Source organism: Pedobacter jaeyakensis (genome assembly GCF_054461315.1).
In genome coordinates, this window is record NZ_CM136921.1 from 1,613,617 (window position 1) to 1,728,959 (window position 115,343).

General features: G+C 39.1%; 108 protein-coding genes and 6 tRNA genes (1 of these 114 running past the window's edge). 66 read left to right on the plus strand and 48 right to left on the minus strand.

Going from position 1 to position 115,343, the window contains the following annotated elements; genetic code table 11:
* From eno to carA, 4 genes are all read right to left on the minus strand, one after another.
* On the minus strand, positions 1-1,083 hold the 5' portion of the coding sequence (eno, locus tag ACXZ1K_RS07100; protein ID WP_458972690.1) for a phosphopyruvate hydratase. Its footprint begins 213 nt before the window's first position; only the first 1,083 of its 1,296 coding nucleotides appear in the window; it begins with the start codon at positions 1,081-1,083; the stop codon falls past the left edge of the window.
* A gap of 93 nt (positions 1,084-1,176) precedes the next feature.
* Positions 1,177-2,268 (minus strand): ABC transporter permease, encoded by a 1,092-nt coding sequence (locus ACXZ1K_RS07105; RefSeq protein ID WP_458972691.1) that lies wholly within the window; start codon positions 2,266-2,268, stop codon positions 1,177-1,179.
* Positions 2,269-2,276: 8 nt separating this feature from the next.
* Positions 2,277-3,047, minus strand: coding sequence for an ABC transporter ATP-binding protein (locus tag ACXZ1K_RS07110; protein ID WP_458972692.1), 771 nt, complete (start codon positions 3,045-3,047; stop codon positions 2,277-2,279).
* Between the two features lie 99 nt (positions 3,048-3,146).
* Complete coding sequence (carA, locus tag ACXZ1K_RS07115) at positions 3,147-4,259, minus strand: glutamine-hydrolyzing carbamoyl-phosphate synthase small subunit (RefSeq protein ID WP_458972693.1); 1,113 nt, start codon at positions 4,257-4,259, stop codon at positions 3,147-3,149.
* 229 nt (positions 4,260-4,488) lie between these two features.
* Between carA and panB the strand changes: the two genes are divergently transcribed.
* Both panB and ACXZ1K_RS07125 read left to right on the plus strand, forming a co-directional pair.
* A complete protein-coding gene (panB, locus tag ACXZ1K_RS07120) occupies positions 4,489-5,304 on the plus strand; it encodes a 3-methyl-2-oxobutanoate hydroxymethyltransferase (protein ID WP_458972694.1) in 816 nt (271 codons plus the stop codon).
* On the plus strand, positions 5,304-5,990 hold the full coding sequence (locus ACXZ1K_RS07125) for an RluA family pseudouridine synthase (RefSeq protein WP_458972695.1): 687 nt from the start codon (positions 5,304-5,306) through the stop codon (positions 5,988-5,990). Before panB ends, ACXZ1K_RS07125 begins: the two co-directional genes overlap by 1 nt.
* Position 5,991: 1 nt before the next feature.
* Here the strand turns inward: ACXZ1K_RS07125 and ACXZ1K_RS07130 are convergent, their stop codons facing one another.
* The 3 genes from ACXZ1K_RS07130 to ACXZ1K_RS07140 all read right to left on the minus strand — a co-directional run bounded on the left by ACXZ1K_RS07130 (position 5,992) and on the right by ACXZ1K_RS07140 (position 9,608).
* Positions 5,992-6,498 (minus strand): hypothetical protein, encoded by a 507-nt coding sequence (locus tag ACXZ1K_RS07130; RefSeq protein WP_458972696.1) that lies wholly within the window; start codon positions 6,496-6,498, stop codon positions 5,992-5,994.
* Between the two features lie 283 nt (positions 6,499-6,781).
* A complete protein-coding gene (locus ACXZ1K_RS07135) occupies positions 6,782-7,513 on the minus strand; it encodes a ThuA domain-containing protein (protein ID WP_458972697.1) in 732 nt (243 codons plus the stop codon).
* A gap of 37 nt (positions 7,514-7,550) precedes the next feature.
* Positions 7,551-9,608, minus strand: coding sequence for a TonB-dependent receptor (locus ACXZ1K_RS07140; protein ID WP_458972698.1), 2,058 nt, complete (start codon positions 9,606-9,608; stop codon positions 7,551-7,553).
* 184 nt (positions 9,609-9,792) lie between these two features.
* Here ACXZ1K_RS07140 and ACXZ1K_RS07145 point away from each other — a divergent pair, with 184 nt between their 5' ends.
* Positions 9,793-12,012 carry an NADP-dependent isocitrate dehydrogenase gene (locus tag ACXZ1K_RS07145; RefSeq protein ID WP_458972699.1) on the plus strand — a complete coding sequence of 740 codons (2,220 nt, stop codon included), beginning with the start codon at positions 9,793-9,795 and terminating at the stop codon, positions 12,010-12,012.
* Positions 12,013-12,123: 111 nt separating this feature from the next.
* Complete coding sequence (locus ACXZ1K_RS07150; protein ID WP_458972700.1) at positions 12,124-12,546, plus strand: hypothetical protein; 423 nt, start codon at positions 12,124-12,126, stop codon at positions 12,544-12,546.
* A gap of 3 nt (positions 12,547-12,549) precedes the next feature.
* On the opposite strand, the gene ACXZ1K_RS07155 is transcribed toward ACXZ1K_RS07150, so the two are convergent.
* Positions 12,550-14,373: a DNA polymerase III subunit gamma/tau gene (locus ACXZ1K_RS07155; RefSeq protein WP_458972701.1), complete on the minus strand. Its 1,824-nt coding sequence runs from the start codon at positions 14,371-14,373 to the stop codon at positions 12,550-12,552.
* Between the two features lie 136 nt (positions 14,374-14,509).
* Between ACXZ1K_RS07155 and ACXZ1K_RS07160 the strand changes: the two genes are divergently transcribed.
* The 5 genes from ACXZ1K_RS07160 to mtgA all read left to right on the plus strand — a co-directional run bounded on the left by ACXZ1K_RS07160 (position 14,510) and on the right by mtgA (position 17,698).
* Positions 14,510-15,664 (plus strand): hypothetical protein, encoded by a 1,155-nt coding sequence (locus ACXZ1K_RS07160; protein WP_458972702.1) that lies wholly within the window; start codon positions 14,510-14,512, stop codon positions 15,662-15,664.
* Between the two features lie 129 nt (positions 15,665-15,793).
* Complete coding sequence (gene rpsF / locus ACXZ1K_RS07165; protein WP_458972703.1) at positions 15,794-16,153, plus strand: 30S ribosomal protein S6; 360 nt, start codon at positions 15,794-15,796, stop codon at positions 16,151-16,153.
* Entirely contained in the window at positions 16,153-16,416 is a 264-nt protein-coding gene (gene rpsR / locus ACXZ1K_RS07170; protein ID WP_084291565.1) for a 30S ribosomal protein S18, read from the plus strand. Before rpsF ends, rpsR begins: the two co-directional genes overlap by 1 nt.
* Positions 16,417-16,426: 10 nt before the next feature.
* Entirely contained in the window at positions 16,427-16,870 is a 444-nt protein-coding gene (gene rplI / locus ACXZ1K_RS07175; protein ID WP_458972704.1) for a 50S ribosomal protein L9, read from the plus strand.
* Positions 16,871-16,975: 105 nt separating this feature from the next.
* Positions 16,976-17,698, plus strand: a complete 723-nt coding sequence (gene mtgA / locus ACXZ1K_RS07180; protein WP_458972705.1) for a monofunctional biosynthetic peptidoglycan transglycosylase — start codon at positions 16,976-16,978, stop codon at positions 17,696-17,698.
* Between the two features lie 21 nt (positions 17,699-17,719).
* Here the strand turns inward: mtgA and ACXZ1K_RS07185 are convergent, their stop codons facing one another.
* Positions 17,720-18,199: an ABC transporter ATPase gene (locus tag ACXZ1K_RS07185; protein ID WP_458972706.1), complete on the minus strand. Its 480-nt coding sequence runs from the start codon at positions 18,197-18,199 to the stop codon at positions 17,720-17,722.
* 50 nt (positions 18,200-18,249) lie between these two features.
* Between ACXZ1K_RS07185 and ACXZ1K_RS07190 the strand changes: the two genes are divergently transcribed.
* Positions 18,250-18,732 (plus strand): hypothetical protein, encoded by a 483-nt coding sequence (locus tag ACXZ1K_RS07190; protein WP_458972707.1) that lies wholly within the window; start codon positions 18,250-18,252, stop codon positions 18,730-18,732.
* On the opposite strand, the gene ACXZ1K_RS07195 is transcribed toward ACXZ1K_RS07190, so the two are convergent.
* From ACXZ1K_RS07195 to ACXZ1K_RS07205, 3 genes are read right to left on the minus strand one after another with little or no spacing between them, the layout of a single operon-like run.
* Positions 18,695-19,495, minus strand: coding sequence for an MBL fold metallo-hydrolase (locus ACXZ1K_RS07195; RefSeq protein ID WP_458972708.1), 801 nt, complete (start codon positions 19,493-19,495; stop codon positions 18,695-18,697). The two genes, ACXZ1K_RS07190 and ACXZ1K_RS07195, sit on opposite strands and share 38 nt — an antisense overlap.
* Positions 19,485-20,285: a (Fe-S)-binding protein gene (locus ACXZ1K_RS07200; protein ID WP_458972709.1), complete on the minus strand. Its 801-nt coding sequence runs from the start codon at positions 20,283-20,285 to the stop codon at positions 19,485-19,487. The genes ACXZ1K_RS07195 and ACXZ1K_RS07200 overlap by 11 nt, the downstream gene beginning before the upstream one ends.
* 39 nt (positions 20,286-20,324) lie before the next feature.
* Positions 20,325-21,620 (minus strand): 4Fe-4S dicluster domain-containing protein, encoded by a 1,296-nt coding sequence (locus tag ACXZ1K_RS07205; protein ID WP_458972710.1) that lies wholly within the window; start codon positions 21,618-21,620, stop codon positions 20,325-20,327.
* 182 nt (positions 21,621-21,802) lie between these two features.
* Between ACXZ1K_RS07205 and ACXZ1K_RS07210 the strand changes: the two genes are divergently transcribed.
* Positions 21,803-21,875: transfer RNA gene (locus ACXZ1K_RS07210), tRNA-Phe, on the plus strand.
* Between the two features lie 187 nt (positions 21,876-22,062).
* Positions 22,063-24,294 carry an FG-GAP-like repeat-containing protein gene (locus tag ACXZ1K_RS07215; RefSeq protein ID WP_458972711.1) on the plus strand — a complete coding sequence of 744 codons (2,232 nt, stop codon included), beginning with the start codon at positions 22,063-22,065 and terminating at the stop codon, positions 24,292-24,294.
* On the opposite strand, the gene ACXZ1K_RS07220 is transcribed toward ACXZ1K_RS07215, so the two are convergent.
* The 3 genes from ACXZ1K_RS07220 to ACXZ1K_RS07230 are packed head-to-tail and all read right to left on the minus strand — an operon-like array spanning position 24,295 to position 27,440.
* The gene (locus ACXZ1K_RS07220; RefSeq protein WP_458972712.1) at positions 24,295-24,969 is read right to left on the minus strand and encodes a hypothetical protein; all 675 of its coding nucleotides are present in this window, start codon (positions 24,967-24,969) and stop codon (positions 24,295-24,297) included.
* 30 nt (positions 24,970-24,999) lie between these two features.
* Positions 25,000-26,313, minus strand: a complete 1,314-nt coding sequence (locus ACXZ1K_RS07225) for a gluconate:H+ symporter (RefSeq protein WP_458972713.1) — start codon at positions 26,311-26,313, stop codon at positions 25,000-25,002.
* A 17-nt stretch (positions 26,314-26,330) separates the two neighbouring features.
* Entirely contained in the window at positions 26,331-27,440 is a 1,110-nt protein-coding gene (locus ACXZ1K_RS07230) for a Gfo/Idh/MocA family protein (protein WP_458972714.1), read from the minus strand.
* A gap of 142 nt (positions 27,441-27,582) precedes the next feature.
* Between ACXZ1K_RS07230 and ACXZ1K_RS07235 the strand changes: the two genes are divergently transcribed.
* Both ACXZ1K_RS07235 and ACXZ1K_RS07240 read left to right on the plus strand, forming a co-directional pair.
* A complete protein-coding gene (locus ACXZ1K_RS07235; RefSeq protein ID WP_458972715.1) occupies positions 27,583-27,948 on the plus strand; it encodes a hypothetical protein in 366 nt (121 codons plus the stop codon).
* Positions 27,949-28,079: 131 nt separating this feature from the next.
* Positions 28,080-28,607 (plus strand): ferritin, encoded by a 528-nt coding sequence (locus ACXZ1K_RS07240; protein ID WP_458972716.1) that lies wholly within the window; start codon positions 28,080-28,082, stop codon positions 28,605-28,607.
* Between the two features lie 212 nt (positions 28,608-28,819).
* Here the strand turns inward: ACXZ1K_RS07240 and ACXZ1K_RS07245 are convergent, their stop codons facing one another.
* A complete protein-coding gene (locus ACXZ1K_RS07245; protein WP_458972717.1) occupies positions 28,820-29,392 on the minus strand; it encodes a thymidine kinase in 573 nt (190 codons plus the stop codon).
* A gap of 98 nt (positions 29,393-29,490) precedes the next feature.
* Between ACXZ1K_RS07245 and ACXZ1K_RS07250 the strand changes: the two genes are divergently transcribed.
* Positions 29,491-30,495, plus strand: a complete 1,005-nt coding sequence (locus ACXZ1K_RS07250) for a hypothetical protein (protein WP_458972718.1) — start codon at positions 29,491-29,493, stop codon at positions 30,493-30,495.
* On the opposite strand, the gene rodA is transcribed toward ACXZ1K_RS07250, so the two are convergent.
* The 7 genes from rodA to purN all read right to left on the minus strand — a co-directional run bounded on the left by rodA (position 30,492) and on the right by purN (position 38,392).
* Entirely contained in the window at positions 30,492-31,760 is a 1,269-nt protein-coding gene (rodA, locus tag ACXZ1K_RS07255; protein WP_458972719.1) for a rod shape-determining protein RodA, read from the minus strand. The two genes, ACXZ1K_RS07250 and rodA, sit on opposite strands and share 4 nt — an antisense overlap.
* On the minus strand, positions 31,757-33,712 hold the full coding sequence (gene mrdA, locus ACXZ1K_RS07260; protein ID WP_458972720.1) for a penicillin-binding protein 2: 1,956 nt from the start codon (positions 33,710-33,712) through the stop codon (positions 31,757-31,759). Before mrdA ends, rodA begins: the two co-directional genes overlap by 4 nt.
* A complete protein-coding gene (locus ACXZ1K_RS07265; protein WP_458972721.1) occupies positions 33,712-34,227 on the minus strand; it encodes a rod shape-determining protein MreD in 516 nt (171 codons plus the stop codon). Before ACXZ1K_RS07265 ends, mrdA begins: the two co-directional genes overlap by 1 nt.
* Entirely contained in the window at positions 34,217-35,056 is an 840-nt protein-coding gene (gene mreC / locus ACXZ1K_RS07270; protein ID WP_458972722.1) for a rod shape-determining protein MreC, read from the minus strand. Before mreC ends, ACXZ1K_RS07265 begins: the two co-directional genes overlap by 11 nt.
* Positions 35,057-35,149: 93 nt before the next feature.
* Complete coding sequence (locus ACXZ1K_RS07275) at positions 35,150-36,172, minus strand: rod shape-determining protein (RefSeq protein ID WP_458972723.1); 1,023 nt, start codon at positions 36,170-36,172, stop codon at positions 35,150-35,152.
* Between the two features lie 85 nt (positions 36,173-36,257).
* Positions 36,258-37,784 carry a bifunctional phosphoribosylaminoimidazolecarboxamide formyltransferase/IMP cyclohydrolase gene (gene purH, locus ACXZ1K_RS07280; RefSeq protein WP_458972724.1) on the minus strand — a complete coding sequence of 509 codons (1,527 nt, stop codon included), beginning with the start codon at positions 37,782-37,784 and terminating at the stop codon, positions 36,258-36,260.
* 29 nt (positions 37,785-37,813) lie between these two features.
* Complete coding sequence (purN, locus tag ACXZ1K_RS07285) at positions 37,814-38,392, minus strand: phosphoribosylglycinamide formyltransferase (protein WP_458972725.1); 579 nt, start codon at positions 38,390-38,392, stop codon at positions 37,814-37,816.
* Positions 38,393-38,747: 355 nt separating this feature from the next.
* Between purN and rpsT the strand changes: the two genes are divergently transcribed.
* The 16 genes from rpsT (at position 38,748) to ACXZ1K_RS07365 (ending at position 57,649) form a co-directional block, all read left to right on the plus strand.
* Positions 38,748-39,002, plus strand: a complete 255-nt coding sequence (gene rpsT / locus ACXZ1K_RS07290) for a 30S ribosomal protein S20 (protein ID WP_458972726.1) — start codon at positions 38,748-38,750, stop codon at positions 39,000-39,002.
* Between the two features lie 107 nt (positions 39,003-39,109).
* Positions 39,110-39,808, plus strand: coding sequence for a RadC family protein (gene radC / locus ACXZ1K_RS07295; protein ID WP_458972727.1), 699 nt, complete (start codon positions 39,110-39,112; stop codon positions 39,806-39,808).
* 17 nt (positions 39,809-39,825) lie between these two features.
* Positions 39,826-40,566 (plus strand): prolipoprotein diacylglyceryl transferase, encoded by a 741-nt coding sequence (locus ACXZ1K_RS07300; RefSeq protein WP_458972728.1) that lies wholly within the window; start codon positions 39,826-39,828, stop codon positions 40,564-40,566.
* Positions 40,563-41,954, plus strand: a complete 1,392-nt coding sequence (locus ACXZ1K_RS07305) for a radical SAM protein (RefSeq protein WP_458972729.1) — start codon at positions 40,563-40,565, stop codon at positions 41,952-41,954. Before ACXZ1K_RS07300 ends, ACXZ1K_RS07305 begins: the two co-directional genes overlap by 4 nt.
* Before the next feature lies 1 nt (position 41,955).
* Positions 41,956-42,159 carry a hypothetical protein gene (locus ACXZ1K_RS07310; RefSeq protein WP_458972730.1) on the plus strand — a complete coding sequence of 68 codons (204 nt, stop codon included), beginning with the start codon at positions 41,956-41,958 and terminating at the stop codon, positions 42,157-42,159.
* A gap of 71 nt (positions 42,160-42,230) precedes the next feature.
* A complete protein-coding gene (gene pheT / locus ACXZ1K_RS07315) occupies positions 42,231-44,630 on the plus strand; it encodes a phenylalanine--tRNA ligase subunit beta (protein ID WP_458972731.1) in 2,400 nt (799 codons plus the stop codon).
* Positions 44,631-44,678: 48 nt separating this feature from the next.
* Positions 44,679-44,969: a hypothetical protein gene (locus ACXZ1K_RS07320; RefSeq protein WP_458972732.1), complete on the plus strand. Its 291-nt coding sequence runs from the start codon at positions 44,679-44,681 to the stop codon at positions 44,967-44,969.
* Between the two features lie 31 nt (positions 44,970-45,000).
* The gene (locus ACXZ1K_RS07325) at positions 45,001-45,291 is read left to right on the plus strand and encodes a cell division protein ZapA (protein WP_458972733.1); all 291 of its coding nucleotides are present in this window, start codon (positions 45,001-45,003) and stop codon (positions 45,289-45,291) included.
* A 272-nt stretch (positions 45,292-45,563) separates the two neighbouring features.
* Positions 45,564-47,126 carry a ribonuclease Y gene (gene rny / locus ACXZ1K_RS07330; RefSeq protein WP_458972734.1) on the plus strand — a complete coding sequence of 521 codons (1,563 nt, stop codon included), beginning with the start codon at positions 45,564-45,566 and terminating at the stop codon, positions 47,124-47,126.
* Positions 47,127-47,445: 319 nt separating this feature from the next.
* Positions 47,446-48,261, plus strand: a complete 816-nt coding sequence (locus tag ACXZ1K_RS07335) for a hypothetical protein (RefSeq protein WP_458972735.1) — start codon at positions 47,446-47,448, stop codon at positions 48,259-48,261.
* A gap of 129 nt (positions 48,262-48,390) precedes the next feature.
* On the plus strand, positions 48,391-49,305 hold the full coding sequence (locus tag ACXZ1K_RS07340) for a DUF5977 domain-containing protein (RefSeq protein WP_458972736.1): 915 nt from the start codon (positions 48,391-48,393) through the stop codon (positions 49,303-49,305).
* A 164-nt stretch (positions 49,306-49,469) separates the two neighbouring features.
* Positions 49,470-52,034 carry an outer membrane beta-barrel protein gene (locus ACXZ1K_RS07345; RefSeq protein ID WP_458972737.1) on the plus strand — a complete coding sequence of 855 codons (2,565 nt, stop codon included), beginning with the start codon at positions 49,470-49,472 and terminating at the stop codon, positions 52,032-52,034.
* A gap of 1 nt (position 52,035) precedes the next feature.
* Positions 52,036-52,536, plus strand: coding sequence for an Mpo1 family 2-hydroxy fatty acid dioxygenase (locus tag ACXZ1K_RS07350; RefSeq protein ID WP_458972738.1), 501 nt, complete (start codon positions 52,036-52,038; stop codon positions 52,534-52,536).
* 112 nt (positions 52,537-52,648) lie between these two features.
* Complete coding sequence (locus ACXZ1K_RS07355) at positions 52,649-55,438, plus strand: TonB-dependent receptor (protein ID WP_458972739.1); 2,790 nt, start codon at positions 52,649-52,651, stop codon at positions 55,436-55,438.
* Between the two features lie 93 nt (positions 55,439-55,531).
* Complete coding sequence (locus ACXZ1K_RS07360; protein ID WP_458972740.1) at positions 55,532-56,989, plus strand: hypothetical protein; 1,458 nt, start codon at positions 55,532-55,534, stop codon at positions 56,987-56,989.
* Between the two features lie 132 nt (positions 56,990-57,121).
* A complete protein-coding gene (locus ACXZ1K_RS07365; RefSeq protein ID WP_458972741.1) occupies positions 57,122-57,649 on the plus strand; it encodes a hypothetical protein in 528 nt (175 codons plus the stop codon).
* 2 nt (positions 57,650-57,651) lie between these two features.
* On the opposite strand, the gene ACXZ1K_RS07370 is transcribed toward ACXZ1K_RS07365, so the two are convergent.
* On the minus strand, positions 57,652-58,857 hold the full coding sequence (locus tag ACXZ1K_RS07370) for a hypothetical protein (protein ID WP_458972742.1): 1,206 nt from the start codon (positions 58,855-58,857) through the stop codon (positions 57,652-57,654).
* Between the two features lie 298 nt (positions 58,858-59,155).
* Between ACXZ1K_RS07370 and ACXZ1K_RS07375 the strand changes: the two genes are divergently transcribed.
* The gene (locus ACXZ1K_RS07375; RefSeq protein ID WP_458972743.1) at positions 59,156-59,398 is read left to right on the plus strand and encodes a hypothetical protein; all 243 of its coding nucleotides are present in this window, start codon (positions 59,156-59,158) and stop codon (positions 59,396-59,398) included.
* Here the strand turns inward: ACXZ1K_RS07375 and ACXZ1K_RS07380 are convergent.
* A complete protein-coding gene (locus ACXZ1K_RS07380; protein WP_458972744.1) occupies positions 59,395-61,146 on the minus strand; it encodes a lysophospholipid acyltransferase family protein in 1,752 nt (583 codons plus the stop codon). The genes ACXZ1K_RS07375 and ACXZ1K_RS07380 overlap by 4 nt on opposite strands.
* An 80-nt stretch (positions 61,147-61,226) precedes the next feature.
* On the opposite strand from ACXZ1K_RS07380, the gene ACXZ1K_RS07385 reads away from it, so the two are divergent.
* The 3 genes from ACXZ1K_RS07385 to ACXZ1K_RS07395 all read left to right on the plus strand — a co-directional run bounded on the left by ACXZ1K_RS07385 (position 61,227) and on the right by ACXZ1K_RS07395 (position 63,621).
* The gene (locus ACXZ1K_RS07385) at positions 61,227-62,135 is read left to right on the plus strand and encodes a ComEA family DNA-binding protein (RefSeq protein WP_458972745.1); all 909 of its coding nucleotides are present in this window, start codon (positions 61,227-61,229) and stop codon (positions 62,133-62,135) included.
* Positions 62,136-62,137: 2 nt separating this feature from the next.
* Positions 62,138-62,665 carry an adenine phosphoribosyltransferase gene (locus ACXZ1K_RS07390; protein ID WP_458973242.1) on the plus strand — a complete coding sequence of 176 codons (528 nt, stop codon included), beginning with the start codon at positions 62,138-62,140 and terminating at the stop codon, positions 62,663-62,665.
* Between the two features lie 221 nt (positions 62,666-62,886).
* The gene (locus ACXZ1K_RS07395; protein WP_458972746.1) at positions 62,887-63,621 is read left to right on the plus strand and encodes a LuxR C-terminal-related transcriptional regulator; all 735 of its coding nucleotides are present in this window, start codon (positions 62,887-62,889) and stop codon (positions 63,619-63,621) included.
* Here ACXZ1K_RS07395 and ACXZ1K_RS07400 read toward each other — a convergent pair.
* Positions 63,618-64,703, minus strand: a complete 1,086-nt coding sequence (locus ACXZ1K_RS07400; protein WP_458972747.1) for an ATP-binding protein — start codon at positions 64,701-64,703, stop codon at positions 63,618-63,620. The two genes, ACXZ1K_RS07395 and ACXZ1K_RS07400, sit on opposite strands and share 4 nt — an antisense overlap.
* Positions 64,704-64,897: 194 nt before the next feature.
* Here ACXZ1K_RS07400 and ACXZ1K_RS07405 point away from each other — a divergent pair, with 194 nt between their 5' ends.
* The 19 genes from ACXZ1K_RS07405 to ACXZ1K_RS07495 all read left to right on the plus strand — a co-directional run bounded on the left by ACXZ1K_RS07405 (position 64,898) and on the right by ACXZ1K_RS07495 (position 81,540).
* Positions 64,898-66,073 (plus strand): acyl-CoA dehydrogenase family protein, encoded by a 1,176-nt coding sequence (locus ACXZ1K_RS07405; protein WP_458972748.1) that lies wholly within the window; start codon positions 64,898-64,900, stop codon positions 66,071-66,073.
* An 84-nt stretch (positions 66,074-66,157) separates the two neighbouring features.
* Positions 66,158-66,352, plus strand: coding sequence for a 30S ribosomal protein S21 (gene rpsU / locus ACXZ1K_RS07410; protein WP_458972749.1), 195 nt, complete (start codon positions 66,158-66,160; stop codon positions 66,350-66,352).
* Positions 66,353-66,481: 129 nt separating this feature from the next.
* Positions 66,482-67,369, plus strand: a complete 888-nt coding sequence (locus ACXZ1K_RS07415) for a tyrosine-type recombinase/integrase (protein ID WP_458972750.1) — start codon at positions 66,482-66,484, stop codon at positions 67,367-67,369.
* A gap of 15 nt (positions 67,370-67,384) precedes the next feature.
* A complete protein-coding gene (gene hpf, locus ACXZ1K_RS07420) occupies positions 67,385-67,732 on the plus strand; it encodes a ribosome hibernation-promoting factor, HPF/YfiA family (RefSeq protein ID WP_458972751.1) in 348 nt (115 codons plus the stop codon).
* A 206-nt stretch (positions 67,733-67,938) separates the two neighbouring features.
* A tRNA-Thr gene (locus tag ACXZ1K_RS07425) sits at positions 67,939-68,011 on the plus strand.
* Between the two features lie 11 nt (positions 68,012-68,022).
* Positions 68,023-68,105 (plus strand) — tRNA-Tyr (locus ACXZ1K_RS07430).
* Between the two features lie 12 nt (positions 68,106-68,117).
* Positions 68,118-68,190: transfer RNA gene (locus ACXZ1K_RS07435), tRNA-Gly, on the plus strand.
* 54 nt (positions 68,191-68,244) lie between these two features.
* Positions 68,245-68,316: transfer RNA gene (locus ACXZ1K_RS07440), tRNA-Thr, on the plus strand.
* A 120-nt stretch (positions 68,317-68,436) separates the two neighbouring features.
* Positions 68,437-69,624 (plus strand): elongation factor Tu, encoded by a 1,188-nt coding sequence (gene tuf / locus ACXZ1K_RS07445; protein ID WP_069379803.1) that lies wholly within the window; start codon positions 68,437-68,439, stop codon positions 69,622-69,624.
* 122 nt (positions 69,625-69,746) lie between these two features.
* Positions 69,747-69,817, plus strand: a tRNA-Trp gene (locus tag ACXZ1K_RS07450).
* A gap of 13 nt (positions 69,818-69,830) precedes the next feature.
* Positions 69,831-70,028, plus strand: coding sequence for a preprotein translocase subunit SecE (gene secE / locus ACXZ1K_RS07455; protein ID WP_457289180.1), 198 nt, complete (start codon positions 69,831-69,833; stop codon positions 70,026-70,028).
* A 9-nt stretch (positions 70,029-70,037) separates the two neighbouring features.
* The gene (nusG, locus tag ACXZ1K_RS07460; protein ID WP_458972752.1) at positions 70,038-70,580 is read left to right on the plus strand and encodes a transcription termination/antitermination protein NusG; all 543 of its coding nucleotides are present in this window, start codon (positions 70,038-70,040) and stop codon (positions 70,578-70,580) included.
* A 67-nt stretch (positions 70,581-70,647) separates the two neighbouring features.
* Entirely contained in the window at positions 70,648-71,091 is a 444-nt protein-coding gene (gene rplK, locus ACXZ1K_RS07465; protein WP_037443979.1) for a 50S ribosomal protein L11, read from the plus strand.
* 23 nt (positions 71,092-71,114) lie between these two features.
* Positions 71,115-71,813 (plus strand): 50S ribosomal protein L1, encoded by a 699-nt coding sequence (gene rplA, locus ACXZ1K_RS07470; protein WP_133577406.1) that lies wholly within the window; start codon positions 71,115-71,117, stop codon positions 71,811-71,813.
* A 2-nt stretch (positions 71,814-71,815) separates the two neighbouring features.
* Positions 71,816-72,337, plus strand: a complete 522-nt coding sequence (rplJ, locus tag ACXZ1K_RS07475; protein WP_458972753.1) for a 50S ribosomal protein L10 — start codon at positions 71,816-71,818, stop codon at positions 72,335-72,337.
* A 64-nt stretch (positions 72,338-72,401) separates the two neighbouring features.
* Complete coding sequence (gene rplL, locus ACXZ1K_RS07480; RefSeq protein WP_133556953.1) at positions 72,402-72,776, plus strand: 50S ribosomal protein L7/L12; 375 nt, start codon at positions 72,402-72,404, stop codon at positions 72,774-72,776.
* 154 nt (positions 72,777-72,930) lie between these two features.
* Positions 72,931-76,734, plus strand: coding sequence for a DNA-directed RNA polymerase subunit beta (gene rpoB, locus ACXZ1K_RS07485; RefSeq protein WP_458972754.1), 3,804 nt, complete (start codon positions 72,931-72,933; stop codon positions 76,732-76,734).
* A 95-nt stretch (positions 76,735-76,829) separates the two neighbouring features.
* Complete coding sequence (gene rpoC, locus ACXZ1K_RS07490) at positions 76,830-81,116, plus strand: DNA-directed RNA polymerase subunit beta' (RefSeq protein WP_458972755.1); 4,287 nt, start codon at positions 76,830-76,832, stop codon at positions 81,114-81,116.
* 109 nt (positions 81,117-81,225) lie between these two features.
* Positions 81,226-81,540 carry a DUF3467 domain-containing protein gene (locus ACXZ1K_RS07495; RefSeq protein ID WP_458972756.1) on the plus strand — a complete coding sequence of 105 codons (315 nt, stop codon included), beginning with the start codon at positions 81,226-81,228 and terminating at the stop codon, positions 81,538-81,540.
* Here ACXZ1K_RS07495 and miaA read toward each other — a convergent pair.
* From miaA to ACXZ1K_RS07525, 6 genes are read right to left on the minus strand one after another with little or no spacing between them, the layout of a single operon-like run.
* Entirely contained in the window at positions 81,524-82,444 is a 921-nt protein-coding gene (gene miaA, locus ACXZ1K_RS07500) for a tRNA (adenosine(37)-N6)-dimethylallyltransferase MiaA (RefSeq protein WP_458972757.1), read from the minus strand. The genes ACXZ1K_RS07495 and miaA overlap by 17 nt on opposite strands.
* A gap of 8 nt (positions 82,445-82,452) precedes the next feature.
* Positions 82,453-83,100, minus strand: a complete 648-nt coding sequence (locus ACXZ1K_RS07505) for an IS1096 element passenger TnpR family protein (protein WP_458972758.1) — start codon at positions 83,098-83,100, stop codon at positions 82,453-82,455.
* Positions 83,101-83,157: 57 nt separating this feature from the next.
* Positions 83,158-84,564 (minus strand): CCA tRNA nucleotidyltransferase, encoded by a 1,407-nt coding sequence (locus tag ACXZ1K_RS07510; protein ID WP_458972759.1) that lies wholly within the window; start codon positions 84,562-84,564, stop codon positions 83,158-83,160.
* Positions 84,565-84,590: 26 nt separating this feature from the next.
* Positions 84,591-85,157 carry an L-threonylcarbamoyladenylate synthase gene (locus ACXZ1K_RS07515; RefSeq protein WP_458972760.1) on the minus strand — a complete coding sequence of 189 codons (567 nt, stop codon included), beginning with the start codon at positions 85,155-85,157 and terminating at the stop codon, positions 84,591-84,593.
* Positions 85,158-85,173: 16 nt separating this feature from the next.
* Positions 85,174-86,289 carry a glycosyltransferase family 4 protein gene (locus tag ACXZ1K_RS07520; RefSeq protein WP_458972761.1) on the minus strand — a complete coding sequence of 372 codons (1,116 nt, stop codon included), beginning with the start codon at positions 86,287-86,289 and terminating at the stop codon, positions 85,174-85,176.
* A gap of 4 nt (positions 86,290-86,293) precedes the next feature.
* Entirely contained in the window at positions 86,294-87,112 is an 819-nt protein-coding gene (locus ACXZ1K_RS07525) for a 2,3,4,5-tetrahydropyridine-2,6-dicarboxylate N-succinyltransferase (RefSeq protein ID WP_458972762.1), read from the minus strand.
* A gap of 99 nt (positions 87,113-87,211) precedes the next feature.
* On the opposite strand from ACXZ1K_RS07525, the gene ACXZ1K_RS07530 reads away from it, so the two are divergent.
* Complete coding sequence (locus tag ACXZ1K_RS07530; RefSeq protein ID WP_458972763.1) at positions 87,212-87,610, plus strand: RNA-binding S4 domain-containing protein; 399 nt, start codon at positions 87,212-87,214, stop codon at positions 87,608-87,610.
* A 47-nt stretch (positions 87,611-87,657) separates the two neighbouring features.
* On the opposite strand, the gene ACXZ1K_RS07535 is transcribed toward ACXZ1K_RS07530, so the two are convergent.
* Positions 87,658-88,245, minus strand: coding sequence for an OmpH/Skp family outer membrane protein (locus ACXZ1K_RS07535; RefSeq protein WP_458972764.1), 588 nt, complete (start codon positions 88,243-88,245; stop codon positions 87,658-87,660).
* 253 nt (positions 88,246-88,498) lie between these two features.
* Between ACXZ1K_RS07535 and gyrB the strand changes: the two genes are divergently transcribed.
* A complete protein-coding gene (gene gyrB / locus ACXZ1K_RS07540; protein WP_458972765.1) occupies positions 88,499-90,457 on the plus strand; it encodes a DNA topoisomerase (ATP-hydrolyzing) subunit B in 1,959 nt (652 codons plus the stop codon).
* Positions 90,458-90,503: 46 nt separating this feature from the next.
* Here gyrB and ACXZ1K_RS07545 read toward each other — a convergent pair whose 3' ends face one another.
* The 4 genes from ACXZ1K_RS07545 to ACXZ1K_RS07560 all read right to left on the minus strand — a co-directional run bounded on the left by ACXZ1K_RS07545 (position 90,504) and on the right by ACXZ1K_RS07560 (position 94,497).
* Positions 90,504-91,931 carry a DUF4419 domain-containing protein gene (locus ACXZ1K_RS07545; RefSeq protein ID WP_458972766.1) on the minus strand — a complete coding sequence of 476 codons (1,428 nt, stop codon included), beginning with the start codon at positions 91,929-91,931 and terminating at the stop codon, positions 90,504-90,506.
* Positions 91,932-92,012: 81 nt separating this feature from the next.
* Positions 92,013-92,618, minus strand: a complete 606-nt coding sequence (locus tag ACXZ1K_RS07550) for an FMN-binding negative transcriptional regulator (protein ID WP_458972767.1) — start codon at positions 92,616-92,618, stop codon at positions 92,013-92,015.
* A 375-nt stretch (positions 92,619-92,993) separates the two neighbouring features.
* On the minus strand, positions 92,994-93,245 hold the full coding sequence (locus tag ACXZ1K_RS07555) for a hypothetical protein (RefSeq protein WP_458972768.1): 252 nt from the start codon (positions 93,243-93,245) through the stop codon (positions 92,994-92,996).
* A 43-nt stretch (positions 93,246-93,288) separates the two neighbouring features.
* The gene (locus ACXZ1K_RS07560; RefSeq protein ID WP_458972769.1) at positions 93,289-94,497 is read right to left on the minus strand and encodes an MFS transporter; all 1,209 of its coding nucleotides are present in this window, start codon (positions 94,495-94,497) and stop codon (positions 93,289-93,291) included.
* 100 nt (positions 94,498-94,597) lie between these two features.
* Between ACXZ1K_RS07560 and ACXZ1K_RS07565 the strand changes: the two genes are divergently transcribed.
* Together ACXZ1K_RS07565 and ACXZ1K_RS07570 are read left to right on the plus strand one after the other, a co-directional pair.
* Positions 94,598-96,031, plus strand: coding sequence for an SDR family oxidoreductase (locus ACXZ1K_RS07565; protein WP_458972770.1), 1,434 nt, complete (start codon positions 94,598-94,600; stop codon positions 96,029-96,031).
* A 150-nt stretch (positions 96,032-96,181) separates the two neighbouring features.
* Complete coding sequence (locus ACXZ1K_RS07570) at positions 96,182-96,598, plus strand: TlpA family protein disulfide reductase (RefSeq protein WP_458972771.1); 417 nt, start codon at positions 96,182-96,184, stop codon at positions 96,596-96,598.
* Positions 96,599-96,636: 38 nt separating this feature from the next.
* On the opposite strand, the gene ACXZ1K_RS07575 is transcribed toward ACXZ1K_RS07570, so the two are convergent.
* The 5 genes from ACXZ1K_RS07575 to ACXZ1K_RS07595 all read right to left on the minus strand — a co-directional run bounded on the left by ACXZ1K_RS07575 (position 96,637) and on the right by ACXZ1K_RS07595 (position 103,814).
* Complete coding sequence (locus ACXZ1K_RS07575; protein ID WP_458972772.1) at positions 96,637-97,257, minus strand: DUF4142 domain-containing protein; 621 nt, start codon at positions 97,255-97,257, stop codon at positions 96,637-96,639.
* Positions 97,258-97,327: 70 nt separating this feature from the next.
* Positions 97,328-98,440: a Gfo/Idh/MocA family oxidoreductase gene (locus ACXZ1K_RS07580; RefSeq protein ID WP_458972773.1), complete on the minus strand. Its 1,113-nt coding sequence runs from the start codon at positions 98,438-98,440 to the stop codon at positions 97,328-97,330.
* 30 nt (positions 98,441-98,470) lie between these two features.
* Positions 98,471-99,331, minus strand: coding sequence for a sugar phosphate isomerase/epimerase family protein (locus ACXZ1K_RS07585; protein WP_458972774.1), 861 nt, complete (start codon positions 99,329-99,331; stop codon positions 98,471-98,473).
* Between the two features lies 1 nt (position 99,332).
* On the minus strand, positions 99,333-100,850 hold the full coding sequence (locus tag ACXZ1K_RS07590) for an MFS transporter (protein ID WP_458972775.1): 1,518 nt from the start codon (positions 100,848-100,850) through the stop codon (positions 99,333-99,335).
* Positions 100,851-100,877: 27 nt separating this feature from the next.
* Entirely contained in the window at positions 100,878-103,814 is a 2,937-nt protein-coding gene (locus ACXZ1K_RS07595) for a PVC-type heme-binding CxxCH protein (protein WP_458972776.1), read from the minus strand.
* 144 nt (positions 103,815-103,958) lie between these two features.
* Here ACXZ1K_RS07595 and ACXZ1K_RS07600 point away from each other — a divergent pair, with 144 nt between their 5' ends.
* Genes ACXZ1K_RS07600 through ACXZ1K_RS07610 form a run of 3 tightly spaced genes read left to right on the plus strand, consistent with a single transcriptional unit; the run spans position 103,959 to position 106,351 of the window.
* The gene (locus ACXZ1K_RS07600) at positions 103,959-104,828 is read left to right on the plus strand and encodes an AraC family transcriptional regulator (protein ID WP_458972777.1); all 870 of its coding nucleotides are present in this window, start codon (positions 103,959-103,961) and stop codon (positions 104,826-104,828) included.
* Positions 104,829-104,868: 40 nt separating this feature from the next.
* Positions 104,869-105,543 carry a hypothetical protein gene (locus ACXZ1K_RS07605; RefSeq protein ID WP_458972778.1) on the plus strand — a complete coding sequence of 225 codons (675 nt, stop codon included), beginning with the start codon at positions 104,869-104,871 and terminating at the stop codon, positions 105,541-105,543.
* A 4-nt stretch (positions 105,544-105,547) separates the two neighbouring features.
* Positions 105,548-106,351: a hypothetical protein gene (locus ACXZ1K_RS07610; RefSeq protein WP_458972779.1), complete on the plus strand. Its 804-nt coding sequence runs from the start codon at positions 105,548-105,550 to the stop codon at positions 106,349-106,351.
* On the opposite strand, the gene ACXZ1K_RS07615 is transcribed toward ACXZ1K_RS07610, so the two are convergent.
* Positions 106,346-106,861 carry a hypothetical protein gene (locus ACXZ1K_RS07615; RefSeq protein ID WP_458972780.1) on the minus strand — a complete coding sequence of 172 codons (516 nt, stop codon included), beginning with the start codon at positions 106,859-106,861 and terminating at the stop codon, positions 106,346-106,348. The two genes, ACXZ1K_RS07610 and ACXZ1K_RS07615, sit on opposite strands and share 6 nt — an antisense overlap.
* Positions 106,862-106,952: 91 nt before the next feature.
* Between ACXZ1K_RS07615 and ACXZ1K_RS07620 the strand changes: the two genes are divergently transcribed.
* From ACXZ1K_RS07620 to ACXZ1K_RS07630, 3 genes are all read left to right on the plus strand, one after another.
* Positions 106,953-107,978, plus strand: a complete 1,026-nt coding sequence (locus ACXZ1K_RS07620; RefSeq protein ID WP_458972781.1) for a tetratricopeptide repeat protein — start codon at positions 106,953-106,955, stop codon at positions 107,976-107,978.
* Between the two features lie 213 nt (positions 107,979-108,191).
* Positions 108,192-108,752, plus strand: a complete 561-nt coding sequence (locus tag ACXZ1K_RS07625) for a hypothetical protein (RefSeq protein WP_458972782.1) — start codon at positions 108,192-108,194, stop codon at positions 108,750-108,752.
* 3 nt (positions 108,753-108,755) lie between these two features.
* Positions 108,756-109,685: a hypothetical protein gene (locus ACXZ1K_RS07630; RefSeq protein WP_458972783.1), complete on the plus strand. Its 930-nt coding sequence runs from the start codon at positions 108,756-108,758 to the stop codon at positions 109,683-109,685.
* Positions 109,686-109,707: 22 nt separating this feature from the next.
* Here ACXZ1K_RS07630 and ACXZ1K_RS07635 read toward each other — a convergent pair whose 3' ends face one another.
* Positions 109,708-110,961: a hypothetical protein gene (locus tag ACXZ1K_RS07635; protein WP_458972784.1), complete on the minus strand. Its 1,254-nt coding sequence runs from the start codon at positions 110,959-110,961 to the stop codon at positions 109,708-109,710.
* 50 nt (positions 110,962-111,011) lie between these two features.
* On the minus strand, positions 111,012-111,536 hold the full coding sequence (locus tag ACXZ1K_RS07640) for a hypothetical protein (RefSeq protein ID WP_458972785.1): 525 nt from the start codon (positions 111,534-111,536) through the stop codon (positions 111,012-111,014).
* A gap of 110 nt (positions 111,537-111,646) precedes the next feature.
* On the opposite strand from ACXZ1K_RS07640, the gene ACXZ1K_RS07645 reads away from it, so the two are divergent.
* Together ACXZ1K_RS07645 and ACXZ1K_RS07650 are read left to right on the plus strand one after the other, a co-directional pair.
* Positions 111,647-112,264, plus strand: coding sequence for a hypothetical protein (locus ACXZ1K_RS07645; RefSeq protein ID WP_458972786.1), 618 nt, complete (start codon positions 111,647-111,649; stop codon positions 112,262-112,264).
* A 170-nt stretch (positions 112,265-112,434) separates the two neighbouring features.
* A complete protein-coding gene (locus ACXZ1K_RS07650; RefSeq protein WP_458972787.1) occupies positions 112,435-113,466 on the plus strand; it encodes an SRPBCC family protein in 1,032 nt (343 codons plus the stop codon).
* Positions 113,467-113,482: 16 nt separating this feature from the next.
* Here ACXZ1K_RS07650 and ACXZ1K_RS07655 read toward each other — a convergent pair whose 3' ends face one another.
* The 3 genes from ACXZ1K_RS07655 to ACXZ1K_RS07665 all read right to left on the minus strand — a co-directional run bounded on the left by ACXZ1K_RS07655 (position 113,483) and on the right by ACXZ1K_RS07665 (position 115,265).
* Entirely contained in the window at positions 113,483-114,205 is a 723-nt protein-coding gene (locus tag ACXZ1K_RS07655) for a DUF3667 domain-containing protein (protein WP_458972788.1), read from the minus strand.
* A 262-nt stretch (positions 114,206-114,467) separates the two neighbouring features.
* A complete protein-coding gene (locus ACXZ1K_RS07660; protein ID WP_458972789.1) occupies positions 114,468-114,653 on the minus strand; it encodes a hypothetical protein in 186 nt (61 codons plus the stop codon).
* A gap of 39 nt (positions 114,654-114,692) precedes the next feature.
* Entirely contained in the window at positions 114,693-115,265 is a 573-nt protein-coding gene (locus ACXZ1K_RS07665) for a DUF6934 family protein (protein ID WP_458972790.1), read from the minus strand.
* Positions 115,266-115,343 lie beyond the last annotated feature (78 nt).

The window sequence follows — 115,343 nt, forward strand, 5'->3', positions numbered from 1 at the left end:
ATTAGTTTGTGCTAAAGTAACGGCATTGATGGTTTCAGTTAGAGAACCAATTTGGTTAACTTTTACCAAGATAGAATTAGCGGTTTTTTCGTCAATACCTCTTTGCAACCTCTTTACATTGGTCACAAACAAATCATCACCAACCAACTGTACTTTGTCACCTACTCTGTCTGTCAGCATTTTCCAACCTGCCCAGTCATCTTCGCCCATACCATCTTCAATAGAAATGATAGGATATTTTTCAGTTAGAGAGGCTAGATATTCAGCTTGCTCTGCACTGCTGCGGATTGCACCTTTATCGCCTTCAAATTTAGTATAATCGTATTTACCGTCTTTGTAGAATTCAGAAGCCGCACAATCAAAAGCAAGGCAGATTTGCTCGCCCGGTTTGTAGCCAGCTTTTTCAATTGCTTGAAGTATAGTTTCTACAGCATCTTCAGTACCATCGAACGTTGGTGCAAAACCACCTTCATCACCTACAGCAGTAGAAAGACCTCTATCGTGCAATATCGCTTTTAAGTTATGGAATACCTCAGTTCCCCAACGTAAAGCCTCAGAGAAAGAAGAAGCGCCAACAGGCATGATCATAAACTCCTGAAATGCGATAGGTGCATCAGAGTGAGATCCACCGTTAACGATGTTCATCATTGGAATAGGCAATGTATTTGCATTGACGCCTCCAATATAGCGGTATAATGGTTGGCGGCTTTCCTGTGCGGCAGCTTTAGCAACAGCTAAAGAAACACCTAAAATTGCGTTAGCACCAAGGTTTCCTTTGTTTTCTGTACCATCAAGCTTAATCAATAAGCTGTCAATCGCAGTCTGTTCAAATACATCAATACCTTTTAATTCATCAGCAATTTTATCATTTACATTTGCTACAGCTTTTAAAACGCCTTTACCTAAGTAAACTTTTTTATCGCCATCCCTTAGCTCTACAGCTTCGTGTACGCCGGTTGAAGCACCAGAAGGTACTGCTGCACGACCAAGAACACCATTTTCTGTAATTACATCTACCTCAATAGTAGGATTGCCACGGGAGTCAAGTATTTGCCGTGCATGAACATCGATTATTAAACTCATTTTTTATTTATATTTTGTTTTACGTAAGCCTTAGTGTATAATGTACAATTACTAAGGCAATACCCAAAGTTATAATAATTTTTAAATACGAGCCTATTCCCACTTAAAAACTTTTACCGCTACTGCATAAATACCTATGCCCCAAATAATCATGATCAAAATCTGCTGCTTTACATCCCATAGTCCAGCACCCTCAAAAGCTACTTTTCTCATGGCATCATTTAGGTAAGTAAGGGGTAAAGCCCTGCTAATTGGCTGTAGCCAGGTGGGAAAAGCGTCGATAGAAAAAAATGTTCCGGACAGCAAAAACTGCGGCAGGGTTATGATGTTAGAAATAGGCGGAATAGTGCTTTCGCTCTTGGCTATCCCGGATACCACAAAGCCGAAACCCATGAAAACAATCAGACCTATTAATGCCAGTAAGAGCATATTTATCACTGTAATTGCTCCATGTATCAGCGTAAATTTAAAAAGGAAGTGCCCAACCAGAATGATAAAAACTGCACCTAACAATGCAAAACCAATGCGCGCTATGCCCTCTCCAAAAACAATGCTCGATCTGCTTACCGGTGTAGCAAAGAAACGTTTGATCACGAGATTTTGACGCAGACTAAAGAATACGAACGCTGTACCAAATACACCCGTACTCAGCAAAGAAAAGCCCAGTTGTCCCGGGAGGATAAAATCAATTGTCCGGTAGGTTCTTCCGGTCACCATAGTTTCCGACAACTGTGCCACACTGGGTTTTATGTCCCTTGTATTCAAAGTGTATAATAAGTTGTTCAAAACCGACTTGAGGATATTTCCTTTATCTCTAGAAGCAGAAGTGTATTTCACGTTGACCAGGTATGCTGGTGTACCCGCTACATTCTTCTGTATGTCTAATAACGCATCATAATTTCCTTTTTCTAATGCTGCGTTTATTTCTTCTGTGGTTTTGTTTTTTATTAAACGGACCACACTGATGTGTTCAAGCGCTTTAATTACCGGGTTTTGCGTGTCTGATTTTGGCGAAACCGCCAGATCTATCTTCACACCACCACCTCCAAGGAAACCGAATACAAGAATAAAGATCAAAGGGAAGGCCAGCGTAAATACGACCGCAGAAGGGCTGCGCATTATAGAACGGAAACTTGCTTTGGCAAGTGCCAATGTGGCGTTAAGGTTACTGTAAGGTTTGTTCATCTGTTGTGTTAGTTATCGGCTCGCCATTCCTTGCCTGTAAGGTTTATAAAAACATCTTCAAGATTGGCTTTCTTCACTTCTTTTTTTCTTTCGAAACCACTGTTTACCAAGTTGTCTATCAAGGCATCAGGTGTATCTAAAACAATAATTTCACCGTGCTCCACAAATGCAACCCTATCGCAAAGCTGCTCTGCTTCATCCATATAATGTGTAGTAATTACAACTGTGGTACCGTTGCTACGTATCTCATTTATCAGGTCCCAAAGGTTGCGGCGAGCCTGAGGATCAAGGCCTGTAGTTGGCTCGTCAAGAAAAATAATTTTAGGAGAATTAATTAATGTTGTTGCGATAGAGAAGCGTTGCTTTTGCCCGCCTGAAAGCGCTCTATATTTTGCTTTTGCTTTATCCTGTAAATTTACTTTACCCAGCATTTCCATAGGATCGATCTTTACATCATATAAGCCTGAAAAAAGTTCCAAAAGCTCAACAAGGTTCAAGTTTGGATAATATCCAGCTGCCTGAAGCTGCACACCAATTATTCGTTTAATCTTGTTCGCGTCCTGATCTACTGAGTGCCCATCAACGAAAACTTCACCTGCGGTCTTTTCCCTTAATGTTTCTATGATTTCCAGCGTAGTGGTTTTACCGGCACCATTGGGGCCTAGCAGACCAAAAATTTCATTTTCGTAAACATCAAAGCTGATGCCCTTTACGGCAACAAAATCATCATATTTCTTTACCAGGTTTTTTACACTGATGATGGCCTCTTTCTTCTCCATATAATAAATGTAGCTAGGTTTTAAACAAAAAGAAGTAACCGTAGTTACTTCCTTTTAAAAATGTCGGTAGAATGATGTTTTTAGTAGGTAAAAGACCTGTTACCAGGTCAATTCACCCTCAATCATGTCAACGAAATCGTCAAACAGATATCTGGAATCATGTGGACCTGGTGATGATTCTGGGTGGTACTGCACAGAAAATGCTTTTTTACCCTTTACACGAATACCTTCAATCGATTGGTCGTTCAAGTTAATGTGGGTAATTTCAACCTTATCAGATTTCCTAACCTCGTCAGGAACAACACCAAAACCATGATTTTGCGAAGTTACCTCACAATGATTTTTGATTATATTTTTTACCGGGTGATTTAAACCCCTGTGCCCGTTAAACATTTTCATGGTACCAATTCCATTCGCTTCTGCAAGTAATTGATGACCAAGGCAAATTCCAAAAAGTGGTTTATCTGCCGCTAAAATTTCTTTTACGGTGTCTATCGCATAAGGCATTGCCGCCGGGTCACCGGGGCCATTAGAGATAAAATAGCCGTCTGCACCCCAACTGTCCATTTCTGCAAATGTAGTTTTAGCGGGGAAAACCTGAATATATATATCCCTATGATCAAAATTTCTTAATATATTTTTCTTAATACCCAGATCAAGCGCGGCAACCTTAATCGGCGCCTCTGGAGAACCATAAAAATAAGAATCCTTAGTAGATACCTGAGAAGACAACTCTAAACCGTCCATTGAAGGTACTTCAGCAAGTTTAGCTTTAAGCTCATCAATATCGGTAATTTCTGAAGAGATAATTCCATTCATTGCTCCTTTATTCCTGATGTGACGTACCAATGAACGGGTATCAATGTCAGAAATACCTACAATATTTTCATTCTGAAAATAGTCCTGAATAGATTCAGAAGCTTCCTTACGGCTGAACCCAATATTGTAGTTTTTACAAACCAAGCCAGAAATTTTAATGCTATCAGACTCGATTTCATCTTTATGGATACCATAATTCCCGATGTGGGCATTGGTAGTTACCATAATCTGTCCAAAATAAGAAGGATCAGTAAAGATTTCCTGATAACCGGTCATTCCTGTGTTAAAGCAAATCTCTCCAGTTGTTGTACCAATTTTTCCGGCAGCTTTACCATAATAAACGGTGCCGTCAGCGAGCAGCAAAATTGCAGGTAACTTTGTGTAATTAGTCATGCGGATTATTAAAATGAAAATTTTTGATGAAGGAAAATGAGGAAAATGGAAGTTTATATCCGACTTTGATGTCGCTTTCGTAATTAACAAATGTGCTGTTAAATAACCCCTTCATTTCGGAGTACAAAGATACGTGTTTGCAGCTTTATATCAAGGCCTTTTTTAAAACAATAAAACTATCTTTATTTCAGTTGTAAAAAGTAATTTTGCTCCAACAAAACGAAATGCCATGTCTGTAAACAAAGAAGTAAAGCGCATCACCACTCATATTCTTCAAGAAATGAAGCATAGCGGAGAGAAAATAGCGATGTTAACAGCATACGATTACTCTATGGCCACTATCCTGGACGACGCAGGCCTGGATGTTTTGCTCGTTGGTGATTCTGCATCCAACGTGATGGCCGGTCATGAAACTACCTTGCCAATCACGCTTGATCAAATGATTTACCATGCGCAGGGCGTAGTTAGAGGAGCAGCCAGAGCATTTGTTGTGGTAGATTTACCTTTCGGTTCTTATCAGGGCAATTCAAAAGAAGCTCTTAATTCTGCTATCAGGATTATGAAGGAATCTGGCGCACATGGTGTGAAATTGGAAGGCGGAACCGAGGTAGCAGAATCTATTTCACGCATCATTACTGCGGGCATACCAGTGATGGGCCATCTGGGTTTAACCCCACAATCAATTTATAAATTTGGCACCTACACGGTAAGGGCTAAAGACGAAGCGGAAGCCGAGAAACTGAAAATAGATGCACTTGCTTTACAAGAAGCCGGCTGTTTTGGTATTGTATTGGAGAAAATCCCCGCCAGATTAGCTAAAGAGGTTTCTGAAAGCCTTTCCATCCCTACAATTGGTATAGGAGCAGGGCCAGATTGCGACGGACAAGTTTTGGTAGTTAATGATATGATTGGCTTAACCAAAGGCTTTAAGCCAAGATTTTTACGTCAGTATTTAGATCTTTATGAAGGCATCTCGGGTGCAGCAAAATCTTACATCAGCGATGTTAAATCCAAAGATTTTCCAAATGCAAAAGAACAATACTAATGCCTGTTACCGATAAGGATATTTTATACGAAGACAATCATCTCATTGCTGTTAACAAAAAAGCCGGCGATATAGTGCAGGTTGATGAAACAGGGGATGAGCCGCTGGATGAGCAGGTTAAAAAATATCTGGCTAAAAAATATAACAAACCCAATAGTGCATTTTTAGGTGTAGTACACCGCTTAGACAGACCTGTTAGCGGTGTTATTTTGTTTGCAAAGACCAGCAAGGCACTAGAAAGAATGAACGCCATGTTTAAAAACAGGGAGGTTAAAAAGACTTATTGGGCAGTGGTAAGAAACAAACCATCACAAATGTCGGGTACTTTGGTACATTGGTTGGTAAAGAATCCTCAAAAAAATGTGGTAACTTATTACAAAACTGAGGTTCAGGGTAGTCAGCGTGCCGAACTAAGTTTTAGGGTGATCACTGAGTTGAACGACTACTATTTAATTGAAGTAGATCCGTTAACTGGTCGTTCTCATCAAATCCGCGTACAGTTGTCCTCTTTAGGGAGTCCGATCGTTGGAGATAATAAATACGGCTATCCCCGCGGGAGCAGAAAGGGCAGCATTTGCCTGCATGCAAGAAGACTGCAATTCATGCATCCCGTTAAAAAAGAACCAGTTAATATTTTCGCTAGACTGCCGATAGACGGTTTTTGGGAAAAATTTGAAAACTGTTAAGTTACTTACAATCTGTTTTTTCGAAAACTAAACCATTGTCAAACTTAAGCGCAGCTCTGTTTTTAAAAACTGTTTTCACACCTTTTTGTTCAACATCGCCAAAACCTTCTATCAGTTGCCCACCTTTATGAAGAAATACGATTTCGCGAACAGAACGCATGCCTTCCGAGTCGAATGTATATTCGGCAATAATGGTGTCGCCCTTCAATTCACCTGCTATTTTACCTTTGTTGCTATCTTTTTCAAATAATTTATAGCTCAAATCTCCAGTAACTTCTTCACCAGCTATTTGTAAGTTTAAGTATGCGGTATCTCTATTTTTTATGTAGGCATAACAATTACCAAGCTCCTGGTCATTCGAAACCACTGCTGTCGTATCCTTACTAGTTTTAGCAACGGTATCTGTTTGTTGTCCGGCTTTTTTATCGTTTGTACATGAACTTATACAAAACACAGCTACTACTGCGAAAATTGGCACGATAAATCTGAATCTCTTTATATTTTTCATACAATGCGGATAGCAATTGTTTTGCCAAAATATATGTACTCTATTTACCTTCTTCTGGATGAATAAGCTAGTGCTTCTTAATTACAAGTTAAAAAACCAGGATTTAAAGCGGATTTTATAGGGATTTGATTCGGATAAAACAGGAATTTTGTCCCTGCTAAGTCCCTGTTAACTCCCTGTTATCTCCCTGTTAGGTCCCTGTTTCTTAAAAAGAAAATCCGAACTTTTCCAGATGCTGTTAGCATTCCTCTAGTTCGGGTTTTCATATTTGAATATTTTGATACTATTTCATTTTCGCACCAAGCGCATATTTGATTCCGCCTAACAAATGATTCAGGTAAAGTGGATCTGCGTAAGATTCCTCAACGTGACCTAGTTCTGTGTAAAAAGCGCGACCGCCATCATAATTATGATACCAGGCCATAGGGTGTGTAGCGCCATTTATTCCTCCTGTGTAGCTGGTTTCATCGATAGTGATCAGCACGTTAAGGTCTGGAGCTATATTCTTGAAATTATACCATTCATCTTTTCTGCTCCAAACTGCAGGAAGATGTTTTGTAGCAATTGTTGTACGATCTACCACGTTGAGCGTTGCAGTTTGCTGCGCGGGATGGCTTACAAAATAAGCACCAACTAACTTGCCGTACCACGCCCAATCATATTCTGTGTCAGTTGCGGAATGTACGCCAACAAAACCATTTCCAGATTTGATATATTGCTCAAAAGCGGTTTGTTCTTCATTGTTCAATGCATCCCCAGTCGTATTTAAAAAAATAACTGCTTTGTATTTTTTTAGGTTTGCGGTGTTAAAGTTGCTTGCATCTCTCGTTGTATCCACCGCAAATTTATTTTCAGCCCCTAGTTTTTGAATGGCAGCCATACCCACGTCAATAGACGAGTGATGGAAACCTGCAGTTTTAGAAAATACAAGTACACGATTCTTTTGTGCCGAAACAAGGTTGCTCATTAAGATCATGGCAACCACAAAGGCGCCAAATAATTTTTTAGTATTCATTGTTATGTGTTTATAGGGGAATAAATATAGTGGTAATCTATTGCATTTTTACAACTAGTCCGCCATAAAAACTTCTGGTTGCGGCTGCATTGAAGTATCTGGCGCCAACTGCATTAAGATCGTTACCTAAGCTGTACTTCTGGTTCAGCAAATTGTCGGCCCCGGCAAACAATTCTAAGGGCAACTTGCCTAATCTCAGATCCTTAATGCCAATTTTTGCCTGCATCAGGTGGTATTTTCTAGCATACACCGTATTTGCATCGTTTAATGGTATGCTAGACGTATAGTTGTGCTGTAAAAACGCATAGATCGACTTTGGTAAATGTATTTCAGCGTTGCTGACAATTGCTGCTTTAGGCACACCCGTTAGCCTATTGCCGGAGTAATTGTCTGTATTGTTCAGGTAATCCTCAAATTTGAACCGACTTAAAGTATAGCTGTTTCTTAATTGAAGGCCGCGGATTAATCCTGTCTGCTTTTCCGTTATAAGCCAAAAAGAAAGAGATGTTTCCAGTCCCAATTGTTTAGTGCCACCTGCATTTACAAAAAACTCTGTCACGTTTTGATCTACTCGCCTTACGATGGCATTGTTTAAATGGTAATAAAAACCGGTTAGGTCGGCATACAATCTGTTGTCAATGGCTTGCAGGCGTACGCCTGTTTCGTAATTCCAGCCATATTCTGGCTGTAAATCTACATTGATCACATTGTTAGATGCCCTGACTTCTGCCAGGGTTGGAGGGGAATAACCCTTGCTTATAGAGCCTCTTAAAGATAGATCTTTAGTTAAAAGATAAGATAATGCCAGGCGTGGCATAAACTGATTGCTGAACTTCTTGGTTTGCTTGGCAATTGCAATTGGCGCCAGGCTTTCGTAATTGTAACTATATAAGTTGGAACTTGCGGAGAGTTCTATTAGTAATTTTGAAGCTATATCTGCGCTTAGGTGTACAAATGCAAAGTTCGATTTCGCCTTTAGTTTATCTGACGCTTGGATTGCGCCAGTTGTGCCGAAGTTGTTGTCGAAGTTCTGAAAGTCTGTAGCGGTCTGCATGCTTTCCAATCCTACATTGAGTTTCCAATTCGCAAATTGAGCATTGTTGGTATATTCCAAATAGGAGCGGAGGCCGATGGTAGATTCCTTACGCTTCTCGTAATTGGTGATGAACGGGTTCTTGAAATTTGTGTGTGAAGAAAATACAGAGATCACATGATTGAAATGTTGACTGATGTTCCAGGTATTGGATATGCCTCCATACAGGGTGTTGCTAAAAATACCTGCTTGCTGCTCTATGGCACTCTTTGTAGCGGGGGTTGCTGGTCGCGATGCTCTTGGATTGGCTAAAAATTGCGCGGCATTTAACCCGCCAGGTGTGTCATAGTGAAGGTCAGAATAAAATACTATGGCTTTTAAACTGGCATTTTTTGCATAATCTAACTTTTGGAGCAATTGGAAATATTTGCGGTCCATTGCGCTATGATCGCGATAGCCATCGCTCCGCTGGTAAGCTTGTGTCAGTTCAAAGCTGTATTTACTGAACTGCTGCTTAAGCATTGCGGTTTGATGGAACATCCCGAATGAACCTCCTTCTAGTTTTAATTGTGCAGTGGTACTATCAGCCCTGCTTTGCGGTTGGATTAAGATTACGCCGCCAGAGTTGGCGCCGTATATGCTGCCATGCGGACCTTTAAGTATTTGTATTTGGTTTGCGCCTGCCACGTCAAGCGCATTTAAATAACTATTGCCTCCTGCATCGGTCAATGGGAAATCGTCAAAATAGATTTTTACATTCCTGATGCCAAACGGGGACCTGAGCAAACTCCCTCTAATTGATAACCGGTAACTGCCAGGCGAGCGTTCTTCCATGCGAACGCCAGAAACGGTATTTACCGCACTTACCAACGAGTTGGAAGGTTGCTTGTCTAATGCTGCCTGATCAATTAATCCGATGCTTCCGGTAGAACGAAGTAGTGGCTGACTGGAAAAATAAGGCTTTATGATCACTTCATTTAAGTGTTTTGTGGTATCTGATTTAGTTTGTGCAAAGCTTAAGGAACAGCTGATGGCCAGTAAAGTGGTAAAGATTATTTTCATCGATAACAAAGCTATAGTTTAGACAGACTAATCGTTAAGATGTATTACCATATTTACGTTAATATGTTTTCGTTATATAGCAGGTTGACAACAAAATCCTATCTTTAGGCGATTTTAACGGGAGCATGTTTGTTAAAAACAATCTGCTTTTATTTTCATTTATATAATTGTATTTATAAACAACATGTCGAACAAAGCAAAAATTATCTATACTAAAACAGATGAAGCGCCAATGTTGGCAACCTACTCATTGCTGCCAATTGTACAAGCTTTTACCGCCTCAGCAGGCATTGATGTAGAAACCAGAGATATTTCTTTAGCGGGAAGGATTTTAGCGAATTTCCCAGAATTTCTAAAAGATGATCAGAAAGTTGGCGATGCATTGACTGAGCTTGGGAAGCTTGCTACTACACCTGAGGCCAATATCATTAAGTTGCCGAATATTTCTGCTTCTATTCCTCAGTTGGTTGGTGCAATTACAGAGCTGCAATCGCAAGGTTATGCCATTCCCGATTATCCGGATAATGCGCAAACAGATGACGAGAAAGCAATTAAAGCCAAATATGCGAAGGTATTGGGATCTGCGGTTAATCCAGTTCTACGTGAAGGTAATTCAGATAGAAGGGCGCCTAAAGCAGTAAAAAATTATGCGAAAGCTAACCCTCATTCTATGGGTAAGTGGTCGGCAGATTCTAAAACCCGGGTGGCCAGTATGAGTACTGGTGATTTTTATGGTTCAGAAAAGTCTGTTACCCTTGCAGAGGCAAGTCAGTTTAAAATAGAGTTTGTTGACGGAAGCGGAGCGGTTACCGAATTAAAGGGTCTTGGTTCGTTAAAGGCAGGAGAAGTTATTGATAGTTCGGTATTAAGTATCTCTGCTTTAAAATCCTTCGTTGCAGAAGCTATTGCAGAAGCGAAGGCGGCCGGGGTGTTGCTTTCTGCTCACCTAAAGGCGACGATGATGAAAGTCTCAGATCCTATTATTTTTGGCGCCATCGTTGAAGTTTATTTTGCAGATGTGTTTGCTAAATATGATGAGCTTTTTAAAGCACTTCATGTAGATACTCGCAATGGATTGGGTGATGTTTACGCGAAGATTGCCGGGAATATACAAGAAGCAGAGGTAAAGGCTGCGATAGAAGAGGCAATTGCAAACGGACCCGCATTGGCGATGGTAAATTCTGATAAGGGTATCACTAACCTGCATGTACCTTCTGATGTGATTGTTGATGCTTCGATGCCGGCAATGATCCGTACTTCGGGTCAAATGTGGAATAAAGACAACAAGTTAGCGGATACGATTGCCATTATTCCTGATCGTTCCTATGCTGGTGTTTACACTGCAACGATTGAAGACTGTAAGATAAATGGCGCCTTTGATGTGACCACAATGGGTTCTGTGCCAAATGTTGGTTTGATGGCTCAGAAAGCTGAAGAATATGGGTCGCATGATAAAACTTTCCAGGCAACTGCAAAAGGAACAATCCGCGTAATTGATGCTGAAGGTAAGTTGTTTTTTGATCAGCAGGTTGAAAGCGGCGATATCTTCCGCATGTGCCAGACCAAGGATGCACCTATACAAGATTGGGTTAAATTAGCCGTGAACAGGGCGCGTTTATCAGCTACACCTGCTGTCTTTTGGTTAGATAGCCATAGAGCACATGACAGGCAGATTATTGAAAAAGTAAATAACTATTTGTCGCACTTGGATACAAAAGGCTTAGATATCCGAATTTTATCGCCAGTTGAGGCCACTAAATTTACATTAGCCCGGATCCGTAAAGGTGAGGATACGATTTCAGTAACAGGTAACGTATTGCGTGACTATTTAACAGATTTATTCCCAATTCTTGAACTTGGGACCTCTGCTAAAATGTTGTCTATTGTGCCGCTAATGAATGGTGGTGGATTGTTTGAAACCGGGGCTGGTGGATCTGCTCCTAAACATATTGAGCAATTCTTAGAAGAGGGATATTTGCGTTGGGATTCATTGGGTGAATTTTTGGCACTGGCTGTTTCTTTAGAACACCTTGGCCAGACACAAAATAATCCTAAAGCTTTGGTCCTTGCAGAAACTTTAGACCTTGCAACTGAAAAGTTTCTGGCAAATGATAAATCCCCTGCCAGAAAAGTAGGGCAGATAGATAATCGTGGTTCACATTTTTACCTCGCTATGTATTGGGCAGAAGGTTTGGCCGCACAAGATAAGGATGCAGAATTGAAAGCAAGGTTTACGCCTTTAGCTAAAGCCTTTACTGAACAGGAAGCAGAAATTGTTGGAGAGCTGATTGGTGCTCAAGGTAAGCCTCAGGATATTGGAGGTTATTATCATCCAAGTGATGACTTGGCGTTTAAAGCCATGCGTCCAAGTGAGACTTTAAATGCAGCACTTGCATCACTATAATATTTCTTAAGAAAAGTGGTAAGCCCGTTTGCATTTGCAGACGGGCTTTTTGATTTATATGGCAAACAAATGCCGATTGGATAACGTTATAGTTTTATAAATTATAATGTTATGAGCGCAAATGAAAATACGGTTTCAGGAGGTCAAGGTTCTTCTGATAGATTACATAATTCAGATTTAGGCGAAACCAAGGATTTCGATAATTTGTCTTTTGACAAGGATAAGAATACGTTTGAAGTGGATGTGAAAGGTCCTGATAAGGATTATGATCATCCGTTTCCTTACGAGACTCCTTCAGAAAATGGCGCCGATTTTAATTCAGATTATGATGAAGCCAATCCATATGTAGGCGATGAGTATGCTAAAAAGGAAGACCAGATAGAAGCCGGACTTGGCGATTTAGGTATGCACATTGATAACGGAGAAAGCATTGAGGTTGAACCAGAGGATGAGTTTCTGGCACGCACTCCTGAAGATGACCGGGATGATTTGGACGAGGAAGGTTACCCTGTAAATGACACTCCCGCTAAGTAAAAATTAATTGTTGATGTCAAGGTTAAAACGCCTTCGCATTTCTTCTAGCTTAGGATTCTTTTCCACCAGGTACTGATATTTTTCAGTACTGGTGTATAATCTGTTTACAGCTGCACGCGTTACTTGCTTGGCTTTAATACTGATATTAAAGTTTTTCAGTCGCGGCCGGATGTAATTCAACAAGTCAATCATTTCATCATGCAGTAATCCTTCCTGAAGCTTATGCTCTACATGAACCAAAATGACATCATCATCTTGCAACTGGGGCTCCGAGGTACTTAATAAGGTGTAAACGTTAATTTTCCCTTCTTCTTTTACCTTATTGGTATAGCTGTTCCAGCAATCCAGGAATTGTTCTATAGTGAAGGCTTCTTTAGCTTCGCCAATAATATATTTGGGCTCTTTATCATCTTCACCTGCGGCAGCTCTTGCCAAGTCAGTAAGTGATGGTATGAGCGTGCTTGCTTTATTTTGATCTGATAATGGGTTTAATGCAATGCGGTTGGTTGGAATGTTAATTTTGGCGGCAGCTATCGGAATAGCGCTATCTGTAATTTCCTCTTTTACTGTCTGTTCTGGTTTTTTTTCAGAAGCTATTTCTGTTTTAACTGATGGGGCTGACGTAATAGTTTGCGCAGCCGGCTCGACGTTTTCAGAACTTAGATTAGTTTTTTTTTTAATCTGATCTTCGTCAGTTGATGGGCTTGATTTATGCAGTTGTGCCAAGTTGAGTACCGAAGGGATATGGCACATTTTGATCAGCGTGAGCTCTACCTGTAGTCGTTGGTTTTTGCTGTTCTTATAATTGAGGTCGCACTGGTTAGCTAGGTTTAAGGCCGTTAATATAAATGATACCTGAGTAAGCTGACTTTGACTGATATACCGTTGTTTAATGTTTTCACTTACTTCGAGTAGCCGGGTAGTTTGAGGATCTTTGGCTACCAGCAAATTTCTAAGGTGCGCTGACAAGCCGTTTATAAAATTGTTGCCATCAAAACCATTGTTTAGAATATCATCAAATAATATTAGCGCTTGGCTGACATTGGTGCTGGTTAGAAAATCAGTCAGCTTAAAATAGTAATCGTAATCGAGTATATTTAGATTGGCGATTACGGACTTATAAGTCAGGTTTTTATTGGTATAGCTAACAATCTGATCAAACATGGAGAGCGCGTCCCTCAAGCCACCATCAGCCTTTTGAGCGATGATGTGCAAACCATCTTCTTCTACCAGAATCTGTTCGCGAACAGCGATCTTGTTCAGAAGCGTCGCAATATCGTCAACTTGAATTCTGTTGAAGTCGAAAATCTGGCAGCGGGAAAGAATGGTTGGCAGAATCTTATGCTTCTCAGTAGTGGCTAAAATAAAGATTGCGTAGGATGGCGGCTCTTCAAGTGTCTTTAAAAATGCATTGAATGCATTTGCCGATAGCATGTGCACCTCATCTATGATATAGATTTTATACTTACCTGCTTGTGGTGGAATCCGAACCTGGTCTATCAGGCTCCTGATATCATCCACTGAATTGTTGGACGCAGCATCCAGTTCATGAAAGTTAAACGAATGCCCGGTCTGGAAAGACATACAAGATTCACAAGTACCGCAAGCTTCCTGATCTGCCGTTAAATTAGTGCAGTTAATGGTTTTGGCTAGTATCCTTGCACAGGTTGTTTTACCTACACCCCGAGGGCCACAAAAAAGGAATGCTTGGGCAAGCTGATTATTTTTTATCGCATTTTTAAGTGTGCCTGTAATGTGCTGCTGACCAACAACGGTTTCAAACGTTGCCGGGCGGTACTTACGGGCTGATACGATAAAGTTTTCCATGCGACAACGAAATTATAAATTTTTTAGAGAGGTATATAGTATTGTTGGGAAATAATAAAGAAGGATTTTTTTTGGGGGACTGTTTGATTTGTCTGAAATAAAATTAATTTTGGGCAACCAAAGACAAACCAATAATATGAAACGCTTTCTCATCGGCTTATTTTTAGCCCTTCCTGTGCTGTCTGCTGCGCAGTCAAATTTCCAAAGAGGTTACATCGTTAACAACGCTAAAGATACTTTAGAGGGGTATATTGATTACAAACCTCAGCTGAATTCGATAACTAGCTTCACGTTTAAGCCTGGAGAAAATGGTGTGCTGCAGACGATGACGGTGGAGAATTGCAAAGCCTATGGGATCAAGGGTTACGGAAATTTTGAGCGTTTTACCTTAGCTGTTAGTCAGGGTTCTGCATCGACTGAGGCGACGGTGTTTTTAAAGGTACTTTTGAAAGGATTCAATGTTACTTTTTACAAATATAGAGATGATTTAAGAGAGCGGTTTTTTCTAAAGGGAAATGCCAGTGCCGATCCCTATGAATTAATAGCCGACAATGATCGTTATAAAGGGCAACTGCTGTTTGAAATGAGAAACTATAATAGTGGTACTCAATATTTTGAAAGTGACATGGAATCCGTTAAGTACAATGAGCAAGATCTTTCAAAAGTAATAGCCATGATGAACCGTGAGGTGGTGAGAGTTGCGAAGAAAAACACAAGACTTTTTGTTGGAGTTGGGGTAAGCAATACATCGCCGCGTTATACTGGTCAGCACCCGCTTTCAAGCGATGCTGCGGTTAGAACATCATCTTTAATGCCAAGTATATCAGTGGGTGCAGATTTATTTAATGGTGCTACCGCTGCTTTCTTTGTTTACAGAGCGGAACTTTCTTTGTTGATGGGAAAGGATTTGAAAATTGCAAATGGGGATATGGTTCATTCTTTTGATCACATGACGCTTTCATTTAACCCAAAGGTGTTGGCAAACGTATACAACCAGGAGAAGCTGAAGGTTTTTTTTGGGGTCGGTGCGATAGCAAACTATTCGAAATTCAACAACAATAAAGCTGGAAGAGTAGTGCCTGTATCCGGATCGGGAGATCAATTTATCGAAACAGAAGTTGCATTGAATAGCGCATCCATCGCGTATAATTTTAGTGCAGGGATACTCATCAATAAAAAAATAGAAGCTGGGGCTACCTATACTCCCGCGTATTCAGTATCAAACTACAACGCCTTCGATGTAAAGCTGAATATTTTGCAGGTTGGGCTTAAGTATCATTTCGGAAAATAATTGCGTATAGCGATTTTGATAACCTGCTATTTACTAATCATTAAACCTTTTGATTATTAGAAATTTATTGTTAGCTTTGCCCTCCCGTAATAAAAGTGCGGGATTAAATTAAAAAACAAATTAATAACAATGAATCAGTACGAAACTGTTATCGTTCTAACCCCGTTGTTATCAGAAGAAGTTGCTAAAGAAGCATTGGCGAAATTTAGCAAAATCATCACTGATAACGGAGCCGAAATTGTTCAAGAGGACAATTGGGGTTTGAGAAAATTAGCGTATCCGATTGAAAAAAAAGCAAGCGGATTTTTTCACCTTACAGAGTATAAATCTACAGGTGATGTAATTAGTAAATTGGAATTGGAGCTTAAACGCGATGAGCGTGTATTGCGTTTCCTTACCATTAGATTAGACCGTCATGCGGTTGCGTATAATGAAAAGAAGCGTAGCGGAGCTTTTAACAAGAAACCAAAACAGGAGGCTGCAGTATAATGGCAAAGGATCAAATACAATATGTTACCGCTCCAAAAGTGGACGATAACAGGAAGAAATATTGCCGTTTTAGAAAAAATGGTATTAAATACATTGATTACAAAGACGCAAACTTTTTGTTAAAATTCATCAATGATCAAGGTAAACTTTTACCTCGCCGTTTAACTGGTACTTCATTGAAATTTCAGCGTAAAGTGGCTCAAGCGGTTAAACGTGCACGCCACATTGGTTTGTTGCCTTTTGTTGCTGACCAATTAAAATAGGAACTGAGAGATGGAAATCATTTTAAAACAAGATATTAAATCCCTAGGGGAGAAAGACGATATCGTAAATGTAAAGCCAGGTTATGGTCGTAACTACTTAATCCCACAAGGATTTGGTCAGTTGGCAACTGTTTCTGCGAAAAAAGTTTTAGCAGAAAACTTAAAGCAAGCGGCTTTTAAACAAGATAAAATTAAGAAAGATGCAGAAGGCATTGCTGAACGTTTAGCGGAAGTTAAACTTTCAATTGGAGCTAAAGCAGGTGAATCAGGTAAGATTTTTGGTGCAGTGAATACCATTATGATTGCTGATGCATTGAAACAACAAGGTTTTGATGTTGACCGTCGCCGCATTACTTTCGAAACTGAACCTAAATTTGTTGGTGATTATGTTGCCAACTTAAACTTACACAAAGAAGTGAAAGTTAAAGTTCCTTTCGCAGTAGTTGCTGAGTAATCTTCATTAACTGAGATATAAAAGCGTTCAGATATTTCTGGGCGCTTTTTTTATACCCTTAGATTTGCAATTTGATTTGAGTTGCTCAATATCTATCTTTGGCCGATGGCAAAGCAGAAAAAGGTGGTTAGGAGCAATAAAAATCCCCGTTTAAAGAGAATCACTTCCGTTATTTCAAAGATTTTCCTGTGGTTTTTGATGGTTACCGTACTGTGGGTACTGGCCTATCGATTTGTAAACCCGCCCATCACTTTACTAATGATTCAGCGTAATATTGAACGCAGCTCAGATGATAAGCCATCCAAGATGAAGAAAGATTGGGTTGATTTTGAGGATATCTCAGACAATATGAAGAGGGCCGCTGTTTCTGCAGAAGATCAATTGTTTTTAAAACACCTGGGATTTGATGTTAAGGCGATTGAAAAAGCCTTCAAAACCAACAAGAAAGGGAAAAATATTAAAGGTGGAAGCACTATATCTCAGCAAACAGCTAAAAACGTTTTTTTATGGCCTGGAAGATCTTGGATTAGAAAAGGATTTGAGGCGTATTTTACGTTACTTATAGAGATACTGTGGAGTAAGGAAAGAATACTGGAGGTTTACCTCAATGTAATTGAGATGGGCGACGGGATTTACGGTGCAGAAGCTGCATCGCAAGAATACTTTGGTAAGTCGTGCAGCAAACTTACCCGTTCTCAGGCAGCTATTATAGCAGCATGCTTCCCTAATCCAAGGCGCTGGACCCCCCGAAAGCCTACGACTTACATCAAGCACAGACAATACCTGATCATGCGAAATATGCGCAGGTTAGGGCCTCTGGATTTTTAACCTAATGAAGCGAGGGTTCTGTTACAATAGGTGAGCAAAAACGATGTTATGCCAGCTTTGCTCAAAGGGTACTTGCCATTTGGTTTCAAATTCTTGCAAGTTTTGCACCATATTATTGAACACTATGGTTTTCGGGCCGACAGCTTTTATATTAATTAAAGTTTCAAAATCTTCTTTGTTCGTTACCACAACTTTATCATCTACAAGATAAGCCATGTTAAACCTATTAAATAGATCTACCTGGTATTGTTCTTCTATCTCCTTTACAACACGTACAGATGCATCGATAGAACAGCCAGTTGCACCGGAAGCAGTCTCGTCGACAGTGAATACAATAAAGTAACTATGTAGTACCTCTGCCTTAGCTTTAAGCTGGTGGCCATGTGCCTTCCATTGTTCAGTGAAAGCGGTTATTTTTTGCTGAATTGCAATGGTTTCAACTTCTGTAAACGCGCGGTTACTTTGATAGATCCAAATTTTAGATTGTGGAGAAAAACTCATATTCAAAATTACATTTTTTTTTAACTTGATACCCTGAAATCATTTCCCTGATGAAAAAGTTTACAATTTACTTGAAAACATGCCTTTTTGCAGCTTTCTGCCTATTTTTAATGGCTTTTTCTCACCCTTTTGATCTTATTGAGGAAAGCTCATTTCTCCAAAAAATGCTGAAGGACCATTATGATGAGCTGCGCGAAATTCCTGCTTTAAAGCGCTATGAACTTAATGTTACCAACAGTGGTTTTTGCAGATACAAATGCTTTTATGCAAACGGTAAGGTTGAATATTTCTCTTTCAATTTAACGAAATTTAAGTCTATAGATTATTATGGTACTGATAAAAATGGAACCGTAGTTTTGCGGACTGCCGGCGATGATGTGATTGTGCAGACCTATAATGACAGGAAACAGGGGGACTTGGACAGTATGGCTAATTTTATGACAATTCCTTTGAAGAATATGGAACCACAAGACTTAAATGATTTATCTGACCGTCTTACGCGGATAAATGGTCAGCTACTTGCTCAAAAATAGTATATACTTCCGTTTCCTGATACCTTGAAGCCACAATAATCTGGGTATTTCCTGCATGTTGCTGGAATAATTTTTTTGCAAGATCAGGGCAGTTGTTGTCCTTTGACAGGTGAGAAAGCAACAAGTGACTCATGTACGCAGGTTTATGGCTGATGAATAATTCCAATGCCTGCTTGTTTGATAAGTGCCCTCTGCCACCAGTGATGCGTTTTTTCAGAAAATAAGGATATGCGCTTTTACTAAGCAGTTCATCGTCATAATTGGATTCAAGAAATGCGGCATTGCATTGCTTGAAATAAAATGTGAGTTGTTCACAGGCGATCCCAAGATCGGTGAAAACGCCAACTCTGGTATTTCCACACGTTATGATAAAGCTAAAAGGTTCTGCCGCATCATGTAGTTTTGGGAACCCGATAATTTCCAATCTACCAATATGAACAGTGTTGTTGGCGCTAATATATTTGACGAGATCTTGTCTTAGGTTAAACCTACAACCTGTGTGGGTGCCTGGAGTTAGGTACACAGGGAGATTGTATTTAGATGCGAGATTGCAAAGACCTTTTATGTGATCAGCATGTTCGTGCGAGATAAAAATTGCCTTAACTTTTAACATTGAAAGACCGAGACGAAGCATCCTGCGCTCAGTTTCCCTACAAGACAGGCCTGCATCAACAAGGATCGCTTCATCGTTGTTGCCAACATAATAGCAATTCCCGTTACTACCAGAGTTAAGAGAAGCAATATGTAGATCACTAAAGGCCATTCGCTCTTGCTGTTATCTCTGCAATATCCAATACCTGGACACTTTGATCCTGGTCTTTCAGCTTAACTCCATCACGAAGCATCGTCATGCAAAATGGGCAACCAGCGGCAATGATTTGTGGCTGTGTTTCGAGGGCCTCTTCGATACGCTCAATATTGATGTCTTTATTTCCCTTTTCAGGTTCCTTAAACATTTGAGCGCCACCTGCACCGCAGCATAAGCCGTTAGATTTACAGCGTTTCATTTCTACCAGTTGCGCGTCTAGAATTTCCAGTGCTGCTCTTGGGGCTTCGTAGATGCCATTACCGCGACCAAGGTAACATGGATCATGGTAAGTTATTTTCTTTCCTTTGAAACTTTCACCACCTTCTGCTTTTAGTTTTCCTTCATCTATCAGTTGCTGGATAAGTTGTGTATGATGAATCACTTCGTAAGTGCCACCTAAGCCAGGATATTCATTCTTGATGGTATTGAAGCAATGTGGGCAGCCAGTTACGATCTTCTTAATATTATAAGCATTCAGCACCTCAATATTGGTCATGGCCTGCATCTGAAAAAGAAACTCGTTGCCGGCACGCTTTGCAGGATCTCCTGTACAACTTTCCTCTGTGCCTAAAACTGCGTATTTCATCCCCACATGATGTAATATCTTACAGATGTCGCGCGTGGTTTTTTGTGCCCGTTCATCATAACTGCCTGCGCATCCAACCCAGAACAAAATTTCTGGTTCTTCGCCTTTTGCTATCAATTCTGCCATTGTTGGCACTTCAAAATTTAATTGCTCGCTCATCTTACCGTTTAATTACGCGCTGAATTTATTGTAGTTGAATTAATTTTCTTTAGCCCAGTTTAACCTGTCTGCAGGCGAATATTTCCAGGGGGCACCGTTATTTTCGATATTCCCCAACATTGCGCTTATGCTGGCAGGTGATTGAGATTCTTCCATCACTGCATACCTCCTGAGGTCTGTAATGATTGCCAGTGGATCTATATTGATAGGACAAGCCTGTGTACATGCATTACAGCTTGTGCAAGCCCATATCTCTTCCCGGCTGATGTATGTGTCGATTAATGACTTGCCATCGTCAAAACCATTCCCAGTTTTATCAATGTTCTTACCTACCTCTTCCAGCCTGTCTCTGGTGTCCATCATGATCTTTCTTGGAGAAAGCAGTTTGCCCGTTATGTTTGCCGGACAGACAGAGGTACATCTTCCGCACTCGGTGCAAGTATAAGCATTCATTAGATTTACCCATGTCAGGTCATTTACATCTTTTGCTCCAAATCTGCCAGCGGCTGCTTCTTCCGGTGTAAAGGATGGATCTAGCATTGCTTTAACCTCATTAGTTACACTGGTCATGTTGTTAAACTCCCCTTTTGGTTCCAGATTGGAGAAATAGGTATTTGGGAAGGCGAAAAGAATATGGAAGTGTTTAGAATAGGGCAAGTAATTTAAAAAGGCAAATATGCCTATAATATGGAACCACCAACAACTCCGTTCTATGATTGTCAACGAGGCTTCTGTAACTGGCAGGAAGCTTTGTAAGTATTGACTAACAGGGAAAGAACCAGCAGTGGTATAGTGAATGGAGCCCAATGCCTGAAGTTTCGCATCTGCTGCATTCATCAGCAGAAACGCTGTCATCAATAATATTTCTGTGATCAGGATATAGTTGGCGTCAGACTTAGGCCAGCTGGTCATTTCTACTCCCGAAAATCTTTTTAACTTGATGATGTTTCTTCTGATGAGGAATAGGAGACAAGCAAGCCATACCCCGAGGGCAAGAACTTCAAAAGAACCAATTAATAAATTATAAAGGCTGCCTAGTCCGCCAAAAACTCTATGCGTTCCAAAAATTCCGTCAATCATTATCTCCAGTACTTCCAGATTAATGATGACAAAACCTGCGTATACTACCAAATGAAGAGTTGCGGGGATGGGGCGGAAGAACATTTTTGTTTGTCCGAATGCCACTTTAAGCATCGTCATGAACCGCTTTTGTGGTTGGTCGGATCTATCAACCGCTTTTCCAATCCGAATATTCCTGATTATTTTTTTGAGGTTATAACTGAACAAGGCAATTGCCAGTATCGTTATTGCTATAAATATGATTTGTGACACCATTCTTTGAAATATCTCTATAGTGACGCTAAGTTAAAATAAATACACCAATTCAAATTATTATGCATGCATAAAGTTTAAAATTAGCGGTATTTTATTTAAAGCAGCTGTTTATATAATTATTTTGAAAAAAGATTTTGTCATTCAAAAAAAGACACTACATTTGCAATCCCAAACGGGAAGTAGGTACGGTAGCTCAGTCGGTAGAGCAATGGACTGAAAATCCATGTGTCGCCGGTTCGATCCCGGCCCATACCACTACTTTAAGAAGGCCTTATTCGAAAGAATAAGGCCTTCTTTGTTGATATAAAGCGTGGTTAATGCTTATCTCAGTCTCTCCATTCAGAAATGATGCCTCTTTTCATCTTTAGCTCGTATCTTTTTTTCAGAAACTGTACTACTTTAAGTTGTAAATTATATCTTAGCATTTTAACCCCCCAGTTAAATGTTTACAACCAAATATCTAGGCTTAGCTTTGATAGCTATTGCTGTAATCTCATGCGGTCCAACCGCCGATGAAAAAGCCGCCATTCAGATGGCAGAGGTCGTTCGTAAAGAAAAAGCGCATGACAATAGTCCAGACAACATCTTTAATGCCAGCGCTAGAATGGCTTATTTGGATTCAGCATTAAAAACTGCCAGCCCATATGACGCCTTGCGTATCAACTACTCTCGTGCCAAGGTATTTATGGAGAAGGGTGATATCGATAAGGCAATAGCATTGTATAACCAAGTTGAGAATGATCCTACAGTTAAAGGAAGTGAATTTGATTTGACTAGACTACAATCTGAAGTAGCCTTCGCTTACCTAAGAATGGGCGAGGTATACAATTGTATTTCCAATCACAATTCTCAGTCTTGTATTTACCCAATTCAGGGTGGAGGCACGCATCGCGATCCTGCAGGGTCTTCCAAAGCAATTGAGCTTTATGAGCAGATACTCAAAAGAAATCCTAAGGATGCAGAGGCGCGCTGGCTAATGAATATTGCTTACATGACGCTAAATAAATATCCCGCTGGTGTGCCTAAACAATATCTATTGACTAACCCTTATCCGGAAACTGACAAAGTGCTACCTTTTGAGGACGTTGCTGCCGGGTTGAAAATTGATGTAGACAATCGTGCAGGGGGTGTTGTTACAGAAGATTTGGATAACGATGGTTATTTGGATATTGTAACTTCTGCATGGGGAATAGAAGACGCTATGCATTATTTTCATAACAATGGGAATGGAACTTTTACAGACGTATCGGAAAAATCAGGCTTGAGCAAACTGACCGGCAGTTTAAATATCAATCATACCGACTACAATAATGATGGTTATAAAGATATTTTTGTTTTAAGGGGAGGATGGAAAGGGGTATTCGGCAGCGTTCACAATTCTCTTATGAGAAATAATGGCGATGGAACCTTTACTGAAGTAACTATCCAGAATGGGCTACTTTCTGCTCACCCAACTCAAACTGCTACCTGGAATGATTTCAATAACGATGGTTGGGTAGATCTTTTTATCGGAAATGAGAGCTTTCCAAATGATCCGCAATTACAGCATCCATGTGAATTTTACATCAATAATCAGGATGGTACGTTCACCAATGTAGCAGTCCAAACTAAATTAGACTTAAAATATTTCATAAAGGGTGTAACCTCTGGCGACTATAATAATGATGGCTGGCAAGACATCTTCATTAGTGCAATGGGAGAACGTATTTTGTTAAGAAACAAAGGGGTGAAGGGAAAAATACCTGCTTTTGAGAACGTGACCAAACAAGCTGGCTTAGCTAAAGACCTTAACAGTACATTTGCGACCTGGTTTTTCGATTATGACAACGATGGTTGGGAAGACATTATTGCATGCGATTATTCCTTTAATACAACGCTATCTACCATTGCTGGTTCTGAGGCATTAGGAATAAATAGCGAATACAAAGGTCAACCCGTTTTGTATCATAATAATGGTGATGGTACATTCAAAAATGTAACTGAAGAAATAGGCCTTTATAAATCTGTGTATGCAATGGGTGCCAGTTTTGGAGACATCGACAACGATGGCTGGCTGGATATGTTTTTTGCTACAGGCAACCCCAATTTCAATTCACTGATACCGAACAGGATGTTCAGAAACAACGGCGGCAAGGGTTTTAATGAAGTAACTCGGTCTGCAAGAATAGGAAGCTTACAGAAAGGACATGCTGTAGCGTTTGCTGATCTTGACAATGATGGAGACCAGGATCTGTACGTAGAATTAGGCGGTGCTTATCAGGGTGATACATTTCCAAGTGCCTTGTATATGAATCCCGGTCAAAATAAAAACAACTGGATTAATATTGATTTAATAGGTGTTAGTTCAAATAAAGCGGCTATTGGTACGCGTTTAAAGTTGTCTGTTGTTGAGAACGGTAAAATGAGGTATATCTATAAAGATGTTAATTCAGGTGGGAGTTTTGGTTCCGCACCATTTAGGCGGGAAATTGGTATCGGAGCTGCTGCAATTATCAATGAACTGGAAATAAAGTGGCAGGGGAGCGGTAAGGTGCAGAAATTCAAAAATATTAAACCCAATCAGTTTATAAAAATTACCGAAGGCAGTGATGTAGTTACGCCGTTAAAATTAAAGCTTCTCAATTTTAAGAAACTGGGTGCTGAAGAACATCACCATATGGCTATGAAGATGTAGCTATGGGGTTTCTAAGACAGTGATTCTACCACTTTCTTCGTTTAATAGAAATACTTGTATCCAAACCTCCTTTGTCTTGGTACGAATTACATATGTTTGGATGTCGTCAAGCTTATTAGCGTCAATCGAGTGTCCATACTTGTTTTCTATGAGTTCTTTTTGTCCTACGCGGTCATATTCAGCCTTCGTAATGGGCACAATTTTTAACTTGATGCCCCCGAGATCGGAGATGTGTTTGTCGATACTTCTCTGTAATTCCAGGCTGTTGAATCGTTTTCCGTCTTCGCGATTCCTATCTAACGTGGCTTTAAAAGTTTTGCCCTCCTTCGGTATTAGTTTTCCATAAACTGCGAAATACTCTTTGTCCACATCTTTAATGTCCTTCTGTTGAATGGCCTTTTCGTAATCAAAGGTATATTTATCGGGTAACTGGACAAATGGAAATTCTCCTAAGTCTTTGTCGCTTACCGGAATGGAGTTGATGTTAAAAATACTATCAGTACCAGCTTCTGGGTTAGGGGTGCCCTCAGGTTTTACACTATCTACATTAGCCATGCTATCTATGCCATTAGTCGAACTGTTTTTATCGGCGTTACTTTTACACGATACCAGTAACGTTACTAACAGGATGTTTAGAGTGGTAAGTAGGCCAAGTAGTAGTTTATGTCTGTTCATAATGCTATAACAATTTTATGTTTAGATAGTTTATGTAACGATCAAATTCATGAGGAGTACGCCAATCAAACCGATGATGGCGACAAGGGTTTCCATTACAGACCATGACAATATGGTTTGTTTGATGGTCAGGTTGAAATATTCTTTAAACATCCAAAATCCTGGATCGTTAACGTGCGAAAACATTAAACTCCCTGCACCAATTGACAATACCATCAGGCTGGGATTACTGTGCGACTGCATTACGACCGGGGCCATGATTCCTGCGGCGGTAAGGCCTGCCACTGTGGCCGAACCCACGCTCACCCTTATCAGCGCAGCAATAAGCCAGCCTAAGAGCAGTGGTTCTATCGGTAATGTGTTTAAAGATGTGGCAATTTGGTTACTGACACCACTATCTGTAAGCACCTGTTTTAGTCCTCCCGAACCTGCAATAATGAGCAGAATTAACACAATATCTTTGGTTGCGCTACCATAAATAGTCATGATGTTTTTCATTTTCCTGCCCATCCTGATACCTAAAGTATAGGTTGTGATCAGCAGGGTAATTAGCATGACAATGGTGGGCTCTGATAGAAAACTGATGAGATTTTTTAAATGCTCATCCGGTTTTGAAAGTCCATATAATGCAGCGCCACCTAACAGAATTACCGGTAATAGTGCTGATAGTATGCTGTTAACTATTCCTGGTAATTGGTCTTCCGGAAGATCGTCTGATTGAAATACTTTTAGCGGAACAGAGACCATAGTCTTTAAAGATCGGGCATATACCGGGCCAGCAATGATGATTGCTGGAATTGCTACAGCGATACCATAAAATAAGGTAAGACCCATGTTGGCATGAAATTGCAATACCAATGCAGATGGTGAAGGATGTGGTGGAAGAAACCCGTGTGTAACGGATAAGGCAGCTAACATAGGTAGTCCAATGTAAACAGCAGGTAGTTTGTATTTATAAACGACTGAAAATATTAAAGGAACCATTAAGACGAATCCAACATTATAAAAAAGGGGAATCCCTACGATAAATCCGGTGAACACCAGTCCCCATTGGATGTATTTTGTGCCAAATAGGTTGACCATCACGGTTGCAATTTTCTGGGCGGCACCGCTTTCTGCAACTAATTTACCTAGCATCGCTCCGAAAATAATGATGGCGACTAGAGAGCCCATGATATCACCCATTCCTTTTTGGACCGAAGCAGTTACATCTTTAACAGGAATTCCGAGCAGAAGTCCGCAGGTTAGCGAAACAATTAAGAATGCGATGAATGGATTGAACTTTGCCCAGGTAATTAGCAATACCAACAAGGCGATGCAACTTACAACGATTAGTATGGTCATTTCGAGAATACTAATAGTTATTTTTGTAGGAATACTTTCCTGCCTTCTTTCGCAGATTGCTTTGCGGCTTCGAGAATCTTTACCACGATCAAATTATTTTCCAATGAAGATAAGTCGTTTACTGGTTTGATTTCATTTCTCAATACTGCGGCCAGGTAATCCAGGTGGCTGCTGTAAGATTTTTCCAAAGGTTGGGCCTTTAGTAAACTATAATCCTGGCCGTTGGATTTAATCCTTAAGGTGTTGGAGTTAACTGCTTGTATGTAGCCAGTCTGCCCAAAAAGTTCCATATCCTTAATATTAAAGGGCCAATTCCATGACGCTTCAATTATTCCTGTTGCATTTGGGTACTCAACTAAAATTGTAGCATCATCATCTACTTTTGGATAAACGGCAGGTTTAATCCTTTTGGTGATTGCAGTGACAGAGATCGGCATTACACCATCCATTAACCAAGTCATCAAATTGGCGCCGTAGCAACCAAAATCAATTACTGCCCCGCCACCATTTTTAACAGGGTCTGTTAACCAGCTTAAAAACTCTTTACTGACACCAATCTCCTTTGGACCTTGGTGACCATCATGAAAAATCATTTTCCTTAATTCACCAATTTGCTTATCCTGTTTCACTCTTTTATAGGCTTCCTGATTGCTGTCGTACCAAGTAGTCTCGTAATTAGTTAACAATTTGATCTTATATTGTTTTGCCAGTTCCGCCATTCTTAATGCGTGCTTTACAGATACTGCCAAAGGTTTCTCCACCATCACAGATATACCCAGAGGGGCCGCGACTTCAACAACAGCAAGATGCTCCTCTATTGCATTGAAGGCCAGCACAACATCAGGTTTTTTTACTTTCAGTAGAGCAGTTAGGTTGTTGAAAAAAATAGAGTCGGGCAATTTTGCACGTTCTTTAAAGCGCTTAACCAATTCTTTATTATCTTCAGCAATTCCAATTATGTTTACTTCACCGTTTACGTAGCTGTTCATAATCAGGTTAACGTGATCATGACTCAACCCTGCAAGGGCCACATTAAGTTTAGTCTGACCAGCTGCACCCTGGAAAATCCCAGTAAAAAATAGAAAAAAGACAAAGGCAATGATCTTGAAATTGAAGAATCCAGACATTTTAGATTTATTAATATGTTTTTATGTAAGCAATTTAGTGATAAAGAATGAGAAAACTGGGGCATGTCTTGTTTTTGAAAAAACGACAAAAAGGATTTGGATTCAATCTAAATAATAACAATATTTGCATGAACAATCAATAATGCAGAAAACTCAGACGCATATTTCAGTAGAGGCAATTAAATTTGACGAAGTATTTAGCACAGCTAAGGGTGCCATTTACCAGTCAGATAGCGAGAGTTGCTGGTATGTAGATTTTGGAGGTAAGCTGGCACGATTTGATTACCGTAACTTATTGAAGTTAAAAAAAGCTGTTTATAAAATTGATATTGAACAGCTGATATTAAATAGTGATAAAGCACCAGATGTTGAAATCCTGTTTATTTGCGCTTGCGATCATTGTTACGTATTGTCTCTAATAGAGATCATTGCACTGAAGGAAATTCTTCAAGGTACCTTTGTCATGCTAGAACTTAATCACATCATTTACGATTGTTTACATAGGTAATCTCCTAATTAACTTAGAATTAGAATCTTTCCATATTGCTTAAATTCCAGAAATTGAATTTTTATTGCACTATTTTTGTTTTGTAAATGTTTGTAAGCTTAGTTGCTTACTGTAAACATAAAATAAAGTATATGAAAGATATCATTCGTGCAAAGTGTTTAATCTCATCAGATGTAGAGACACTTATCAATCAACAAATAAAAAAGGAAGCTCACTCTTCATCAACATATCTAGCAATGGCTTCATGGTGTAACCAGCATGGTTATGACTTCTCTTCTGAATACTTTTTTAAGCAGGCGGAAGAAGAGCGTATGCACCAGCTTAAGTTTTATAAATATGTTCTTGATATGGGAGGTTCTGCTGTTTCTCCGGATATTTCCAACATTAAACAGGATTACAATTCATTCCGTGAAGTTTTCGAAGATGCACTAGATCAAGAAATAAGTGTTACCCAATCTATTAAAAACATTGCAGCACGTTGCTACAAAGAACAGGATTTTGTTACTCTTGAATTTTTAAATTGGTTCTTTAAAGAACAGAGAGAAGAAGAGTATAAGGCCCGTCGTGCGCTGGAGTTATTCGATGTGATTGGTGAGGAAGGCACTGGAAGATGGCAAATTGATAAACATGTTGGCGGTATCAGCTATTCAGAAGAGTAAACTTCTATAATTTACCAACATGTCGATGTTGGCTTTAAAAAGGTACATATGATGCGAAAGCAAACAATATGTACCTTTTTTTGTATATTGATGTAAGAGACATGTCTAAGCATAAGAAAGATAAGAAGGCCGGTAAAAAGGACAAGAAGGATAAAAAGAAAAAGGAGTGCTGTGAAAAGTATCTCAGAGGAAAAAGATGTAGTAACTGCCCGTTAGCCTAAAGAATAGCACCTTCTGCAACGGGGCTCGTAGCTGTCTTTCTCACCTAATAATATCTTCGCCTCACTGGCCACCTTTCTAAAGGAATAAGTTGCCGGGGAGCCGCATTTAACACATACAGCATTTACTTTTGTAACTAGTTCTGCAATTGCCATCAGCGCAGGAACGGGTCCAAAAGGTTTTCCTGAAAAATCCATGTCCAGCCCCGCGATTATCACTCGAATACCTTTTTGCGCCAATTTATTACAAACGTCTGGCAGGTCTTCATCAAAAAACTGTGCCTCGTCAATGCCAACAACTTGCGTATCAGCTTTAAGCAATAGGATCGCAGAAGATGTTTCCACCGGGATGGATTGGATAGAATTAAAATCGTGAGAAACTACAGCATTTTCATCATACCTCGTATCCGTTTTTGGCTTAAAGATCTCAACTTTCAACTTTGCTATTTCAGCCCTTTTGATCCGTCTTAAGAGTTCTTCTGTTTTTCCAGAAAACATAGATCCGCAAATTACTTCTATGCTGCCGCAAAACTCTCCTCGCCTGTAAATTTGTTCGCTGAATAACATGTTTGTTGGGTACTTATAGGCAGCTAATATCGAAATTTTGTGCTATTTTTGAGAGGCAAGTTACCAACATAAAAGATCAATTATTTCGTTATATAAGTATGGTTAACCAAAGTAACATCTTCAAAAAGATAGGATATATATTAAATGAGCTTCAGGATCAGTATGAATTTTTGTCGGAAAATCCTGACCAGCTGAGCGAACTGGAGCTAGAGTTATTTTTGGCGAACGCGAATTTTCTTTCTGATCACGTTCAAATTGTCAAAAAGCTTAATGGGAAACAAATATTGAAGGAACTTCCACAGGCTACAGAACAAGAGGTAGTTGCTGCATCCACAGCAGAGGTTGAGAAAGAGCCAATCCATGCCCCCGAAGTGGCGCCGAAATTAATTGAAGAAGAAGCTGGAGAAAGAGATAACCATATCTCTTTTAAAGAAGATGCCTTTAAATTTGATGATACACCAGCCACTTTTGAATTTATTTTATCAGGCAATACGCCAAAAGAAACTCCAGTACTAGAAGAGGTTATAGCAGACAACCATCACGAGGAAATGGTAGATTATTTTGAGGATACTGATCCCGAGATAGCAAATAATGAAAGTATTGAAACAGAAATGGGTGAACCAGAGGATACGGAGACAGTTAATTTGACTGAAAGCATAAAGGAAGATGTGGAGGATGAAGTAGGCCCAGAGCCTTTTCTAGTAGAAGCGCAGTCTGCACCTGAGCCTAGTGTCAATGTTGTCCCAGAGCTAATCGAGAGAAAAAATACTGATCCTGTAGTTGCAACAACTAAACCAACTATTAATGATTTGTTGGCCAGTCAGAAAGCACCAAATTTTAATGAAGACAACAGCAGACCTGTGATAACGGATCTTAAGAAAGCTGTAAACTTAAATGAGAAGCTGCTTTACATCAAAGACTTATTTAATGGTTACAACTTGGCTTACTCAGAAGCGATAGATATTCTTAATAAGCTTCCAGACTTTAAAACGGCAGATGCTTTTCTGAAAAATAACTATTCGGTTAAAAACAATTGGGATTCAAAACCTGGTACAGTAGAAAAGTTTTATGATCTTTTAAGACAGCGGTTTCCAGGCGATTAAATAAAGCCCATTCTATTTGAATCAAGTTTCAAAAAGATAAATAACAGTACTGTAAAACTCCATAATGATGAGCCACCATAACTGATGAAGGGTAGGGGAATCCCGATTACTGGCACTATACCAATGGCCATCCCAATATTGATGAACACGTGGAAGAATAGGATGCAGGCCACGCAATAACCATAAACACGGGAAAAACTAGATCGCTGTCTTTCAGCAAGATTTATCAGCCTAAGCAATAAAAAAACATATAACCCGATCACCACAAAGCAGCCAATAAATCCCCACTCTTCTCCAATAGTAGAAAATATAAAGTCTGTACTTTGGGCGGGTACATAACCGTACTTTGTTTGTGTGCCCTGTAAAAATCCTCTGCCGGTAACCTGGCCTGAACCAATTGCAATTTTCGATTGGATAACATTATAGCCGACACCCCTTGGATCCATCTTCAATCCCAGGATCAATTCTATACGGGTCCGTTGATGTTGTTTAAGTACCTTTTCGTAAGTAAGCTTAACCAGAAACAAATAGGCAATGGCAATTATTGTTACTAAAATTGCTGAAAACATGAGCTTCTGTTTTCTCCTGTTTTGGTAGATAAAAAAGGACCCGATTGCCAAAATTACTGGGATAAGTATCTGCATTGGGACAAGGAAATCTGCAATAAACAGCACAATCATTCCCAAAAATATGAGAAGGAAATAGCCAGATAAACCTTCACGGTACATCGGAAACATAAAAGCTAGAAATACTAGCGCAGAACCAGTGTCTGGTTGCATAAGTATTAAGAACAGCGGAAAGCCAATAATCAGTGCTGCAAACAATATGGATTTAAGATCCCGGAATTTGGGATTGAAATTGCTAATGTACCTGGCCAATAGCAGCGAGGTTCCAAACTTAGCAAATTCGGATGGTTGAAGGCGGAAACCGCCGCCGATAGAGATCCATGCCTGGTTACCGGCAACGCGGGTACCTACAACCAGTACGGCAACAAGTAGTAATACAGTTACGCCATAGATAATTGGCGAGAATATGCTGAAGAATTTAGCGTCGAGCAACAGGATAGAAAAACCAATTACAAGAGCCGCAATAATATATATGAGTTGCTTACCATAACTGCTTCCAAAATTAAAAGCTGCCGATTCTGATTCATTGAATACTGAAGCATAAATGTTGACAAAGCCTACGCCGCAGAGTGCAATAAAAATTAGGATGCTGATCCAGTCAACGTTAAAAAAGAACCTGCTGTTGTTTTGATTGTTCATTTTTTAATATTGGTTTTTCTTTTAATGCCATTAAGAGGTACCGCTGCCAATCTCTTTGCTGCGGTATCTAGTTTATTTTTTGCGGTATCCAAAAGTTTCACTCCTGGTTTTACTTTTGGTTTTGGAGGATCAGGTAAGATCACTTTCTTCTTCATCCACTCCATTTCGTCAGTTCTTCTACCAGCAGACACACTATCTTTCAAATACTTTTCTGTGATATAACTTGCTATCGGTGCGGCATAAGCACTGCCGTAACCCGCATTTTCTACAATTACAGCGATAGCGATCTTTGGATTGTCACGTGGAGCGAAGCCGATAAATACGGAGTGGTTTTTTCCCCTTGGATTTTGTACGGTTCCTGTCTTACCACACATGATGATACCTGGCACGGCAGAGTCTCTTGCAGTTCCCCATGGAGCATTTACCGCCTCCTGCATCCCATCGATGACAGGGCCAAAGTGTACTTGATCCACACCGACATAGTTTTTCTTTAGGTATTCCTTTTTGATGACATGGTCTTTACCGATTGATTTGATCAGATGTGGCTTGATGAAATAGCCCTGATTAGCAATCGTTGCCATAATATTCGCCATTTGTAAAGGGGTAGCATCCATTTCTCCCTGCCCGATCGCTAAAGATATTACAGTGGAGTAACCCCAGTACTTGCTGTATTTCTTGGAATAATAAGCGCCATCGTACAATCTACCGGTACGCTCTCCTGGAAGATCTACCCCAAGACTATCTCCTAATCCCCAAAGTGCTACCTTTTTTTGCCAGGCATCATAAGCAAGTCGCTGGTTTTTAAATTTAGGCTGCATTAAAAGTTTCTGAAAAACGTAACAAGCGTAGGTATTACAAGATCTGGCCAATCCCCTTCGCAAAGAGATATTGCCATCTATATGTTCGCATTTTGTGGTGTGATTTCCTGCTTTGAAATAACCTGGGCAGTTAAATGTTGTATTTGGATCTATTACTCCCTCTTGCAGGCCAATCAACGCATCTAAGGGTTTAAAAGAAGATCCGGGTGAGTAATATCCTTGTATTGGACGAATGTTAAACGGCCGATTGGCCTCACCCAATATTTTCATATAATTATTTCCAGACTTTCTGCCTACCATTTCATTTGGGTCATAACCCGGACTACTCACAAAAGCAAGTATTTCTCCAGTGGCCGGTTCAATGGCCACAATGCTGCCCACTTTATTTTGCATCAATTCTTCACCCAACTTCTGTAACCTGATGTCAAGCGATGAGATCAACTGCTCACCCGACACTGCAGCAGTGTCAAATTTGCCTTCTGCATAACTGCCCTTTGGCACATTATGGGCATCATATAACATGTTGACAACCCCTCGTTCTCCGCGTAATACCTTTTCGTAAGAACGCTCCACTCCAGATTTACCAATGTAATCTCCAGAACGGTAATAGCCTTCAGACTTTTCAATGTCTGTAGGTGTTACTTCTTTAATGTAACCTAAAAATTGACTGGCGATACTATCTGGATACTGTCTGATGGTTCTGCTCTGCACAAAAAAGCCTGGAAAACGGGCAAGTTGCTCTGATAAGCTCTGATAAATTTGTACTGAAAGTTGTTTTTCAATTGCACTTGGCTGATACCTGGAGAGCCGTCTGGCCTTTCGCATATTTTTGCCGAATTTTGCCGTGTCCACTTCTATAATCTTGCACAAGGCAACAGTGTCAAATGGTTTTACATCATTGGGGATGGCCATCAGGTCATATACCAATTCGTTCTGAACAAGTACCTTCTCATTTCTGTCGCGGATCACGCCTCTAGCAGGATAGGTATATATCCTTTTTAAGACATTACTTTTCGCGGAGATGAAGTATTTGTCGCTAAAAACCTGAATGTAGAATAACGTACCCAATAAAATTAGGGCAACTACGATAAAAAGGCCCTGTACAATGTATTTTCGGTTAAACAAACTGTCCATTACCTTGCCTTCCTGTTGTAAAAGATAAATTCAATCAACAATACGATGAAGAGGGTGAATACACTGCTCAACAAACTTCTAACAATGGTATAACTAAATTCTGTGAGTCTAAAAGTTTCCAGAAGAAAAAGCACAATATGATGTGAGAAGATGCACAAAGAAGCATATAGCAAAAACCATTTGAAGCCCATATTACCAAGGGTTGGTTCGGGTTCATCAAAGTTATCGCGACTAACGGAAACCGATATAAATAGGATTCTTACGAAGACCAGAACTACACATGCTGCGGTATGAACGCCTAAGGTATCATAAAAAGCATCTATAGTAAGTCCCGTGATGAAGGCAATCAAATAAAGAAGCAGATTGGGCGTACTAAATGGCAAAAGTAGTAGAAACAGCACATAGATAAATGGATTGGCCAGATTGTAGAAGCTCATATTCCTCAGCAGAAGAATCTGGAACAGGATTAGAATAACCCACCTTACAATATTTATAATTACCAGTCTACTGTTCATCGGGTACTTTAGCTTCTAATGCTTGTTGTTCTTTGGCAAATTTATCTTTAATTACATACACATATTGCAATGCGCTAAAATCATTAAAAAGTATTACCTCAATCAATTTAAAATTGTCCCCCTTAGATATTCCAGTGTTACTTACTTTACCAACAGGAATGCCAGCTGGGAAGGAAGAGAAGTTGGAGGTGATCACGGTATCACCTAAATTCAACTTAAAATGATTAGGTATGTCCTTAATATAAGCTTTCCTGTAATCAAAGTTACCATCTCCCCAAATCAAAGAACCAACTGCTTTGTTTTTCTTGATGTTTACGCTAATGTAAGTGTCTTTATGGAGCAGTGACCTTATCGTAGCAAAATGTTCAGAAACATCTCTGATGTAGCCAACTATTCCGTTGCCCGGAGAAATAACAGGCATTCCACTGGCAATGCTATCTGCCGAACCACGATTAACTGTAATGATGTTATTGCGCAAGGCGATGGAATTCTTAACGACTCTTGCGGACAAATAAGTATACTGAGGAACACCAGAGGTATCTCTTAAAGTAATGTCCTTGGCTGTATCTATATTTTTTAATGCAAGTACCTGTGTTTTTAGCAGCGCATTTTCCCGGGCAAGACTATCGTTAACTGTACCCAGATTCAAATACCGCCTGGCCACATTCATATTCGTATACACATCACCAACTATCTTATTCGTACTATTTACAGTAACGCTACGTTGGTAAGCATTATTCTTAATGGTAAGCACAATGCCTATGGTAAAAAAGATAATGAAAAAGAAGAATGCGTTGTATCTGTTTAAAAAAATCCAAAGGTTACGCATAGGCCCAGTATTTGGTATTTAGTAATTAGTATTAAGATCAGATGTCTAATGACTTTAGCAGCCCTGTCTAGATGCCAACTACTAACTACTCTGCTATTGCATTAAGAATTTAAAGCTACCAATGTTTTTAAGTGCAATACCAGTTCCACGAACCACAGCGCGAAGCGGATCTTCAGCAACGTGTACGGGAAGCTTAGTTTTTGCGGCAACACGTTTATCCAATCCCCTCAATAATGCACCACCACCGGTTAAATAAATTCCGGTTTGATAAATATCAGCAGAAAGTTCTGGTGGAGTAATCTCCAACGCTTTTAGTATCGCCTCTTCAATTTTTGAAATTGATTTATCAAGGCAGTGTGCTATTTCTGTATAAGAAACTGTGATCTGTTTCGGAACACCCGTCATCAAATCTCTTCCTTGTACTGCAAAATCAGCTGGCGGATCAGATAATTCAGGTAATGCAGCACCCACTTCAATTTTTATTTTCTCAGCGGTACGGTCGCCAATCATGATATTGTGCTGCCTGCGAATGTAGTTTACAATGTCAGAATCGAAGTTATCTCCAGCAACGCGGATGGATTGATCACATACAATACCAGATAACGCAATAACAGCGATCTCTGTAGTTCCGCCACCGATATCGATGATCATGTTACCCATTGGTTCTTCTACGTCAATTCCGATACCCACAGCAGCAGCCATTGGCTCATGAATTAAATAAACCTCTTTAGCTCCGGCAATCTCTGCAGAATCTCTTACCGCACGTTTTTCCACTTCAGTAATTCCAGAAGGAATACATATGACCATTCTTAGGGAAGGGAACATCCATCCTTTACCACCGTTCAGCATGCGTATCATACCTTTAATCATTGCCTCAGCGGCATTGAAATCGGCAATAACACCATCCTTTAAGGGTCTTACTGTGCGGATATTGTCGTGGGTTTTACCCTCCATTTGCATGGCTTGTCTGCCAATTGCGATGATTTTGTTAGTTTGCCTGTCGAACGCAACAATAGATGGTTCATCAACAACTACTTTATCATTATGTATAATCAGGGTATTTGCGGTGCCTAAATCAATCGCAACTTCCTGTGTGAACCAATTAAATAAACCCATTTATAGGTGATGATTAAATTTTAAAACTTCTATGTACTATAGTAATGTAAAACTACGTCTTTTTATTGTATTCGACAGTAAATAATTAGTGTTTAAAATGCCTAACACCAGTAGTTACCATAGCAATTCCTTTTTCGTTTGCCATGTTAATGGAGTCGGCATCTTTTATGGACCCACCTGGCTGTAAAACTGCCGTAATACCTGCTTCAGCGGCAATTTCTACGCAATCTGGGAAAGGAAAAAATGCATCCGACGCCATTACAGAACCTTTTAAATCGAATTTAAAAGCATCAGCCTTAACAATTGCCTGCTTTAGCGCGTCAACTCTTGAAGTTTGCCCAACTCCGCTTGACAAAAGTTGGTTGTTTTTTACGAAAACGATGGTGTTCGACTTGGTATGTTTTACAATTTTGTTGGCGAAATGCAGGTCTTCCAATTCTTGCGCTGTAGGAATTTTTGTAGTAACTGCAGTCATCTGATCCGGGCCCTCAATAATCAAATCTTTATCCTGTTCAATCACGCCATTTAGTAAAGTTTTAAATTGCTTTTTACTAAGTTCCACATCATTTCTCTGCAAAATTACCCGGTTCTTTTTGCCACGGAAAAGCTCAACCGCCTCTGCCTGATAAGAAGGAGCAATCAGGACTTCAAAGAATAATTTGTTAATTTCTGTGGCTGTAGCCAAATCAATTTCTCTGTTTGCAATCAGTACACCTCCAAAAGCAGAAACCGGGTCACAGGCAAGGGCGATGTTCCATGCTTCAAGAACGCTTGGGTTAGAGGCTACGCCGCAAGCATTGGTGTGTTTTAATATAGCGAATGTGGGCGCCTCAAATTCATCGATCAACGCTACAGCAGCGTCAACATCTACCAAGTTGTTATAAGAAAGCTCTTTGCCGTTCAGTTTTGTAAACATTTGATCGAGATCACCATAGAATACGCCCTTTTGATGAGGGTTCTCTCCATATCTTAATGTCTGAGATTTACCAATACTTTGTTTAAATACAGTTAATGGGTTTTCTGTATTAAAGTAATTAAAAATAGCAGTATCGTAGTTGGATGAGGTATGGAACGCAGTTTTTGCATAAGCTTTACGTTGTTGCAAAGTAGTCTCTCCATTTTGGTTACCCAGTTGTTCAGCTAGAGTCGCATAATCATCTTTAGAAGCGATAATAACTACATCATTAAAGTTCTTTGCAGCAGCCCTGATTAAGGAGATGCCACCGATATCAATTTTTTCTATGATTTCTTCTTCAGTACCTCCGGCTTTTAGGGTTTCCTCAAAAGGGTATAAATCAACTATAACCAAATCAATCTCAGGAATCTCGTATTCAGCAATCTGGCTTTGATCAGAAGGTAATGCCCTACGGTTTAAAATACCGCCAAATACTTTTGGGTGTAATGTTTTTACCCTGCCGCCCAATATAGATGGGTATCCGGTTAGGTCTTCTACCGCTGTAACAGGCAAGCCCAGGTCTTTGATAAACTGTTCCGTACCGCCGGTAGAGAAAAGCTGCACGCCTTGCTCTGCAAGTAAACGAACTAATGGCTCAAGGCCATCCTTGTAATAAACTGAAATTAAAGCGTTTTTGATTTTAATTGATTGGCTCATCAGAGAAAAATTTTGAGCCGCAAAAGTAGTCATTTTTTTATCTTTTTTATAATGCTTTCCACAACACGGGGATAATGAAGATGCTCTAATTGCTGACCTTTAAATTTAACCATTTCCAGGTTGTCTCCCTTATCAATCTTGTACTTGGCCTGATAAATAAATTCGCCTTCATCGTAATTTGCATCCACGTAATGTATTGTTATGCCGCCCTCCGGTTCGTTGGCTGCCATCACTGCTTTGTGGACAAAATCCCCATACATGCCTTTTCCCCCAAATTTAGGTAATATTGCCGGGTGAATGTTGATGATTCTGCCAGGATATTCATCGATCAGGTTTTTTGGTATTAGCCATAAAAACCCTGCAAGAACAATGAGGTCAATGTCCAGATTTTTAAGTAAGTCGATAATGTTGTCGGTATGATAGAATTCATTCCTGTCAAACACATGTGAAGGAATCTCGAAATTATCGGCGCGTTGTAAAACGTATGCATCTGGATTGTTGGTTAAGACCAGTGCAATCTCGGCCTCGGCGTCACGTTTAAAATGTTCCATCAATTTCTGGGCATTTGAGCCAGAACCAGAAGCGAAAATAGCGATGTGTTTTTTCATAGGGTATTGTTGGTTGTTCAACGAGGCAGTTTCGTTTTATGCATTCTAAATCGTTAGATTGCTTCAAAAATAACATTTTATGTTTTCAAAGAAAGGCTTTGTGCTATATTTGTCCCATACAAGCGGCATATTTATCCCAGTAAATGATTCTTTTTAAGGAGAAACATGGGAGAAATACGGCGTAAGGGTGGGAGCTGTGGGAGCGCAATCTATTTTTAATTTACTGTTTGTTATTTTCAAAAAAATATTTATTAATGCTTTTGTATTTTAAAAACATTAATTCTATATTTGCAGTCCGAAAAAACAAGAAGTAATTGGGCTTGTCCCAAACTATAAAATATTATAATAACAAAAAATGGCAAATCATAAATCTTCACTAAAGAGAATTAGAGCAAACGCAACTAAACGTTTACGTAATAGATACCAGGCAAAAACTACTCGTACGTTTATTAAGAGATTGCGTGCTGCAGAAGATAAAAAAACTGGTCTTGAATTACTTCCAAAAGTAATTTCTATGTTAGATCGTTTGGCTAAAAAGAGTGTTATTCACAAAAATAAAGCCGCAAACAATAAATCTAAGTTGACTAAGTTTGTTAATAATTTAAAATAAGGTTGTTGTTTATTTAAAATAAACAGAGCTTAGCAAAATATTAAAACCTGATGTACAGTGTGCATCAGGTTTTTTTATGTCTAAAAATTGCAGTTCATGTTTTAATCATGGAAAAATATGAACAAAAACTTGGAATTAAGTTCTGGGCCGAAGCAGATAGGCCACGTGAGAAAATGCTGGTTAACGGAAGGCGACACCTTACTGATGCCGAACTCATCGCTATTCTAATTGGTTCCGGCAACAAAGACGAATCGGCTGTCGAGCTAAGTAAAAGAATTCTTTCGCACTTTAAGAACGATCTGGATTACCTCGGTAAAGCTTCCATCTCAGATCTTTCAAAATTTAAAGGAATAGGGGAGGCAAAAGCAATTTCAGTAGTTGCAGCACTGGAGCTGGGTAGACGGAGGAAGGATGTTATTACTACCGATATGCCTAAAATAAGTTCCTCTAGAGATGCGTTTCAAACATTGTTTCCGGCATTCTCTGATCTCAATCACGAAGAGTTCTGGATACTCCTGTTAAATCGTGGAAATTTGGTGATCGCTAAACACCTGGTTAGCAAAGGAGGCATGGCTGGTACTGTTGCTGATCCTAAGCTTATCTTTAAAGCTGCGCTTGATCATAATGCGGCAAATATCATATTGGCGCACAACCACCCCTCAGGAAATTTAAAGCCTAGCCATGAAGATATAAAGCTAACCGAAAAAATGGTGGCGGCTGGGCGAATGATGGACCTCCCGGTACTGGATCATTTGATTATTTCCAATCATAAATACCTTAGTTTTGGCGATGAGGGCTTGATATAATAATGTAAATTGGTCTGATGAACTTCCCCATTCAAATCGAGCTTTTCGGAGAACGCTTTCATTTACACTATATCTTTGAGGTGCTGGCTTTTTTTATCGGTATTAGGATTTACTACTATTTAAAAAGAAACACTGTAGACCCTATCTCTGATGAAAACCGATTGTGGATTATGCTTGGCGCAATGGCAGGAGCACTTTTTGGCTCCAGAGTAGTTGCAGTACTGGAAGATCCGTCAAGTCTTTCCCATCTCAGCTTCTCACTCATTTATGAAAGCAAAACAATTATAGGTGGTTTACTTTTTGGTTTGTTCGGTGTAGAACTCATCAAAAAAGCAATAGGAGTTAAGGTTGCGTCTGGCGATTTGTACGTCGTACCCATTGTCGTCGCCCTCTTTATTGGTAGAATTGGTTGTTTCTCAATGGGTATCGATGAGCCTGTGTATGGTGTAAAGACCAATTTTTTTACCGGTATGGATTTAGGAGATGGATTAAGCCGCCATCCAATCATGCTATATGAATTGATATTTCTCTTAATGTTGTTCCTCCTTTTCTACCTTATCAGAAATAAGGCAATGTTAAATGGTGATCGCTTTAAATTGTTTATGGTATTTTACTTTCTATTTAGGTTTTTCATTGAATTTCTAAAGCCATATCATCCATTATTCTTAAATTTAAGCAGTATCCACTGGTCTGCCGTTTTTATATTGTGCTATTATTATAAATTTATACATCGACTTACTCATTACTTCAACGCATGAAAACCAGAGACTACATTTATTACGATTACACGAAAAGCCTCTGTCCGGAGTGTTTAGAGCTTATTGACGCAAAGATTGTTTTTCAGGATGCTAAGGTATTCATGCTTAAATATTGTCGTACGCATGGTGATAGTAAAGTGATGATCGCAGACGATGTAGAATATTACAAGCAAATCAGAAATTTCAATAAGCAATCAGAAATGCCTTTGAAATTCAATACCAAGGTGCATTATGGTTGTCCTTACGACTGTGGCTTGTGCACGGATCACGAGCAACACTCCTGCCTAACGGTCATAGAAGTTACAGATCGGTGTAATTTGAGTTGTCCGACTTGCTACGCTATGTCCTCTCCAAATTACGGCCGGCACCGCACCTTAGACGAGATCAATAGGATGATGGATGTGGTGGTTGCCAATGAAGGCGAGCCCGATGTGGTGCAAATCTCCGGTGGTGAGCCGACTGTTCATCCTGATTTTTTTAAGATTCTTGATACAGCAAAGACAAAGCCAATCAAACATCTAATGGTAAACACCAACGGCATCAGGATAGCCAAGGATGTGAGTTTTGTGGAAAAGCTAGCTACTTACATGCCCGATTTTGAGATTTATTTGCAGTTTGATAGCTTCAATGCAGATGTTTTGCAAAAACTAAGGGGAGAGAACCTGACAGACGTAAGAAGAAAAGCTATAGACAACCTCAATAAATTTAATGTTTCCACCACATTGGTGGTGACACTTCAAAGAGGTCTAAACGATCATGAAATTGGTGATATATTGGACTATGCATTGAAGCAACCCTGCGTAAGAGGGGTAACTTTCCAGCCAACGCAAGTTGCCGGTAGAAATGACAATTACAATGATCAGGCAGGAAGAATTACGCTTACAGAGGTGCGGCGTAAAATTTATGAGCAATATCCTGTATTTACACCGGAAGATCTAATTCCCGTTCCTTGTAATCCAGACGCATTGTGTATGGCTTATGCATTGAAGGTGGACGACCAGGTTATCCCAATGACACATTTGATCAATCCGGACGATCTGTTAAACAACTCCAAAAATACCATTGTATTTGAGCATGATGAACAATTAAAACAGCATATGCTTAATCTTTTTAGTACAGGTATTTCTGTAGATTGTGCAAATGAGGAGTTTGGGGAGCTGATGTGCTGCTTACCCAGGGTAAAGTCAGACCACCTGAGTTACAATAATCTTTTTCGCATTATCATTATGAATTTCATGGATCCACTTGATTTTGACGTTCGGGCTGTTAAGAAATCCTGTGTTCACATTGTGAGTGATAAAATGAAGATCATCCCTTTTGAGACCATGAATATCTTTTACAGGGACAACAAAATTGATTTAATAAGGGAAAAGCTAAATATGAATTGACATGGAGGGATTTGGTATTTTATTAATAGGGTATTGGGGTGCCGTAGTTATGATCTTCTTGATTGGACTCATTAAAATTATTGTGGCCGCAATAAACGGGACTTCTTTAAAGAATGGTTTGAAGTTGCTTATCCTTTCCGTAATCATGGTAGTGATAGGGGCAGGGGCCTGCGCTTTAATGATGAGCGGTATTGGTACGATGTAATATAGGCAGTTGGAGGCTTTCTGCTTTCCGCTTTAAATAATATCTTTGCGGTTTCACACGGATATCATACCATGAAGATTTCATACAATTGGCTTAAGCAATTTATACAAACGGATAAAACTCCCCAAGAACTTTCACTGATTCTTACGGACATAGGATTGGAGGTAGAATCCCTGGAAACTGTTCAGCCTGTAGTTGGTGGCTTGGAAGGGCTGGTAACCGGCGAAGTGTTGACCTGTGTGCAGCATCCTAACGCAGATCGTTTGAGGGTAACTACAGTTGATGCAGGAACTGGAACCATATTGCAAATTGTTTGCGGTGCACCAAATGTTGCTGCAGGACAAAAAGTGATTGTTGCTACCGTTGGCACTACTGTTTTTCCAAACGAAGGAGAACCTTTCAAAATCAGTAAATCTAAGATTAGGGGAGAAGTATCAGAAGGAATGATTTGTGCCGAAGATGAAATAGGTCTTGGACATTCTCATGAAGGTATCATGGTACTTCCAGCAGATACACCCATCGGAATTCCTGCAAAAAAACACTTTAAGTTGGAGGAAGATTACCAATATGAGATCGGATTAACGCCCAACAGGGCTGATGCTGCTTCACATCTTGGTGTTGCCAGAGATTTAGTTGCGTACTTCCGTTCAAATGTCACTATGCCGGATATTTCTGGATTTGCAGCTTCCGCAGAGAAAGGCGATGTTTCGGTGACGATTGAAGATTCAGAGGCCTGTCCAAGATACAGCAGTGTATCAATCACAGGAGTTACAGTAGCAGCTTCACCAGATTGGTTGCAGGATAAATTGAAAGTAATCGGCATTAGGCCGATCAATAATATTGTAGATATTACGAATTATGTATTGCATGACCTTGGACAGCCATTGCATGCTTTTGATGCCGACAAGATAAGTGGCGGACAAATACTAGTTAAGAAATGTGCAGAGGGTACTCCTTTCATTACTCTTGATGATGTAACCCGTAAATTATCTGCAGAAGACCTGATGATCTGCGATTCCGAAAAGCCTTTATGTATTGCCGGTGTATTTGGAGGTAAGGATTCTGGTGTATCCGATACAACTTCCAACGTGTTTTTAGAAAGCGCTTACTTTAACGCGGTATCTGTTAGGAAGACAGCTAAACGCCATGGCTTAAAAACAGATGCGTCTTTTAGATTTGAACGCGGTACCGATCCTGAAATGACACTTTTCGCTTTAAAGCGCGCGGCTTTGCTGATTCGGGAAATAGCTGGTGGACAAATTTCTTCTGCTATTTCTGACATTTATCCGCAGCCAATTAAACCATTTGATGTGGAGGTTAGCTATCGTAATGTCAATAAGCTAATTGGTGCTGAGATCCCAAATTTAGAAATCAAGAGCATCATTACCGCATTGGGTATCTCGGTGATCAACGAGAGTAGCGAAGTATTGTCATTGCAAGTGCCTAGCTTTAAAGTTGATGTTACCCGCGAGTGCGACATCACCGAAGAGGTATTGAGAATATATGGTTACAACAACATCGCGATACCTAGCAAGGTAAATGCGTCGTTGTCATACAGTCCGAAACCAAGTAAGGAGCAAACGCAACATGTGATTGCTGATATGCTGACTGCTAATGGATTTTTAGAGATTTGGTGTAATTCACTCACTAAAGGCTCGTATTCAAAAGCACAGGAGGAAGCCGTTCAAATTTTAAATCCTCTCAGTTCTGATCTTAACGTGATGCGCCAGGAATTACTTATGCCGGCGCTGGAAAGTGTTGCTTACAATTTGAACAGAAAAAGTAATGATATCAAGTTCTATGAATTTGGTAAAACTTATCACTTAATTGGCGAGAAATATATAGAGAGGCCAAGGTTGTTGTTATTGATGTCTGGCTCAAGACAAACTGAACAGTGGAACCAAAAGCCTGTTGCTGTGAGTTTCTATCATTTAAAGGCAGCTGTAGATGCCGTAATTGGCAGGTTGGGTGTGAATAATTATCAGACAGAAGAAGTAAGCGGTGAGAATTTCGCTTACGGACTTAAATACTTTAGGGGTGATAAATCAATTGTGACGTTCGGGGCAGTTACGGTAGCAGACAAGAAAAAGAGTGACATAGACAAAGATGTTTACTATGCAGATTTCGACTGGGCTCTGTTATTGGATATCGTTAGGAAAAATAAAGTCCTGAATAAAGAAATCCCCAAATATCCAGCGGTTAGAAGAGATTTGTCTATGTTGGTTGATATCTCGGTAACCTTTGAGGAGTTGAAAGCCATTGCCTTTAAAACTGATAAAAAGTTAATCAAGAATGTACAGGTGTTTGATGTTTATGTTGGCGACAAATTGCCTGAGGGTAAGAAATCTTACGCATTGAACTTTTCACTGCAGGATGAAGAGCAAACACTGACGGACAAGCAGATTGATGCGGTTATGCAAAAGATAATACATAACTTAGCACAAACCGCTAAGGCGGAAATAAGAAAATAAATTTATAGCTTAGCATATAAGTATTAAAAAAGAAAATTTACGCACAAAATGTCTTCCGTTTCTGTTCAGTTAAACTCCGTTCTTAATAAAACAGCTCGCTTAATAGAGCTTTGTAGTGCATTGCAGGAGGAGAATGACTTGTTGAAGCTTGAAAATGAATCTGTAAAAGTTGCCATTAATGCAGCGAAAAATAAGACTCAAGACCTGGAGGAAAAACTAAGGGTTTTAAAACTTGCTAAAAGTATTGACGGAACAAGTGAAAAGTCTCTTGATATAAAGCAAAAAATTAACGAATTTGTGCGTGAAATTGATAAGTGTGTTGTATTGCTTAAGAAATAAGGAATACTGGAAAGTGAAACAAAGCTAAGAAATGGGAGAAATCTCGATAAAAATAACTATTTCTGACCGCATCTATCCCTTAAAGGTAAATACGGAAGAGGAAGAAATTGTAAGGCGTGCAGCCAAGATTATCAATGAACGCATAAAGGACTATCAGGAAAACTATGCGGTTAGAGATAAGCAGGATTTACTCTCTATGGCGGTATTGCATTATGCAACTGCTGTACTGAGGGTTGAAAACAAGGCTCAAAGCCAGGATACTGAGGTTGCAGACAAGGTTGAAGAATTAGATAGTTTATTAAGCGATTTTTTCTCCAAATAGGAGCGTTCTTTATATTAGTATTAAAATAAAACAAAGATATAGCCGCAGCTAGTTTTTGAGTTTCACTATTTTTAAAACTTAACACTTCAATATTTATAGGATTGAGCGAGTGTATTTCATCTGTATTTATACACCTGAAAATGACTGAAATCCTAATTATAACTCGTTGAGGTTTTTAAAACGTGGGACTTTTAAAGTTAGTTGCGGTTTTTTTTTAAATGAATTTTTTAAAATAGTGCATATTGCATGATTAGTTTTTACATAAAATAGAAATGGAAATAATAGGAATAATAGGATCTCTGCTCATCGGTTTAGCTATCGGTGTAGTTGTAGGTAGATTTCTGCTCCGTAGTTTGCTTAAGCAGCAGGAGGTAGCAGCACAGAATAAGGTTAAGAAGATTCTTAAAGAAGCAGAAAGTAATGCTGAAATATTAAAGAAGGACCGTTTGCTGGAAGCAAAAGAGAAATTCCTTCAAATGAAATCTGAGCATGAACAAGAAGTAAATGCTAAAAATAACCTGATCAACCAACGTGAGAATTCTTTAAAACAAAAGGAGCAATCACTAAATTCTAAGCTTGAAAATGCAACACGCAAAGATCAGGAGTTAGATAATCAACGTAAAAACCTCGAGAAGCAGACCGAAATTGCTCTTAAAAAACAGGAAGACGTTGAGCTTATTAAGAATCAGCATGTTAAACAATTGGAAACTATTGCAGGCCTGAGTGCTGAAGAAGCAAAGAACCAACTGGTAGAAAACATGAAGCAGGAAGCGCGAACTCAAGCAATGATCCAGGTAAAGGATATTGTTGACGAGGCCAAATTAACTGCCACAAAAGAAGCTAAAAAAGTGGTAATTCAAACCATTCAGCGTACCGCTGTTGAAGCTGCTATCGAGAATACTGTATCCATCTTTCATATTGAAAGCGATGAAATTAAAGGTAGGGTAATTGGTAGAGAAGGTCGTAACATCCGTGCCCTTGAAGCTGCTACCGGAATTGAGATCATTGTTGATGATACTCCAGAAGCAATTATTTTATCTGGTTTTGATCCGGTAAGAAGGGAAATTGCAAGGTTAGCCTTACACCGTTTGGTTACAGATGGTAGGATCCACCCGGCACGTATCGAAGAAGTAGTTGCTAAAACTAAAAAGCAGATTGAAGATGAGATTGTAGAGATTGGTGAGCGTACGGTGATTGATCTTCAGATTCATGGCCTGCACCCCGAATTGATTAGAATGGTTGGACGTATGCGTTACCGTTCATCTTACGGACAGAATCTACTTCATCACTCACGTGAAGTAGCCAACTTCTGTGCAACAATGGCTGCAGAACTTGGCTTGAATGCTAAGATGGCTAAAAGAGCAGGTTTGCTACATGATATCGGTAAAGTGCCTGATGATAACCCAGAGTTGCCGCACGCAATTTTAGGGATGCAACTGGCTGAAAAATATAAAGAGCATCCGGAAATTTGTAATGCCATTGGTGCCCACCATGATGAGATCGAGATGACCTCCATGATTTCTCCTATAATTCAAGCTTGTGATGCGATCTCCGGTGCGCGTCCGGGAGCCAGAAGAGAGGTAGTGGAAAGCTATATCAAACGATTAAAAGAACTGGAGGAATTGGCTTTGTCTTATCCAGGTGTGGAAAAGACGTTTGCTATACAGGCTGGGCGTGAGTTAAGGGTAGTTGTGGAAAGTGAAAGAGTAACTGATCAGCAGGCAGAATTATTAGCTGCAGACATCTCTAACAGAATACAAACGGAAATGACTTATCCAGGTCAGATAAAAGTTACGGTAATCAGGGAAACCAGATCAGTGGCGTTTGCGAAGTAGTTTTTCTTTGATATTTTCAAAAAAGCGACAGATGACCTGTCGCTTTTTTGTTTTACATTCAAAATTATTATATTGTGTAATATTATTAACTCAAACACTTGAATTGGGAGGGTGATTGACGTCAAGATAAGTTCGACATCGGTAAAGATTCGTAATGACTCCAGGTGACTCCAGATATAGTCCAGGGTAAGTTCAGGTATTTGTACAAAAGCTGGATTATGACTGGATTTTAACTGGGAAATTAGTGGATTTATTAAGAGATTTCATGGTTGTGAATGTTAACAGCACCCGATGACTAATTTATTTATAAAACTAACAAATGGCAAAATTTTCAGGGAATTTCTGGAGAGGTGTCGCAGGTGATGTAACTTTTAGGGAACATCGCGGACAACAGATTGTTACCGGCGCATCCCGGCTAACGAAAGATCAAATGACAGAAGGCAGTTTGAAAGCTGCTGATACGTTTGGGGCTGCCAGCGGTTTAAACAATTATATCAGGCCAACTTTTAATTTTAAGGGTGATGGAAATGTAAGCGGCCGTTTAGATGGCATGATGAACATTTGTTTGGACAGGTCAAAAAATAAAAAACTGGATATTTTTGAGTTTGATAAGGATAGTTTCAATTACATGGCAGGGTTCGAGTTTAATGAGAATACGCCCTTAAAAAAGCATTTCTATGCTCAGCCTAAAGTAGTTTTTTCAGGATTGAACCTTCAGATTCAAATCCCGACGATCAATACTAAGAAAGAAATAAAGTTTCATCCCGATGCGCACCATGCCAAGCCGGCTGTATCATTGGGCATGTTCGATATCATTAATGGGCAATATACCTATGCTGAAGTTCAAAATATAGAAATATTAGCAGGTCAATCGAAACCTACCTTTCCTGCTCGTTATCTTGATTTCATATTGAGTCCGGGTTGCCTGTGTATTGTGGCGCTTTCTCTTGTATATATTGAAAATACTTTTCTAGGGCCATCCTTTCTAAATAGTACTGCATTTAGCCCTGCAGCCATATTACACGCTACCCTGTCTGAAGGAAATCCTGAGCCAAAAGAGGATTGGGACGATATGGACATTGTTTTTATTACAGAAGTGCCACCAAAGAAAGCAATACATAGGGAAAAGGCATAATATATTCAACACTTAGGGAATATTTTTCCCCATATTAAATTCATATTATGTTTTGATTAACGAATTTATTAACTATAAATAAAATTAGAGAGATGTGTAGTTTTAAATAAATATTTAAAATTATCACTCATGAAAAGAAATTTATTAATCTTAGGAGCACTGCTGTGTTGGTTCTCATCCCTTAAAAGCCAAACATTAAATGCAAGCCCAACAACTATTACTACTGGTGGTCAAGTAACAGTTACAGGGAATTCTGAAAGCATTTATGGGTTTTTTAGCAGCCTTTATCTTGATGCAATACTTGTTACATCAGGAACATCCGGCAGTGTCACTGGAACAATAAGTCAGTTTGTACCATTTAATCCCACGACTTATAATGCCACTAGTTTTAAGTTAACTTTGACTAATAGCTCTTCAACACCGACTACGGTGTTAGTGAGATTGATGGTTACAAGACAAAACAATCCTAACAATACAAATACGCAATATGCACGCACGATAGAGCAATCTATCACCGTGAATCCGCAAGTTACTACTACTTATTACAATGCAGCCCGCTCTCAGGTGTTCAATAAAAATAATTGTGGAAGTGGTTATGTTGGAAGTGCTGTAACATACTCTGTTCCAGCAAACCAATATTCTTCAACTGTTTCTCAAGCTGACGCAGATGGAAAGGCTCAGAATCAAATAAATTTAAATGGGCAGTCCTATGCTAATACTAACGGAACTTGTGGCGTTGATTATAGCAATTGGGTTACTATGGCTAGTTTTCCTATGGTAAGCGACGATTTTTCTATTGATGTAGGATGGAATAAAAATCTAGTGAACACCCCAACTGTAAAAATGGAGATTTATCAAAATGGGGTATTTAAGGGAGTAATAGCGACCGGCGTACCTAATACAGGTTTACTCACTGGGATACATGTGATTCAGCTTCTTCAGTTAACCGGAACTGGCTTCGAATACGTAAAAGTTAAATTGATTTCTGAAGCCGACCCGAGCATTTTCGATTTTTCTTATGAGGAATATTGGATCGTTGATTAATCATTAACTTGAATTACGAAATCACTTACTAGAAATATTCGTTAATTATTAGTTATTGCATGCTAGGTAATTTAGATAACCTAGCATGCTCTATATATGTTGTCATAGAGCCTAACTCTAAATTCAGAAGTTATTTATTGCAACTAGCTGCCACGATAATTTCTATGAATCATTTTTTAAAAACTACGTTAATATTGTTTATATGCTTCAGTTCGGCAACTGCTCAAGATAACACTAGGCAATTCTTAAAAGTTATAAACAAAATTACTGGAAATCCAATTGAAGGTGTATTGATCGAAGTAATCAAGAATGATTTTCGATTCAAAACATACAGCGATAGTGTCGGTAGATTTTTCTTACCTCGAAAATACCTAAATCAAGATTACACTATTAGGGTTACCGACAATTATTTCATTGAACTTAATATTAATGGAGCATCAATTAAAAAACAGGCTGGAATTAGCAGCCTTATAAGGCTTAATCCTGCAATAGCCATGTTAAAAGAAGTGAATATTACTGCTAACAGACGTTATAGTGACACCATGACAATTAAACTCACAGATCAGCATTTTGAAAGATCTGTAATGGTTGATGATCTCTTCAAAAACACCAATGGCTTATACAAAGATAGCAAAGGTGAATTATACTTTAAGGGTAAGCGAGTTACAGATATTTTGATAGATGGACGTGAATTTTTTGGTAAAAATAATTTGAATGTCTACAAAGATTTTCCTGCATTGACTTTAGAGGATATTACTATCGTGGAGACAAATATTGATAGTTTATCTAATGCCACATTGACTCACCCAGAAGTAAAATTAAATTTCAAGTTAAAAGAAAAATTTAAAAGAGGTAGATTCGGAAATTTATCAGTAGGGATAGGTTCACTTAAAAGGTATTTTTTTAACACCGATACATATTTCTATAATACACATGAACAAGTTTCATTGATTTTTGGTGCAAACAACATAAGTCCCTATTCTTTAGCGGAGCCTGATGTTACCTTTTCATCGAATGGAAATGACTTAAACACATATATGCCAAAGCTTAGCTACCATAATTTTATTAACAGCCATCTAGAGCTAGATATATTAGTTACTGGCAAGAAGCAGAATAAGAAGTATCAATCCCAATCTGAAAGAAATGAAGAAAACCTGGATCAATTCTCTTCAACAAAAAATATTTCAAGTTCAGAGATGTATAGTTTGGAACCTAGTAACGTTACACTAACCTACAAGATTGATCCTTTGAAAAAAATTGTACTAAACGGAATTTCTTCTTTTAAAAATGAGTTGCAAATTGATTCATTACAATACATGATAAGTAATAGTAATTTAAATACAAATGCATCACTAGCTAAAAACATGGATTCTAAAGGATATTCACTTTTAACCAACCTTGAGTATGAGCAGAGACTTAAAAGGAAGACCGGACGTTATTTAAAGGTGAGTATTAATCATGTGATTCAATCCAATAAGATCGAAGAGAATAATACTATTTTAGATATTGATGATAAGAATGCTCGAAGATATGATATAACCGGGGATAGAAAACTAACAGATAAAAAAGTAGTCGTAAGTGGTGTATACAACGAACCTATTCTGTCGGATGGTACTTTGCAGGTAATGGTTAACTATCATAGTCAAAACTTAGTGTATCAGCCGGGAATTTATTCAGTTAACTCCCTATCCATACTTGATACAAGTGTCTTTATCTCATATTCCAACTATCAAGTTGGAGGTAAAATACGTAAGAACTTGGAATCCTTTTCTGTTGATGGATCGATATCAGGCATTTTATCCATGAGAAATATTCGTGAACAACAAAACGCGTTTATGAAATTTTTACCAAATGTTAACTTACTAATTAATCATAAGATTGACAAGAAAAATGAGCTAAACTTCCAATATGAAGTGACCCCTAACTATCCTAGACCCTATCAAGTTACCAATATAAATACTGCTTTTGATTTAGTTAGTCTAACGCGTGGGAATATATATTTAAATCCTGAAGTGAGAAGCCAACTAGGAGTAACTTACAATAAAAGATCATCAGATTTGTCTAACTCATCATTGTCTGGAAGATTTGAACATTATGAATCTAAATTTGGTTTTAAAATCGACAATGTTGGTGATAGCAACCAAGTATCGTATGTTGATAATATGGGCAAGGCCAATGCTGCACAGATAACTCTATCTACATCGAACAATCTGAAATCCGGAAATATCTTAGTTTACAACGCAAATATCCAATATTTGGAAACACCGATTACTAACAGGAATAAAAATTATATTAGCACTAGCATGGTATATAGCCAAACCGGCTCCTTGGCAATTACCTTGTTTAAAAGGATTTCAATCACACCGACTGTGAACATTGCTTTTAATAGACAAAAATATGAATCAAGTGGTTCTAATATATTTATGTTAAGTTATTCTGACAAAATCGCGTATAGCTTAGGCGCTTTTCGAATTTCTATATATCCCCTTTGTAATTTTAGTTATGCTGGTGATTTAAATAAGTCGCTCTCATGGGCTATCAATGGAGATATAAAGTTGGATATTTTTAAGAAAAATGGCACATTGTGGATGAAAGCGTATGATATTTTTAATTCATTTAAATATCAAAACAATTACGCAGGGCCTAGTTATATCCAGACGATCAAATATTCTAATTTAAATAGATATATTTTAATAGGAGTCAGCACTAAAATAAATAACATGAAATAATATGAAAGCAACTGAGAAAAAGGAATTAGATGTACTTTTTGATAAATATGCAGAGAGTCATCAGAACCATACCAACGAAATTATTCATTGGATTTGTGTGCCTTTAATCGTTTTTAGTTTACTCGGATTAGTTTGGGCCATGCCCTTCCCGCATTTGGAATTCTTGAAACAATATAATGGCTTTTTCAATTGGGCTTCTTTTTTAATTGCCTTTGCTTTGTACTATTACTTTACGCTTTCACCGGTGTTATCATTTCTAATGCTTTGGGTGGTTGGATTGATGAGTTTTGGGATTGTACAACTGGAGCATTGGCAGGCTGCTGGAGGCCCTTCACTATGGTTATCGTGCCTTGTTATATTTGTCTTGGCTTGGGTTGGTCAATTTATTGGTCATAAAATTGAAGGAAAGAAGCCGTCGTTTCTAGACGATGTTAAGTTCCTGTTAATTGGTCCGATATGGTTATTGCAATTTATATGCATACGAGTGGGTTTAAAATATTGAAACGGGAGGATGTTAATGTTAAATTAACATTGGGATAAACAAATGGTAATTTACATCTAACATATACCTAACATTGTGGTAATAGCTTTGCTGAAAATTAATATACAGCAAATTGAAATCACAATTGAATCTTAAGAAAGCAGTAGTTACTTTACTTTTTGTAATTATCGGCGCAGCGGCATTCGCACAAACAGGAAAAATTTCTGGTAAGGTATCTGATAAGAAGAGTGGTGAAACACTAATTGGTGTTACCGTTAAAATTAAAGGTACAACTAAAGGAATGGCCACCGATGTTGATGGTAAGTATTCTTTACCAGGCTTGGCAGCCGGAAAATATGTTTTGGTATATCAATATGTAGGTTATAATACCAAAGAAATTAGCGATGTTGAAGTATCGGCAGGTAAAACTACTGTATTCGATATCGTATTGGATGAAGCCGGTGGCGAGAATCTAAATGAAGTTGTTATACAGGGGAGTTTCAAAAAGGAGAGTGTAAATGCATTGTATGCAACACAGAAGAACAGTGCTTCCATTTCTGACGGTATTTCAAGTGATCAGATTAGGAAATCTCCAGATAAGAATACCTCTGAAGCATTAAAGCGCGTAAGCGGTGCTACGATACAAGACAACAAATTTGTTATCGTGAGGGGTTTGAGTGATCGTTACAATACTGCAACTCTTGATAATTCAACTTTGCCAAGCACCGAGCCAAACCGCAAGGCTTTCTCATTTGATATTGTCCCTTCAAACTTGGTTGACAAAATTACAATTAGCAAAACTGCAACGCCAGATCTTCCAGCAGATTTCGCCGGAGGTGCAGTACAGATCACAACTAAGGATATTCCCGAAGAAAACTTTATATCTTTCGGAGTAGGTACTAGTTACAATACCCAATCTACTTTTAAAGATTTTCTTGGTACTGGTAAAAATGCTTTGAATTACCTTGGTTTTGAAGATGGTTCAAAACAACTTGCTTCGAATTTCCCTTCAAGAAGTAGGATTGCAGCAGGTTTAACTCCAGCAAAAAATATATCTTCTTTGAAATCTCTACCTAATGATTTAAATATAAATCAGACGTCGGCAGCGCCTACCCAAAATTATCAGTTTAGTCTTGGGAGGGTAAAACAGTTTAAGAACGACAGTCGTTTTGGTGCGTTGGTTTCCTTGACTTATCGTAACTCTGAGACTATATATCAGGATGTGCAACGTTCTTTCTATGTTTATGATTATAATGATAATCAATATAGGTTTTCTACCAATCTTGGTGCCTTAGCGAATTTTGCTTACAGCTATGGTAAGAATAAAATTAGCTTCAAGAATATTTACAATCGTACTTATGACGATAATTATACAGAACGTACTGGTATAAACCTTGGATCAACTACGGTAAATAAATTCTATGCTTATGATGTATTGCAAAAATCATTATTCAAAAGTACTTTAGAAGGAGATCACCAGATTGGCGCTCCAAACAGTAAGTTGAAATGGACTGCTTCAGTTAGCAATGTAACTAATAATCAGCCAAATCAATTAAAAATCAATTATGCGAAAGCCTTAGCTTCTCAGAATGATACAAGTGTTCCATATTCAGCAAATGTTACTTCTTTAGGAAAAGAAAACACCCGTTTATTTACAGATTTAAGCGAAAATATTTATTCTGGAGATGTAAATTATAGTACTCCTTTTAAATTATTTAACGCATCTACAACATTCAAGGTTGGTTTAGGCTCGCAGTATCGTGAGCGTACCTTTACTGCAAGATTTATCGGTGCTGAATTGCAAACAAATATTGATCCTGCGCAATTCGATCAAATTAGGACGTTACCTGTTAATCAAATTTTTTCTAAATCGCTATTTCAATCTGGGGTTTATAAATTAAGTGAGATCGGAAGTGACGCAGATAATTATGATGCTAACTCTTTCACAAATTATGGCTACGCCATGTTGGATCAAAAGTTTGGCGAAAAATATAGAATCATTTATGGTTTAAGGGCAGAGAATTATCATGTACAGTTAAATACAAGTAAGCCATTAGTAGATGATACCAAACTGGATTTATTGCCTTCAGTAAACTTCACTTACAGCATTACTCCAAAAAGCAATTTTAGAGCTTCTTATTATAGAACCCTTGCAAGACCAGAATTTAGAGAATTGGCACCTTTTTCATTCTATGATTACGAGTTATTAGCAAATCAGGGAGGTAATCCAAACTTAAAGAGGACTTCAATCGATAATGCTGATTTAAGGTATGAGATATATCCTGGATCTGGTGAAATCCTCTCTTTCTCAGTATTCTACAAACACTTCAATAACGCAATTGAATCTTACCGTTATGACGTAATCTCTACGCCAGATATCTCTTACTTTAATACCACTAAAGCGCAAACATATGGTATAGAGTTGGAAGCACGTAAGAATTTAGGATTTATTAGCGACGCAGCTATAATAAAGAATACAACTGCATACGTTAATCTTTCCCTTATTAAGTCTACGGTTAAAAACCCAGATGATCAAAACTATATAGACAAAACGCGTCCAATGGTAGGTCAGTCTCCATATGTTATAAACGCAGGATTACAGCATACTACTCTTAATAATAAAGCGAATTTCAATTTGTTGTACAATAGGATAGGTAGAAGAATTGCACAAGCTAGCGGAATTAACTTCCCTAGTACTTGGGAAGCACCAAGAAATGTGTTCGATTTCCAGTTCGGGTATAAAGTACTTAAGAGTAAAGGAGAATTGAAGCTGAATGTTGGTGATATACTTAGCGAGCGTAATACTGTATATTTTGACTATAATAAGAATAAAAAATATGATGGTAATGCTGGCGGAGATGAGACTATATTTTCATACAAGCCAGGCACAAATATATCCTTATCATTTAACTACTCATTCTAAGTCTACTTAACAAATTGTTAATCTGAACTTAACAGCAAGGATAACTTAAATCAATCTATTTGCAATTATAATAAAAGACAAAAATAAAAACAGATGAAAAATAAATTTCTATTAGTAGCATTAACAGCTTTGTTCTTTGCAAGCTCTTGTAAAAAAAATACCGTTGAAGATGGTGGTGATCCACCAGTAGTTGTCCCTTCTAACACTGTTGAAGTAACAGGTGAAATCAGTTCTAATACAACCTGGACAGCAGATAAAATCTATTTGTTAAAAGGTTTTGTTTACGTGAGTAACAACGCAACGCTTACTATTGAGCCAGGAACCATTATCAAAGGTGATAAAGCTTCAAAAGCAACTTTAACTATAACTCGTGGTGCTAAAATTAACGCTACTGGTACTGCTGAAAAGCCAATCGTATTTACTTCAGCGCTTGCTGCGGGTGCACGTAGCCAAGGAGACTGGGGTGGTGTTATTTTATTAGGTAAAGCGCCAGTTAACCAAGGTAATGATGTCAAAATTGAGGGTGGTTTAGTACAACCAACAGGTAAAGATGAAAAAGCTTATATCTATTATGGTGGTACTGACGCAGCTGACAATTCAGGTACTATGAAATATGTACGTATTGAATATGCCGGCATAGCATTTTCAGTTGATAATGAGATAAATGGACTCACAATGGGTGGTGTTGGAAATGGTACAACTTTAGATTACATACAAGTTTATCGTTCTGGTGACGATGCTTTTGAGTGGTTTGGTGGTACGGTTAATGCAAAGCACTTATTAGCTATCGCTTCTTGGGATGATGATTTTGATACAGATTTTGGCTATTCAGGTAATGTACAGTTTGCTTTGGCTCAACGTGTTTCAACTGTTGCTGATCAATCTGGATCAAATGGATTCGAATCTGATAACGATGGTAACGGATCTAACCTACTTCCTAAGACTTCCGCAGTTTTCTCTAACGTAACAATTTTAGGCCCAATCAAAGCAACTGGTGGTTCATATAATGCAAACTTCCAAAATGGTGCTCAGATTCGTCGTAATTCTTCAATCAGCATATTCAACTCAGTAATATCTGGTTTCCCAGTAGGCTTATATGTTGATGATACTAAAGTTGCTACAGCAGGTGCAACTTCAACTAACTTTACTACTGGTTCTGCAGTATTTTCAAACAACTTGGTCTACGGAAGCAAAACAGATTTAACTGTAAGTACTGCTTCAGCTCTAGCTGATGTGACCAGTAAATTAGCCGGTACAGTATTTTCAAATACAGCATTTGCAGGGGCTTTGTTTACTTCTCCATACCTTTATACTAGCGATTATGGCGTTGGAACTGGGTCAGCGATAACACTTGGAACTGCTAATTTCACCTTGTCAGCTACTTCAGCAGCAGCGACAGGAGCATCGTTTACACATGATAAAGTAAAATCTACTGCAATATTTACACAAGTGGCTTACAAAGGTGCTTTCGGTACTGACAACTGGGCAGCAGGATGGGCAACAGTTGATGCTCAAACTTTGGCTTACACAACTCCTGGTGCAGTAAAATAGTCTATATATTTGGTTTAATCTCTGAAGCCCCGGTCTATGATCGGGGCTTCTTTTTTGGAAAATTAACGTAAATTTAATATAGGCGATGTAGCGAAACATTGGTTGTGCGCGTACTGGTTAGAAACAGATGTTATGAAAAATGTTGCTACTAAATTACTCTTCGTTATTGCCCTGTTAACAGGGATCCTGTCTTGTAGTAAAGACGAGGGCTATGTTGAAAATCCTGAGGAAAAAGGTTTGACCGATTGTCCGCAAGGTGCAAACTGTACATATTCGTATTCCAATAATTCCACTTTTGATGACGCTACTTTTTCCATAAAGCCAGGAGGGTATAGGTTATTTTGGAGTGAGGTTAAAACTCCGGGTGTTACCGCAACTGCATTTATATTGGCTCCTGCTAAAGGTGTCAGTTTCAATTTGGGTGAAAAGGAAGTTGCCGAAGGAAGGCTAAAGATATTTACCATTTGCCCAACTTGTTTCTCTATACCGATAAGAGTAGCAAAAGGTACAAGTAAGGGTATTCAGCTTAATTCTTATGATGCTAATGGGAACCGTAAATGGTTGGTTGAAACTAAATTGTTTATAGAATCAACTGATCCTAACGCAAAGTATGCTGATACAATTCATGTTAAGCAGTATTACTACCTCAATCAAAAATAAATCTAAGGCTTTTTTGGGTCGTAGCTATAGACTACCTGATATGATGCAAGTTGTAGTTTGGCCGACATTTGTCCGATGCCTAGATCTTCCTTTTGTGGTGTAGGCTCACAAAGTGAATAGGCTTTCCCATCGTAAATTATGGGTTTGCCTATTGGCTTTTCAAATTGTACGGCCATGGTAATATGCGTAGGGTAAAGCATCGCAATCATAGGGAGGTTGTATATTTCCTTAACTAGATAAAAGAAAAGCGCTACACGGTCGTCACAGTCGCTGTATTTTGAGAATAATGTTTCTTCTGGTGAAAGGCGTTTCTCTTTACCAAAGTTTTCTTCGTCGTTTTCATAAAGGAAGGCGTATCTGGTAAACTTCATCAAATAGTCTACACCTTTCTTTTCTCCCATCCCCATCACATTCTTCTTTAACAGAGGGATAAGGGAGCTGTACGTTTGTTTGGTTAATGGGATATTGAAGTAGGATTCGAAATCTACTCCAGGGTAGTTGGTAAATATGGCGTCTACTTTAGGATTAACCTTTACGTTAAAGTGATATACCCGGTGTTTGTAGCTAAACTCAATTTTTTTGTCTTCGTAATCTGTTGGCTTAAAATCAGGCATCCGTGTAACCTTATATGAGAATGCCTGAGTGGCTTCAGGAATACCAATCATATCAGTTGGAGGTTCGTCGTTAAGGTTGGCATGGTTGTAATCATGGTAATTCAAACACATGTATTTTTTGCCTTTGAACATCAGAAATGGAATGTCTGAAATATCTTCGCTGTTGTACACATAAAAGATAATCCTATTTGCCGCAATTGTTAATCTAGCATCATAGCCTGATTTTACCATCAGGAACCATTTATAAAAGGTATACATCTCATAATTATATTTTTTAGGAGCGATGCTCTCAGCTGTTTTCCTGATGAGTTGGTAATACAGCCAGTCGTTAAGCTGATGGTGTTTTTTATAGGATTGAAGGGAATCTATGATGGGGGCGTAATTCTCTTGCTCCAGCTTATTATAGCTTAGCTTGATAAAGCTTTCGCTTATAATTGATGGTGGAGATAAAAGTATAGCTGAGTCAGTATAGACGTTAAAGGTGTCATTATATAGCTCAAAGTTTATCGTATGCCCCTTATGCTGCGCGTTGGCTGTTGCTGCCAGTGCAGAAAATATAAAAGCGGAAACAAAAAACTTAAGCAAAGTGCCCATAGCCTATGTGTTTATATAAGGGTTACATTAAATATACGATTATTTAACATATAGGTAATATTAAGTTTTGTGGCTATTTGTTTGGTTTGGTAATGAATGCTTAACGACAGTTTAATATGCCAAATCTACTTTTGTGACATAGGTACTTGGTTGGTATTTATACGTTTCGGTTTAGTTGATAAGAAAAAGCCTTGGTGGATGTCAGGGCTTTTTATTTTTTTCTAATGTTAAGTAGTGTTTATTTCGTTAACATAATGATAATATTAAATAAGTATTAATTTAATATACATTTGAAATTATGAATAAAAAGAAGCAAAAACTGAAGCAAGCTATCAAGAAATCGACGATATCAGCTATAGAAGAGCAGTTAATCAACACGTTAACTTCTATCACTACAGAGTTAGGACAGGATTCTAAAAAATTAAAAAAAGAGATCAAAAAGAGATCTGCACAATTGGCGAAAAAACTTTCAAAGAAAATAAAACTGGCTAATCCTGCAGTTGAAGTTAAAACTGAAGAAACCAGCCCTGTAACAGCTTAAAAGTTCTTTCCAATTTTCTCCAGCATTTCTGGCGGAATATTTTGGGTATCTACTAATAAGAAACCATCCAGGCAATCTGAAAACTTTGGGTCTATGTTAAAACAAATGATCTTTGCATTCAGGTTCATATACTGCCTCAACAGCACAGGTATTTTGATATGTGTGTTTTCGATATCTGAAATTAAACTATCAAGATCTTTTAAAGATTCGCTGCTTTCGATGAGGAGATCCTTATCGATTGCAGAAAGATCTGCCTTAAACTTGTTTTTCGGCTTTACGTAATGTGCAAGTTCATAGTCAAAATGATTCTTGGTAATGTAATTTACGATCAGTGACTTAGAGAACTTTGAAAAGTTATTACTGATACTAACTGGGCCGAACATATAACGGTACTGCGGATTGTCTATAAGGTACTTCAGTATGCCTTTCCACAATAAGAACAATGGAAGGGGCTTAAGTTGGTATTCTTTCCGGATCCATGATCTTCCTAATTCTATCCCTTTTCTTAATATCGGATAAAAAGGTTCCTTTATTTTAAAGAGCTCTGACAGGTAAAAGCCCCTTCTTCCCATGGTGTTGAGGATTTCATCCCCCTTGCCGATGCGATACGCGCCAACGATGTTTTGAAGGTCTTTATCCCAAATGAATAAGTGGTTATAGTAGATGTCGTAGTTGTCTAAGTCTATTTTCTTATTGGTTCCTTCTCCAACCTCCCTAAATGTGATTTCGCGCAGGCGACCAATCTCTCTTAAAATGTTAGGGATGTTAGCAGTTGGGGTGATGTATACCTCATAGTTTTTCTCTACCCAAACCCTAAAGCTTTCCAATTGGGTGACTTCTTCTACAATTTTGTTGCGGTCCGTTTCTTCTATAACTGCTTCGGGCTTTTTCTTTATTTTAAATAAGTTAATGGGGTTAAAAAGTTTCCTTTCTTCTTCCAGGCCTGTGCCCAAGGCATAAGTCCTGGCCCTGAGGAAATCCAGTAATTTATTGGTATTGTTCCTGTAAGAGATATCTTCAATATTTATCGGCTTTCCAATCCTCACCTTTATTTTTAATCCTTGCTTGTTTAAAAATTCTGAAGGTAGCTTGGCTGTTCTTAAGGTTGGATGTATAAAGCTAAGTATGTTGAATAGTACCCCGTTATTGCCGTGGAAATAAATAGGTACTACTGGTAACTTAGCGCGTGCGATAAGTTTACCTACTACAGGGTGCCAAAGCCTATCGGTAATTTCTTGTTTATCCAAACTAAAGGTAGAAACCTCCCCGGCAGGGAAGATGCCTATTGGCGTACCACTCTGCAAAAGGTCAAACGTGGCCTTTAAGCCACTTATACTGGAAGTATGTTGTACATTTTCAAATGGATTAACGGCTACAAAAAATTCACTGAGATTAGGGATTTTTTTCAGGATAAAGTTAACCATTACTTTGGCCTCCGGCCTTACCGTACATAGGAGCTTTACCAATGCGAGTCCTTCAACACCACCATATGGATGATTAGCAATCGCAATAAAACCGCCTGTTTTAGGAATGTTTTTAAGGTCATCCTCATCAAAATCTATGCTTACACCAATCGTTTCCAGTATCTTATCAACAAACTCCAGGCCGTTGAAATGTACATTTTGAGAAAACACCTTGTTGATGTCGTTCAATTTCATCATCTCCATGAGCAATGCCGCTAGACCTGGTACGCCTAGCTTGTCTATTTTAGTAGCCTTTGCAAACTCCTGGGTGGTTATGATCTTCATGTATGGTTAGTTGTTGAATAATAGTACAATTTCAAAAATAAGATTTATATTTTTAAATAACAGTAGTACCTTCGCCAACAATGAGAAAATGGCTAAATAACTACTTTGATTTCAGTAAAAGTGAGTTCAATGGGCTTCTGGCCTTGATTATTGTTATTGTGCTAATCACCTTTGCCCCAAATGCTTATTCTATTTTTTACCCTAATGGCGGTAGTGATGAGGAACAACTTGTCATGAAAAGGTTGATTTTAGTCGAAAATTCTGAATCGGTACGAGCGGTTAGTAGTCACCGTAGTTATGGGGTACAAGCCCATATTAGATCAGTTAGAAAAGTAAATCTTTTTCGATTTGATCCAAATACAATAGGGATTGATGATTGGATTTCACTCGGATTATCACCAAAGCAGGCGGCCGGAGTAGTAAAGTATACCTCAAAAGGCGGTAAGTTTAAAACAGCAGCAGACCTCAGGAAAATGTATACCATCAGTTCGCAACTAGCTGATAAGCTGATTCCATATGTTTCCATTAAAGAGGAAAATTTGACATTTAAAGCTTCTGTGGATAAAAAGGTAACTTCTTCAAAACCAGCAAAGAGATTAATAGAATTGAACTTTGCCGACAGTGCCGACCTGGATGAGATTAAGGGAGTGGGGCCAGCCTTTGCCATAAGAATTATAAAATACCGGGATCGGATTGGCGGCTTTTATAGGAAAGAACAGTTGCTGGAAGTTTTCGGTATTGATTCAACTAAATATGCAGAAATTAAGGACCAGATCAGCGTAGATGATTCTGCCATTAAAAAGATTAATGTGAACACGGCACAAATTGAAGATTTTAAAAATCACCCATATATAAGGTATAAGCAAGCCAACGCACTTTTGGCCTATAGAAAGCAGCACGGAAACTTTAATAGCATTGCTGATTTGTCTAAAATATCCATTCTTACGCCAGACTTGATCCTGCGTTTAACACCTTACCTAAGCTTTTAATGATGATTGCCACTAAAATTAAGAATGTAGTTAGAGACGTAAATGATTTTCCGAAGCCGGGAATCGTTTTTAAAGACATTACGCCGATATTAAAAGATCCTGAATTATGTGCCGCCATAGTTAAAGAACTTGGTTTGCAAACGAGAGGAAGAAAAATTGACGTGGTTGCTGGGATTGAGAGCAGAGGATTTTTATTTGGCCCGCAGTTGGCTCAACTATTAGGTGTACCCTTTGTTCCGATTCGCAAAGAAGGAAAGTTGCCGTATAAAACCATTAAGCAATCTTATGATCTGGAATATGGTAGCGCAGTGATTGAGTGCCATGAAGATGCGCTGATTAGTGGGCAGAATGTACTTATTCATGACGATTTGCTAGCCACCGGGGGAACAGTGGTTGCGGCTACTAAGCTAGTTCAACAACTTGGGGGCATGGTTACCGGGTACTCTTTTATCATCTCTCTGGATTTTCTGAACGGAAAGGATAGATTGGCCGTATATTCAGATCATGTAACGGCTTTAGCCAATTATTAGTTATAACCCAGATTGATATAAACACAATGCCAGCAGCGCCAACGCGGCCAGCCTTAAAATAAAGATAGAAAAGTGAGCGGTGATTGTTTTGTTTGGTTTAGTATACATGGCGGTATGATCAATAATTTTTAATATCTTGTTTGCAAATTTAACCCCGGTTGCGGGCTGAATCAACTGAGAAAATACGCAGCTTTTTAAAAATATAGATCTCAATTTAAGTGATGTCAAAGAAGAATTTTGGTGATTACACTAGAAATTTTGTAACAGCAGTTCCAGCCGATCCGAATAGTGAGCAAGCGATTTTTTTTAAACAAACGATACCGAAGTTTCCGGAAGAGGCAATCTATGTTTATTCATTCAAAGAAAATAGGATGATCTTTGCGAGCGGATGGGAAGAAGTAGTGGGTTATCAGGACGATGAGATCAACATGTTGGCGATCGTGAATATGTCGGCCCCGGAATACGCACCCTTTTCTCATGATCTTAATGATAAAGCACTTCAATTTATACATAACAAAACTGAGGATCTGGAGAAGTACAGTTTCACCATAGAGCTTAAAAAAATTCATAAGAACGGAAGCTTAGTTCCAATTATTGCCAGGGTGGGTGTTTTCAGCTCCGAAAATGGTAGGATAGAATCAATTATAGGACGTTTTCAAATTAACAGAAGCCTTATTTTTGGTAAGATAATGCGTTATGCCGCATACGGACCAGAAAAAGAGAAGTTTGAGGAAGAGCTAAATAAAATACTTTTTAGTCACCTTGCAATCTCTAATAAGGAAAAGGAAGCTCTGTCATTAGTAGCTAAAGGGTATTCTTTTAAGGAAATTGCACATGAACTTAAGGTTTCGCACTCTGCAATTGAAAAGCGGATTATTCCATTATATAAAAGGTTTGATGTTAAAAGTTTAACTCATTTGGTAAGTTTTGCCTATGATAATTATATTTTGCCTTAGCCTTCGTCCAGATCTATCACTTTTATGTTATTTAACTCCACACCAATTTGAGTTAATAGCTTTTTCCATTTCTCTTCCAGCAAGTTTGTCGGATCGTCACTTCCCATGACCCAAATGATGTTTTTGTTCCGTATGTGCTCAATATTATGCGGACCATTATCTACGTTATTAAGAATCTCATAGAACAGGTTGGTTGTAATGATGTCACTTTTAACCGGTTTGCCTGGATTGATGTCGTCAATAACCAATAAGCCGCAACTTCTCCATGACCAAAGATAGCTGTCGTACCGCTGGTCTTGCGGGTCGTAAAACATACTCAGTAATTTAACGGCGGTCACATAGCTGCAGCAGTTGCTTTTTATGGAGGCTTCAGTTGCTATTGCAACAGCCAGGGAAGTTTTGCCGCTACCTTTAGAGCCAAAAACCAAGATGTGTTTGCCTTCGTTTTTACTTTTAAGGAAGTCGAGTATATATCCTTTATTACGTTCCTGGATGTTTTGGTTCCATTGGCTTAATCTCAATTGAAATGGATACTCTGCGTTTTGAATAAACATTTTGATGGTATACCAATAATAGGCAGGATAAGATACCAATATTACCAACACGAGCGTTAAAATGAGCATTGAGGGTTGGTAATTACACAGCAGACTTGCTGAAATGGCGCCAAGTCCAAAGTACAGCAGATCAGTTACGGTATCAAAAGCTACATTAAACCATGCCGGCTGAAATGTGTATTGCCCATTGCCCAAAGCTTTTCGTTTAGATGTCTTATTAAAAAGTAAGGGTTTTAGGAAATTGTAAGTCTCGAACAAGATCCAAATGCCCCACACTCCAAAAGCGGCCCAATATTCTGCATCGTTAACAGGTAGGATGATTCCAATCTTGGATAAAAGACTTACTATATATTTATTGGTTGAAGTAAGCAGGTGATGAATTGCTACGGTGGGTATGAAGCCCAGTGAAAAATGCCCAAATTGATTGGCAAGCCAGGAATAGGTTAGGGTTACACCGCGATAGGAGTCCTTTCCTATCAAGTCTTTATTTAACTGCTCACGGATGTGAAGCCAGGTAATTGGTCGCATAAAAAATATTCTTATGGGTTGTTTGGCGCTTTAAAACTAAAAAAATAAAAATACTTTTTCGGCATTTTAATTTACCTAAAATACTGAGAGAACGAATATGGACTAAATACCATTTCGTTCTATTTTCTGATGATCCTAGTCTGCATAAACACTGGCATAAAATGATTATAATTGCCTCAATTTATGCTGTTAATATGATAGAAACAACAAATAAGTCAGAAGGATATAATTTTAGCATTTCAGAAAATCAGGAGATGATCCGGGCGGTTGTTACTGATTTTGCGGAGCGACATATCCGTGCAAATGTAATGATCTGGGATGAGGAACAATATTTTCCTGTTGAGGTGTTTAAGCAGCTTGGTGAATTGGGTTTGATGGGTGTACTAGTTCCAGAAGAATACGGTGGATCGGGTCTTGGTTATCAGGAATATGTTGATGTGATTGTTGGGATTTCGAAGGTTTGTGGATCAATTGGACTCTCTCTAGCTGCACATAATTCTCTTTGTACCGGACATATTTTGGCCTTTGCGAATAGTGAACAAAAAGCAAAATGGCTGCCGAAGTTGGCAACAGCAGAATGGATAGGTGCTTGGGGCTTGACGGAAGCAAATACAGGTTCTGATGCGTTGAGGATGATGACGACAGCGGTTCTGGACGGCGACGAGTATGTGATCAACGGCGCTAAGAATTGGATTACACACGGCAAGAGCGGTGATGTAGCTGTTGTGATGGTACGTACTGGAGAAAAGGGAAGTTCTAAAGGTATATCTGCAATTGTTGTGGAAAGAGGAACTCCTGGTTTTTCAGCAGGTAAGAAAGAGAACAAATTAGGGATGAGGGCATCTGAGACAACTGAAATGATTTTCGATAATTGCAGAGTGCCCAGAGAAAACTTGCTTGGATTAGAAGGAGAGGGTTTTAAACAAGCTATGAAAGTACTTGATGGGGGCCGTATTTCCATAGCAGCTTTATCGTTAGGTATAGCCAGAGGCGCTTATGAAGCTGCTTTGGCGTATGCTAAACAAAGACATCAGTTTGGGCAACCAATTTCCAGTTTCCAGGGTATCAGTTTTAAACTTGCAGATATGGCTACTGAAATTGAAGCCGCAGAGTTATTGATCAGACAAGCTGCCGACCTAAAAAACAGAGGGTTGGCTATGACCAAAGAATCTGCGATGGCTAAGTATTTCGCGTCTGAGGTGGCTGTTAGAGCTTCTACTGAAGCCGTTCAAATATTTGGCGGGTACGGATATACAAAGGATTTTCCGGTGGAAAAATTCTATCGGGATAGCAAGTTGTGCACAATAGGAGAGGGAACGTCTGAAATCCAGAAGATTGTGATTGCAAGAGAACTACTTAACGGAAATTAACTATTTAATATTAATGTTTTGATAATCAAAACAAAGCCTTATCTTTGCAGTCCTAAAAACAACGAGAGGAGGTATTTTAACGTTATGATCATCATTAATATTAAAGACGGCGAATCACTTGATAAAGCCCTGAAACGTTTCAAAAAGAAATTTGAAAAAACGGGTGTATTAAGAGAACTGCGCAGTCGCCAAGCATACGAGAAAAAATCTGTTGCTCGTCGTACTGAAGTTAAACACGCTATTTACATTCAAAATATGCAATTAGAAGGAACTATTTAATCTTTTTAATTTACACCATATAAATAGGCCCCGAAGGATTTTTTCTTCGGGGCTTTTTTATTATGTGCATTTTGCATTGATCAATTAAATTTTTGTAGATTCACTTTAAGAGCAACCAAATTTTCTTTTATGGCAGTTGAAAAGTTTTTAATCTATTTGCAGCATGAGAAACGATATTCTTCCCATACGATACAATCTTATCACTCGGATTTAATACAGTTTAGCATTTTTATTAAAGATAATTTTGAAATAGATTTAACTGAGGTTAGCTATCAAATGGTCCGGGAGTACATTGTCCATTTACTTGAAGAGTTTAAGATGACTGAAAGTTCAATCTCAAGAAAGCTCTCGTCTTTAAGAAGCTATTATAAATATCAACAAAAATCCGGCATGGTGGTGAATAATCCTATGTCATTAATCCGCGCTCCTAGGTTACCTAAACGGTTGCCGGTTTTTATTGGATATGAACAGCTGGATGAATTGCTTGATTCAGGAGATTTTTTTGATGAAAGCTTTTCATCTGTGAGAAACAAAGCGATTATAGAAACGCTGTTTGGTGCGGGACTTAGGCTGTCCGAATTGCTATCGTTAAAGGACCAAGATTTGGATTTTTACGAGGGAACGCTTAAGGTTTTGGGTAAAAGAAATAAAGAAAGAGTGGTGCCAATAAGCAATGTGCTTGTTAATCAGCTTAAAGCGTACATAGAGCTAAAATACATTCAAAAATTTAATAACAAAACGGGGGTCTTATTCGTTACAGATACAGGAGCGGATGCATATCCTAAATTAATTTACAGAATTGTGCAGTGTTACTTGAAGATGATTTCTACCCAGGAGAAATTGAGTCCGCATGTACTGCGTCATTCTTACGCGACAAGTTTATTAAATAAAGGAGCAGATTTGAATGCAATTAAGGAGTTACTGGGACATGCTAGTTTGGCAGCAACCCAGATTTATACGCACAATTCAGTAGAAAGATTAAAATCAATATATAAACAAGCCCATCCAAAGGCATAAAACAAGGAGGTAAATATGAAAATTACAGTTCAATCGATCCATTTCACTGCGGACCACAAATTGTTAGATTTTATACAAAAGAAAGTTGATAAGCTAGACCAGTTTTTCGACCAGATTATTAGTGGTGAGGTTTACTTGAAATTAGAGAATGTAGATGATGAGGCAAATAAAATTAGCGAAATTAAGTTAATTGTACCCGGTGTTACCATGTTTGCAAAAGAGCAGTGTAAATCTTTTGAGGAGGCTACAGATTTGGCGATAGAGTCGTTAAGGAAGCAAATTACTAAGCATAAAGATAAAACCAGAGCGAAACTTAGTGAGCACAAAGAGATATTAAGTGCTGATGAAGTGTCTGATTATTAGAGATATATTTTGTTATGTTTTTGATATTAAATTGGCAGGTGTAATCCTGCCAATTTTTTTTTAAAAATAATTTTGCGCAGTACTTTAATTCTTGTAGATTTGCATTCCATTTCAGAGAGGGCGTTGGCCCAACAAGATTTGGAATGTTCTGTGAATGATTAACATTGTAAAATACTTTCCTGGTTTTTCAGGGATGTAAGATATAAGCCTCCTTAGCTCAGCTGGTAGAGCAACTGACTTGTAATCAGTAGGTCATTGGTTCGATCCCGATAGGAGGCTCTTTTTTTTTAGGGGAGATACCAGAGTGGCCAAATGGGACAGACTGTAACTCTGTTGTCGCAAGACTTCGAAGGTTCGAATCCTTCTCTCCCCACAAAAAAAAGAAGCGGAAGTAGCTCAGTTGGTAGAGCGATAGCCTTCCAAGCTATAGGTCGCGAGTTCGAACCTCGTCTTCCGCTCAAATTGGAAAAAGGTGGGCAGTCGGCAAGGAGCTTGATTGCAAGCTGTGATAAGCCGAAGTAGCTCAGCGGTAGAGCACTTCCTTGGTAAGGAAGAGGTCGTGGGTTCAAGTCCCATCTTTGGCTCAAAAAATAATAAAATCCTTTGTTAAGCCTGTTAGCTAGGTAAGACAAGGTTTTTTGCATTGAAAATTGTATCAAAACAAAAAATAAATAAAAAGTTAACCTACTAATAAGTATAAAAACATGGCAAAAGAAAAGTTTGACCGCAGCAAGCCGCACTTAAACATCGGCACAATCGGTCACGTTGACCACGGTAAAACAACCTTAACAGCAGCTATCACTAAAGTGTTATCTGATGCTGGTTTATCTGAGGCGCGTTCATTTGATTCGATTGACTCTGCTCCAGAGGAAAAAGAAAGAGGTATCACTATTAACACAGCACACGTTGAGTATTCAACTGCTAACCGTCACTATGCGCACGTTGACTGTCCAGGTCACGCGGATTACGTGAAAAACATGGTTACTGGTGCTGCTCAAATGGATGGAGCTATCATCGTTGTAGCTGCTACAGATGGTCCAATGCCACAAACTCGTGAGCACATTCTATTGGCTCGTCAGGTAGGTGTTCCTTCATTAGTTGTATTCATGAACAAAGTGGATATGGTTGATGATCCGGAATTGTTGGAATTAGTAGAGATGGAAGTTCGTGAGTTGTTATCATTCTATGAATTCCCTGGTGACGATATTCCTGTTATCCAAGGTTCTGCTTTGGGTGGTTTGAATGGTGATCCAAAATGGGTTGGTAAAATCATGGAGTTAATGGATGCTGTAGATAGCTACATTCCAATTCCTCCACGTTTAACTGATCTTCCATTCTTAATGCCTGTTGAAGATGTATTCTCGATCACAGGTCGTGGTACTGTTGCAACCGGTCGTATTGAGCGTGGTGTAATCAACTCTGGAGATCCAGTTGAGATCTTAGGTATGGGTGCAGAAAATCTTAAATCAACTGTAACAGGTGTTGAGATGTTCCGTAAGATCCTTGATTATGGTGAAGCTGGAGATAACGTAGGTTTATTGCTACGTGGTATTGAGAAAACTGATATCCGTCGTGGTATGGTTATCTGCAAACCAGGTTCAGTAACTCCTCACACAGATTTCAAAGCTGAAATCTATGTATTGTCAAAAGCAGAAGGTGGTCGTCACACTCCATTCTTCAACAAATACCGTCCACAATTCTATTTCCGTACTACAGACGTAACTGGTGAGATTTCACTAGCTGAAGGAACTGAAATGGTTATGCCAGGTGATAACGTTACGATCACAGTAAAATTGATCAACGCAATCGCAATGGAAAAAGGTCTTCGTTTCGCTATCCGTGAAGGTGGTAGAACTGTAGGAGCTGGTCAGGTAACTGAGATTTTAAAATAGTTTAACTGCCCTTGTTAGGGATGTAAAACAGTTTTATAAAATAAAGCAGAGTACTTAGGCTTTCACAGCCTGAGTACTTTGTTTCTAAAAACAAATCTGTTTTAGACAAAACAGATTAATACACGGGAATAGTTCAATGGTAGAATAGAGGTCTCCAAAACCTTTGATCAGGGTTCGAATCCTTGTTCCCGTGCAAATAATTAATTATGGCTAAAGTAGTTCAATTTATTAAAGAATCGTATGAAGAAATGACCCAGAAGGTTACCTGGCCGACATGGGGAGAATTGCAAAGTTCTGCGGTGCTGGTTTTAGTGGCTTCACTTATCATTGCATTAGTTGTGTTTGCTATGGATAAGGGTTCTACATTCGTTTTAGATACTTTTTATAAATCACTTTCTAATTAATATAGCTCAATGAACGATCAGTTGAAATGGTATGTAGTTAGGGCTGTTAGCGGAAAAGAGAAAAAAGTAAAACAGTACATCGATTCTGAAATTAGCCGTTTAGGATTTTCTCATTTGGTTCCTCAGGTTTTGATCCCAATGGAGAAATACTATCAAATGAAAGATGGAAAGAAAATTGCGAAAGAACGTAATTTTTATCCTGGATACGTTTTGATAGAAGCAATTTTAGATGGAGAGCTAGAGCACATTATTAAGAACGTTAATAGTGTTATCGGCTTTTTAGGTGATAAAGGGGGGAACCCTGTACCAATGCGCCAGGCGGAAGTTAACCGTATTTTAGGTAAGGTTGATGAAATGAGCCAGCAAAGCGAGACGATGAATATCGCTTATTACGTCGGAGAGAACGTTAAGGTAATGGATGGACCATTCAATGGTTTTACAGGCGTTATTGAAGAAGTTAACGAAGAGAAAAAGAAATTGAAAGTTATGGTTAAGATATTTGGACGTAAGACTCCACTTGAACTTAACTATATGCAAGTAGAAAAAGAATAAAAGACCTTAATTGTTACATTGCTTCCAACATTTAACATTGAGTATTACAAATTAACAAAAACAGAAAATGGCAAAAGAAGTCAGTGCACTTGTTAAGTTACAGATCAAGGGTGGAGCTGCAAATCCATCGCCACCAGTGGGACCTGCATTAGGTGCTAAGGGGGTGAACATAATGGAATTTTGCAAGCAATTCAATGCTCGTACCCAAGATAAGCCCGGTAAAGTATTACCAGTTGTAATTACTGTTTATGCTGACAAGTCTTTCGAATTCATCATCAAAACCCCGCCTGTAGCGATTCAATTAAAAGACGCTACTAAATTAGCGAGTGGTTCTGCTGAGCCCAACCGTAAAAAAGTTGGTTCGGTGACTTGGGATCAGGTTAAGTCAATTGCTGAGGATAAGATGACTGATTTAAATGCTTTCACTATCGAATCGGCAATGAGTATGGTTGCCGGTACAGCACGCAGTATGGGAATCACCGTTAGTGGTGATGCGCCCTGGACAAATTAATTAACAAAAAACAGTTTACAACAGTGGCTAAATTAACAAAAAATCAAAAAAAGGCACATGCTAAACTAGAATCTGGTAAAACGTATTCTTTAAAGGATGCGGCTGCTTTGGTTAAAGAGATTACTACTACTAAATTTGACGCATCGGTTGATATCGATGTAAGTTTAGGAGTAGACCCGCGTAAAGCCAATCAAATGGTACGTGGTATCGCAACTTTACCACACGGTACAGGTAAAACTGTTCGTGTATTAGTTCTTTGTACTCCCGATAAGGAAGAAGAGGCTAAAGCAGCGGGTGCAGATTTCGTAGGTTTAGACGAGTACGTGTCCAAGATTGAAGGTGGATGGACTGATGTTGACATTATTATCACTACTCCTGCTTGTATGGCAAAGGTAGGTAAACTGGGCCGCGTTTTAGGTCCACGTAACCTTATGCCAAACCCTAAATCAGGTACTGTAACTAACGAAGTTGGTAAAGCAGTAACTGATGTAAAAGGCGGAAAGATTGATTTTAAAGTTGACAAAAGCGGTATCATTCATGCTTCGGTAGGAAAAGTATCATTCCCTGCAGAAAAAATATATGAAAATGCATTAGAGGTTCTTCAAGTAATTTCTAAGCTAAAACCATCTGCCGCAAAAGGAACATATTTTAAGAGCATTCATGTTTCTTCAACTATGAGCCCAGGAATTGCAATCGAAACTAAATCAGTAGCGGGTATCTAATTATGAACAGAGAAGAAAAACACGAACTAGTTTCCGCTCTTCAAGAGAAGATGCAGGAATTCGGCAATTTTTATATTGCTGACACTTCAAGCTTATCTGTTGAAAAGGTTAACAACATCCGTCGCAAATGTTTCGAAAGCGGTATTGAAATGCAAGTTGCTAAAAATACTTTAATCAAAAAAGCGATTGAAGGATTAGAAGGCGACTCTACAGAGATCTTCGCAGCACTTAAAGGTCAGTCGGCCCTATTATTTTCAACTACAGGTAATGCTCCGGCAAAACTGATTAAAGCGTTGAGAAAAGGATCTGACAAGCCAGTACTTAAGGCAGCTTATATCGATTCATCAATTTATGTTGGTGATAACCATTTAGATTCATTAGTAAGCTTAAAATCAAGAGAAGAGCTTATTGGAGATATTGTTGGATTATTACAGTCACCAGCTAAGAATGTGATATCGGCATTGAAATCTGGCGGTGGAATTATAGCAGGAATTGTTAAAACTCTTCAAGAGAGAGAAGGTTAAGGAACACCTAATAAGTTTCATATTTAATAAATTATTTTACGTAAATTTTTAAAAATCTATAAAAATGGCAGATTTAAAAGCGTTTGCTGAGCAATTGGTAAACTTGACAGTTAAAGAAGTTAACGAATTAGCTCAAATCTTAAAAGACGAGTATGGTATTGAACCAGCTGCTGCTGCAGTTGCTGTTGCTGGCCCTGCTGCTGATGCTGCTCCTGCAGCTGAAGAAAAAACTACTTTTGATGTAATATTGAAAGAAGCTGGTGGTTCTAAATTAGCAGTTGTTAAATTGGTAAAAGATCTAACTGGTTTAGGTTTGAAAGAAGCTAAAGACTTAGTAGACGGTGCACCTAAAGAATTGAAAGCTGGTGTTGCTAAAGACGAAGCTGAAGCTTTGAAAAAACAATTAGAAGAAGCTGGAGCTGTAGTTGAAATTAAGTAATCACTTAATTTTACAAACACTTTAACCATAGACTCCGACTGAATAGTCGGAGTCTATACCTGTTTATAAACTTTTCATCTTGTTTGGTTGATGAAATTGTTTAACGGCTAACCAAACAAATAGTTTATTCTTAAAGTAAATTAACTTTAGTCCATTGGCAAATAAAGTCGACCAAAGAGTAAATTTTGCACGAAGTAAGCACATTATAGATTATCCAGATTTTCTAGACGTGCAGTTGCAATCATTCAGAGAATTCTTTCAAATAGAAACAACTTCTGATAACCGTCATACTGAAGGGTTATTTAAGGTGTTTGCTGAGAATTTCCCAATCACTGATTCCAGGAACATTTTTGTTTTGGAATTCCTTGATTATTTTATTGATCCACCGCGTTATGATATACCAGAGTGTATTGACCGTGGATTAACTTATAGTGTTCCATTAAAAGCTAAGCTAAAGCTTTCTTGTAATGATGCTGAACACGAAGATTTTGAAACCATTATTCAAGATGTGTATTTAGGAACCATACCATATATGACTCCTAAGGGTACGTTTGTAATTAACGGTGCAGAACGTGTAATTGTATCTCAATTACATAGATCTCCTGGTGTGTTCTTTGGCCAAAGCCGTCACACGAATGGAACTAAGTTGTATTCTGCCCGTGTAATTCCTTTCAAAGGATCTTGGATTGAGTTTGCTACTGACGTAAATAACGTCATGTATGCCTACATCGATCGTAAGAAAAAATTCCCTGTTACCACATTATTGCGTGCAATTGGTTACGATTCTGATAAGGACATCCTTGAATTGTTTGATCTTGCTGATGAAGTTAAGGTTAGCAAATCAGGCTTGAAAAAATATATCGGTCGTAAACTTGCCGCAAGGGTTCTAAGAAAATGGGTTGAGGATTTTGTAGATGAGGATACCGGTGAGGTAGTTTCTATAGACCGTAACGAGGTAATTTTAGACAGGGATACTGTTTTAGAAGACGACCATATTGATATGATTATTGACGCCGGAGTTAAAACGATCATCTTATCTAAAGATGACGGTGCAAGTCAGGCAGATTATACCATTATTTATAATACTTTACAGAAAGATACTTCTAACTCTGAAAAAGAGGCTGTTGAAAACATCTACCGTGCTTTGCGTAACGCTGAACCACCTGATGAGGAAACTGCGAGAGGTATCATTGAGCGTTTGTTCTTTTCAGATAAACGTTATGATCTTGGGGATGTGGGTAGATACCGCATCAACAGGAAATTGAAAATGGATACACCTGATCATGTTAAAGTATTAACAAAAGCTGACATTATAGCAATTGTTAAATACCTGATCAAGCTGATTAACTCTAAAGAGGAAGTGGATGATATTGATCACTTGTCGAATCGTCGTGTTCGTACTGTAGGTGAGCAGTTATACGCTCAGTTTGGCGTTGGTCTTGCGCGTATGGCACGTACTATTCGTGAACGTATGAATATCCGTGATAATGAGGTTTTTACCCCGACTGATTTGATTAATGCCCGTACTTTATCATCGGTTATTAATTCCTTCTTCGGAACTAACCAGTTATCGCAGTTCATGGATCAAACCAATCCTTTGGCAGAGATTACTCACAAACGTCGTCTTTCAGCTTTAGGCCCAGGTGGTTTATCAAGAGAGCGTGCAGGTTTTGAGGTACGTGATGTTCACTACACTCATTATGGCCGTTTATGTACGATTGAAACTCCTGAAGGTCCGAACATTGGATTGATTTCATCACTGTGCGTTCATGCCAAGATTAATAATTTAGGTTTCATTGAAACTCCATATAAGAAAGTAGATAACGGTATTGTGTCTGTTGATGAACCAGTTATTTATTTATCTGCGGAAGATGAAGATGGTAAAACGATAGCACAAGCTAACGCTGAATATGATGATAAAGGTAATTTCACTACTCCTCGTGTTAAAGCACGTTATGAGGGTGACTTCCCGATTATTGAGCCTGAGAAATTAGACTTAATGGATGTGGCGCCTAATCAGATTACTTCAATTGCTGCTTCATTGATCCCGTTCCTTGAGCATGATGATGCGAACAGGGCCTTGATGGGATCAAACATGCAACGTCAGGCCGTACCTTTGTTACGTCCTGAAGCTCCAATTGTAGGTACAGGTTTGGAAGGTCGCGTAGCACGTGACTCAAGAACTTTGATCAACGCTGAAGGTGATGGTGTTGTAGAATATGTTGATGCAAATGAGATCACTATTAAATATGTTAGAAATGACGGCGATCGCTTGGTTTCTTTCGAAGGTGATAGTAAGACTTACAGATTAATCAAATTCAAAAAGACAAACCAGAATACCTGTATCAACCTAAAGCCTATTGTTAAAAAAGGACAGAAGGTGGTTAAAGGTCAGGTGCTTTGTGAAGGTTATGCAACTGAGAACGGGGAGCTGGCATTGGGAAGAAATTTGAAGGTTGCTTTTATGCCTTGGCAAGGATATAACTTTGAGGATGCGATTGTTATTAATGAGCGTATAGTTCGTGAAGATATCTTTACTTCATTGCATATTGAAGAGTTTGAATTAGAAGTGCGTGATACAAAACGTGGAGAAGAGGAATTGACACCAGATATCCCTAATGTTTCTGAAGAAGCCACTAAAGATTTAGATGAGAATGGTATTATTCGAATCGGTGCTGAAGTTAAAGAAGGCGATATCCTTATCGGTAAGATCACTCCTAAAGGTGAGTCAGATCCTTCACCAGAGGAAAAATTACTGCGTGCAATTTTTGGAGATAAAGCAGGTGATGTTAAAGATGCATCGTTGAAAACACCTCCTTCTATTAAGGGTGTGGTAATTGATACAAAGTTGTTCTCAAGAGCTAAGAAAACTACTAAAGCTGAAGAAAAATCTGCGATAGAGAAGTTAGATAAGCGATATGATATTGCAACTTCGAATCTTAAAAACGAGCTGGTAGATAAATTATTCCAAATTGTAAATGGTAAAACATCGCAAGGTGTTTACAATGTTTATAAAGAATTGTTGTTCCCTAAGGGGGCTAAGTTTACTCAGAAGAGTTTATCTGATTTAGAATATACGCACATTAATCCATACAAATGGACTACTGACGACGACAAAAATGATCAAATTAAATTGTTGTTGCATAACTATGGTATTCGTGTAAACGAAGAGCTTGGTGCTTACAAACGTGATAAATTTGCCATTAGTGTTGGAGATGAATTGCCATCTGGTATTGTTCAAATGGCAAAGGTTTATGTTGCAAAAAAACGTAAACTGAAGGTAGGGGATAAGATGGCTGGTCGTCACGGTAATAAAGGTATAGTTGCCCGTATTGTTCGTGATGAAGATATGCCTTTCCTTGAAGATGGAACTCCAGTTGATATTGTTTTGAACCCACTTGGAGTACCATCACGTATGAACCTTGGACAGATCTACGAAACTGTATTGGCTTGGGCTGGTAAAGAATTAGGTGTTAAGTTTGCGACCCCAATTTTTGATGGTGCTAAGCATAATGAAGTGGAAGACTGGATTGCTAAGGCTGGTTTACCTGCCTCAGGAAGAACTTATCTGAACAATGGTTTAACAGGTGAGAAATTTGATCAACCAACAACTGTAGGTATTATCTATATGTTGAAACTTGGACACATGGTTGATGATAAGATGCACGCCCGTTCAATCGGTCCGTACTCATTGATCACGCAGCAGCCTTTGGGTGGTAAAGCTCAGTTTGGTGGTCAGCGTTTTGGTGAGATGGAGGTTTGGGCACTGGAAGCATTTGGTGCGGCAAATATTCTACAAGAGATATTAACCGTAAAATCGGATGATGTAATCGGTAGAGCAAAAACTTATGAGGCGATTGTGAAAGGTGAAAACCTTCCTACACCAGGTGTACCAGAATCATTTAATGTATTGGTACATGAGTTACGCGGATTAGGTTTGGATATTACGTTAGACTAAACAGTATTTAGTATATAGTATTTAGTAGTTAGATAAGCTAAAAGGCCAGTCTAAATACTAAATACTAACGACTAAGTACTCAAAACAAAAGAGCTATGTCTTACAAAAAGGATAATAAATTAAAAAGCAATTTCACCTCGATCACCATTAGTTTGGCGTCGCCTGAGGCTATTTTAGAGCGCTCAAGTGGTGAGGTGTTAAAACCTGAAACCATCAACTATCGTACTTACAAACCTGAACGTGATGGTTTGTTCTGCGAGCGTATTTTTGGTCCGGTTAAAGACTATGAATGTCATTGCGGTAAGTACAAACGTATCCGTTATAAAGGAATTGTTTGTGACCGTTGTGGTGTTGAGGTAACTGAAAAGAAAGTACGTAGAGAGCGTATGGGACATATCAATCTGGTAGTTCCCGTTGCGCATATTTGGTATTTCCGTTCACTGCCCAACAAAATTGGATATCTTTTGGGTTTACCTACTAAAAGATTAGACTTAATCATTTATTATGAGCGCTATGTGGTAATCCAGGCGGGATTAATGTCTGATGAAGGCATCCAGTATATGGACTTCTTGACAGAAGAAGAGTACTTGGATATCCTTGACAAGTTACCTAAAGAGAATCAGTACCTGGACGACAAAGATCCTAATAAATTCATCGCCAAAATGGGTGCTGAAGCCTTAGAGGATCTTTTGAAACGTATTGATCTAGACTCACTTTCTTATAATTTACGTCACCAGGCTGCAAATGAAACTTCACAACAACGTAAGAACGAGGCGTTAAAACGTCTTCAAGTTGTTGAGGCTTTCCGTGGTTCAAGGACTCGTATCGAGAATAATCCAGAATGGATGATTATCAAGATCGTTCCTGTTATTCCACCAGAATTGCGTCCTTTAGTTCCATTGGAAGGTGGTCGTTTTGCTACTTCTGATTTAAATGATCTTTATCGCCGCGTTATTATTCGTAACAACAGGTTAAAGCGTTTAATCGAAATTAAAGCACCTGAAGTAATCTTGCGTAACGAGAAACGTATGTTGCAGGAAGCTGTGGATTCGTTATTCGATAATTCACGTAAGGTTAATGCTGTGAAAACAGAAGGTAACCGTGCATTAAAATCACTTTCAGATATCCTAAAAGGTAAGCAGGGTCGTTTCCGTCAAAACTTATTAGGTAAACGTGTGGATTATTCAGCACGTTCCGTAATTGTTGTTGGGCCGAGCCTTAAACTACATGAATGTGGATTACCTAAGGATATGGCAGCTGAACTTTTCAAACCATTTATCATTCGTAAAATGATTGAGCGTGGAATTGTTAAGACTGTTAAGTCTGCAAAGAAAATTGTAGATAGAAAAGATCCTTTAGTATGGGATATCCTCGAAAATGTTTTGAAAGGACACCCAGTGTTACTGAATCGTGCTCCTACTTTGCACAGATTAGGTATACAGTCTTTCCAACCTAAATTGGTTGAAGGTAAAGCAATCCAATTGCATCCATTAGTTTGTACTGCTTTTAACGCGGATTTTGACGGTGACCAGATGGCGGTACATTTGCCGCTAGGCCATGCTGCAATATTGGAAGCACAGGTATTGATGCTTGCTGCGCACAATATTCTAAATCCTGCTAACGGTACTCCGATTACTGTACCTTCTCAGGATATGGTTTTGGGTCTTTATTATATTACTAAAGGCCGCAGGACAGATGAAGGACGCGTAGTTAAAGGACAAGATTCAATATTCTATTCTTCTGAAGAAGTTATCATTGCTTATAATGAGAAACGAATTGATCTTCATGCATTTATCAAAGTTAAAGTAAATGTAAAAGATGAGGCAGGAGTTATTGTAAATAAATTAATTGATACTACCGTTGGACGCGTGCTATTTAACCAAATGGTTCCGGAAGAGGTAGGGTACATCAACGAGTTGTTAACTAAAAAATCATTACGTGATATTATTGGTGATGTTGTTAAAATCACTGGTATGGCACGTGCTTCACGCTTCCTGGATGATATTAAGGAATTAGGTTTCCAAATGGCGTTCAGAGGAGGTTTGTCGTTTAACTTGCAGGATGTAAATATTCCGGTAGAAAAACACACACTTCTTGAGCAGGCTTCTGCTGAAGTGGAAGAGGTAAGGAATAACTATAACATGGGATTCATTACCAACAACGAGCGTTACAACCAAATTATCGATATCTGGACACGTATCAATAACCGTTTAACATCATTCGTTATGAATCAATTGTCTAACGACAACCAAGGGTTCAACTCGGTTTATATGATGCTTGATTCAGGTGCACGTGGTTCTAAAGAGCAGATTCGTCAGCTTTGCGGAATGCGTGGTTTGATGGCGAAACCTCAGAAATCAGGTTCAGGTGGTGAAATTATCGAAAACCCGATTCTTTCTAACTTTAAGGAAGGATTGTCAGTTCTTGAATACTTCATCTCAACTCACGGTGCTCGTAAAGGTTTGGCCGATACAGCGTTAAAAACTGCTGATGCGGGTTACTTAACTCGTCGTTTGCATGATGTTGCGCAAGATATGATCGTTAACTCTGAAGATTGTGGTACGCTGAGAGGTATGTACACAACTGCGCTGAAAGATAATGAAGATATTGTTGAGCCATTATATGATAGGTTATTAGGACGTATTTCTCTACACGATGTATTTAATCCGCTGGACGGAAGCTTGTTAGTAGGCGCTGGACAGGATATAGATGAAGACATTGCAAAAGCGATTGAAGAGTCTCCATTAGAAGGCGTTGAAATTCGTTCTGTTTTGACTTGCGAAAATCAGAGAGGTGTTTGTGCACTTTGTTACGGACGTAACCTGGCAACTGGTAAACGCGTTCAAAAAGGTGAAGCTGTTGGTGTGATTGCCGCTCAATCAATTGGTGAGCCGGGTACACAGTTAACACTACGTACTTTCCACGTGGGTGGTACTGCATCAAACATTGCTGCAGAATCTCAGATCATTGCTAAGTTTGATGGTATTATCGAATTTGAAAATGTTCGTACTGTTTCAACTAAAACGGAAGAGGGTGATACGCAAATTGTTCTTGGACGTTCTGGTGAATTCAAGATTGTTGAGCCTGAAACAGGCAAAATCATCATGACCAACAATATCCCTTATGGTTCATTCTTATATGTTGAGGATGGAGCTAAAATAACCAAGGGTGATAGGATTTGTTCATGGGATCCATATAATGCTGTAATTATATCTGAATTTGCAGGTAAAATTGAATTTGATGCGATCGTGGAGGGAGTGACTTTCCGTGAAGAATCAGATGAGCAAACTGGTCACCGTGAAAAGGTAATTATCGATACACGTGATAAAACTAAGAATCCTTCTGTAAGGGTTGTTGACAAAAAAGGTGAATTGATTAGAAACTATAACATCCCAGTTGGCGCTCACATTGCGATTGATGAAGGTGACATGGTTCAAACAGGTCAAATCCTTGTTAAAATTCCTCGTGCAACTGGTAAAACCAGGGATATTACGGGTGGTTTGCCGCGAGTAACTGAGTTATTTGAGGCGCGTAACCCTTCAAACCCTGCAGTTGTTACTGAGATTGATGGAGTTGTTACTTTAGGCGGAGTGAAACGTGGTAATCGTGAGATGACCATTGAATCCAAAGACGGTGAAATTAAAAAATACCTTGTGCCTTTATCTAAGCACATCCTGGTTCAGGATAATGACTTTGTTAAGGCTGGTATGCCATTGTCTGACGGATCAATTTCGCCAGCTGATATCCTTGCAATTAAAGGCCCTGCAGCGGTTCAAGAATACCTGGTTAACGGTATTCAAGAGGTTTATCGTTTACAAGGTGTGAAGATCAATGACAAGCACTTCGAAGTTATTGTACATCAGATGATGCAAAAAGTTCATATCGAAGATCCGGGAGATACTATTTTCTTAGAAAATAACTCTGTAGATCGTTGGGACTTTATGATCGAGAACGATGAGATCTATGATAAGAAAGTTGTTGTTGAAGCGGGTGATTCAAACACGGTTAAGCCGGGTCAAATCCTTTCTTTACGTAAATTGAGAGATGAGAATTCTCAGTTGAAACGCAAGGATCTTAAACAAATTGAGGTTCGTGATGCAAGACCTGCAACTGCGAGTTCAATTCTTCAAGGTATTACGCGTGCATCATTGGGTACAAAATCTTTCATATCTGCAGCATCATTCCAGGAAACTACAAAAGTACTGAACGAAGCAGCGATTGCTGGTAAACGTGACAATATGCTTGGACTAAAAGAAAACGTTATTGTTGGTCACTTAATTCCTTCTGGAACTGGAGTGCGCGGATACGAACGTATTATTGTTGGTTCTCAAGAAGAGTACGATAAATTATTGGCTTCTAAACAAGAAGAAATTGAGGCATAATAATTAGATAGATTTATTATAAATCCCCCTTCTTTAAGTTGGGGGATTTTTTTTGCTTTAATTTTTCCATAGATTACGGCATTTAGGAATAAAAATTTAGTTTTGTTGAATGCAAGAAGAAAATCAGGATAACCAGCTTAACATTGAACTTTCTGAAGAAGTAGCAGAAGGTATTTTTTCCAATTTGGCGATCATCACCCATTCAAATACAGAATTTGTATTGGATTTTATAAGGGTAATGCCAGGTGTTCCAAAAGCAAGGGTTAAGTCCAGGATCATCTTAACTCCCGAACATGCTAAACGGTTACTCGGCGCAATACAAGATAATATTGAAAAATATGAAGCTGTAAATGGGCGCATTAAAACCCAGGATGAGCCTCCAGGTTTCCCAATCAACTTCGGCGGACCTACAGCGCAGGCCTAGTAATTTTTTCCTGTATGTAACTAATTATTTGGTCAACTTGATTAGGTTCAAACCATGAGGTGTTTTCATCTTTTCTAAACCAAGTTAGTTGTCGTTTTGCGAATCGTCTGGTATTTTGCTTAATCTGCTCAATGGCTTCCAATAAACTAATATCCCCGTTTAGAAATCGGAATAATTCAGTATATCCAACGGTATTCAGCGCATTTAATCCTTGATGCGCATTTAGCGCTTTTACCTCATCAAGAAGTCCATCTTCCATCATCTTGTCAACACGGGAATTTATTTGCTCATACAACGTACTCCTGTTTGTGTTTAAGCCTATTTTAAGCACGTTAAATGGTCTTTTTTTTCTTGTGTTTGTTAGATAGGTTGAGAGTTTTTCTCCAGTTGACAGGAAGAATTCCAGACCCCTAATCATTCTTTGAGGATTCGATTGATCTACTTTATGGAAATATTCAGGATCTGCAATTTCTAATTCCTTACGAAGAAATGGTAGACCGTGCTCGGCAAATTGAACATTTAGTTTCTCCCTTATTAACAGATCTGTGTCCGGCAAGTTGTCAAGTCCATTGCATACAGCATTTACATAAAGGCCAGAACCGCCAGCTAATATTGCAATGTCTTTATCCCGAAATATATGGTCAATAATTGAAAGTGCTTCATATTCAAAATCACCTGTGCTAAAAAAATCCTGAATGCTGTGGGAGTTGATAAAATGATGTGGCGCCGCCGCCAATTCAATAGGCGACGGTTTGGCTGTCCCAATAGTCATCTCCTTAAAAAACTGCCTGGAGTCGGCAGAAATTATCTCTGTATTGAAATAATGAGCAAGATGTATTGCTAAAGCTGTCTTCCCAATCGCAGTTGGGCCAACAATTACAATAAGCGTTTTATCTTGCGCCATATCCGGCACTAGTAATCTTCTTTATACTCTTCGTCCTCGTAGCTATCGTTATCTGCAAACTCATCAGTTTCTTCGGTATCTTCCTCGTCACTTTCGTCACTTTTAACCTCTGTATTGATTCCTCTGCCTCCCATAGCTTCAAGTTCTTCTGTATCCTCAGGAACAAAATCCATTTCATTTAAAAAATCAAAATCAGAAGAAACCGGATTAGAGGATACAGCAACAGCCCCAAAATTATTCTTGTCGATTATTTTAGGGGCCTCTCCCAAGCTTTTAACTAAAAAAGGATATTCTATATTGGGATCTGTCTCCAGAATGATTTTAATCAATTCTACATGAAAATCGAACGGTCTGTCAAAATTGTATATGTAATAAAACTTTTGGTGTGGATCTTCAATAAAGCTACTTAGTTTAGAGTTTTCCATTAAAGCAACACCTCTGTCAGTTTTACGCTGATTTGGAAGGTAGGCTATTTCATCGCCTTTAATCCAATTATCAGTACTGATGTAAAATGATGAAGACTTTTCGGCGGTATAACCTGTAGAACGGTGGACTGCTCTATGCAAATCTTCAAAAGTTTGGTTTGACTTAATATCTATTTCTCTTACTACTTCATCGAAATCTTCGAAACTTATTTTGAATCTATAAATTGCCATCTGAGCTTTTTTTCCAGTTGTAAAATTAAAAAATAAAATATACTTTGTAAAATAGAATTAAGGGCTTGCAGGGAGAAGGCCCATTTCCAAGGCTTTTTTCATCATAAACTTTAACGCCTCATCATAGCTATTTGTTATTTCACCTTCTAAAATAGCTTCTCTGATCGCGTTTTTTAATATTCCAACCTCTTTTCCTGCCCCTAATCCAAATGTTTGCATTATATCATTTCCAGAAATCGGCGGTTGCCAGTTTCTGATTTTATCGCGCTCCTCAACATCTTTTAGCTTTTGTTTTACCAGCTCAAAGTTATTGCGGTACTTTTTAATCTTGTATTCATTTTTAGTCGTAACGTCTGCATTGCACAGCAGCATTAATGCCTCTATGTCTTCACCGGCGTCAAATAATAGTCGGCGAACTGCCGAGTCAGTCACTACTTCCTGCGCCAGTACAATAGGGCGTAGGTGTAATTGAACCAGCTTTTGCACAAATTTCATCTTCTCATTTAGTGGAAGCTTTAGTTGGGCGAAAATTTGGGGAACCATCCTGGCACCTTTATCCTCATGACCATGAAACGTCCAACCATGACCTTCTTCAAAACGCTTTGTAGGTGGCTTGGCGATGTCATGAAGAATTGCCGCCCAACGAAGCCAGAGGTCATCTGTCACTTTGCAAATATTATCAAGCACTTGCAAGGTATGGTAGAAGTTATCCTTGTGCCCCTTTCCCTTAATAATTTCCACACCATGCAATGCAGTCATTTGAGGAAATATTAGTTCCAATAAACCAGTGTCAAACAAGTAATTAAAGCCAATTGACGGAACTGGAGAAAGAATAATCTTATTCAGCTCATCTGTGATCCGTTCTTTTGATACAATGCTGATTCGTTCTTTTTGTTTTTTGATCGCATCTATTGAATTTTCGTCAATTGAGAAATTCAATTGAGAAGCAAATCGAATAGCCCTTAACATTCTTAATGGATCATCCGAGAAAGTGATCTCCGGATTAAGTGGGGTTTTGATCAATTTGTTTTCCAGGTCATTTAGGCCGGTAAAAGGATCAACGAGCTTGCCGTAACTGTTTTTGTTTAATGATATAGCGAGGGCATTAATCGTGAAATCACGCCTTAACTGGTCATCTTCTATCGTCCCGTTCTCTACAATGGGCTTGCGCGAATCCGCTCTGTAACTTTCCTTTCTGGCACCCACAAATTCTATTTCAAGATCTTTGAACTTGAGCATTGCCGTACCGAAATTCTTAAAAACAGCAACTTTTGTTTTAAGCGCACTCCCTGTTCGCTCCGCGAAATCAATACCATTTCCCAGCACTACAATGTCAATATCTTTGGATGGCCTGTTTAGAAAAATATCCCTTACATAACCTCCAATTACATATACCTCTGTATTGTTTGAAGCTGCGGTTTCTGCAATAACCTTGAAAACAGGATGTTGTAAATATTTTTCCATCACTCGGTCTGCAAAAGTACAAAAACTTACCTTCTAATGAACGAGAATTGCCCTCCCGCGCCGATTTTGATTATTGTTGAAGGTTTTTTTGGAGTGGTTATTTCTTGTTCCCAGTTAACCACATAGTCAACTTTGTCTTTTATATCGCTACTGATCTCATCAAAAACGGTTGGTGTTGGTTGGCCGCTGATATTTGCTGAGGTGGAAGTAAGGGGTTTTCTGAATCTTTGCATTAACTGCTGACAAAAGTCGTGTTTTGGTATCCTTATGCCGATGGAGCCATCTTTATTGATGACATTTTCTGCGAGATTCTTTGCGCCGGAAAATATAACGGTCAAGGGGTGTTCTGCATATTCAATTAAATCGTAGGCTACATCAGGAACCTCGGTAACGTAACTCTGGATCTTACTATCATTATCAAGTAACACAATGAAACTCTTGTCTTCAGATCTGCCCTTAATTGCATTAATCTTTGCCACGGCCTCCTTATTTAAAGCATCACATCCTAGTCCCCAAACGGTATCTGTAGGATACAATATTACACCTCCATTTTTCAAGGTGTTTAATGCGTTTTCTATCTCTGTGCGAAACATTAAGTTAGTTGTTTAGTTAGTCAACAAGTTCTTTATACAGCGCCATTAACTGATCTGAGATCACCTCGGCGTTAAATTTTTCAACGTAATGCAGACCAGTATTTATCATTTTGTCCTGTAAAATAGGGTCACCTAATATCTTATTAATTGCATTAGCAAATCCAAGGTGATCCATTGGAGAAACATAGAGGCTATTGTCTCCTCCGGCTTCCTCAAGACAAGAACCAGTGGCTGCAACAACTGGTATGCCCGAATGCAATGCTTCTATAATAGGAATTCCAAATCCCTCATAAATTGATGGGTAGACAAATACTTCTGCCATTTGATAGACAACCGGCAGGTCTGTGAAAGGAACATTTTTTAAAAAGATAACCCGCTCATTCAAATTTAAGTTCATAATTTCTTGTCTTACCAAGTCTGCGTAAGGAGTTTCTTTGCCAATTACAACCAATTTAGATGATCCGGGCACATGGGCTAAAGCCCGCACCAGTGTGATTAAGTTCTTCCTGGTCTCAATTGTTCCTACACTGAGAATAAACCGCTCCGGAAGCTGATATTTGTTCCTTATGCTTTGTTTAATGTCAGCCTCTGCTTTCACTTTAAAGGCCTGATCACAACTTTGATAGATTACATCAATTTTCTCCGGTCGGATGCTAAAAAACTTTATAATATCCTTTTTGGTTCGCTCGCTAATGGCAATAATCTTATCCGCATGTTCACAAGCATATTTAATTTTCATTTTATAAATGAACCTGTCGATCGGATTAAATTGCTTCGGAAATAATAAAAATATCAGATCGTGGATAGTTACAACTGACGGGATTTTTTGGCGTGCTAAGCCGATAGGTATTTCATGACTCAAACCATGATATACGTCGATCTTGCAATCCAATAGTTGCTTTTTAATTCCTATTGATCTCCACCAAGGCGAGGGAGCGTCGGGCAAAATCTTTGAGATATTAGCAGGCTCAAAGAACTTATTGATTTGAGTTAGGTCCTTTGAGCCTGGGGTAAAAACAAAATACTGGTTTTCTGGATATTTGCTGGCTAGCTGGTTAATCAAGGATCGACTGTAGTTGCCTAGGCCGGTAAGATTATTTGCTGCTCGCTTGCCATCAAAACCAATATTCATGATGCTATACAGCTACATTGTTTTCTCTTAATGCATCATTAAGAGATGTTTTTTTATCGGTAGATTCCTTACGCTGGCCGATGATCAGGGCACATGGTACGTGGTATTCTCCCGCAGGGAACTTTTTAGCATAGCTACCAGGTATCACTACGGAACGGGCAGGCACGATGCCTTTATATTCTTTTGGCGTTGGACCGGTAACATCTATAATTTTAGTAGACGCAGTAAGTACAACATTTGCACCAAGAACGGCTTCACTTTCTACCTTAACACCCTCTACTACAATTGCACGTGAACCGATGAAGCAGTTATCTTCAATGATTACAGGAGCAGCTTGCACAGGCTCCAACACACCTCCAATACCTACGCCACCACTTAAATGAACATTTTTTCCGATCTGAGCACATGAACCTACAGTTGCCCAAGTATCTACCATTGTGCCTTCGTCAACATAAGCACCAATATTCACATATGATGGCATCATGATCACACCTTTTGCCAGGTAAGCGCCATATCTTGCACTTGCGCCAGGCACAACCCTAACACCTAATTCTTTATAATTGGTTTTTAATTTCATTTTATCATGAAATACAAAAGGTCCAACTTCTGTAACCTTCATCTGTCTGATAGGGAAATAAAGAATAACAGCTTTTTTAATCCATTCATTGATGCCCCAAGAATTTAGTACAGGTTCAGCAACGCGCATTTCACCTTTATCAAGCTGCATAACAACTGTTTCAATTGCTTCGCAATATTCATTATATTCCAATAAAGTTCTGTCTTCCCAAGCGGCTTCTACTAACTTTTTTAATTCTGCTATCATGTTAATCTTTTAATTTTTGACAAAATAAATGAATTTTATGTATTGAACGTTCTTTTCAATACATAATGTTGTTTTTTTGTTGCTTATTTTTGAAATCTTATGACTGAACAAGAGAAACTCAGGATTGATAAATACTTGTGGGCAATCCGGTTATTTAAAACAAGAAGTCTTGCAACCGAAGCTTGCAAAGCAGGAAGGGTAAAATTTAAAGGTCAAAATCTTAAGCCTTCGGCTATTGTTAAGCCGGGTGATGTGTACCAGGTGTCAAAAGGGATAGAAAAAAAAGTAATCGAAGTTGTAGAGCTTTTATACAATCGGGTAGAGTCGAAGATTGCGGTAACCAAGTATAAGGACATCACACCTGAAGAAGAAACCCACGCCTTCAAATCTGTGTTTCATGCACCTGCATTAAAACGCGACAGAGGGACAGGGCGACCGACTAAAAAGGATAGGAGAGAGACAGACGATTTAATTGGTGGCCTTTATAAGGAGGATTAAAAAAGAAAGGCCCGGAAACTCCGGGCCTTTAAAATAAGTTGGTGAATTTACTTTTTATAAGCTTCATTTAATCCGATGATCACTTCGCTTGTTACATCAAGACTCTCATCAGCAAACAAAATATCGCTGCTGCCTTTGGAATATTTTAACACCATTTTAAAGCCTTTTTTCTTGGCGTAAGATTTAAGGTATTCTGCAATTTTATCATTCAGTTTTTCGTTTTCAGCGGCTTGCTCCGACTGTAAAGCCGCACCTGCATTTTGCTGATACGCTTGTAATTCCTGTTGTTTTCTGCCTAGTCTTTGCTCTGTTGCGGCGCGCTGGTCTGCAGGTAAAGTATTTGCCTGTTGTTGGTATTGCGCCACTTCTCTTTGATAAGCCTGAGCTTTAGAAGCCATGTCTTGCTGAGCTGTTTTTGCTTTGCTTTCCAACTTTTGATTAACGTCTTTAAAATATTGATACTTTGTTAATAAAGAATCGGAATTTACATAAACGATTTTCTCATTGTCGGGAACCGCAACTGTTGTTGTTTTCGAACCTGCAGCAGGTGCCGCCTCTTTGTTTTGACATGCAGACATTACAGAAATGATGACTGCAGCGGTAGCAATGCTGCTAAATTTGGTTGTTATTTTCATTTGATTTTTAAAATTAAGAAGCCTTAACTGCTTCTAAAATGCTTTTTTCCTTTGTTTTTTTATAGTATTTTTAGTGCCTCGGCAACAGTTAAAAATGCTAAAGTTCAACAAATATAAAATTTCAAATTTAGTATCCTAAACAAGTGCATTTTTTACGTTGTTTTTTGCCAGTTTAAGCTCAAATAGTTACTAACATATACCTTTAATTGACCTTAAATGGTTAAATTTGAAGCTAATTGTTTTAATAAAAATTATGAGCGAAGAACAGGATTCAAAGTCAAATTATTCGGCAGATAATATACAGGTATTAGAGGGTTTAGAGGCGGTTCGCAAGCGTCCTTCTATGTATATTGGTGATACTGGAATTAAAGGGTTGCACCATCTGGTTTATGAGGTTGTAGACAATTCCATTGATGAGGCGCTAGCCGGTCATGCCGATACCATTTATGTAAATATACTTAAAGATAATTCGATAAGAGTTGAAGATAACGGACGTGGAATACCGACCGGAATTAATACAAAAGAACAGAAATCAGCACTAGAGATCGTTATGACTGTGCTACATGCCGGGGGTAAATTTGATAAGGATACCTATAAGGTTTCTGGAGGTTTACACGGTGTGGGTGTAAGTTGCGTTAACGCACTCTCAACACATTTAAGGGCAGAAGTTCACCGCGAAGGAAAAATATGGGTTCAGGAGTATAACATCGGTAAGCCCCTTTACGAGGTTAAATCAATTGGAGATACTGATAAAAGAGGTACCATAGTAACTTTTACACCTGATGCTACCATCTTTACCCAAACTACAGAATATCGTTATGATACCCTGGCTTCGAGGTTAAGGGAATTGTCTTTCCTCAATAAAGGCATTAAGCTTACGCTTACAGATGAGCGTGAAGTGGATGATCAGGGTAATTTCCTAACTGAACTTTTTCACTCTCAAGGTGGTTTAAAAGAATTTGTTCAGTTTCTTGATGGCAACAGACCATCATTAATCTCTGAGCCAATTTATGTAGAGGGCATTAAAAACGGTATACCAGTTGAACTTGCTTTACAGTACAATGATAGCTATGCTGAGAACGTACACTCTTACGTAAACAACATCAACACGCATGAAGGTGGTACACACATCGCAGGTTTTAGAAGGGGTTTAACCAGAACACTAAAAGCTTATGCAGATAAATCTGGTTTGCTAAAAAATGTTAAGTTTGAGATCACCGGAGATGATTTCCGGGAGGGATTAACTGCAGTTATCTCGGTTAAAGTCCAGGAACCGCAATTTGAAGGGCAAACCAAAACCAAATTAGGTAACTCAGAGGTGATGGGAGCTGTTGATATTGCAGTAGGAGAGGCACTAGGTATTTACCTGGAGGAATATCCGCGTGAGGCAAGGTCAATCGTAAACAAAGTAATTCTTGCCGCTACGGCACGTGCTGCTGCCAGAAAAGCTCGCGAAATGGTTCAGCGGAAAAGCGTTATGGGTGGCTCTGGTTTACCCGGCAAGCTTGCCGATTGTTCCGATAGTGATCCTGAAAAATGTGAGCTTTATCTGGTCGAGGGAGATTCAGCTGGTGGAACGGCCAAGCAGGGCCGAGACCGTAATTTCCAGGCAATTCTTCCACTCAAAGGTAAAATCCTTAACGTGGAGAAGGCAATGGAGCACAAAATCTACGAAAACGACGAGATAAAAAATATGTTTACCGCGCTCGGTGTTAGCATCGGGACACCAGAAGATGATAAAGCACTAAATCTTCAAAAACTGAGATATCATAAGATTGTGATCATGACGGATGCTGATATCGATGGATCTCACATTACAACATTAATCTTAACATTCTTTTTCAGGTATATGAAAGCGTTGATTGAGGCTGGATACGTATACATCGCTGCGCCGCCGCTTTATCAAGTTAAAAAAGGAAAAGAATTTGAATATTGCTGGAACGATCAGCAGCGCGATGCTGCCGTACAACGCTTAAAAGGTGCTGGTAAAGAAGAAAGCGTTCATATTCAACGTTACAAAGGTTTGGGTGAGATGAATGCAGAGCAACTTTGGGATACTACCTTGAATCCTGCTACAAGAACGTTAATGCAAGCCACTATTGAAAACGCGGCAGAGTGTGATCATACTTTCTCTATGCTAATGGGAGATGATGTTGCCCCTAGAAGAGACTTTATCGAGCGTAATGCTAAGTATGCAAAGATCGATGCTTAGTTTGTAACATGATAAATGGAAGGCGCTTCTGCAAAGAGGCGCCTTTTTATTTTCCAACAGGCGAAAATTTTACATCGTTGATAAAAACCAATGTTTTGGGTAATAAGTTTACAATGCGCCTGGCTTCGTCTTGTGTTATTGTACCCTTTAGATTTAGTGTTCCAATATCAATTTTGCCCATTTCTTCAGGGATTAAAATATCTCCCATAAAGTCCAGGCTTAAGGTCTTTATTTTTGTAAGCCCCAATATTTCCGCAGGAATAGTGTTTACCCTAATGTGAATTCCTCCGAAAGCTCCGTCATTTTCTTTAAGTTGTTCCGCAACATTTGGATAAAGCATTGGATCTTTTTTTCTAACCATCCAACCTATCTGAGGCTTCAAGGCAAAAGTATTTTCATCCTGTGTGAGTCCTGTAAATCCAGCCCATATTTCCAACGGTGTGGTAATGGTTTGGCCGCTAGGGCTTACATCGTTGTAGGAAACGTCAACTTTTACCATCTCACTAGGTAACGAACGTGAACTGGTAAACCCTTTAAAATCACTTCTTCTTCCATTTTCATAGTATGGATAAAACTTCACAATCCAGCCATCTATCAATTCTTTTGCACCATATTGTTTAATGGAATGGTACTTAAACATGTTGCGCCAAAAATCTTTGTCAACTTTTCCGTTTGAGGCATTTAGAAATTCTTTAAGTACTGGGTTGATTTCGTCAATCCACCATCCCAACTCATATTTTTTAAGGTAGTTAGCCTTATCTAAAACTTTTTGCCAGTCGGCCGGTGTCCCTTCTATGGTAATTTCAGGTATTCCGCAAGAAATGTACACCATTACATAATCAAAAAAAGGCTTAACGGCCTCCATTAATGTAATTTGTGATGTGGCCTGGCTTGTGGCTGTCGTTGTACTGAAATCTGCTGTCATTGCAGTTGTTAAATCAGCTCCTGCAGCCGCAGCAACCTGGTTTGCGAAGGCAGGGAAAACATCTGTTTCCCATGGCGCGTTCGGGTCATCTAGTCGGATGCTCTGACTATTTAGCACTAAGCTGGCTTTACCTTCATGGCTTACAAAATACTTGCGTAGTTTTTCCGCATTGTTATTTACGTGCCTCGCAAATCCCTGTTCAATTAATAGCCATACCATATCTGGCGATAAAACAAAGGGCCTATGGTTGGCATAAGCCTGATACATTCCGGTAAAGAATGCGTGATCACCGAAATTAACCAGTTGCTCCGGCCCTTTACTTTGAGCAATAATTTTATATAAGTCTACCTTATCTTCCTGCGCCTTCTTTCTTATAGGATATTCAATTTGATTTAGAATTAGGTCGTTGTAAATTTCCTTATAGCTACTTAATTTAAGCAATTCTTTGGGTTTTTCTAACTCCTCCACTTTAAATGTAATGCCTTTTTGTGCTTGCATCGCTAAAGGAATAGCTAGTAAGCTGAAAATGAAAAAGAGTGATTTTTTCATGAGGTGTTATTTGGTTAGACGATGTTAGCGGATGACTAACAGGTAGTTGCCGCTCATTATAAAGTTAGATAAAAATAATCACTAATTCATATTCTTAGCTACTTCTGCAGACATCGGATCTGCTCTTTCCTTTAGATCTTTAATAATCGCATCACGATTTTCCTGCGGATGGTTTTGGCTCAATTTAAAAACATGCTTCAGATCGGTAACTTTCAATTCAAAGCCTGTTATTGCTTTCAGGTTTCTTTGAATATAGTCCTCGCTCATTTTGTGAAAGGCAGCCGGACTACTAGCTGGATCTTCATATTGGTTTGTTAGATTTTTAATCACCTGGTATGTTTCTTCGGGCGTAAACATCCTTATTTTGCCTTTGGCTTGCACGGTCATGTAATTCCATGTGGATGCAGATGCCGGGTCTTTGTAAACTGATGCGCTAACATAAGTATGCGCACCTTGAAACATGGCCATTACATTTGTGTACCTGGAATATGCTTCAAAATGATCCGTCTTGGTCATCATGTGGCCAATTAGATAAACTATATTTTCTCTCACATCAATCTGTACTGGAACCTGGGTGGCTACAGGGAAAATGCCATCAAAGCCAATAAGAGTAACGAAAGGGTTTTTATGCATGAAGTCTAGAACTTCCTGATGATTTTCTTTAGTAAAGTATGGAGGCTGGTACATTCTTAAAGTTCAGTATTTAGATCAAAAATGACCAAATTAATTATTTCTCAGCCATGAATAAGCTTTTCTGCTGTTTAAATAGTTTGGGTCTGTGTCATTTTCATAGGCTTCCTTTTCAAAACATATGTTCAGATAAGCCTGATGATGATTTTTCAATTTAATTAAATTGAAAAAGTAATGCAAGATATAAATTAGGTAAAAGAAAACAAGCAGCAATTCTACCTGCTGCTTGAAGTGTATCGTTTCGTGCCTTACAACCCTTTTGTTATTGAGTAAGTTTTCATTCTTAAACAGCATAAACGGGTAAAGCGCCATAGCCTCGGCAGGCAACTTTCTATACACTATTTTCCAACATTTCATTTATCATCAATGCCGTTACATGGTCTCATCTTCGTCCATGTCCTGTCCATTTAGCAGTTCTAGATCTGCTTCATCCAAATCAGTTTCTGCATCATCGCTCAATTCTAACTCCAGGTCGTCCGCTGTATTACCTGTGTCTTCCGCAGAATTATATCCACCTGCAACTTCCTCATTAATTGGTTTCTCCGGGGTTGAAGGATCTTGCTCTGCCGATAAGATCAATTCATTGTCTGCCTCTTGCTGGTTTTCGTCTTTCTCAGTATTCATAACGCTTAAGTTTATTAATAGAACAAGACAGCTGAAGTTTAGTTTAGGCTAATTTGGAACGCTTCATCAGCTTAATGATTAAAAGCATCACAGCGATAGAAAGAACAATAAGTACCAGGTAACTGTAACTTAGATTAGCTTCATCTTTTGCAGGAATAAAATAAATGATGCTATAGCTTAGTAGTGATACAATTACATAATTAATTCCCCCGGTTAAACCTCCGGCAATACCTGCATTTTTCGGAAACCGGCTTAAACAAAAGGTAAAAAAGCTGTTGAAAGTATAACCAGATGTCGCGTGGATCATAAAGGCAAAACAGATCATACTATATAGTGTAGAAACATATGCAGAGCTGATTAACATGATGATTCCAAATCCAAGCTGAAGCCATAAATTGATCATGAGTTTTTTGTTAAATGGCCTGTCAATGGTCAGCTTTCCGGTAAGTCCGCCCAACATCACTGCAACTCCCAATATTAACGAACTATAACCTGCAACTACCGGGCTAAGTCCCAACTGATGTTCTATAATAAAAGGTCCCGTCATGTTATAGATCATTACCATCGCATAGGAAAGGCCTAACATCACTATTCCAAGTGTAAAACTAGCTGTCTTGATCATTCCAGCATAGACTGAGCCAATTGTCTTTAGGTTAAACGCCATCTTTTGTTTGATGGTTTCGCCACTAAAAATTAATTCGAGAATAAGTATAACCGCTGCAAACGCAGTCAGGAAATAGAAATTAGATTGCCAACCAAAATAGGTTTGTAAATAACCTCCTGCAAATGGTGCAATTATAGGAGCGGTTGCCCATATCACAGAAAACATACTCAGGTAGTTCTTTAGCTGATCTCCGCTAAAAACGTCTACAAAATATGCCCTTTTAGAAACTACAATAGCCCCAACCGTAATCCCATGAATTATCCTCATGGCATAGATCAGATAGATATTTCCGGTGTTCGCTACCACTACACTTGCCAAGGCAAATATAATCAGGCTGATCAGGTTAATGCGGTACCGCCCGAAACTGTCGAGCAAACTGCCAACAAACAACTGCGCCAGGCCGTAACTTATCAGGAACAAGGTAAGCGTCATTTGAACTTGTATTTCGCTAACATGAAGCTTTACGGCCATGCTGGGAAGCGAAGGAATGTAAACATCCGTAGCAAAGCCAGACAAGGGTATTAATGCAAAAGCGAGTAGGGTAGCAATTCCCTGGTTTTCTTTTTTGAGTGGTTTGGTAAAGATCAAATTTGAAATGATTAATTCCCAAAGTTAATACATTCGTTATCAGGCGGAGGTAATTGCTAAATCAAAAATGCAATTTTACTGTTGTACTATAAAACAAGGGATGAAAATTCTGCTAACAGGCGCTACAGGTTACATTGCACAACGGTTACTCCCGGTGTTGCTTGAACACGGACATCATGTAACATGTTGTGTAAGGGAAAAGCAACGGTTTGATCAGGAAAAATATAAAGACTATCAACTGGACCTCATTGAGGTTGATTTTCTTGAAAAATCCACTTTGGACCGGATTCCTGATGATATAGATGTCGCCTATTACCTGTTGCATTCCATGTCGGGCGGCGCAAAAGACTTCTCCAAATTAGAAAAACAAACTGCCGAAAACTTTAAATCCAGGCTATCAGAAACTCAAGTTAAACAGGTTATTTTTCTTAGTGGTATTGTGAACAGCAAGGAACTTTCAAAGCATTTGAGTTCCAGGCAGCATGTCGATGAAACATTGAAGTCAGATAAATATGCCCTGACCACTTTAAAAGCGGGAATCATTGTGGGCTCAGGTAGCGCTAGTTTTGAAATCATTCGTGATTTAGTAGAGAAACTACCGGTCATGATCGCACCAAAATGGCTGAATACCAAATGCCAGCCAATAGCAATCCGAGATGTACTCAAGTTTTTGGATGGGGTAAGGTTAAAGGAATTCGCGTTCAACAAAGCATATGATATCGGCGGGCCCGAAGTACTCACCTATAAAGAAATGCTCATGCGTTTCGCAAAAGCCAGAAAGCTGAAACGTAAAATATTTGTGGTTCCGGTCATGACTCCCAAACTCTCTTCATATTGGCTCTATTTTGTGACCTCAACTTCCTATTCTCTCGCCAGCAACCTGGTAGAAAGTATGAAAGTAGATGTTGTTGCAGAACCAAACGACTTACCCGAAAAGCTAAACATACAGCCGCTTACCTACGAGGAAGCCATTAAATTGGCTTTTGGCAAGATCGAACAAAACCAGGTTATTTCCAGCTGGCGCGACGCCATGAATACTGATGTTTATGGGAAAGGCCTTTCAAATCTTGTACAAGTACCAGAAGAGGGGTGTTTTAAAGACAAAAGAACAGCTAAAGTTAAAGATGTAGATAAAACACTAGAGAATATCTGGTCTATAGGTGGTGAGAAAGGGTGGTACTATGCCGACTGGCTGTGGAGCTTACGTGGTTTTTTGGATAAATTATTTGGCGGTGTAGGCTTGCAGCGTGGCCGTACCAGCATTAATCAGCTGTTTCCTGGCAGCGTTATAGATTTTTGGCGGGTAATCCTGGCAGATAAAAAGGAGCGCCGCTTATTGCTCTATGCAGAAATGAAGCTTCCTGGGGAAGCATGGCTGGAGTTTAGAATAGATGATCAAAATGTCTTTCACCAAACTGCCACTTTCAGACCTGTAGGCATCTCGGGCCGACTATACTGGTACGCCGTTCTTCCTTTTCATGCCTTTATTTTTAAAGGAATGATGAATAAAATCATCAACGCTGAAGTGATTTAAGTCTTTCAAAACTTGTTTTAAAGAATAAAGCCTATAACTTTATTCCACAAGTTTTTTATGAACAACAGCTATTCAAATAGAGTCTCAAAATATTTACGGCATTACAATGTATTGTTAGTTTTATCACTGTTATTATTTTTTTCAAATAATTTGGTTGCTCAGGAAATCGGTGAGAAAGATCCTCTGGCTGGCATTTTGCAAAAACATAAAGGCAAAGTAGTTTATGTAGATGTGTGGGCCACATGGTGCCTTCCTTGTTTATTTGAAATGCCAAACTCCCGGAAATTAAGAGAAAAATTAGCAGGAGAAGACGTGGTATTCGTATACCTATGCGTTAATTCTTATGACGAGAAAAGATGGAAGAAATTAATTTCATCTAAACATATTGAGGGAGACAATTACCTGCTAACAGCACTACAATCTTCCGCGTTACTTCAAAAATACAATATCAAAGGAATTCCCAGATACATGTTGTTTGATCAAGATGGTGATGTGGTAAGCGAGGATGCAAAAAGACCCGGTGAAGCAATCGTATTGAAAACCATTAAGGATTTGCTAACTAAATAAAAAGGCCGAGTGTTCACTCAGCCTTTCGATGGTACATATTAATTATTTAACGCTGTTACTTGTTTAAGATGTGTTTTTAATGTGGGCAAGTATTTCGTCGCATAGGCTTTGATCTCCGCATCCGAAGATTTTGTTGCCATCTCAAAAAGATCAATCGCTTTTGTATGGTCATCAATCATTGTCTTCAAATAAGCTTTATCGAATTCAGTACCGCTTAACTTATTCAAGCTAGCTGCAGCTGTAGTCGTTTCTTCACTTTTACCCAAGGTCACATTTCTTTTAGCAGCAAGGGTTTTTAATTCTTCGTTAGCTTTCGTGTGGTCGCCTACCATCATCGTGCCGTAGGCTTTCACGCCTTGGTTTGTCGCTTTCTGCTCGGCAAGTTTTCCAAGTTCAACCTCCTTCATTCCTGCTGCACCAGCTTCCTGTATAAACTGGATGGCATTGGTTGTGTCAGGTGCCGTAATTTGCGAATTTCCTGAAGTTAATGCCGTTGGCCCTGCAGGTGTGTTTAAGTTCCGGTTGGTGGTATCGGTTCCAGCATCATTTACATTCGCTGTAGAATCAACATCAGATCCGCCGGTCTCTTTCGTGCTGGAGCATGCCGTAAATACTACTGCGGTCAGCATCACTAAAAATAGGTTAAATAGATTTTTCATAGGAATAGATTTTTAGTTTACTAACCAGAAATCTATTCCAAAAGTTTTTATCAATCTTATTTTTAACTACTTATTCTAACGTAAATGCTGGTAGCTCAATCTTTTTGCCCCCATCCATAGCAGACTCGTGCGCAAGTATGCCTACGCAGGTAATATTGGCCGATTGTCTTGCATTTGGAAACGGTTCTCTTTTGTTAACCAATGCGGAAAGGAATTCGTGTACTAAATGAGGGTGTGAACCACCATGACCAGATCCTTGTATAAACGAAAGGTGCTGGTTGCTATCTGCATCATAAACACCACCAGTTGTAAAGTCCTGAATCTCTTCTGGCAATAAGTGTGCATAATCCGGTATCGTCACTTTCTCCGGGGTTTCACCTGTATGGATTACGGATGCATCATGTTCGATCAGCGTCCATTCAAATGTCTTTTTAGAACCATATACATCAAAACTTTCCCGGTATTGACGGGCGGTGTTGAAGAGTGATCTGGTCACTTCTGCTGATAAGTCTGAGTCTTTAAATTTGATGTGGCAACTTTCAACGGCAAATGGCGAACCATATTTTTCAATTAATGGGGCGTCGATCGTACCACTCCCAAAACAGGATACGTATTCCGCATCCGCTTTTGCCAGCGCCAGCACCGGACCAACACAGTGCGTAGCATAATGCATTGGCGGCAAACCCTCCCAGTATCCAGGCCAACCGGCCATTTCCTGCTGATGGGAAGCCCTCAGGAATTGTAGTTTACCCATTTCGCCACTTTCATAAAGTTCTTTCACAAATAAAAATTCCCTGCTATAAATTACCGTCTCCATCATCATATAGGTCAGACCGGTCTCTTTCACCGCTTCTACAATTTGCCTGCATTCTTCCACGCTAGTTGCCATAGGTACTGTACATGCCACGTGCTTGCCGGCTCTCAGTGCTTTTATAGATTGCTCAGCATGATTTTGTATCGGTGTGTTGATGTGAACGGCATCTACGCCTGGGTCCTTTAACAATTCATCATAGTCTGTATAACGCCTTTCAATCCCAAATGCATCGCCAATTGCATTTAGCTTTTCTGCATCTCTCTGGCATATCGCATACATATTTGCATTGGGGTGGCGTTGGTAAATTGGAATGAATTCTGCTCCAAAACCAAGCCCTGTTATCGCAATGTTTATCTTTTTTTGCTCCATAAATATCAATAGATTTTTCTAAAAGTTATTTTATTTGAAATTTGATTGTAAGAAATGTAAGCCTTCTGATGCAAAGTCATCCTGACTGTCCGCAAATGGTTTCCAGATGCAAACTGCGGCCGCCAATTCCTTGTTCTCCGGTGTGAAGCTTTCAATGGCTACAATTCCTTTGTAATCAATGGCATTCAATCCCTCCCTGTAGGCGTCCCAGCGGGTTTGTCCTGTACCTGGAGATCCCCTGTAGTTTTCCGAGACCTGAACATGCAATAGTTTTTTGCCGCAAAGCTTAATTGCTGCCGCAATATCTCGCTCTTCGATATTCATGTGAAATCCATCGAGCACTATTCCTGCAGCAGGATGGCCAATATCTTTAACCAGCCTAAGTACATCTTCTGCCGTGTTCACCAAGTCAGATTCAAACCGGTTCAACGGTTCTATCGCAAGTTTTATTCCTCTTTTATCAGCCATATTGCAGACTATTCTTAGGTTGGAAACTGCCAGCTGCCATTCTTTTTTCCGTTGCTCAGCACTCACCATCCTTGCTTTTCCTACTGCAGAATACATGGGCCCTGCAAAGAAGGGTATATCCCAAAGCACACAAAAGTCCAGGCAAGCTTCAATGTACTTAAAGCATTGCTGATGCACTGCAGGATCTTCGTGCGTCAAATCGCGCGTAGGTCCGAATGCTCCGCAGATCACTGCTTTTAGTCCGTACTTTACAAGCCCGGCTTTTACCGCTTCGCCATCAATCAGATCAGGATCCTCTACCGCAATTTCTACTGCATCAAATCCCATCGCCGCTATTTTAGCAAACAATTCTTCTATGTTGGCAGTCTGGAAAGGGGAGGTCCATAGCCATGTACTCACCCCAAATGTTATTTCAGCTGCCATATTACTCCTCTAAGGATGTTCGGTGCTCCAGCATCACCACTTTATAACCGCCCTTGGTTTTGAAATAGAGCATCAATAAAAGGTAGCTGACCAGCATGATCAGTGGAAAAATCACAATATAACTAAGTGCTTCTTTTTTAGCCCCGTCCCTAATATTGGTAACAGTAGTTTGATCTGCAGGTGTCGCACTCGCAAGTTTTTCTTGATCTAAAGCCTTATATTCGCCAAACAGACTGGTTTTCTGTTCTGTTACATACGTGCTGTGTATCGCCGTATTATTGGTGATATCGTACTTCGCAATCTTTTGATCTACTGATTTATCTTGGATAAAACCCAAAATGCCTGCACCAATTACTCCTGCAGCTATCATTCCTAGTCCGCCGGTAATGTTAAGGGTCAGTGCCCCGCCTTTAGGGAACTGCTCTGAGACCAGCCCCAACATCGTAGGCCAGAAAAATGATTTCGCCAGGCCATAGATCGTTGCGGCCACAAGGATCATAATCCCGGTTGAGGCCGATAACATGTATAAGCCAATTACCGCAATACCTGAACATAGCGCCAGCAAACCCAGAGACGAAACTTTATGGGTTAATGGCCCGGCAAAGAAACGCAATACAAACATGATGGCCGATGTGTAAACCAAAACCCATCCGGCCTGCAAACCGATCTTCGTCATCTCAGGCGCCATTAAGTCGGTAATCCAACTGTCTGTGCCCAATTCTGTCGTTGCCAGCGGAATCATCACTAATAACAAGATGATGAATAACGGTCGACCGAAGCTGCGGGTATAGAAACCAAATCCTCCGGTTATCAAAAGCGTGATCAATACATTGGTGGTTGTAGACCATCCAAAAACGGCACCCAATTGAAAAATGATCAGCGCCACAATGATCAGCGCACCACCTGCACCAACTTCCTGCAGCATTTCTTTATAAGTTACGCCTGCCTGTACACGTTCATTAAGCGGAAACTTGCGGCCCAGGCTCATCACTCCATAGATCAGGGTAGGGATAAGAATTAGTGCAATCTTGTATTCCCAGCGGGTATCTACCCCCAGCATTAGCGCCATTATGCCTCCAAGCACAAGTCCACCTGCCCATCCTGCGTGCAGGATACTTAACCATTTGATTTTTTGTTTAGGGAACATAGTCGCTACAACAGGATTGGCAACCGCTTCAACGGTCCCGTTTCCAATGGCTACAATAAAAGAACCGATGTAAAGCATCCAATACCCCGTAGCAAAAATGGTTAGGAAAGCGGATGCAATATGACATACTACTGCAAATATCATTGCTGTCTTATAACCTATTTTGTCAATCACTAAACTAAATAGCACAATACTAATGGCAAAAGGCCACAAGCCTACACCTGCAATTTCTCCAAGCTGTGTTTGGGTAAGGTTAAAGTCAACGCCCCATTGCGGCAATATCAATGCACGAAGAATGAAGCCAAAGGCTGTAGTTACCAATGATATGAAACAGGCATAAAAGAGTTTCATATCAACTTTTGATTCTGACATGTTAAGTTGTTTAGGTTTATACTTTGGTTATTTAATTACTTTCATTACCCCGTTCATAATTCTCCAGTGCCCTGGAAATGAACAAATGAAGGGATAGTTCCCAACTGAAGCCGGTACTTTAAACCTCAATTTAAAGGATTCTTCCGGATTCACCAAAGGTGTATGGAATAATACTTCAGGCATTTGTGGTATGTATTGTTTTTCTGCACCTTTTGGATCTTGCGCCATCTTATCTGCGGCAGCACCCACTTTTTCCATACTGCCTTTCTGCAAAATCAACAAGTTGTGTTGCATGAAGTCAATATTTGCAAACACAATCTCTATCGTACTGCCTGCTTTAACGGTGAAGGTTTTTGTTGCAAACTTCATCGCATTAACTATCGGAGTAATCCTGATGGTTTGGTCTGGCTTGGATTCAGTCTTCGCAGTTGTCTTTACGTCGTTGCTTTTTGGCGCCACTGCTCCTGGGTTCGCGGCCGAATCCACATGCCTGGCAATCGCTATTTTTAAGGCATCTTTTATCCACCTGTCACCACTATTTTGTGGGTTTTTCTCTGCTGCAAGCAACTCATCCTTAAGGGATGGGGAAGGTGGCAATTCAGCAATCCTCAATATGGCAGCCAATCTGGTATTTAGATTAGGGTCGTTTAACAAGCCTGCCTTTTGAATGGCAGCTAATGATGCAGAGTTGTCTGGTAGTACTTGTAAAGCAGCCTTTCTAACGCCCGCCGAGGGGTGCGATAATGCTTCAAATGCAACATTAAACGCTTCCGGGTTTACATACATGCCCAAGCCCTGCAATGCCCAAAGTGCATGTATTGCTGCCGGATTAATCCCCAGTTCATCTACTTTTTTATCTTTTATTAACTTATATAATTCAGGTGCTATTGCCTTATTTCCAGATTCTACAATCAAACGCTGCGCAGTCGTCCTCCAAAACATATTGTCACTTTGTAATCCGCTGATTAGTGATTTCGGATCTTTTTTATCCAGCGATTTGATCTTGGCAGGAATTGCATTGTTGTATACGATTTTGTAAATACGACCGTGTGTCCTGTCGCGCAAAGGGTTGATGTAGGCATTTCCTTTCCCGTTTTCAAAACCGGGAGGGGTAGGGTTGTGCTGAATAATAAAATTATACCAGTCCAGTACCCAGACTGCTCCGTCCGGGCCAACTTCAGTTTGTACTGGCCCAAACCATTCATCCGAGCTGGATACTAAATTCCAGCCGTCCTGTTCCACGAATCCCGATCCCTTGGGTTCCAGTATGGCCTGGTGTACCACCCTGCCAGTCGGTTCATTTACAAAGGCAATTCTGTTCCAGTAGCGCTTTGGGAAATTTCTTGCGGTGTAAAGACTATGTCCGGCTGCTGCGGTAAAACCGTTAAAAACGTCTACCTGCCGCAGATTTTTGGTGACCACATGCATTGCGTAATGCCCATCTATTTTGTCAATTGCCTTATTAACAGGCTGTCCAATCTTTGCCAATGCAGTGCTGGGTATTCCCAAAAATGCACTATGGGTGTTGTTGGCGGTAGATAGGAAAACATCATTATTTTCAGAAAAGCCCAGCCCCCAGGTATTGTTGCTGGTTCCACCAAGGTATTCCAGGTTTTTGCCGCTTACATCAAAATGATAAACGCCCTGGCTAAATTTCAAATCCTGCCCCTCTACTTTTCCTACAAAACCAGAATAACCTACAGTACCCCAAATCTGGTTATCCATACCGTATTTAAGGTTGGACGGACCGGCATGGGTATCAAACGTACCCCAGCCGGTTATTATTTTTTCCCTGATGTCCGCTTTATCATCACCGTCAGTATCTTTCAAAAAAATAAAGTCCGGCGCCTGGGCAATGATCACTCCTCCATTAGCAAATACGATACTGGTAGGGATATTAAACTTATCGGCAAAAATCGTAAACTTATCCGCCTTACCATCACCATCTGTATCCTCGCATATTTTTATCCTGTCTAAACCTTCACCCTTAACATCTCTAACTGTATTCGGATAGTCTATGGTCTCTACAATCCAAAGCCTGCCCCGTTCGTCCCATGCCATGGCAATTGGTTTTTCAATATCCGGCTCTGAGGCAAATAACTGCATCTTGAAATCTACCGGAACTTGAGTTAACAACTGAGATTCTTGCGGACTCAGCGCTGCCTGTAATTGAAAACCACCTTCTCTTTTTTCATAGTTTGGTAATTTCGCATCAGTATAAGCAGGGGCTGGTTTGGCAAGCTTGTCCCAGTCTTTTTTTGCAGCATCGTTCACAGCCCAGAGTAATCCATTTTGCAGCAGTTTTAAAAAGCCAGGGTTTTTCCACGTGCGTTCATCATGTCCGTAGGCGGTGTAAAATACCTTGCCTTTGCCGTAATTTTTTACCCAGGTATAGGGTTCATGGTGGTTGCCCTCTCCACGTTCGGTAAGCACATGAATGTCTTTGGCAAGCTTATCGTGTACATATGTTTCATCCCAGGTAGTAAAGGGTGATAAACCCTTCATTATCGGGTGTTTTGCATCCACTATCGTTTCAATAAAGGTATCTGTCTTGTGTTCCTTAAATTGTCCGCCCACCATATTGATGTATTCAGGAGAATTCTGAAAACAAAAGGAAGCACAATGAACAGGAATAAATGCTTTTCCACTTTTCACATAATCCAGTAAAGCTTTTTCTTGTGGGGCGGTAATGGTATCGTGATTGGAATAGATCATTAGCCCATCATACTTGGCAAGGTTACCGGTATTTAAATCGTTAGGATCAGTTGTATATGATATGTTGATGCCGTTCTTGAAAAAATCCTGCGAAACAATTTCTGCAAATTTTTCAGAATTGTGATGCTCGCTTTTGTGTCCAAGCAATAATATTTCCAATCGGCGCGGTTTATTGTCTGCATAAAAGCTTCCTCTAAAATTTATAGCGGCTGCAAAAATAATGACAACAATGGCCATGTACTTTTTCATATTCAGGGATAATTTGGTTAGAATTTAATGATATCTAAGCTCTACAATTCAGGTCATAAAACCTTTTACTTTTTTATCAAATACCGACTGTATTCTGTCATTTATTTTGGTTAATTTAGGCTGTTAAATGCAATTATAAAGTTCATGAAAGTTGCCGTTCACAAATCGCAGATTCCACAAACACAGATGTTCCTGGTTAAGGAGTTAGATGATAAGCATTTTGATCCGGTATGGCATTCTCATTCCGAGTACCAGCTTTTTGTAGTGCTAAAGGGAACTGGTACCAGATTTATTGGTGACAGCATCAAGGCATTCCACCCGGGCGAACTTGTTTTTACCGGTTCAGACCTGCCGCACCTCTGGCGCAGTGATGAGGCATACTTTAAGAAAGACAGTCCGCTTAACATACAAGGCCTGGTCATTTATCTTAACGAGAATTTTCTGGGAGATGATATGATGCAAAAAGAAGAAATGGTGGTGCTCAAGAAGCTTTTCAAGCGTGGGGCAAGGGGCCTGGAGTTCTTTGGCAAAGAAAAGGAAAGGGTCATCAAAATGATGAAAGACCTACTACAGCTATCCGGGCTGGAGAGCGTTATTCAACTCCTTAGCATACTGCTTGCTTTGTCAAAGGCCAAAGATTATCAATACATCTCCCATACTGCATATGCTGGTCCATTTAATAAAAACGAGACCGATCGGATGAATAAAGTTTATGAATATTCATTACAAAACTTCCGTAAAAAGATCGTGCTTCCGGATTTGGCAGCGATGCTATTTATGACACCAACCTCTTTCAGTAGGTATTTTACGGTTCGTAACAACAAAACATTTTCCAGGTTTATAGCAGAATTGAGAGTAAAACATGCTTGCAAACTACTTACCGAAACCGATCTTCCCATTTCAACCATCAGCTACGAATGCGGGTTCAATACCCTCTCTAATTTTAACAGGCAATTTAAAGAAGTGATGTTTAAAAAGCCATCGGCGTATAAACAGGAGTTTATGAAACTGTAAATGTCTGAATTTTGCGAACTATCATTATCTTGTGTGCGAAATGCAACCAAATAAGTCACATACCCTTTCTTTTTACTTGTTAACCGTGCTGTTGTTAATTGCTTTTTCAGGCAAGTCCCAAACGCTCAGCGGAACCTATGTTTTTGACGATAAAGTTTCGGTTACTAAGTTTATCTTCAAAGGCAGCTCATTCAAAGAACAGTCCACCAAAGATGGCTACAACTTGTTCGGAGAGGGTACTTTTACCATCATTAACAATCAGCTTGTCCTTCAGTATATTAAAGCGCTAAATAAGGATTCTTCTTCCTATCAATTGACTGCTGCTGATAAATTTAGCAATGAATATTCAGGTGTGGTAACGATTAAGGTCCTCGCAGATTCTGTGCCTAATGCAGCAACAGTAACATTTACCGATAGTGTGGGAAGACCGATATCCGGAATGCAAACCGACAGTGAGGGTAATGTAACAGCTTTGGTTTACAATGCTACACCGGCCAAGGCCATTAGTATTGCAGTAGTAGCTTTTGAAACAGTAACCATTCCTATTAATCGACTAACCCGAAAAATTAGCGACTTAAAAGTGAACATGAAAATGCAAACCAAGAATCGATATAAGCCTGCCGGGATTACGACCTATCAAATTGTCAATCGCACAAAAGATAAATTGCTGTTGCAAGGCGATCAGAAGCAGCAACTATTTAAAAAGATAAATTAAGTTAATGAAACATTATTTCAGTGGAATTATTGTGCTGTGTCTATTGCTGGCACAGGGATGTAAACAGGAGGGCAGCTATACAATTAAAGGAGCATTCAACTTGCCAGATGGAGCAATGGTAACGCTTTGGCCAGATGATCATTATCACCAAATTGCTGGAACGCCCATAAAAGATAACCAATGGAAACTCAATGTAGAGGGCTTGGATGAAGGGGTCTATGACCTGCTTGTTACCTGGCCTGATCCCAATTTTGCAGCTACAAAAATCAAAAATGGCAGCTTTCTGTCTACCCCAGATTCCTTACGTTCCAATTTGTATCTGTACTTAGAATCCGGAAGCGACTATGAGCTGTCTTGCCCGGTTAAGGATTATACTACGGTTTACGCCCCAACCACTGCTAACCCAAAGCCCTTTCCATTGGCCGTCGTTACAGAGTCGGTCTATACAAAAGATCTTCATCTGATGCAGTCAATGCAGGCTGTAGTAACGCTGGCTTACCAGAAAAAATTGGACAGCCTTGATGTTTTGGTGAAGGGTTTTTTGGCGAAAAATGATGATGTGAATTATGGCAAAGCCATGAGTGAGTATCAAGGCCTGGAGAAAAATTTTTACGAAAAGGAAAGATTTAAAACTATAAAGCGCTTTATAGATACACATAAAGCTTCCGCCGTAAGTGCTTACCTCATTGCTACCGCACCCAATCTCAAACAAGAAAAAGCCTATTTTGCCAAGGCGTTAGCACAACTGGATCCTAAACTAAAAGATTCTCGCTACGCTAAAGAAGCTAGGAGAAGAATTGCGCTATAGCTTAGTTATAGAAGATATCTTGACACCTACAAAGCAATCGTCGGCACAATTTCTTTCTACATAACCGCAAGTAGAGATCATACCATCATTTTTTGTTTCCAAATAATAGTCGGTATTTTTCTGTTTTACCAGCCATTCCGTTTTAGCCTTCTCATAAATCTGATCTAGTGTTAATGCTGCCGGCCAGTTTTTAGGATTCGGATGGTCTTTATCTTCCAGCCATTGCTCAACAACAACCAGTAGGTGGGTTTTATCATCTATGTTTTTTAACACATAAGCCCTTGATAATACAGCTCCGTTCTTGATGGTAACTGTTGACTCTGATGAATAGCCTGTCCAGGATGATGTTGTCAGGACGTATATGTAGGAATTATTGCTGCTTGCTTTGAAGCGTTCAAAGGTCTTTGCGCTTGTTTTAAGATCACTTTTGTGTTCGATACCATCTTTCTTGCAGCTCATAAATGCGGCTGACAGTAAGAACAAAAGTAGGGTTAGTTTAGCCAGATTCATAGTGTTTGTTTTATAAGTAAACGAATGCCTTCAATAAATTGCTACAGCTATCTGGATTTTTTGTTATTTTTAGCTAACCAAATAATTAACCATGAAACAATTAGCGCTTATCTTATTATTTTTTATTTCAACTGCTGTCATCGCTCAAGAAAAATCTCCTGTCAACTTACTGGTTGAGGAAGGCATTAAATTACATGATGCCGGTAAATATCCAGAAGCAATCGCTAAATATAAAGAGGCTTTAAAATTAGAACCCAGTCATCCAAGTGCCAACTATGAAATTGCCTTTACTTTATTCAGTACCAATGCCGGAAAAGAAGCCATCCCTTATTTAAATGAGGTAGTTAAGCAAAAAACCAACGTACAGGTAGCAGCGTACGACATGCTTGGTAGTATTTATGATGATCAGAAACAAGCTGATAAAGCTGTAGAATATTTTCAGCTTGGTATAAAAGCCAATCCCAAATATCAGCGTATCTACTATAACCTGGCAGTAACATATGGCCGTCAAGGCAAAGATAAAGACGCAATGACCTACCTAACAACCGCATTGAAGCTAGATCCAACACATGCAAGCAGTCACAGGTTATTTGGTGACATCACTAAAGCAGATCCTTCACTGGCCATTTATTCGCTACTTGCCTATTGTAACTTTCTGATGCTTGAGCCAGCAACCGATCGTTCTGTAGCAGTATATAAAGATATCAAAGCAATTCTAGATAAAGGAGTTGCTAAAGATGGGAAAGATGCCACCCTTACCATAACGCCATCAAAGGACACCGATCTAAGCGCCATTAACATGTCAATCACCTTGTCTTCGAGTTTGCCAAGCCAGATACCGGGAATCACAGAAGTTGAGGTTTTGGAGCAAAGGTTAAAAATGATCTTTGGCACAACAGGCGAGTTGTCTAAAAAGAGAAAAGACAAAGATTTCTTTTGGACTTTCTACGCAGATTACTTTTATGAGCTCTCTAAATCTGAGTACATGCCGCTTTTTGCACACATCATAAACTTCACCGCCAACCGGGATGCAAATAACAAGTGGATTTCTGATAATCAAAAGTTATTAATTGGCCTTGGGGAATGGGAAAAGCAACACCCTAGAAACGTCAATTAAAACCTTAAATTTGAGCGGTAAATAATCAGTACTTATCAAATGCTCAAATTCAAATATGTTTTAGTTGTCATCACCCTTATTCTGGTAATCATTGTATGCATCATAAAGAACACCAGGCCCAAAGGCCAGCTTAATTTAAGGAAGCCTGTATCAAAGTCTACTCATCCGTAATTCATTATTCAGCATTATGATTTTGTCTCAATTACCGTTCTCATGACTCAAGAAAACCAAATAGCAGAAACTGAGCTAACTTATTTTGATATTGATTCCGATACGCAATACATAATTGGTGTTCATAAATTTTTCATGCTTCATATATGCAGCTTTGGGTTTTACTCCATATGGTGGACTTACAAAGCATGGCGATTCTTTATTCAACGCGATGGTTCCCGAAAAAATGCGGCTATACGAGTAGTGTTTGGTCTATTTTATTTTGCTCCATTTTGTTATAAGATACTTAGATTCGCCAGGTTAAAAGGTTACCAGGGAACTTTTTGGCCAATCTTTTCATTTATTGGATACTTTTTTACAATGTTTTGTGGAACAATAGGGCCACCAATATTTTTTATATGGTTGTTGAGTGGATTTTTTCTAATTCAGCCGCTTAAGGCCTTTAATTTTTTGTTGTCCCAATCGTCGGAGGTTAGGGTTATAATTGATCAAAAGTTATCTGCAACAGAAATCATTATTCTTGCTCTGGGTGGTCTGGTTTGGACACTCACTATGCTGGGAACTTATGCACAGCTGGTTGTAGATTCAGGAGTGTTAAATTAGTTTATGAAACACCTGTTTTATTTTATGCTATGCGCAATAACAACTTCAGTTAGCGCTCAAAACAAGTCAAAGCAAATAGAGATCATCAGCGATACCAGGTTTCAAAATGGTATTGGTCTCATTGGCGAAAGTTCTGCGCATCCAGATGTTATTGATACCCTATACCCGTTTGGCAAAACTAAACGCGAATTGACATGGAAAATGCCACAATGGGCGACGCGTTACAACTTGAAGGGAGTTCAACCAAGGGTAGAGAAAGACACAGTCATTTACGCCAATCAAGGTAAAAAAGTAAGTTTTCTAAGGTCTGGAAATACAACCCTTGTCGGCCTCGAAATATTTGGAGGCAACGAGTATATTGAGCCAAGAGTTGCAAATGAAGCATGGCCACACCTGTTATTGGAACAGCGAACAAATCAAATGCGCTTAGATCAAATGAAAAGACTGGATTACACCATTAGTGCCAGATTGATGTATGCTAATAATCTTACAGGACCAAGTTACAACGCCGGCCTACATGCTGCACAGGTTACCTTATACCTGTTGGTGCAAAATGTAAACAAATCATCTTCCGGACTGGGCGATTATTTTTGGTTCGGCTTACCACTTTATGATTCCCGGCATCCAATTCTGGAAGAATACGCTGCCCAGGATTTGGGTAAAGAAGACGCAACAAAGAAATTTATTCTCAACGTAGCCAGTACCACTTTGTTTGCTGGTAGTTTGCATCAAAGCAAATGGGTTGATATTAAAAAAGACATTTACCCATTACTGATTAAGGCCTTCAACACCGCCAAAGCTAATGGGTATTTGAAAAGTACAGAATTAGCAGACTTGGCCATTGAAAGTACAAATGTAGGATGGGAAATCCCGGGCACATTCAATGCAGGCATCCAGTTCAAAAACCTGTCCCTGATTGCAGCACAGCGCTAATCAAAGTTCAAATTTGAAATCGCTACCTGTTATATGGATGTTCATTGATCCATCTAAAGCCTTGCTTGGTTAATTCCTGATCTATTTTTTGAAGATTGATGATTACAATTTTTCCGAAAAGTTCACCTTTTAATTCCAATACACCTGGTACTGGCGACCAGTAAGTTAACGTGTACCTCACCCCAGGCTCATCGTTAAAAGAAAGCTTCAATGTCTTCTTGTCGGTTTCAATTTGAGCCTTGCAGTAAATCAATTCCTCCTCACCAAACTTAATAAAAGCACGGTCGTAGCTGTCAAAAATTACTCTATACCACTTATGGCTTAAAAACGTACTATCCGAGGGAGGCGATCCAGCAGGCCAATTGATTGATCTGATTTGATACGCACCATAAATAGTTTCCTTAGGGTCAGCTTTTTTTGTAACTGCCATGTAAGCGGTGCCAAGAATTGGAACGACAGCACAGCTGGCAATAGCCAGGTACTTTAATATAATAAGTGTTGTTGCTTTCCATTTATGTTTAAAAGACGGTGGACTTAATGGGTTGAGCTGTATCGCCTCGCCCATAAAAAATAACTTAAACAGACGGCCCAAATTAGGGGATAGGATCACGAAGCAAAAGAATACCAATGCCGTTGATAGTATTTTTACAGGCACATCAAAAAAGTAGTTGATGGCCATAATATTAAGGCAGGTCATTAAACATAAGATCGCCCCTATTGTTGTCGTCCTTCTAAAAAACAACAATATTCCCATCATTTCTGCCACAAACATGAACGTTTTATAGCCCTCAGAATAACCCAAAAAACGCCATGCCAAACCCATAGGTGAGGAGCTACCATAAGTGTGGTCCATTCCACTGGCTGAGGGTCCAGGGAATTGTCCGTCATTTAATTTCGCCAGCCCATAATGCACTAACATGAAACCAACGTAAAATCGGATGATCACGATAAGCCAGTATTGAAGTTTCGGATAAGCTGTTCGTTTCCAGTCTATAACTGTCCAAATTGCAGTTCCAATAATTGAGCCCAATAAAATAATTAGCAAGAGCACATAACCGGCTGTAGTATCTCCACTTCCATTTACCTGGGTGTCTATTGCTTGTGGCAAGTGGAGAATATTATTTCCAAACCAGCTTATCAGTGCATTCTGTATAGCGTTACTATAGCTAAAAAATGGATATAGAAATGTGAAGCTGCCATTGTTATTCAATAAAATGAATAGGATACAGAGCAGAAATAAAAACCTGAAGCCGATTGCAGAAAGCGTTTTGTTCATAAGGGCAATATTAGGTTACGTTGATATAAGACGTTTTAAGCAATTGCATGTTACACAACAGTTTCAACAAACGTTTGATACCTTCGTGGGAATCTGGTAACCCATAAAATGATGTTGTCTTTACCGTACCGGGGAATGTTATTTTCTTCAAAAATATTTTTTAGAATAGATATTTCACCATTCATCAATACCTCGTTAAGTTCAGTAACTCTTTTATTCTTCATGTACAAGACAACACCATTTCTAATTCCAAATTTTGTAGTATAAGCAATAGAGCGGTATCCTGAAATTTCATTTATCTTAAATGTATAACTGGAAATCAGGTACCCTGCCCTGAACTGCTCATCGTGATACGATAAGGAAATTGGTTTCAGGAGTGTAGATAAGCCCTCATATAAAGAAATCAAAGCCATGAGATACAACATTACTTGTAACCATATAGGGTAATGCAACGCTCTCGACAGGTAGTAGACAAAAGGACCAAATGCTAAACCAAACAGTGTCACATAGATCATTGCTGCAGTGTAGAATGTACGGGGCTTAATTACAAAGTCATTGGGATAGGCGCTAGTCATGTTTTTGTTCTGGATTCATTTCTAAGATATAGCATTAAATTTAATTTCTATATTTAAAGCTTTGCCAAATCTAAATCGCTCTTTTCAATTTATCAGCTCCAATCATCTTTATGAACCAATTATTAGATCAGTTCGGTAGTCATTTCAAGAACTATTATAAACTCAAAGAGAATGCCCAGCAATACATTTTGGAAGAACTGCGTAGTTACGCAAATGAAAATCCAGATCAATTTCAAGCTGATTTGAAAGAATTCTGGTTTGATCGGAATATCATGCCCTTAGATTTTGTAATCCAAGCATTGGCAAAAGATCTCGAGCAGTGGGAAGGGTTTTTCATAACACTACTGGAAACCCTGGTATCCGAAGCTAAGAAAGCAAAAAAGCCAAAATATTACCTTTCAGTTATAAGTGCCTTTGCTTACATTGAGTTAGAGAATAAGCAATTCGGACAGAAAGTGGTAGATGTTTTATTACCCGAACTGGATTCTGAAATCTTGGCCATAAAAATAGCTGCCATCGAAAATCTCACTTATTATTGCAGTAATCCGTTGATCAGGGATAAATCGTTATTAGTCGTTAAACTGCGCAGCAATCTGTATCACCAAAATTGGAAAGTAAGGGTTTCAGCATTTAATTATCTGGGTTTCGAAGGACTGCTGCCAGAAGACTACAAACCAAGATTTGCAGATTTATTAAGGAAGTGGACGTTGGGTACACCGAAGAGTTAACGAACGCTTAAACTATAGCTGATGCTACCCCTTCAATATTTGGATCAGATCATCGTTAAAGTTATGCGGTTTTCTGACTGGATGATCTTAAATAGCTTTGTCCAAATCGCCCCGTTATAATGTCCATATTGCACATCCCTTAAATGACAATCCTGTCCTAGCTTTACGGTATGAAAACTATTGGTCTTTATCTGGGTGTGCTTGTCGCCTTTGCTTCTTCAAGTTTAAAAGCTCAGCCACACACCACAGCACAGGCAAACTCAAAAACGGTAAAAAATATGAAAGCGCAAGATTACACAACTTCTTTTTTAGTGGCGCAATCGCCAGAACAAGTATTTAACGCAGTAAACAATGTACGGGGCTGGTGGTCAGAACAAATCGAGGGCCGTACAGATGCGTTAAACGAAGTGTTCGACTATCACTATCAAGATGTCCACATCAGTAAAATGAAAATTATAGAGTTTGTGCCCAACAAAAAAGTGGTATGGCTGGTAGAAAACAATTATTTCAATTTTATTAAAGACCAGTCGGAGTGGAAGAATACTAAAATCAGCTTTGAAATATCAAAAAAAGGCGATCAGACAGAACTTGTTTTTACACATATCGGCCTGGTACCTTCTTACGAATGTTATAACATCTGTTCAGATGCCTGGGGCAACTATGTGCGTGGTAGTTTGAAAGACTTGATTGAGAAAGGAAAAGGCAACCCAAATCCTTATCAAACGGCTATCGAAAATGCTGAGAAGCTAAAAGATGAGGGAAAGGCCAATTATACAGCAACTTTTTATATCGATAAATCTCCAGCTACAGTATTTAACGCCATTGGCGAAATTGGTAAGTGGTGGAATACCGGGGTAAAAGGATCCGCCACAGCGCTTGGTGATGAGTTTGAAGTTAAATTTGCAGATATACATTACTCAAAACATAAAATCGTTGAATATGTGCCATTTAAGCGTATGGTGTGGCTAGTTACCGATAGCAAACTCACTTTTATTAAAGACCAGCAGGAGTGGAACGGCACCAAGAATGTCTTCGAAATTACAACGGAAAATGGCAAAACCAAACTCACTTTCACCCACCTAGGGCTTCAGCCAAAACTGGAATGCTTCAAAGATTGTAGTAGTGGCTGGAACGAGTACATTGCAGGCAGTCTTTTACCATATATCAACGAAGGGAAAGGGAAGCCTTTTAACGTTGAATAATGCCTATTAGAGCAAACTAATGATGTTTAAATAGGATGTCGAGCAAACCCCCCAGCAGTAATGCGATAATTGTAAAACTGAGCATACCAAGCATGTAGCAAACAAAGGCTTTAACGTAATTGACGATTTTCCCTTTATCAAAGAATTGACCTATCGACCATGTTAAGTAAATCATGCCAACAACTCCGGCGGCAGTCATAGATTTGATATGCGTTACGCCCTGGAATAGGGCAAACAAAGAAAAGATCAGCATCGCCATTCCCATTACAAAACAAAGCAGAATCAGCAGTTCAAAGAAATTATAATCATATTTCTTAAAAAACAATTTTAGCCAGAAGGAGATGAATATCCCCATAATAATGTTCCCATACCCATAATGGCTTTGTATCCAGGTCATAATGGAACTGGTATAGGTCACGTTTGTATTCTGGTAATTTATATAACCATCTTCAATATGAAAATAATGGCTGGTGATGGAGTAGATGAGCGAGGAAACGATAATGAAGATGATCGGTTTAACCAATTTACTCCTGTTTTCTGCAATAAACTCCTTGACATTTTCACCTGGTCTTAACATCAATTCCTTTATCGTCAGTAGGATGCCTTTTTCAAAGTGCAGTACGTGCTCAATCTCGTGCTGTATGTAATGACCATCAATGCGTTTGGCAACTGCAGGCAATCCGCAGTGCGCACAATAAGGTCCTGTTAATTCGTGGCGACAGTTTTTACATAGATTCATGGTGTGGTGTGTTTGGCATAAAAGGCCCTGCTAAAATAGGAAATTATATTTCAATGTCCCCCTTTTGCCTGCTTGGATTGTCTTTATAGCTGGATTCGGTTGAGCAATTAGCCAATGGCAAAGCCAGAATATCATTCTATACTTCCGATATCAAAAGCAATTATACGATCAGCTTAGAAGGCAGGGGATCGGATGGTTCGCTCGCAAGCAAGCGGCAAAAGATTAAAGTAGAGTAAATAATTTGTGAAGTTGGTTCACTTATTTACTTAATCCTCTTTCCAATCGCTTCGAGTTCAGCCATAAAATCATCTGCATCTTTTTTGGAACGGATAACGTTGCTCAAACTGTCAACTGAACGATTGATGCTAGGGGTATGTACAGCACTTTCAGAGGAATGCGCCGCCATGTTTTTGATTTGATTGATTTTTCTTTGAATACTTGGATTCATAAAGCAAATTTAATTAATTGCTTAGTCGAAAACAACACATTATCTTTTTTGAAACATATAATAGCGATACAAATCTTTACTCGGCCTTACATAATCAAATTTTTCTGGACGTGGTTTAGCAATATAAGTTCCATCTCGATTTTGTTCATAAGCGCCATTTCTAAAAATCCGGACATACCAGTCCACGCCAATTGCAACGAAAAAATCCTCCAGATACGATCTATTATGCTTAAACATAAGATGATAAAGGCGAGCTCTACGGTCGTCCGAACCGTCCACTCCGATTGTCAGATTTTTACCGGAGTGCAAAAAAGTCAACGCAAAAAGCAAAACTGTAGAAAACATTTTATCAATATTTTGATGTGATAATCTGACATAATCAAGGAAGCCTCCCTTACCATCCGCTGGACCAAACCCCAAATTGTATACATTGAAGAACAAGGGCTCCGGATGTTGTGTGATTTTTACTGTTAGTTCAATTAGTTGGCCATCTTGCTGCGGGCAACTAAATATTATGGAAGTGAGGTCATCTGATACCCACTTTATATCATAAGTGTCTTCAAAATTTATCTTTTCTGCATAAATGAATTTAAGCTTGTCGCCTAATCTCACAGTGATGAGGCATACGTTGGTTAAAGCAAAACAGGTTGGATTTTTTGAGAAAGTCCAAGTAAATGGGAAAATAAAATT

What these genes read in the sequence shown, in the direction of transcription:
- ACXZ1K_RS07365 (WP_458972741.1), top strand. Translation starts at nt 57,122, where the DNA reads ATGAAAAATGTTGCTACTAAATTACTCTTCGTTATTGCCCTGTTAACA.
- ACXZ1K_RS07155 (WP_458972701.1), bottom strand. Translation starts at nt 14,373, where the DNA reads ATGGAAAACTTTATCGTATCAGCCCGTAAGTACCGCCCGGCAACGTTT.
- ACXZ1K_RS07345 (WP_458972737.1), top strand. Translation starts at nt 49,470, where the DNA reads ATGAATCATTTTTTAAAAACTACGTTAATATTGTTTATATGCTTCAGT.
- ACXZ1K_RS07655 (WP_458972788.1), bottom strand. Translation starts at nt 114,205, where the DNA reads ATGAATCTATGTAAAAACTGTCGCCACGAATTAACAGGACCTTATTGT.
- ACXZ1K_RS07530 (WP_458972763.1), top strand. Translation starts at nt 87,212, where the DNA reads ATGACTGAACAAGAGAAACTCAGGATTGATAAATACTTGTGGGCAATC.
- ACXZ1K_RS07405 (WP_458972748.1), top strand. Translation starts at nt 64,898, where the DNA reads ATGATAGAAACAACAAATAAGTCAGAAGGATATAATTTTAGCATTTCA.
- gyrB (WP_458972765.1), top strand. Translation starts at nt 88,499, where the DNA reads ATGAGCGAAGAACAGGATTCAAAGTCAAATTATTCGGCAGATAATATA.
- purH (WP_458972724.1), bottom strand. Translation starts at nt 37,784, where the DNA reads ATGAGCCAATCAATTAAAATCAAAAACGCTTTAATTTCAGTTTATTAC.
- panB (WP_458972694.1), top strand. Translation starts at nt 4,489, where the DNA reads ATGTCTGTAAACAAAGAAGTAAAGCGCATCACCACTCATATTCTTCAA.
- ACXZ1K_RS07580 (WP_458972773.1), bottom strand. Translation starts at nt 98,440, where the DNA reads ATGGAGCAAAAAAAGATAAACATTGCGATAACAGGGCTTGGTTTTGGA.
- ACXZ1K_RS07390 (WP_458973242.1), top strand. Translation starts at nt 62,138, where the DNA reads ATGATTGCCACTAAAATTAAGAATGTAGTTAGAGACGTAAATGATTTT.
- hpf (WP_458972751.1), top strand. Translation starts at nt 67,385, where the DNA reads ATGAAAATTACAGTTCAATCGATCCATTTCACTGCGGACCACAAATTG.
- ACXZ1K_RS07400 (WP_458972747.1), bottom strand. Translation starts at nt 64,703, where the DNA reads ATGCGACCAATTACCTGGCTTCACATCCGTGAGCAGTTAAATAAAGAC.
- ACXZ1K_RS07190 (WP_458972707.1), top strand. Translation starts at nt 18,250, where the DNA reads ATGAAAAAGTTTACAATTTACTTGAAAACATGCCTTTTTGCAGCTTTC.
- ACXZ1K_RS07360 (WP_458972740.1), top strand. Translation starts at nt 55,532, where the DNA reads ATGAAAAATAAATTTCTATTAGTAGCATTAACAGCTTTGTTCTTTGCA.
- ACXZ1K_RS07325 (WP_458972733.1), top strand. Translation starts at nt 45,001, where the DNA reads ATGGGAGAAATCTCGATAAAAATAACTATTTCTGACCGCATCTATCCC.
- ACXZ1K_RS07380 (WP_458972744.1), bottom strand. Translation starts at nt 61,146, where the DNA reads ATGAAGATCATAACCACCCAGGAGTTTGCAAAGGCTACTAAAATAGAC.
- ACXZ1K_RS07370 (WP_458972742.1), bottom strand. Translation starts at nt 58,857, where the DNA reads ATGGGCACTTTGCTTAAGTTTTTTGTTTCCGCTTTTATATTTTCTGCA.
- ACXZ1K_RS07215 (WP_458972711.1), top strand. Translation starts at nt 22,063, where the DNA reads ATGTTTACAACCAAATATCTAGGCTTAGCTTTGATAGCTATTGCTGTA.
- ACXZ1K_RS07605 (WP_458972778.1), top strand. Translation starts at nt 104,869, where the DNA reads ATGCAACCAAATAAGTCACATACCCTTTCTTTTTACTTGTTAACCGTG.
- ACXZ1K_RS07635 (WP_458972784.1), bottom strand. Translation starts at nt 110,961, where the DNA reads ATGAACAAAACGCTTTCTGCAATCGGCTTCAGGTTTTTATTTCTGCTC.
- miaA (WP_458972757.1), bottom strand. Translation starts at nt 82,444, where the DNA reads ATGGCGCAAGATAAAACGCTTATTGTAATTGTTGGCCCAACTGCGATT.
- ACXZ1K_RS07200 (WP_458972709.1), bottom strand. Translation starts at nt 20,285, where the DNA reads ATGAGCGAGCAATTAAATTTTGAAGTGCCAACAATGGCAGAATTGATA.
- rplL (WP_133556953.1), top strand. Translation starts at nt 72,402, where the DNA reads ATGGCAGATTTAAAAGCGTTTGCTGAGCAATTGGTAAACTTGACAGTT.
- ACXZ1K_RS07320 (WP_458972732.1), top strand. Translation starts at nt 44,679, where the DNA reads ATGTCTTCCGTTTCTGTTCAGTTAAACTCCGTTCTTAATAAAACAGCT.
- pheT (WP_458972731.1), top strand. Translation starts at nt 42,231, where the DNA reads ATGAAGATTTCATACAATTGGCTTAAGCAATTTATACAAACGGATAAA.
- ACXZ1K_RS07310 (WP_458972730.1), top strand. Translation starts at nt 41,956, where the DNA reads ATGGAGGGATTTGGTATTTTATTAATAGGGTATTGGGGTGCCGTAGTT.
- ACXZ1K_RS07150 (WP_458972700.1), top strand. Translation starts at nt 12,124, where the DNA reads ATGAGCGCAAATGAAAATACGGTTTCAGGAGGTCAAGGTTCTTCTGAT.
- rpsU (WP_458972749.1), top strand. Translation starts at nt 66,158, where the DNA reads ATGATCATCATTAATATTAAAGACGGCGAATCACTTGATAAAGCCCTG.
- ACXZ1K_RS07565 (WP_458972770.1), top strand. Translation starts at nt 94,598, where the DNA reads ATGAAAATTCTGCTAACAGGCGCTACAGGTTACATTGCACAACGGTTA.
- ACXZ1K_RS07525 (WP_458972762.1), bottom strand. Translation starts at nt 87,112, where the DNA reads ATGATAGCAGAATTAAAAAAGTTAGTAGAAGCCGCTTGGGAAGACAGA.
- ACXZ1K_RS07625 (WP_458972782.1), top strand. Translation starts at nt 108,192, where the DNA reads ATGACTCAAGAAAACCAAATAGCAGAAACTGAGCTAACTTATTTTGAT.
- rpsR (WP_084291565.1), top strand. Translation starts at nt 16,153, where the DNA reads ATGGCAAAGGATCAAATACAATATGTTACCGCTCCAAAAGTGGACGAT.
- secE (WP_457289180.1), top strand. Translation starts at nt 69,831, where the DNA reads ATGGCTAAAGTAGTTCAATTTATTAAAGAATCGTATGAAGAAATGACC.
- ACXZ1K_RS07415 (WP_458972750.1), top strand. Translation starts at nt 66,482, where the DNA reads ATGGCAGTTGAAAAGTTTTTAATCTATTTGCAGCATGAGAAACGATAT.
- ACXZ1K_RS07205 (WP_458972710.1), bottom strand. Translation starts at nt 21,620, where the DNA reads ATGGTGTCACAAATCATATTTATAGCAATAACGATACTGGCAATTGCC.
- ACXZ1K_RS07240 (WP_458972716.1), top strand. Translation starts at nt 28,080, where the DNA reads ATGAAAGATATCATTCGTGCAAAGTGTTTAATCTCATCAGATGTAGAG.
- ACXZ1K_RS07585 (WP_458972774.1), bottom strand. Translation starts at nt 99,331, where the DNA reads ATGGCAGCTGAAATAACATTTGGGGTGAGTACATGGCTATGGACCTCC.
- carA (WP_458972693.1), bottom strand. Translation starts at nt 4,259, where the DNA reads ATGACTAATTACACAAAGTTACCTGCAATTTTGCTGCTCGCTGACGGC.
- ACXZ1K_RS07645 (WP_458972786.1), top strand. Translation starts at nt 111,647, where the DNA reads ATGAACCAATTATTAGATCAGTTCGGTAGTCATTTCAAGAACTATTAT.
- ACXZ1K_RS07615 (WP_458972780.1), bottom strand. Translation starts at nt 106,861, where the DNA reads ATGAATCTGGCTAAACTAACCCTACTTTTGTTCTTACTGTCAGCCGCA.
- rplI (WP_458972704.1), top strand. Translation starts at nt 16,427, where the DNA reads ATGGAAATCATTTTAAAACAAGATATTAAATCCCTAGGGGAGAAAGAC.
- ACXZ1K_RS07235 (WP_458972715.1), top strand. Translation starts at nt 27,583, where the DNA reads ATGCAGAAAACTCAGACGCATATTTCAGTAGAGGCAATTAAATTTGAC.
- ACXZ1K_RS07125 (WP_458972695.1), top strand. Translation starts at nt 5,304, where the DNA reads ATGCCTGTTACCGATAAGGATATTTTATACGAAGACAATCATCTCATT.
- ACXZ1K_RS07305 (WP_458972729.1), top strand. Translation starts at nt 40,563, where the DNA reads ATGAAAACCAGAGACTACATTTATTACGATTACACGAAAAGCCTCTGT.
- ACXZ1K_RS07640 (WP_458972785.1), bottom strand. Translation starts at nt 111,536, where the DNA reads ATGACTAGCGCCTATCCCAATGACTTTGTAATTAAGCCCCGTACATTC.
- ACXZ1K_RS07250 (WP_458972718.1), top strand. Translation starts at nt 29,491, where the DNA reads ATGGTTAACCAAAGTAACATCTTCAAAAAGATAGGATATATATTAAAT.
- ACXZ1K_RS07495 (WP_458972756.1), top strand. Translation starts at nt 81,226, where the DNA reads ATGCAAGAAGAAAATCAGGATAACCAGCTTAACATTGAACTTTCTGAA.
- ACXZ1K_RS07550 (WP_458972767.1), bottom strand. Translation starts at nt 92,618, where the DNA reads ATGTACCAGCCTCCATACTTTACTAAAGAAAATCATCAGGAAGTTCTA.
- radC (WP_458972727.1), top strand. Translation starts at nt 39,110, where the DNA reads ATGGAAAAATATGAACAAAAACTTGGAATTAAGTTCTGGGCCGAAGCA.
- ACXZ1K_RS07375 (WP_458972743.1), top strand. Translation starts at nt 59,156, where the DNA reads ATGAATAAAAAGAAGCAAAAACTGAAGCAAGCTATCAAGAAATCGACG.
- ACXZ1K_RS07110 (WP_458972692.1), bottom strand. Translation starts at nt 3,047, where the DNA reads ATGGAGAAGAAAGAGGCCATCATCAGTGTAAAAAACCTGGTAAAGAAA.
- ACXZ1K_RS07130 (WP_458972696.1), bottom strand. Translation starts at nt 6,498, where the DNA reads ATGAAAAATATAAAGAGATTCAGATTTATCGTGCCAATTTTCGCAGTA.
- ACXZ1K_RS07185 (WP_458972706.1), bottom strand. Translation starts at nt 18,199, where the DNA reads ATGAGTTTTTCTCCACAATCTAAAATTTGGATCTATCAAAGTAACCGC.
- rpsT (WP_458972726.1), top strand. Translation starts at nt 38,748, where the DNA reads ATGGCAAATCATAAATCTTCACTAAAGAGAATTAGAGCAAACGCAACT.
- ACXZ1K_RS07340 (WP_458972736.1), top strand. Translation starts at nt 48,391, where the DNA reads ATGAAAAGAAATTTATTAATCTTAGGAGCACTGCTGTGTTGGTTCTCA.
- ACXZ1K_RS07230 (WP_458972714.1), bottom strand. Translation starts at nt 27,440, where the DNA reads ATGTCTGGATTCTTCAATTTCAAGATCATTGCCTTTGTCTTTTTTCTA.
- ACXZ1K_RS07630 (WP_458972783.1), top strand. Translation starts at nt 108,756, where the DNA reads ATGAAACACCTGTTTTATTTTATGCTATGCGCAATAACAACTTCAGTT.
- nusG (WP_458972752.1), top strand. Translation starts at nt 70,038, where the DNA reads ATGAACGATCAGTTGAAATGGTATGTAGTTAGGGCTGTTAGCGGAAAA.
- rpoC (WP_458972755.1), top strand. Translation starts at nt 76,830, where the DNA reads ATGTCTTACAAAAAGGATAATAAATTAAAAAGCAATTTCACCTCGATC.
- ACXZ1K_RS07575 (WP_458972772.1), bottom strand. Translation starts at nt 97,257, where the DNA reads ATGAAAAATCTATTTAACCTATTTTTAGTGATGCTGACCGCAGTAGTA.
- ACXZ1K_RS07385 (WP_458972745.1), top strand. Translation starts at nt 61,227, where the DNA reads ATGAGAAAATGGCTAAATAACTACTTTGATTTCAGTAAAAGTGAGTTC.
- tuf (WP_069379803.1), top strand. Translation starts at nt 68,437, where the DNA reads ATGGCAAAAGAAAAGTTTGACCGCAGCAAGCCGCACTTAAACATCGGC.
- ACXZ1K_RS07160 (WP_458972702.1), top strand. Translation starts at nt 14,510, where the DNA reads ATGAAACGCTTTCTCATCGGCTTATTTTTAGCCCTTCCTGTGCTGTCT.
- ACXZ1K_RS07515 (WP_458972760.1), bottom strand. Translation starts at nt 85,157, where the DNA reads ATGTTTCGCACAGAGATAGAAAACGCATTAAACACCTTGAAAAATGGA.
- ACXZ1K_RS07300 (WP_458972728.1), top strand. Translation starts at nt 39,826, where the DNA reads ATGAACTTCCCCATTCAAATCGAGCTTTTCGGAGAACGCTTTCATTTA.
- rplJ (WP_458972753.1), top strand. Translation starts at nt 71,816, where the DNA reads ATGAACAGAGAAGAAAAACACGAACTAGTTTCCGCTCTTCAAGAGAAG.
- ACXZ1K_RS07220 (WP_458972712.1), bottom strand. Translation starts at nt 24,969, where the DNA reads ATGAACAGACATAAACTACTACTTGGCCTACTTACCACTCTAAACATC.
- ACXZ1K_RS07140 (WP_458972698.1), bottom strand. Translation starts at nt 9,608, where the DNA reads ATGAAAATAATCTTTACCACTTTACTGGCCATCAGCTGTTCCTTAAGC.
- ACXZ1K_RS07505 (WP_458972758.1), bottom strand. Translation starts at nt 83,100, where the DNA reads ATGGCAATTTATAGATTCAAAATAAGTTTCGAAGATTTCGATGAAGTA.
- ACXZ1K_RS07520 (WP_458972761.1), bottom strand. Translation starts at nt 86,289, where the DNA reads ATGAATATTGGTTTTGATGGCAAGCGAGCAGCAAATAATCTTACCGGC.
- ACXZ1K_RS07660 (WP_458972789.1), bottom strand. Translation starts at nt 114,653, where the DNA reads ATGAATCCAAGTATTCAAAGAAAAATCAATCAAATCAAAAACATGGCG.
- rplK (WP_037443979.1), top strand. Translation starts at nt 70,648, where the DNA reads ATGGCAAAAGAAGTCAGTGCACTTGTTAAGTTACAGATCAAGGGTGGA.
- ACXZ1K_RS07535 (WP_458972764.1), bottom strand. Translation starts at nt 88,245, where the DNA reads ATGAAAATAACAACCAAATTTAGCAGCATTGCTACCGCTGCAGTCATC.
- ACXZ1K_RS07650 (WP_458972787.1), top strand. Translation starts at nt 112,435, where the DNA reads ATGAAAACTATTGGTCTTTATCTGGGTGTGCTTGTCGCCTTTGCTTCT.
- ACXZ1K_RS07195 (WP_458972708.1), bottom strand. Translation starts at nt 19,495, where the DNA reads ATGGCCTTTAGTGATCTACATATTGCTTCTCTTAACTCTGGTAGTAAC.
- ACXZ1K_RS07590 (WP_458972775.1), bottom strand. Translation starts at nt 100,850, where the DNA reads ATGTCAGAATCAAAAGTTGATATGAAACTCTTTTATGCCTGTTTCATA.
- ACXZ1K_RS07600 (WP_458972777.1), top strand. Translation starts at nt 103,959, where the DNA reads ATGAAAGTTGCCGTTCACAAATCGCAGATTCCACAAACACAGATGTTC.
- rny (WP_458972734.1), top strand. Translation starts at nt 45,564, where the DNA reads ATGGAAATAATAGGAATAATAGGATCTCTGCTCATCGGTTTAGCTATC.
- ACXZ1K_RS07545 (WP_458972766.1), bottom strand. Translation starts at nt 91,931, where the DNA reads ATGAAAAAATCACTCTTTTTCATTTTCAGCTTACTAGCTATTCCTTTA.
- rodA (WP_458972719.1), bottom strand. Translation starts at nt 31,760, where the DNA reads ATGAACAATCAAAACAACAGCAGGTTCTTTTTTAACGTTGACTGGATC.
- ACXZ1K_RS07225 (WP_458972713.1), bottom strand. Translation starts at nt 26,313, where the DNA reads ATGACCATACTAATCGTTGTAAGTTGCATCGCCTTGTTGGTATTGCTA.
- purN (WP_458972725.1), bottom strand. Translation starts at nt 38,392, where the DNA reads ATGAAAAAACACATCGCTATTTTCGCTTCTGGTTCTGGCTCAAATGCC.
- mtgA (WP_458972705.1), top strand. Translation starts at nt 16,976, where the DNA reads ATGGCAAAGCAGAAAAAGGTGGTTAGGAGCAATAAAAATCCCCGTTTA.
- ACXZ1K_RS07105 (WP_458972691.1), bottom strand. Translation starts at nt 2,268, where the DNA reads ATGAACAAACCTTACAGTAACCTTAACGCCACATTGGCACTTGCCAAA.
- ACXZ1K_RS07265 (WP_458972721.1), bottom strand. Translation starts at nt 34,227, where the DNA reads ATGAACAGTAGACTGGTAATTATAAATATTGTAAGGTGGGTTATTCTA.
- ACXZ1K_RS07135 (WP_458972697.1), bottom strand. Translation starts at nt 7,513, where the DNA reads ATGAATACTAAAAAATTATTTGGCGCCTTTGTGGTTGCCATGATCTTA.
- ACXZ1K_RS07335 (WP_458972735.1), top strand. Translation starts at nt 47,446, where the DNA reads ATGGCAAAATTTTCAGGGAATTTCTGGAGAGGTGTCGCAGGTGATGTA.
- ACXZ1K_RS07350 (WP_458972738.1), top strand. Translation starts at nt 52,036, where the DNA reads ATGAAAGCAACTGAGAAAAAGGAATTAGATGTACTTTTTGATAAATAT.
- ACXZ1K_RS07275 (WP_458972723.1), bottom strand. Translation starts at nt 36,172, where the DNA reads ATGGGTTTATTTAATTGGTTCACACAGGAAGTTGCGATTGATTTAGGC.
- ACXZ1K_RS07510 (WP_458972759.1), bottom strand. Translation starts at nt 84,564, where the DNA reads ATGGAAAAATATTTACAACATCCTGTTTTCAAGGTTATTGCAGAAACC.
- mrdA (WP_458972720.1), bottom strand. Translation starts at nt 33,712, where the DNA reads ATGGACAGTTTGTTTAACCGAAAATACATTGTACAGGGCCTTTTTATC.
- rpsF (WP_458972703.1), top strand. Translation starts at nt 15,794, where the DNA reads ATGAATCAGTACGAAACTGTTATCGTTCTAACCCCGTTGTTATCAGAA.
- mreC (WP_458972722.1), bottom strand. Translation starts at nt 35,056, where the DNA reads ATGCGTAACCTTTGGATTTTTTTAAACAGATACAACGCATTCTTCTTT.
- ACXZ1K_RS07610 (WP_458972779.1), top strand. Translation starts at nt 105,548, where the DNA reads ATGAAACATTATTTCAGTGGAATTATTGTGCTGTGTCTATTGCTGGCA.
- ACXZ1K_RS07555 (WP_458972768.1), bottom strand. Translation starts at nt 93,245, where the DNA reads ATGAATACTGAGAAAGACGAAAACCAGCAAGAGGCAGACAATGAATTG.
- ACXZ1K_RS07620 (WP_458972781.1), top strand. Translation starts at nt 106,953, where the DNA reads ATGAAACAATTAGCGCTTATCTTATTATTTTTTATTTCAACTGCTGTC.
- ACXZ1K_RS07145 (WP_458972699.1), top strand. Translation starts at nt 9,793, where the DNA reads ATGTCGAACAAAGCAAAAATTATCTATACTAAAACAGATGAAGCGCCA.
- ACXZ1K_RS07595 (WP_458972776.1), bottom strand. Translation starts at nt 103,814, where the DNA reads ATGAAAAAGTACATGGCCATTGTTGTCATTATTTTTGCAGCCGCTATA.
- ACXZ1K_RS07395 (WP_458972746.1), top strand. Translation starts at nt 62,887, where the DNA reads ATGTCAAAGAAGAATTTTGGTGATTACACTAGAAATTTTGTAACAGCA.
- ACXZ1K_RS07245 (WP_458972717.1), bottom strand. Translation starts at nt 29,392, where the DNA reads ATGTTATTCAGCGAACAAATTTACAGGCGAGGAGAGTTTTGCGGCAGC.